The organism is Xanthomonas sp. NCPPB 2866 (genome assembly GCF_041475745.2).
GTDB lineage: Bacteria > Pseudomonadota > Gammaproteobacteria > Xanthomonadales > Xanthomonadaceae > Xanthomonas > Xanthomonas arboricola.
Genome location: NZ_CM192975.1, coordinates 2,632,822 through 2,745,977 on the forward strand (window position 1 = coordinate 2,632,822; position 113,156 = coordinate 2,745,977).

The 113,156-nt window shown below is 66.2% G+C and carries 104 protein-coding genes and 1 tRNA gene (2 of these 105 only partly in view); 46 read left to right on the forward strand and 59 right to left on the reverse strand.

The window, feature by feature from the left end; translation table 11 throughout:
- The 4 genes from ACCQ04_RS11285 to ACCQ04_RS11300 form a co-directional block, all read right to left on the reverse strand.
- Window positions 1-1,370 carry the 5' portion of an amidohydrolase gene (locus tag ACCQ04_RS11285; protein WP_226427714.1) on the reverse strand. It extends 472 nt beyond the left edge of the window, so 1,370 of the gene's 1,842 nt are visible here — the first part of the coding sequence; the start codon lies at window positions 1,368-1,370; its stop codon lies beyond the left edge, outside the window.
- A gap of 113 nt (window positions 1,371-1,483) precedes the next feature.
- Window positions 1,484-1,921, reverse strand: coding sequence for a DoxX family protein (locus ACCQ04_RS11290; RefSeq protein ID WP_104593320.1), 438 nt, complete (start codon window positions 1,919-1,921; stop codon window positions 1,484-1,486).
- Window positions 1,918-2,574, reverse strand: coding sequence for a hydrolase (locus ACCQ04_RS11295; RefSeq protein WP_039521767.1), 657 nt, complete (start codon window positions 2,572-2,574; stop codon window positions 1,918-1,920). Before ACCQ04_RS11295 ends, ACCQ04_RS11290 begins: the two co-directional genes overlap by 4 nt.
- Window positions 2,571-3,011, reverse strand: a complete 441-nt coding sequence (locus ACCQ04_RS11300; RefSeq protein WP_372358781.1) for a helix-turn-helix transcriptional regulator — start codon at window positions 3,009-3,011, stop codon at window positions 2,571-2,573. Before ACCQ04_RS11300 ends, ACCQ04_RS11295 begins: the two co-directional genes overlap by 4 nt.
- A 495-nt stretch (window positions 3,012-3,506) precedes the next feature.
- Here ACCQ04_RS11300 and ACCQ04_RS11305 point away from each other — a divergent pair, with 495 nt between their 5' ends.
- The 4 genes from ACCQ04_RS11305 (at window position 3,507) to ACCQ04_RS11320 (ending at window position 9,439) form a co-directional block, all read left to right on the forward strand.
- Entirely contained in the window at window positions 3,507-6,599 is a 3,093-nt protein-coding gene (locus ACCQ04_RS11305) for a sensor histidine kinase (protein ID WP_255618606.1), read from the forward strand.
- Complete coding sequence (locus ACCQ04_RS11310; protein ID WP_024939195.1) at window positions 6,592-7,233, forward strand: response regulator; 642 nt, start codon at window positions 6,592-6,594, stop codon at window positions 7,231-7,233. Before ACCQ04_RS11305 ends, ACCQ04_RS11310 begins: the two co-directional genes overlap by 8 nt.
- Window positions 7,234-7,646: 413 nt before the next feature.
- Window positions 7,647-8,774 carry a Cache 3/Cache 2 fusion domain-containing protein gene (locus ACCQ04_RS11315; protein ID WP_065031540.1) on the forward strand — a complete coding sequence of 376 codons (1,128 nt, stop codon included), beginning with the start codon at window positions 7,647-7,649 and terminating at the stop codon, window positions 8,772-8,774.
- A 44-nt stretch (window positions 8,775-8,818) separates the two neighbouring features.
- Window positions 8,819-9,439: a DUF8082 domain-containing protein gene (locus ACCQ04_RS11320; RefSeq protein ID WP_226427712.1), complete on the forward strand. Its 621-nt coding sequence runs from the start codon at window positions 8,819-8,821 to the stop codon at window positions 9,437-9,439.
- A 90-nt stretch (window positions 9,440-9,529) separates the two neighbouring features.
- Here ACCQ04_RS11320 and ACCQ04_RS11325 read toward each other — a convergent pair whose 3' ends face one another.
- Entirely contained in the window at window positions 9,530-10,093 is a 564-nt protein-coding gene (locus ACCQ04_RS11325) for a TetR/AcrR family transcriptional regulator (RefSeq protein WP_024939198.1), read from the reverse strand.
- Window positions 10,094-10,179: 86 nt separating this feature from the next.
- Between ACCQ04_RS11325 and ACCQ04_RS11330 the strand changes: the two genes are divergently transcribed.
- Window positions 10,180-10,923: an SDR family NAD(P)-dependent oxidoreductase gene (locus tag ACCQ04_RS11330; protein ID WP_226427711.1), complete on the forward strand. Its 744-nt coding sequence runs from the start codon at window positions 10,180-10,182 to the stop codon at window positions 10,921-10,923.
- Between the two features lie 365 nt (window positions 10,924-11,288).
- Here ACCQ04_RS11330 and guaA read toward each other — a convergent pair whose 3' ends face one another.
- The 3 genes from guaA to folD all read right to left on the reverse strand — a co-directional run bounded on the left by guaA (window position 11,289) and on the right by folD (window position 15,417).
- Window positions 11,289-12,854: a glutamine-hydrolyzing GMP synthase gene (gene guaA, locus ACCQ04_RS11335; RefSeq protein WP_024939209.1), complete on the reverse strand. Its 1,566-nt coding sequence runs from the start codon at window positions 12,852-12,854 to the stop codon at window positions 11,289-11,291.
- Window positions 12,855-12,984: 130 nt separating this feature from the next.
- Window positions 12,985-14,442 carry an IMP dehydrogenase gene (guaB, locus tag ACCQ04_RS11340; protein ID WP_016903541.1) on the reverse strand — a complete coding sequence of 486 codons (1,458 nt, stop codon included), beginning with the start codon at window positions 14,440-14,442 and terminating at the stop codon, window positions 12,985-12,987.
- Between the two features lie 90 nt (window positions 14,443-14,532).
- Complete coding sequence (folD, locus tag ACCQ04_RS11345; RefSeq protein WP_039521785.1) at window positions 14,533-15,417, reverse strand: bifunctional methylenetetrahydrofolate dehydrogenase/methenyltetrahydrofolate cyclohydrolase FolD; 885 nt, start codon at window positions 15,415-15,417, stop codon at window positions 14,533-14,535.
- Window positions 15,418-15,466: 49 nt separating this feature from the next.
- Here folD and ACCQ04_RS11350 point away from each other — a divergent pair, with 49 nt between their 5' ends.
- Window positions 15,467-15,787 carry a DUF1244 domain-containing protein gene (locus tag ACCQ04_RS11350; protein ID WP_016903543.1) on the forward strand — a complete coding sequence of 107 codons (321 nt, stop codon included), beginning with the start codon at window positions 15,467-15,469 and terminating at the stop codon, window positions 15,785-15,787.
- A gap of 123 nt (window positions 15,788-15,910) precedes the next feature.
- Here the strand turns inward: ACCQ04_RS11350 and ACCQ04_RS11355 are convergent, their stop codons facing one another.
- The 9 genes from ACCQ04_RS11355 to cmk all read right to left on the reverse strand — a co-directional run bounded on the left by ACCQ04_RS11355 (window position 15,911) and on the right by cmk (window position 26,242).
- Window positions 15,911-17,767 carry a monovalent cation:proton antiporter-2 (CPA2) family protein gene (locus ACCQ04_RS11355; RefSeq protein ID WP_226427710.1) on the reverse strand — a complete coding sequence of 619 codons (1,857 nt, stop codon included), beginning with the start codon at window positions 17,765-17,767 and terminating at the stop codon, window positions 15,911-15,913.
- A gap of 172 nt (window positions 17,768-17,939) precedes the next feature.
- Entirely contained in the window at window positions 17,940-18,833 is an 894-nt protein-coding gene (gene galU / locus ACCQ04_RS11360; protein ID WP_016903544.1) for a UTP--glucose-1-phosphate uridylyltransferase GalU, read from the reverse strand.
- The gene (locus tag ACCQ04_RS11365; RefSeq protein ID WP_024939212.1) at window positions 18,833-20,740 is read right to left on the reverse strand and encodes a polysaccharide biosynthesis protein; all 1,908 of its coding nucleotides are present in this window, start codon (window positions 20,738-20,740) and stop codon (window positions 18,833-18,835) included. Before ACCQ04_RS11365 ends, galU begins: the two co-directional genes overlap by 1 nt.
- A 13-nt stretch (window positions 20,741-20,753) precedes the next feature.
- Entirely contained in the window at window positions 20,754-21,731 is a 978-nt protein-coding gene (locus ACCQ04_RS11370; protein WP_226427741.1) for an MraY family glycosyltransferase, read from the reverse strand.
- A complete protein-coding gene (gene lapB, locus ACCQ04_RS11375) occupies window positions 21,731-22,909 on the reverse strand; it encodes a lipopolysaccharide assembly protein LapB (protein WP_016903547.1) in 1,179 nt (392 codons plus the stop codon). The genes ACCQ04_RS11370 and lapB overlap by 1 nt, the downstream gene beginning before the upstream one ends.
- Before the next feature lie 6 nt (window positions 22,910-22,915).
- Complete coding sequence (locus ACCQ04_RS11380) at window positions 22,916-23,224, reverse strand: lipopolysaccharide assembly protein LapA domain-containing protein (RefSeq protein WP_226427709.1); 309 nt, start codon at window positions 23,222-23,224, stop codon at window positions 22,916-22,918.
- Window positions 23,225-23,289: 65 nt separating this feature from the next.
- On the reverse strand, window positions 23,290-23,601 hold the full coding sequence (locus ACCQ04_RS11385; protein ID WP_016903549.1) for an integration host factor subunit beta: 312 nt from the start codon (window positions 23,599-23,601) through the stop codon (window positions 23,290-23,292).
- Between the two features lie 88 nt (window positions 23,602-23,689).
- A complete protein-coding gene (rpsA, locus tag ACCQ04_RS11390) occupies window positions 23,690-25,375 on the reverse strand; it encodes a 30S ribosomal protein S1 (RefSeq protein WP_016903550.1) in 1,686 nt (561 codons plus the stop codon).
- Between the two features lie 183 nt (window positions 25,376-25,558).
- Window positions 25,559-26,242: a (d)CMP kinase gene (cmk, locus tag ACCQ04_RS11395; protein ID WP_065031546.1), complete on the reverse strand. Its 684-nt coding sequence runs from the start codon at window positions 26,240-26,242 to the stop codon at window positions 25,559-25,561.
- Between the two features lie 172 nt (window positions 26,243-26,414).
- Between cmk and ykgO the strand changes: the two genes are divergently transcribed.
- The 6 genes from ykgO to ACCQ04_RS11425 all read left to right on the forward strand — a co-directional run bounded on the left by ykgO (window position 26,415) and on the right by ACCQ04_RS11425 (window position 31,131).
- Entirely contained in the window at window positions 26,415-26,540 is a 126-nt protein-coding gene (gene ykgO, locus ACCQ04_RS11400; protein WP_005913193.1) for a type B 50S ribosomal protein L36, read from the forward strand.
- Between the two features lie 240 nt (window positions 26,541-26,780).
- On the forward strand, window positions 26,781-27,110 hold the full coding sequence (locus ACCQ04_RS11405; protein ID WP_102251925.1) for a hypothetical protein: 330 nt from the start codon (window positions 26,781-26,783) through the stop codon (window positions 27,108-27,110).
- A 264-nt stretch (window positions 27,111-27,374) separates the two neighbouring features.
- A complete protein-coding gene (locus ACCQ04_RS11410) occupies window positions 27,375-28,409 on the forward strand; it encodes an agmatine deiminase family protein (RefSeq protein ID WP_104645803.1) in 1,035 nt (344 codons plus the stop codon).
- Window positions 28,410-28,489: 80 nt separating this feature from the next.
- The gene (locus ACCQ04_RS11415) at window positions 28,490-29,374 is read left to right on the forward strand and encodes a carbon-nitrogen hydrolase (RefSeq protein ID WP_016904714.1); all 885 of its coding nucleotides are present in this window, start codon (window positions 28,490-28,492) and stop codon (window positions 29,372-29,374) included.
- Between the two features lie 4 nt (window positions 29,375-29,378).
- Complete coding sequence (locus tag ACCQ04_RS11420; protein WP_046342957.1) at window positions 29,379-29,906, forward strand: GNAT family N-acetyltransferase; 528 nt, start codon at window positions 29,379-29,381, stop codon at window positions 29,904-29,906.
- Window positions 29,899-31,131, forward strand: a complete 1,233-nt coding sequence (locus tag ACCQ04_RS11425; protein WP_039515126.1) for a TraB/GumN family protein — start codon at window positions 29,899-29,901, stop codon at window positions 31,129-31,131. The genes ACCQ04_RS11420 and ACCQ04_RS11425 overlap by 8 nt, the downstream gene beginning before the upstream one ends.
- Before the next feature lie 118 nt (window positions 31,132-31,249).
- On the opposite strand, the gene ACCQ04_RS11430 is transcribed toward ACCQ04_RS11425, so the two are convergent.
- From ACCQ04_RS11430 to ACCQ04_RS11475, 10 genes are all read right to left on the reverse strand, one after another.
- Window positions 31,250-32,140 carry an endonuclease/exonuclease/phosphatase family protein gene (locus tag ACCQ04_RS11430; protein ID WP_054591986.1) on the reverse strand — a complete coding sequence of 297 codons (891 nt, stop codon included), beginning with the start codon at window positions 32,138-32,140 and terminating at the stop codon, window positions 31,250-31,252.
- Between the two features lie 65 nt (window positions 32,141-32,205).
- Window positions 32,206-35,343 (reverse strand): discoidin domain-containing protein, encoded by a 3,138-nt coding sequence (locus ACCQ04_RS11435; protein WP_180968709.1) that lies wholly within the window; start codon window positions 35,341-35,343, stop codon window positions 32,206-32,208.
- 26 nt (window positions 35,344-35,369) lie between these two features.
- Complete coding sequence (locus ACCQ04_RS11440; RefSeq protein WP_046342961.1) at window positions 35,370-36,206, reverse strand: carbohydrate ABC transporter permease; 837 nt, start codon at window positions 36,204-36,206, stop codon at window positions 35,370-35,372.
- Window positions 36,203-37,087 (reverse strand): carbohydrate ABC transporter permease, encoded by an 885-nt coding sequence (locus ACCQ04_RS11445; protein WP_024940601.1) that lies wholly within the window; start codon window positions 37,085-37,087, stop codon window positions 36,203-36,205. The genes ACCQ04_RS11440 and ACCQ04_RS11445 overlap by 4 nt, the downstream gene beginning before the upstream one ends.
- Entirely contained in the window at window positions 37,084-38,442 is a 1,359-nt protein-coding gene (locus tag ACCQ04_RS11450; RefSeq protein WP_226427707.1) for a sugar ABC transporter substrate-binding protein, read from the reverse strand. Before ACCQ04_RS11450 ends, ACCQ04_RS11445 begins: the two co-directional genes overlap by 4 nt.
- A gap of 3 nt (window positions 38,443-38,445) precedes the next feature.
- A complete protein-coding gene (locus ACCQ04_RS11455) occupies window positions 38,446-40,065 on the reverse strand; it encodes a glucoamylase family protein (RefSeq protein ID WP_039527041.1) in 1,620 nt (539 codons plus the stop codon).
- A 101-nt stretch (window positions 40,066-40,166) separates the two neighbouring features.
- The gene (locus ACCQ04_RS11460; RefSeq protein ID WP_102581593.1) at window positions 40,167-43,145 is read right to left on the reverse strand and encodes a TonB-dependent receptor; all 2,979 of its coding nucleotides are present in this window, start codon (window positions 43,143-43,145) and stop codon (window positions 40,167-40,169) included.
- 121 nt (window positions 43,146-43,266) lie between these two features.
- A complete protein-coding gene (locus ACCQ04_RS11465) occupies window positions 43,267-44,289 on the reverse strand; it encodes a LacI family DNA-binding transcriptional regulator (protein WP_102581592.1) in 1,023 nt (340 codons plus the stop codon).
- Between the two features lie 327 nt (window positions 44,290-44,616).
- Window positions 44,617-44,886: a BolA family protein gene (locus ACCQ04_RS11470; protein ID WP_016904540.1), complete on the reverse strand. Its 270-nt coding sequence runs from the start codon at window positions 44,884-44,886 to the stop codon at window positions 44,617-44,619.
- Complete coding sequence (locus ACCQ04_RS11475; protein WP_016904541.1) at window positions 44,883-45,182, reverse strand: YciI family protein; 300 nt, start codon at window positions 45,180-45,182, stop codon at window positions 44,883-44,885. Before ACCQ04_RS11475 ends, ACCQ04_RS11470 begins: the two co-directional genes overlap by 4 nt.
- Window positions 45,183-45,532: 350 nt before the next feature.
- On the opposite strand from ACCQ04_RS11475, the gene ACCQ04_RS11480 reads away from it, so the two are divergent.
- From ACCQ04_RS11480 to ACCQ04_RS11490, 3 genes are read left to right on the forward strand one after another with little or no spacing between them, the layout of a single operon-like run.
- Complete coding sequence (locus ACCQ04_RS11480; RefSeq protein WP_024940608.1) at window positions 45,533-46,438, forward strand: segregation and condensation protein A; 906 nt, start codon at window positions 45,533-45,535, stop codon at window positions 46,436-46,438.
- On the forward strand, window positions 46,377-47,675 hold the full coding sequence (gene scpB / locus ACCQ04_RS11485; RefSeq protein ID WP_372358527.1) for an SMC-Scp complex subunit ScpB: 1,299 nt from the start codon (window positions 46,377-46,379) through the stop codon (window positions 47,673-47,675). The genes ACCQ04_RS11480 and scpB overlap by 62 nt, the downstream gene beginning before the upstream one ends.
- The gene (locus ACCQ04_RS11490; protein ID WP_127159013.1) at window positions 47,668-49,296 is read left to right on the forward strand and encodes a pseudouridine synthase; all 1,629 of its coding nucleotides are present in this window, start codon (window positions 47,668-47,670) and stop codon (window positions 49,294-49,296) included. Before scpB ends, ACCQ04_RS11490 begins: the two co-directional genes overlap by 8 nt.
- A 201-nt stretch (window positions 49,297-49,497) precedes the next feature.
- Here ACCQ04_RS11490 and ACCQ04_RS11495 read toward each other — a convergent pair whose 3' ends face one another.
- The gene (locus tag ACCQ04_RS11495) at window positions 49,498-49,935 is read right to left on the reverse strand and encodes a hypothetical protein (protein ID WP_016904973.1); all 438 of its coding nucleotides are present in this window, start codon (window positions 49,933-49,935) and stop codon (window positions 49,498-49,500) included.
- A gap of 165 nt (window positions 49,936-50,100) precedes the next feature.
- On the opposite strand from ACCQ04_RS11495, the gene ACCQ04_RS11500 reads away from it, so the two are divergent.
- Complete coding sequence (locus tag ACCQ04_RS11500) at window positions 50,101-50,871, forward strand: glutaminyl-peptide cyclotransferase (RefSeq protein ID WP_226427705.1); 771 nt, start codon at window positions 50,101-50,103, stop codon at window positions 50,869-50,871.
- 79 nt (window positions 50,872-50,950) lie between these two features.
- On the opposite strand, the gene ACCQ04_RS11505 is transcribed toward ACCQ04_RS11500, so the two are convergent.
- Together ACCQ04_RS11505 and ACCQ04_RS11510 are read right to left on the reverse strand one after the other, a co-directional pair.
- Entirely contained in the window at window positions 50,951-51,751 is an 801-nt protein-coding gene (locus ACCQ04_RS11505; protein WP_226427704.1) for an amidohydrolase, read from the reverse strand.
- Between the two features lie 145 nt (window positions 51,752-51,896).
- Window positions 51,897-53,045 carry a pyridoxal phosphate-dependent aminotransferase gene (locus tag ACCQ04_RS11510; RefSeq protein ID WP_226427703.1) on the reverse strand — a complete coding sequence of 383 codons (1,149 nt, stop codon included), beginning with the start codon at window positions 53,043-53,045 and terminating at the stop codon, window positions 51,897-51,899.
- Between the two features lie 198 nt (window positions 53,046-53,243).
- Between ACCQ04_RS11510 and ccmA the strand changes: the two genes are divergently transcribed.
- From ccmA to ACCQ04_RS11565, 11 genes are all read left to right on the forward strand, one after another.
- Complete coding sequence (gene ccmA, locus ACCQ04_RS11515; protein WP_039527017.1) at window positions 53,244-53,888, forward strand: heme ABC exporter ATP-binding protein CcmA; 645 nt, start codon at window positions 53,244-53,246, stop codon at window positions 53,886-53,888.
- Entirely contained in the window at window positions 53,885-54,580 is a 696-nt protein-coding gene (gene ccmB / locus ACCQ04_RS11520) for a heme exporter protein CcmB (protein WP_006452115.1), read from the forward strand. Before ccmA ends, ccmB begins: the two co-directional genes overlap by 4 nt.
- Before the next feature lie 94 nt (window positions 54,581-54,674).
- Window positions 54,675-55,427 carry a heme ABC transporter permease CcmC gene (gene ccmC / locus ACCQ04_RS11525; RefSeq protein ID WP_046342978.1) on the forward strand — a complete coding sequence of 251 codons (753 nt, stop codon included), beginning with the start codon at window positions 54,675-54,677 and terminating at the stop codon, window positions 55,425-55,427.
- The gene (locus tag ACCQ04_RS11530) at window positions 55,424-55,594 is read left to right on the forward strand and encodes a heme exporter protein CcmD (protein WP_024939981.1); all 171 of its coding nucleotides are present in this window, start codon (window positions 55,424-55,426) and stop codon (window positions 55,592-55,594) included. The genes ccmC and ACCQ04_RS11530 overlap by 4 nt, the downstream gene beginning before the upstream one ends.
- Complete coding sequence (gene ccmE, locus ACCQ04_RS11535; RefSeq protein WP_039515161.1) at window positions 55,591-56,061, forward strand: cytochrome c maturation protein CcmE; 471 nt, start codon at window positions 55,591-55,593, stop codon at window positions 56,059-56,061. Before ACCQ04_RS11530 ends, ccmE begins: the two co-directional genes overlap by 4 nt.
- A gap of 171 nt (window positions 56,062-56,232) precedes the next feature.
- On the forward strand, window positions 56,233-58,170 hold the full coding sequence (locus ACCQ04_RS11540) for a heme lyase CcmF/NrfE family subunit (protein WP_372358528.1): 1,938 nt from the start codon (window positions 56,233-56,235) through the stop codon (window positions 58,168-58,170).
- On the forward strand, window positions 58,163-58,765 hold the full coding sequence (locus tag ACCQ04_RS11545; RefSeq protein WP_024939984.1) for a DsbE family thiol:disulfide interchange protein: 603 nt from the start codon (window positions 58,163-58,165) through the stop codon (window positions 58,763-58,765). The genes ACCQ04_RS11540 and ACCQ04_RS11545 overlap by 8 nt, the downstream gene beginning before the upstream one ends.
- Window positions 58,762-59,196, forward strand: a complete 435-nt coding sequence (locus ACCQ04_RS11550; protein WP_024939985.1) for a cytochrome c-type biogenesis protein — start codon at window positions 58,762-58,764, stop codon at window positions 59,194-59,196. Before ACCQ04_RS11545 ends, ACCQ04_RS11550 begins: the two co-directional genes overlap by 4 nt.
- Window positions 59,196-60,209 carry a tetratricopeptide repeat protein gene (locus tag ACCQ04_RS11555; RefSeq protein WP_226427701.1) on the forward strand — a complete coding sequence of 338 codons (1,014 nt, stop codon included), beginning with the start codon at window positions 59,196-59,198 and terminating at the stop codon, window positions 60,207-60,209. Before ACCQ04_RS11550 ends, ACCQ04_RS11555 begins: the two co-directional genes overlap by 1 nt.
- 347 nt (window positions 60,210-60,556) lie before the next feature.
- Window positions 60,557-61,759 (forward strand): homoserine O-acetyltransferase MetX, encoded by a 1,203-nt coding sequence (gene metX / locus ACCQ04_RS11560; protein ID WP_024939987.1) that lies wholly within the window; start codon window positions 60,557-60,559, stop codon window positions 61,757-61,759.
- A complete protein-coding gene (locus tag ACCQ04_RS11565; protein ID WP_102581585.1) occupies window positions 61,753-62,175 on the forward strand; it encodes a DUF1294 domain-containing protein in 423 nt (140 codons plus the stop codon). Before metX ends, ACCQ04_RS11565 begins: the two co-directional genes overlap by 7 nt.
- Window positions 62,176-62,232: 57 nt before the next feature.
- On the opposite strand, the gene cydC is transcribed toward ACCQ04_RS11565, so the two are convergent.
- Together cydC and cydD are read right to left on the reverse strand one after the other, a co-directional pair.
- On the reverse strand, window positions 62,233-63,909 hold the full coding sequence (gene cydC, locus ACCQ04_RS11570; RefSeq protein ID WP_226427699.1) for a thiol reductant ABC exporter subunit CydC: 1,677 nt from the start codon (window positions 63,907-63,909) through the stop codon (window positions 62,233-62,235).
- On the reverse strand, window positions 63,906-65,651 hold the full coding sequence (gene cydD, locus ACCQ04_RS11575) for a thiol reductant ABC exporter subunit CydD (protein ID WP_226427698.1): 1,746 nt from the start codon (window positions 65,649-65,651) through the stop codon (window positions 63,906-63,908). Before cydD ends, cydC begins: the two co-directional genes overlap by 4 nt.
- Before the next feature lie 148 nt (window positions 65,652-65,799).
- Between cydD and ACCQ04_RS11580 the strand changes: the two genes are divergently transcribed.
- The 5 genes from ACCQ04_RS11580 to ACCQ04_RS11600 all read left to right on the forward strand — a co-directional run bounded on the left by ACCQ04_RS11580 (window position 65,800) and on the right by ACCQ04_RS11600 (window position 70,279).
- Window positions 65,800-67,422: a cytochrome ubiquinol oxidase subunit I gene (locus ACCQ04_RS11580; RefSeq protein WP_065031572.1), complete on the forward strand. Its 1,623-nt coding sequence runs from the start codon at window positions 65,800-65,802 to the stop codon at window positions 67,420-67,422.
- A 16-nt stretch (window positions 67,423-67,438) separates the two neighbouring features.
- The gene (gene cydB / locus ACCQ04_RS11585; RefSeq protein WP_024939992.1) at window positions 67,439-68,590 is read left to right on the forward strand and encodes a cytochrome d ubiquinol oxidase subunit II; all 1,152 of its coding nucleotides are present in this window, start codon (window positions 67,439-67,441) and stop codon (window positions 68,588-68,590) included.
- Window positions 68,591-68,681: 91 nt separating this feature from the next.
- Window positions 68,682-68,792 (forward strand): cytochrome bd-I oxidase subunit CydX, encoded by a 111-nt coding sequence (gene cydX / locus ACCQ04_RS11590; RefSeq protein ID WP_024939993.1) that lies wholly within the window; start codon window positions 68,682-68,684, stop codon window positions 68,790-68,792.
- Between the two features lie 60 nt (window positions 68,793-68,852).
- Window positions 68,853-68,929 (forward strand) — tRNA-Pro (locus tag ACCQ04_RS11595).
- Between the two features lie 123 nt (window positions 68,930-69,052).
- A complete protein-coding gene (locus ACCQ04_RS11600) occupies window positions 69,053-70,279 on the forward strand; it encodes a CynX/NimT family MFS transporter (protein WP_024939994.1) in 1,227 nt (408 codons plus the stop codon).
- Here ACCQ04_RS11600 and ACCQ04_RS11605 read toward each other — a convergent pair.
- The 13 genes from ACCQ04_RS11605 to ACCQ04_RS11665 all read right to left on the reverse strand — a co-directional run bounded on the left by ACCQ04_RS11605 (window position 70,260) and on the right by ACCQ04_RS11665 (window position 84,441).
- On the reverse strand, window positions 70,260-72,173 hold the full coding sequence (locus tag ACCQ04_RS11605) for a CocE/NonD family hydrolase (protein WP_226427697.1): 1,914 nt from the start codon (window positions 72,171-72,173) through the stop codon (window positions 70,260-70,262). The genes ACCQ04_RS11600 and ACCQ04_RS11605 overlap by 20 nt on opposite strands.
- 127 nt (window positions 72,174-72,300) lie before the next feature.
- Window positions 72,301-73,545, reverse strand: coding sequence for a glutamate-5-semialdehyde dehydrogenase (locus tag ACCQ04_RS11610; protein ID WP_226427696.1), 1,245 nt, complete (start codon window positions 73,543-73,545; stop codon window positions 72,301-72,303).
- 158 nt (window positions 73,546-73,703) lie between these two features.
- A complete protein-coding gene (gene proB / locus ACCQ04_RS11615; protein WP_226427695.1) occupies window positions 73,704-74,858 on the reverse strand; it encodes a glutamate 5-kinase in 1,155 nt (384 codons plus the stop codon).
- A 13-nt stretch (window positions 74,859-74,871) separates the two neighbouring features.
- Entirely contained in the window at window positions 74,872-75,132 is a 261-nt protein-coding gene (locus ACCQ04_RS11620; protein ID WP_039521853.1) for a YciI family protein, read from the reverse strand.
- Complete coding sequence (locus ACCQ04_RS11625; RefSeq protein ID WP_181109564.1) at window positions 75,132-75,485, reverse strand: cupin domain-containing protein; 354 nt, start codon at window positions 75,483-75,485, stop codon at window positions 75,132-75,134. The genes ACCQ04_RS11620 and ACCQ04_RS11625 overlap by 1 nt, the downstream gene beginning before the upstream one ends.
- The gene (locus ACCQ04_RS11630) at window positions 75,485-76,780 is read right to left on the reverse strand and encodes an argininosuccinate lyase (protein ID WP_102581581.1); all 1,296 of its coding nucleotides are present in this window, start codon (window positions 76,778-76,780) and stop codon (window positions 75,485-75,487) included. Before ACCQ04_RS11630 ends, ACCQ04_RS11625 begins: the two co-directional genes overlap by 1 nt.
- A 127-nt stretch (window positions 76,781-76,907) precedes the next feature.
- The gene (argC, locus tag ACCQ04_RS11635; RefSeq protein ID WP_226427694.1) at window positions 76,908-77,858 is read right to left on the reverse strand and encodes an N-acetyl-gamma-glutamyl-phosphate reductase; all 951 of its coding nucleotides are present in this window, start codon (window positions 77,856-77,858) and stop codon (window positions 76,908-76,910) included.
- Window positions 77,855-78,466, reverse strand: a complete 612-nt coding sequence (locus ACCQ04_RS11640; protein WP_039526977.1) for a GNAT family N-acetyltransferase — start codon at window positions 78,464-78,466, stop codon at window positions 77,855-77,857. The genes argC and ACCQ04_RS11640 overlap by 4 nt, the downstream gene beginning before the upstream one ends.
- A gap of 5 nt (window positions 78,467-78,471) precedes the next feature.
- Window positions 78,472-79,815: an acetylglutamate kinase gene (locus ACCQ04_RS11645; RefSeq protein ID WP_024940003.1), complete on the reverse strand. Its 1,344-nt coding sequence runs from the start codon at window positions 79,813-79,815 to the stop codon at window positions 78,472-78,474.
- A 49-nt stretch (window positions 79,816-79,864) separates the two neighbouring features.
- Entirely contained in the window at window positions 79,865-80,965 is a 1,101-nt protein-coding gene (locus tag ACCQ04_RS11650; RefSeq protein WP_102581579.1) for an acetylornithine deacetylase, read from the reverse strand.
- 324 nt (window positions 80,966-81,289) lie between these two features.
- Window positions 81,290-82,534: an argininosuccinate synthase gene (locus ACCQ04_RS11655; protein ID WP_126967415.1), complete on the reverse strand. Its 1,245-nt coding sequence runs from the start codon at window positions 82,532-82,534 to the stop codon at window positions 81,290-81,292.
- 71 nt (window positions 82,535-82,605) lie between these two features.
- A complete protein-coding gene (locus ACCQ04_RS11660; RefSeq protein ID WP_104569960.1) occupies window positions 82,606-83,631 on the reverse strand; it encodes an N-acetylornithine carbamoyltransferase in 1,026 nt (341 codons plus the stop codon).
- Between the two features lie 312 nt (window positions 83,632-83,943).
- A complete protein-coding gene (locus ACCQ04_RS11665; RefSeq protein ID WP_024940007.1) occupies window positions 83,944-84,441 on the reverse strand; it encodes a glycine zipper 2TM domain-containing protein in 498 nt (165 codons plus the stop codon).
- Between the two features lie 186 nt (window positions 84,442-84,627).
- On the opposite strand from ACCQ04_RS11665, the gene cysS reads away from it, so the two are divergent.
- The 3 genes from cysS (at window position 84,628) to ACCQ04_RS11680 (ending at window position 88,034) form a co-directional block, all read left to right on the forward strand.
- The gene (gene cysS, locus ACCQ04_RS11670) at window positions 84,628-86,052 is read left to right on the forward strand and encodes a cysteine--tRNA ligase (protein WP_226427693.1); all 1,425 of its coding nucleotides are present in this window, start codon (window positions 84,628-84,630) and stop codon (window positions 86,050-86,052) included.
- A 297-nt stretch (window positions 86,053-86,349) separates the two neighbouring features.
- The gene (locus tag ACCQ04_RS11675) at window positions 86,350-86,787 is read left to right on the forward strand and encodes a SufE family protein (RefSeq protein ID WP_016903219.1); all 438 of its coding nucleotides are present in this window, start codon (window positions 86,350-86,352) and stop codon (window positions 86,785-86,787) included.
- On the forward strand, window positions 86,784-88,034 hold the full coding sequence (locus tag ACCQ04_RS11680) for an MFS transporter (protein ID WP_039526966.1): 1,251 nt from the start codon (window positions 86,784-86,786) through the stop codon (window positions 88,032-88,034). Before ACCQ04_RS11675 ends, ACCQ04_RS11680 begins: the two co-directional genes overlap by 4 nt.
- 198 nt (window positions 88,035-88,232) lie before the next feature.
- On the opposite strand, the gene dksA is transcribed toward ACCQ04_RS11680, so the two are convergent.
- Window positions 88,233-89,276 carry an RNA polymerase-binding protein DksA gene (gene dksA, locus ACCQ04_RS11685; protein ID WP_080689536.1) on the reverse strand — a complete coding sequence of 348 codons (1,044 nt, stop codon included), beginning with the start codon at window positions 89,274-89,276 and terminating at the stop codon, window positions 88,233-88,235.
- A 90-nt stretch (window positions 89,277-89,366) separates the two neighbouring features.
- Here dksA and yidD point away from each other — a divergent pair, with 90 nt between their 5' ends.
- From yidD to eutC, 6 genes are all read left to right on the forward strand, one after another.
- On the forward strand, window positions 89,367-89,654 hold the full coding sequence (yidD, locus tag ACCQ04_RS11690) for a membrane protein insertion efficiency factor YidD (RefSeq protein ID WP_046343020.1): 288 nt from the start codon (window positions 89,367-89,369) through the stop codon (window positions 89,652-89,654).
- Entirely contained in the window at window positions 89,651-91,000 is a 1,350-nt protein-coding gene (locus tag ACCQ04_RS11695; protein WP_160954544.1) for a dihydroorotase, read from the forward strand. The genes yidD and ACCQ04_RS11695 overlap by 4 nt, the downstream gene beginning before the upstream one ends.
- On the forward strand, window positions 91,000-91,839 hold the full coding sequence (locus ACCQ04_RS11700) for a M23 family metallopeptidase (protein WP_160954545.1): 840 nt from the start codon (window positions 91,000-91,002) through the stop codon (window positions 91,837-91,839). Before ACCQ04_RS11695 ends, ACCQ04_RS11700 begins: the two co-directional genes overlap by 1 nt.
- Window positions 91,840-92,048: 209 nt before the next feature.
- Window positions 92,049-93,413 carry an ethanolamine permease gene (gene eat, locus ACCQ04_RS11705; RefSeq protein ID WP_115042282.1) on the forward strand — a complete coding sequence of 455 codons (1,365 nt, stop codon included), beginning with the start codon at window positions 92,049-92,051 and terminating at the stop codon, window positions 93,411-93,413.
- Complete coding sequence (locus ACCQ04_RS11710; RefSeq protein WP_039521883.1) at window positions 93,410-94,819, forward strand: ethanolamine ammonia-lyase subunit EutB; 1,410 nt, start codon at window positions 93,410-93,412, stop codon at window positions 94,817-94,819. Before eat ends, ACCQ04_RS11710 begins: the two co-directional genes overlap by 4 nt.
- A complete protein-coding gene (gene eutC, locus ACCQ04_RS11715; RefSeq protein WP_226427692.1) occupies window positions 94,816-95,667 on the forward strand; it encodes an ethanolamine ammonia-lyase subunit EutC in 852 nt (283 codons plus the stop codon). The genes ACCQ04_RS11710 and eutC overlap by 4 nt, the downstream gene beginning before the upstream one ends.
- Window positions 95,668-95,676: 9 nt before the next feature.
- On the opposite strand, the gene ACCQ04_RS11720 is transcribed toward eutC, so the two are convergent.
- Window positions 95,677-95,967, reverse strand: a complete 291-nt coding sequence (locus tag ACCQ04_RS11720; protein WP_046343030.1) for a hypothetical protein — start codon at window positions 95,965-95,967, stop codon at window positions 95,677-95,679.
- Between the two features lie 175 nt (window positions 95,968-96,142).
- Window positions 96,143-96,631, reverse strand: coding sequence for a pyridoxamine 5'-phosphate oxidase family protein (locus tag ACCQ04_RS11725; RefSeq protein ID WP_024940409.1), 489 nt, complete (start codon window positions 96,629-96,631; stop codon window positions 96,143-96,145).
- 455 nt (window positions 96,632-97,086) lie between these two features.
- On the opposite strand from ACCQ04_RS11725, the gene ACCQ04_RS11730 reads away from it, so the two are divergent.
- The gene (locus tag ACCQ04_RS11730) at window positions 97,087-98,226 is read left to right on the forward strand and encodes a putative acyl-CoA thioester hydrolase (protein ID WP_184519191.1); all 1,140 of its coding nucleotides are present in this window, start codon (window positions 97,087-97,089) and stop codon (window positions 98,224-98,226) included.
- 174 nt (window positions 98,227-98,400) lie between these two features.
- On the opposite strand, the gene ACCQ04_RS11735 is transcribed toward ACCQ04_RS11730, so the two are convergent.
- Genes ACCQ04_RS11735 through efp form a run of 6 tightly spaced genes read right to left on the reverse strand, consistent with a single transcriptional unit; the run spans window position 98,401 to window position 103,421 of the window.
- On the reverse strand, window positions 98,401-99,090 hold the full coding sequence (locus ACCQ04_RS11735; protein WP_226427691.1) for an isoprenoid biosynthesis enzyme family protein: 690 nt from the start codon (window positions 99,088-99,090) through the stop codon (window positions 98,401-98,403).
- 28 nt (window positions 99,091-99,118) lie between these two features.
- Window positions 99,119-99,844, reverse strand: coding sequence for a phosphoglycolate phosphatase (locus ACCQ04_RS11740; protein ID WP_226427690.1), 726 nt, complete (start codon window positions 99,842-99,844; stop codon window positions 99,119-99,121).
- Window positions 99,845-99,896: 52 nt separating this feature from the next.
- Entirely contained in the window at window positions 99,897-100,616 is a 720-nt protein-coding gene (ubiG, locus tag ACCQ04_RS11745; protein ID WP_024940414.1) for a bifunctional 2-polyprenyl-6-hydroxyphenol methylase/3-demethylubiquinol 3-O-methyltransferase UbiG, read from the reverse strand.
- Between the two features lie 29 nt (window positions 100,617-100,645).
- Complete coding sequence (locus ACCQ04_RS11750; protein WP_046345970.1) at window positions 100,646-101,983, reverse strand: TRZ/ATZ family hydrolase; 1,338 nt, start codon at window positions 101,981-101,983, stop codon at window positions 100,646-100,648.
- Window positions 101,984-102,001: 18 nt separating this feature from the next.
- Complete coding sequence (locus tag ACCQ04_RS11755) at window positions 102,002-102,802, reverse strand: PA3715 family protein (RefSeq protein ID WP_506191507.1); 801 nt, start codon at window positions 102,800-102,802, stop codon at window positions 102,002-102,004.
- Between the two features lie 52 nt (window positions 102,803-102,854).
- Window positions 102,855-103,421, reverse strand: a complete 567-nt coding sequence (gene efp, locus ACCQ04_RS11760) for an elongation factor P (RefSeq protein ID WP_007962665.1) — start codon at window positions 103,419-103,421, stop codon at window positions 102,855-102,857.
- 103 nt (window positions 103,422-103,524) lie between these two features.
- Between efp and epmB the strand changes: the two genes are divergently transcribed.
- Window positions 103,525-104,553 carry an EF-P beta-lysylation protein EpmB gene (gene epmB, locus ACCQ04_RS11765; RefSeq protein ID WP_039813667.1) on the forward strand — a complete coding sequence of 343 codons (1,029 nt, stop codon included), beginning with the start codon at window positions 103,525-103,527 and terminating at the stop codon, window positions 104,551-104,553.
- Window positions 104,554-104,649: 96 nt separating this feature from the next.
- Here the strand turns inward: epmB and ACCQ04_RS11770 are convergent, their stop codons facing one another.
- From ACCQ04_RS11770 to ACCQ04_RS11780, 3 genes are read right to left on the reverse strand one after another with little or no spacing between them, the layout of a single operon-like run.
- Window positions 104,650-106,767 carry a putative bifunctional diguanylate cyclase/phosphodiesterase gene (locus ACCQ04_RS11770; protein WP_024940418.1) on the reverse strand — a complete coding sequence of 706 codons (2,118 nt, stop codon included), beginning with the start codon at window positions 106,765-106,767 and terminating at the stop codon, window positions 104,650-104,652.
- Entirely contained in the window at window positions 106,764-107,693 is a 930-nt protein-coding gene (locus tag ACCQ04_RS11775) for a phosphate/phosphite/phosphonate ABC transporter substrate-binding protein (protein ID WP_226427688.1), read from the reverse strand. Before ACCQ04_RS11775 ends, ACCQ04_RS11770 begins: the two co-directional genes overlap by 4 nt.
- Window positions 107,694-107,744: 51 nt before the next feature.
- On the reverse strand, window positions 107,745-108,512 hold the full coding sequence (locus ACCQ04_RS11780; RefSeq protein ID WP_047128833.1) for an RNA methyltransferase: 768 nt from the start codon (window positions 108,510-108,512) through the stop codon (window positions 107,745-107,747).
- A gap of 116 nt (window positions 108,513-108,628) precedes the next feature.
- Here ACCQ04_RS11780 and ACCQ04_RS11785 point away from each other — a divergent pair, with 116 nt between their 5' ends.
- Window positions 108,629-109,462 (forward strand): inositol monophosphatase family protein, encoded by an 834-nt coding sequence (locus ACCQ04_RS11785; protein WP_039521909.1) that lies wholly within the window; start codon window positions 108,629-108,631, stop codon window positions 109,460-109,462.
- A 673-nt stretch (window positions 109,463-110,135) separates the two neighbouring features.
- On the opposite strand, the gene ACCQ04_RS11790 is transcribed toward ACCQ04_RS11785, so the two are convergent.
- Window positions 110,136-110,747 (reverse strand): superoxide dismutase, encoded by a 612-nt coding sequence (locus tag ACCQ04_RS11790; protein ID WP_016904847.1) that lies wholly within the window; start codon window positions 110,745-110,747, stop codon window positions 110,136-110,138.
- Window positions 110,748-111,004: 257 nt separating this feature from the next.
- On the opposite strand from ACCQ04_RS11790, the gene ACCQ04_RS11795 reads away from it, so the two are divergent.
- Both ACCQ04_RS11795 and ACCQ04_RS11800 read left to right on the forward strand, forming a co-directional pair.
- Complete coding sequence (locus tag ACCQ04_RS11795; protein ID WP_016904848.1) at window positions 111,005-111,454, forward strand: guanyl-specific ribonuclease; 450 nt, start codon at window positions 111,005-111,007, stop codon at window positions 111,452-111,454.
- Window positions 111,451-111,876 (forward strand): barstar family protein, encoded by a 426-nt coding sequence (locus ACCQ04_RS11800; protein WP_024940420.1) that lies wholly within the window; start codon window positions 111,451-111,453, stop codon window positions 111,874-111,876. Before ACCQ04_RS11795 ends, ACCQ04_RS11800 begins: the two co-directional genes overlap by 4 nt.
- Before the next feature lie 208 nt (window positions 111,877-112,084).
- Here ACCQ04_RS11800 and ACCQ04_RS11805 read toward each other — a convergent pair whose 3' ends face one another.
- Window positions 112,085-113,156, reverse strand: partial view of an ATP-binding cassette domain-containing protein gene (locus ACCQ04_RS11805; protein ID WP_154832147.1) — the 3' portion only. It continues 821 nt past the right edge of the window; 1,072 of the gene's 1,893 nt are visible here — the last part of the coding sequence; the start codon falls outside the window, past its right edge — the gene reads right to left on this strand; its stop codon occupies window positions 112,085-112,087.

The window sequence follows — 113,156 nt, forward strand, 5'->3', positions numbered from 1 at the left end:
CCGCCCACCGTGCGTCCGGTGACCAGCCACGACAGCGCCACCCACGGGTTGTAACTGGCCACGCGCGTCGCATCGGTGCCGGCGCCCACCGGCACGCCGGCGGCCAGCATGCGACGCACCGGTGGCGTGTGCTGCGCAGCCTGTACGCCGTAGCGCTCGACAAACGCTTCGCCCTGATACGCCATGCGGTGCTGCACGGCGATGCCGCCGCTCAAGGCGCGAATGCGGTCGATATTGCGTGGCGTGATGGTTTCGGCGTGATCGACGAACCAATGCAGGCCATCGAACGGAATGTCGGCATTGACCTTTTCGTACACATCGAGAATGCGTCCGATGCTTTCGTCGTAGGTGGCATGGATACGGAATGGCCAACGCTTTTCGACCAGCAACCGCACCACCTGCTCCAGCTCGGGCTCCAGTTCCGGCGGCAGCTCCGGGCGCGGCTCGCTGAACTGTTCGAAATCCGCCGCCGAAAACACCAGCATTTCGCCGGCGCCGTTGTGCCGCAGCAGATCGTCGCCCTTGCGCACCGGCAGCATCTCGGTCCAGCCGCGGAAGTCGTCGACTTCCTTGCCCTTGTTCTGGGTGAACAGGTTGTAGGCGATGCGCACGCTCAACTGGTCGGCCGCGTGCAACTGTTCGATGACTTGGTAGTCCTCCGGATAATTCTGGAAACCGCCGCCGGCATCGATCACCGAGGTGATCCCCAGCCGGTTGAGTTCGCGCATGAAATGGCGTGTGGAATTGGCCTGATACTCCAACGGCAGTCGCGGGCCCTTGGCCAGGCTGGTGTAGAGAATCAGGGCATTGGGCTTGGCCAGCAGCAAGCCTGTGGGATTACCCAGCTTGTCGCGCTCGATGCGCCCGCCGGGCGGATCGGCAGTGGCCTTGTCGTAGCCACAGGCGCGCAAGGCCGCGCGGTTCAGCAGGGCGCGGTCGTACAGATGCAGCAAAAATACCGGTGTATCCGGTGCGATGGCATTGATCTCGTCCAGGGTCGGCAAGCGTTTTTCGACGAACTGATGCGCGGTGAATCCGCCGACCACACGCACCCATTGCGGCGCTGGGGTGCGGTCGACCTGCGCCTTCAACATCGCCATCGCATCGGCAAGCGAGCGCACGCCATCCCAGCGCAGCTCCAGGTTGTAGTTGAGCCCGCCGCGAATCAGATGGGTGTGGCTGTCATTGAGGCCGGGCAACAGGCGTCGGCCTTGCGCATCGATGCTGCGGGCGCCAGCTGCCAGCGCCATGATCTGCGCATCGTCGCCCACCGCCACGATGCGTCCATCGGTCACTGCAATGGCGGTGGCGCTGGGCTGACGTGGATCGAGGGTAGTGATGCGTGCGTTGCGAACGACAAGATCGACCATCGGAGACTTCCTTGAAGCAGACCAAGCGCCGGGCAAGGCGCCCAACGCAAGACCGGCGGCGGCGCCCTGCATCCACAGGCGCCGCCCGGCATCGTGATCATTCGGTACGCCGCTCATGCCGCACCACGCCTGCGCAGCCCATCCAGCGACCATGCGCCACCGCCAGCGGCAACCAGCCCCAGCAACACCAGCAGCCACATCAGCGGGTATTCCATCCCGCCGTGCATCCAGAACCAGCCCTTGGGCACGGCCACCACGACGGTGGTGGCGATGAACACCGCCGCCAGTGCAGCACTGACGCGCGTCCACAGACCCAGTAACACCGCCAGCCCCGAGAGCGTTTGCACCGAGGCCAGCAGCAACGGCAACGGTTGCGCAGACGGAAAGCCGAATTGCTGTAATTCAGCGGCAAATCCAGCCAGCCCCGGCCCACCAAACCATCCCAGCAACTTGCCCAGGCCATGCGGCAACAGGAAACCGCCGCCGGCAATGCGCAGCATCAGCAATGCCGCTGCAAGGCCGGCGTTGCCACGTGGTGCCGATGCGTTCAATGCCCGCCTTCCTGCGCGCCGAACATGGTTTTGGCGTACTGAATGCCGATGCCGTAGCCGCCCGCATGCGCACGCGCGATGCCGGTGGTGAGGTCGTAGGTGTCGCTGCGTGCCCAGTCGCGCTGCAGTTCCAGCAGGTACTGCACGCTGGTGATGGGCGCGGCGCCGGCCTGCACCATCCGCGTCACCGCGCGCTCGTGCGCTTCGTCGCTGACATCGCCGCAGGCATCGGTGATGACGTAGACCTCGAATCCCTGCTCGACCGCCGACAGCGTCGGGCCGACGATGCAGACGCTGGTCCACAGCCCGGCAATCACCAGACGCTGCTTGCCGATGGCGTTGACGCGGTCGATCACACCCTGGTCTTCCCAGGCATTCATGCTGGTGCGATCAAGCACCGGTTCGCCGGCAAAGATCTCCGGCAGCTCGGGAAACAGCGGGCCGGAGAACGACTTCTCTGCAACGGTGGTCAAGATCACCGGCACCTTGAAGCCTTTGGCGCCCTTGGCAATCAGCGACACGTTGTTGCGCAGCGCCGATATGTCGATGGTATGCGTGGCGAACGCCATCTGCGATTGATGGTCGATCAGGATCAGCGCGTGATCACCGGGCGACAACAGGGACTTACCGGGGACGGCGGTGGCGGTGGTCATGCGTGATGCTCCAGGGAGGATGAAAAAGAACCAGCGATGTGCCGTTGCGCACGCGGCTGGGGGCGCGCGGCGCAGGGATCGTTCGCCACTTGCGCGGCAAAGCGCGCCGGCGTGCAGCCGGTGGCGTTGCGGAAGCTGCGGACGAAATGGCTTTGATCGAAGAAGCACAGATCGGTGGCGATCTGGCTGATGGTGTGGCCGCCCTCGCGCAGCATGGCCTGGGCGCGTTCGAGGCGGCGACGACGCAGATACTCCATCGGGCTGGCGCCCAGCGCATCGCGAAACACGCGCGCAAAATGGAAGCGGCTCATGCAGGCGGCGCCGGCCAGTTGCGTCACACCGATGGGCTCATACAGATGCGTGTCGATGTACTGCAGCGCTCTGGCCACGGCGCGTGCGCGCGGGGCGTACAGTGCGTTGGTGTTGCCTGCATGCAGATCGGGGCGGCCGGCGGCAGTCAGACGTGCCATGTGGCGTCTCCGGCGGGGAATGCCGCCATGGTGGGGCGAACCTGCCGATCGCCCCACCCCTGATGGTGAGGCCGATCGCTCACTCTTTCGGGTGAGCAGCCCGCGTGCTGCCACAAGCACGCATGGGATCGCATGGGTGCATCGCCATGGCATGCACCGCGCATGCACGCCGATGCAGCGGCGATACCGCGCCGTTGTTTCTGTCGCGCTTTGCAGTGTCCAAGCCGACACCCGCACCACACGCAAACCAAGCGGACGCCAGCGCACGACTGGCACGCTACAAGGCGGCGTCATCACTGCTGCAGCCAACCGCTGGCATCCAGCTCGGCGCACACTGCATCGCAGCGACACGCACGCATCCCACGCAACATGCCGGTCCATGCGTAGCCGATTTCCTGCCCGACCTGCCTCCCCCGAAAGAGGTGGTGGTGCTTGGCCCCGATCTCGCCCGACAATGCTGCAATGCCGCGCGAGCCCCCCATCCGATTCCACCTGCTCTGGCGCCTGTGCGCGGCGGTGATCGTTGTGATGTGCAGTTGCGGGTGGCCGTGCAATCCCGTGTACGCCCAAGGCATCGCCGCAACGCGTGCGGGGCTGCTGCAATTCCACCACACCGCCTGGAGCACCGAGCGCGGCGCACCGGCCGATATCTGGGATATCCAGCAAGCCGAGGCCGGGCCATTGTGGCTGGCGACCGGATTTGGCCTGTTTCAGTTCGATGGCGACCGTTTCGCGCGGCAGGCGGCGCCGGATGGCGAGGCCTATGCATCGCACAACATGACCACGCTTGCGCTGGCGCCGGACGATACCGCCTGGATCGGCTACTTCAACGCCGGCATCGATCGCATTGCCGACGGTCACCTGACGCACTTCAGCCCGGGCAAGGACGTGCCCGCCGGCATGGTGTTCCGCATTGAGCACGATGGCAGTGGGCGCTGGTGGGCCGCCATCGATGGCGGTTTGTGCTGGTTCGATGGGCAACGCTGGCAGCGTGCAGGCGCCGACTGGGGCTACACCGCCGAGCGCGCGCATTGGCTGCTGCGCGATGTGCGCGGCACGCTCTGGGTCAGCGACGGTACCCAGATTCTGTCGTTGCGGCCTGGCGCCAAACGCTTCGAACCCAGCGGCCAGCAGGTGGGTCCCTACGTCACCATGGCCGAAAGTCCGGGCGGAGCGATCTGGGTCGCAGACCCGTACCGCGGCGTGTTTGCGTTGACCGATGCGCAGGGCCACGTGCTGCCCGCCACGGCCCGTGCCCGGCCGCAATTTCCCGGGCTGTTCGCGCGGCGCATCCGGTTCATGCGCGATGGCGCGCTATGGGGCAGCGACTACGCGGCGCATGGCCTGTTCCGGATCGCCTTACCCACATCGCCCACGCCGGTGCTGGAACGCTTCGGAACCGTACAAGGCCTGACCTCGGCCACTGCCGGCCCCTTGCTCGAGGACCGCGAAGGCAATCTGTGGGCCGGCACCAATCTGGGCCTCAACCGGTTCCGACATCGCGCGTTGCTGCCGTTGGCGTCCTTGCTGCCGGGCCAGGCGATGGCCGTGGCGACCTTCAATCCCGCCCCGGGCACCGCCGCACGCCCGCTCCTGGCCAGCCTGCGCGATGGCCGGCTGCTGGCCTTGAGCCGCGATCGCGTGGAAGGTTTGCAGCGTGGTGCGTCCCACCACATCCTGGATGTGCCGGCGACCGCCAATGGCTGGGTGCTTGGCGAGCACGCCTTGCTACGTCTGCAGGTCGGCCGCGTGCAACCGGTGGCGCTGCCGCTCGGCCTGGCGACCGGCGCCATCCGCGCCTTCGTCGTGGACAACCGCAACCATCCCCGGATCTGCCCGGATGCCGGCGGCCCCTACGCTTTCGACGGCAACGTCTGGCAGCCGCTGCCCGATCTGCAGGATAGCCCGTGCACGGTGCTCGCCAATACGCGCGATGGCGGCCTGTGGGTGGGCACCATCAAGGGCGATGCGCGCCTGCTGCAGGGACGGCAGGTGACGCGTTACAGCGCAGAAGATGGCCTGTCGGTGGGGCCGATCACCGCCATCTGGCAAGGCCCGTCGCTCACGCTGGTCGCCGGCGAAACCGGGCTGGCAGCGCTGGGCGCCGACGGCCGGTTCCGGCAAGTGGCCGATCAAACCAATCCGCTCCTGCAGGGCATCACCGGCATCGTGCAGGACCGGCACGGCACGCTGTGGTTGAACGGCAACCGCGGCGTGGTGCAGATCGCTCAACGTGCGCTGCTACAGAGCGTGCAATCGGGCGTGGTCAGCCCGGCGCTGCGCCTGTACGACATCATGGACGGGTTGCCCGGTGTCGCCCAGCAGGCCACACCGGTCCCCACGGCCATCGCCGCCGACGACGGCCTGTTGTGGTTCACCACCAACCAGGGCCTGGCCTGGCTGGACCCGGAACAGACCTACCGCAACCCCACCGCGCCGGAGGTCTTCATCACCGACGTGGTCGCCGACGACCGTCCCTACCCGCGCACCGCCGGGCTGCGCCTGCCCAAGTGGACGCACCGCCTGCGCATCGGCTACGACGCTGTGAGCCTGACCCGGCCCGAACGCGTGCGCTTCCGCTACCGGCTGGAGGGCGTGGACGCGCAATGGCAGGACGCCGGCAACCGTAACGAGGCGTTCTATACCAACCTCGCGCCCGGCCGTTACCGCTTCCGCATTGCCGCCGCCAACAACGATGGCGTGTGGAACGCGCGCGGCGACACGCTGGATTTCGTCATCGAAGCGGCCTTCGTGCAAACCTGGCAATTCAAGGTGTGCGTTGCGCTCGCCCTGCTGCTGACGCTTGCGATGCTGTGGCGCATGCGCACCCGGCGTATTGCCGGACGCCTGCGTGCACGACTGGAAGAGCGCTACCGCGAACGCGAACGCATCGCGCGCGAGTTGCACGACACCTTGTTGCAGGGCACGCAAGGCCTGATCCTGCGGCTGCATGCCGCCAGCCGCTCGTTGCCGCAGGACGACCCGCGGCGGCTGGAGCTCGAACAGGCGGTCGACCTGGCCGAGAATGCGCTGATCGAAGGCCGCGACCGCGTCAACGGCCTGCGCGACAGTTATTCGCTGCGCCAGGATCTGGCCGCCGCACTGCAGCGCGCACGCGAGGCCACCATGCCACCGCCGTCTGCCGAACTGCAGGTGTCGGTCGAAGGACGCCCGGTGGCGCTGCGTCCGATGGTGGCCGACGAAGTGTTCCAGCTTGGCCGCGAAGCATTGGCCAATGCCGATCGCCATGCAGGCGCCGCGCGCATCGCGCTGGAACTGCGTTACGGTTCACGTGACTTCGTGCTGCGCATCCGCGACGATGGCTGCGGCCTGGATCCGGACGTGCTGCATGGGCATGCACGCACCGGCCACTGGGGGCTGACCGGCATGCAGGAACGCGCCAAACGCATCGGCGCCAAGATGCAGTTGTGGTCGCGTCCAGGCAGCGGCACCGCAATCCAGATCACGCTTCCGGCCCGCACCGCCTATGCGACGCCACCGCGCTGGTGGTGGCGCTTTCGACCTGCACGATCCACGGAGAGCTCCAATGGCTGAGATGGTCAAACCGACCGACGTGCTGGTGGTAGACGATCATCCGCTGCTGCGCGACGGTCTCAGTGCCATGCTAGCCGCCGAGCACGACATGCGTGTGGTCGGCGAAGCCGAAGACGGCGAACAGGCCGTGGCCTGCTACGCCAGCCTGCGCCCGGACGTGGTGCTGATGGATCTGCAGATGCCGCGCGTGGATGGCGTCGAAGCCATCCAGCGCATCCGCCGTGTCGACCCCGCCGCCAAGGTCATCGTGTTGACCACCTATACGGGCGATGTGCGTGCGGTGCGCGCATTGCAGGCCGGCGCCTGCGGCTATCTGCTCAAGAGCGCGCTGCGCCGCGAGCTGGTCGACACCATTCGCGACGTGCGCCGCGGCCAGCGGCGGCATGTTCCGGCGTCGGTGGCCGAAAACATCGCCGCCCACGTGCTCGACGACGCGCTATCCGCCCGCGAGACGGAGGTACTGAGCCTGGTGGCCACCGGATGCTCCAACAAGCAGATCGGCAATGCCTTGAGCATCTCCGAAGAGACGGTCAAGGCGCATATGAAGAACATCCTGGCCAAGCTCGGCGTGCGCGATCGCACCCATGCGGTCACCGTTGCCCTGCGCCGGGGAATCCTGTCGCTGGAAACCTGAGCCGCCTGCGACCAGGCAGATCGCAAGCGCAGGTCGCTCTTCAAACACCGCTGCATCCGGTCATCGCGGTAGCGCGGCAACGGCAGGCGCGACACAAAGACGCCACCGCGCGCATCGGCCGGCTCACCGACGGCACCGCGATGGATCGCCCCTGGAGGGCTAGCCCATCTTGCCGCCCACCGCGCCCGCCAGCCCGAACTCTGTAACCCGGTCCACCATTCTTGAACACAAGGCGCACGATGCGATCGACGCGCACTGTCAAATCGATCGGCTTGAGCTATCGTATGCACCGCCAGCGGCGTGGGGGCCGCTTCAGCATCATGCGCAACAGCCGATAACGGCTAGGTCCGACCGCTGCCGGGGGGCTGCGACGGCGTTCGATCCAATCACTAAACGCGTTCAGGGGAATTGCGATGCTTCGTCACTCTTTGCGGGTGCGCCTGCTGTTGCCGGTGCTGGCCTTGGTGCTGGTCGTGGTGGTGGCACTGACGGTCATCCTGGCCATTACCGAAGCGAACCGGGTCAAGTTCGAGACCGGCGACGCGATCGAGCGCCAGTCGGTGTCCTTGCAGACCCTGTTCTCGGTCACCCGCGCGATGATGCTCGATCGCGTCAATTCCTCCATGCGCCAGCTGCGCAAGGAAGCCAACGCACACGGCGCCGCCAGCGTCGGCAACGAAGTGCGCGTGGGCGAGCGCAGCGCCAACGACCTGCTGCTGGGCCAGAAGGCGCAGGCCAACGTCTTCGACATGCTCGACGATGTCACCGCCATCCACGAAGGCACCGCCACGCTGTTCTCGCGCACCGGCGATGACTTCGTGCGCATCTCCACCAACGTCAAGAAGGACGACGGCAGCCGCGCCATCGGCACCGTGCTCGATCCGAACGGCCAGGCCGCCGCCAAGCTGCGCAACGGCGAAAGCTTCTACGGCGTGGTCGACATCCTCGGCAATCCGTACGTCACCGGCTACGAGCCGATCTTCGCCGGCAACGACAAGCGCGTGATCGGTGCCTGGTACGTGGGCTACAAGGCCGACACCCAGGCGCTGGAAAACGTGGTCAGCAGCCGTCGCGTGCTCGACTCCGGCTTCATCGCCGTGTTCGACAGCAAGAACAAGCTGCGCTTCCAGTCCACCACCGGTGCCACCACCGACACCGCCACCATCGAGCGGATCGTCAAGGAAACGCCCAACGACTGGGTCGTCACCAAGCAGGAAGTACCCGATTGGGGCTTCACCCTGGTTTCGGCTTATCCCAAGAGCGACGTCAATGGCGTGATCGTGCGCCAGTCGCTGTGGATCGCCGGCATCGGCCTGCTGGTGTGTGCGCTGTTGCTCGGCCTGCAGTGGGCGTTGATCTGGAGCCGCGTGTTGCGCCCGATCCAGCACCTGACCACCGTGGCCGAAGAGCTGAGCCTGGGCAAGTGGAACCACACCATCGACGAGGTCAACCTCAAGGATGAAATTGGTACCCTGGCGCGCGCCATCTCCCGCCTGTCCAACAGTGTCCGGCTGGCCATGGAGCGGCTCAGCAAACGCTGAGCTGCGCGCACCCATTCCGTACCAGATGATGCAAGGAAGACGCCATGTCCACTGAATTCCGTCCGCTGATCGAGGTCCTGCGCGAGCTCAAGGCGCTGGCACTGAAGAAGGCGTCCGGCTTTCTGTTCATCGTCACCGAGGAGAACCACTCCTGCATCATCCGCCTCAACGCCGGGCAGATCGAGGAAGTGGTGTTCCGCATGCTGCGCAATGACGAGGCAGTGCAACGCCTCACCATGGTCAATGCAGCCAAGGCCCGTTTCCAGGCCGATCCCGGCGCCGGCATGGGCAAGCCCTCGCTGCTGAGCGATGACTCGCGCCAGTGGTTGATGGGCGGCTTCGAACAGGATCTGGGTGGTGCGCCGGCACCACCGCGTGCGGCGGTTGCAGCGGCCCAGGCACAGGCCGCCGCAACGCCGCTCGCCGCACCGAACGCAGCACCTTCAGGCGCTGGGTCGCCACCGGACGAGCGCGTCCGCGATGCATTGGAAAAAGTCGCGCTGAATTATCTCGGCCCGATCGCCGGCATGCTCTGCGACGAAGCCTGGGACGCATCGAGCGACATTGAGCAGGTGCTCAACCAGCTGGGCGCCAACCTCTCCACGCCACAGGAAACGCAGAAATTCATGGCCGATGCGCGCGTGGCGCTGGCCAAGCTGCGCTGACAGGCAACTGCAGTGGATCCAGGATCAAACCGCGCATTGCGCGGTTTTTTTTCGCGCCCACTCGTGCGGAGATAGCGGAATTATCGCTGGCTAATCCAGACTTTTCACGCTTATGCCATTCAAGAACAAGTCGACGAAATGCCCGATACGCGATTTCGATGATTGGTCATTTTCGACTGCAAGGGAGATGGCAGTCACCACGCAAATGAAATCCTCATACGTGACGTCGCCACGGATCGCACCCGCGTCCTGCCCGCGCTGAAGCAGCCGGCGCCCTTCTGCGGTGATCGCATGACAGCCGGGTGTCCCGCATTGGATAACAGCCCCGATCGAAGCAGCAAGACTCTGATAAATGCTCGTGTTCCTGGCAAGTTCTTCCAGGTACGCGCGTACCGCCTCGCCTGGAGCAAGGTCTCGGTCGCGCGCACGGCTGGCTTGCGCCAGCGACAGGAAACGCTCGTTGCTGGTCGCGGCTAACAGTGCCTCGCGCGTGGGAAAGCGACGATACAGCGTACCGATGCCGACACCTGCGCGCCTGGCAACTTCCTCGAGCGGGACACCAGCTCCTTTTTCCAGAAAAAGCGCTTCAGCTGCAGAAAGGATGAGTTCCCGATTTTTCTGCGCGTCAGCCCGAAGGGCAGGTTCATCACTCAGACGTTTTCCTCCCTCTTTTGTCAAGTGGAGGTTATCTCCATATCATAAGTGGAGCAATCCTCCATATTTGAAGAAGGCACCGGACGATGACGAACCGTTTCGAAGACAAAGTGGTGGTGATCACGGGGGGCAGCGACGGCATCGGCCTGGCAACGGCGAAGCTGTTCGCCATGGAAGGCGCGCACGTGTACATCACCGGGCGTCGGCAGGACGCACTTACCGAGGCCGTCAAGGAGATCGGCCACGGAGCAGTCGGTGTGCAAGGCGATGTCACCAATTCCGACGACGTCGCTCGGCTTTACGAGCAGATCCAACGCGATCACCACAAGGTCGATGTCGTGTTCGCCAATGCGGGCATCTACGAGGTCGTCTCCCTCGATGCGATCGACGCTACGCATTTCGACACGACCTTCGACGTCAATGTGAAAGGCATGGTGTTCACCGTGCAAAAAGCGCTACCGCTGATGACTGCGGGCAGCGCTATCGTCCTCAACGGCTCCATCGCCGGCAGCAAGGGCCTGCCAGGCCAGTCTCTTTACAACGCCAGCAAGGCCGCGGTGCGCTCGTTCGCCCGAAGCTGGACCACTGACCTCAAGGAGCGAGGCATCCGCGTGAACGTCGTCTCGCCTGGTGGCACGCAGACGCGCCTGATACGCAGCTACCTCGATTCGCAGCCCGAACTTGAAGAGGCGCTGAGCAAGAGTGTTCCGCTCGGGCGGTTGGCCGAACCGAACGAGGTAGCACGGGCAGTCCTCTTCCTGGCATCCAGCGAGAGCAGCTTTGTCGCCGGCCATGAGCTTTTCGTCGACGGTGGTGTCGCTGCAGTTTAGGCATTGGGCGAGGCGCGTGCGGTGCATGGCGATCATTGCGCGTCGAAGCCGTGCGGATCGTGCAGGCATGACTGCGGCTCTGGTCGAAACGCTTCGTCGAGCGCAGGGTATCCCGCTGCGGTCTTGTTTGACGCAAAGGCGCAATGCAGCCCGCGCTTCTAGAGGGTGATCCTGGCATCCAGCAACGGCGCGAGCGCAGGCCAGCATCCCATCATCCGCGGAGGTCGAACGTACCTGAGTGCAACACGCCTCACCCTCCCCCGCCAACGGCGGGGTCCGGGCGCATGCGCACCCGGACTATTTCACCATCATCGATACTTGCCTCATCTTTTCGACGACTGGCGACAGTCACCGAAAACCTGATGTCACTCCCACTCGATCGTCGCCGGCGGCTTGCCGGAGATGTCGTAGACCACGCGCGAGACGCCGCGCAGTTCGTTGATGATGCGGTTGCTCACCGTGCCGAGGAAATCGTACGGCAGGTGCGCCCAGTGCGCGGTCATGAAGTCGATGGTCTCCACCGCGCGCAGTGCGATCACCCATTCGTAGGCGCGTGCATCGCCGACCACACCGACCGACTTGACCGGCAGGAACACCGCAAACGCCTGGCTGGTCTTGTCGTACAGATCGGCCTTGCGCAGTTCGTCGATGAAGATCGCATCGGCCTTGGCCAGCAATTCGGCGTATTCGCGCTTCACTTCGCCCAGGATGCGCACGCCCAGACCCGGGCCCGGGAACGGATGGCGGTACACCATCGTGCGCGGCAGGCCGAGTTCGACACCGAGGCGGCGCACTTCGTCCTTGAACAATTCGCGCAACGGCTCGACCAGGCCCAGCTTCATGTGCTCGGGCAGGCCACCGACGTTGTGGTGACTCTTGATCACGTGTGCCTTGCCGGTCTTGCTGCCGGCCGACTCGATCACGTCCGGATAGATCGTGCCCTGCGCCAGCCACTTGGCATTGGCCAGCTTGTTGGATTCCTCGTCGAAGATATCCACGAACAGGTTGCCGATGATCTTGCGCTTGGCTTCCGGGTCGCTGACGCCTTCGAGCTTGGCAAAGTAACGATCGGCCGCGTTGACGCGGATCACCTTCACGCCCATGTGCTCGGCGAACATCGCCATCACCTGGTCGCCTTCCTGCCAGCGCAGCAGGCCGGTATCGACGAACACACAGGTCAGCTTGTCGCCGATCGCCTTGTGCAACAGCGCGGCGACCACCGACGAATCGACGCCACCGGACAGGCCCAGGATCACTTCATCATCGCCCACCTGCTCGCGCACGCGCGCGATCTGGTCGTCGATGATGTTGGCCGCCGTCCACAGCGTCTGGCAGCCACAGACATCGACCACGAAGCGGCGCAGCAAGGTCTGGCCCTGCAGCGTGTGGGTGACCTCGGGATGGAACTGCACGCCGTACCAGCGCTTGTCCTCGTTGGACATCGCCGCCACCGGGATGCGGTCGGTCACCGCGGTGACGGTGAAGCCCGGCGGCACCTGCGACACGTGGTCGCCGTGGCTCATCCACACATTGAGACGCGATGCGCCGGCATGATCGGTCAGCCCTGCGAACAAGGCATCGGCGGCCACCACATCGACTTCGGCATGACCGAATTCGCGCTGGTCCGCCGCCTCGGTCGCACCACCCAGCTGCGCTGCCAGCGTCTGCATGCCGTAGCAGATGCCGAACACCGGCAAGCCGCTGTCGAACACTTCCTGCGGCGCGACCGGCGCACCCGGCAAGGTGGTCGACTCGGGACCACCGGACAGGATGATGCCCTTGGCGCCGAAACCGGCGATCTCCGACGGGTCATGATCCCAGGCCCAGATCTCGCAATACACCCCGATCTCGCGGATACGCCGCGCAATCAGCTGGGTGTACTGCGCGCCGAAATCGAGGATGAGGATCTTGTCGCTGTGGATGTTGGTCATTGGCGCCGGGATTGGGAATTCGGGATTGGAGATTGGCAACAGCGGGATGGCGGCGATGCGCCCTGCCGAAGGAGATGCGGCGGGCTGCTACGCGTCCCTAATCCCGAATCCCCAATCCCGCGCACGGGCATCAGCCCATGCGGTAATTCGGCGGTTCCTTGGTGATCTGCACGTCGTGGACATGGCTTTCGCGCTGGCCGGCACCGGTGATGGTGACGAACTTCGGCTTGGTGCGCATTTCCTCGATGGTCGCGCAGCCCACGTAGCCCATCGTGGCGCGCAGGCCGCCGATCAGCTGATGGACGATGCCACCGACCGGGCCGCGATACGGCACGCGCCCTTCGATGCCTTCCGGCACCAGCTTGTCGGCATCGCTGGAATCCTGGAAATAGCGGTCCTTTGACCCCTTCTCCATCGCGCCCAGGCTGCCCATGCCGCGGTAGCTCTTGTAGCTGCGGCCCTGGAACAGCTCGACCTCGCCCGGTGCTTCTTCGGTGCCGGCGAACAGGCCGCCGACCATCACCGTGGAGGCGCCGGCGACCAACGCCTTGCCGATGTCACCTGAGTAGCGGATGCCGCCATCGGCGATCAGCGGAATACGGTCCTGCAGCGCCTCGGCGACCATGTCCACCGCGGTGATCTGCGGCACGCCGACACCGGCGACCACGCGCGTGGTGCAGATCGACCCGGGGCCCACGCCGACCTTAACCGCATCGGCACCGGCGTCCATCAGTGCCAGCGCGGCATCGCCGGTGACGATGTTGCCGCCGATCACCTGCAGCTGCGGATACGCCTTCTTGACCCAGGCCACGCGATCGATCACGCCTTGCGAGTGGCCGTGCGCAGTATCGACGATGACCACGTCCACGCCGGCCGCAGCCAGCAGTTCGATGCGCTGTTCGGTGTCGCCGCCCACGCCGACCGCCGCGCCGACCAGCAGGCGCGTGGACCCGTCCTTGGCCGCATTGGGGTTGTCGGTCTTCTTCTGGATGTCCTTGACCGTGATCAGGCCGCGCAGCTCGAAGCTGTCGTTGACCACCAGGATCTTTTCGATGCGGTTGCGGTGCAGCAGCTCCAGCACTTCCTCGTCACTGGCGCCTTCGCGCACGGTGATCAGGCGATCCTTCTTGGTCATGATGTGGCGGACCGGATCGTCGAGCTTCTTCTCGAAGCGCATGTCGCGGCTGGTGACGATGCCGACCAGTTCGCTGCCATCCACCACCGGCACGCCGGAGATGTTGCGCGCGCGGGTCAGCTTGAGCACCTCGCCGATGGTCGTGTCCGGGCTCACCGTGAACGGCTCGGTGATCACGCCGGATTCGAATTTCTTGACCCGGGCGACTTCGCCGGCCTGCTGCGCAGGGGTCAGATTCTTGTGGATGATGCCGATGCCGCCCAGCTGGGCCATGGCCACCGCCAGGCGGTGCTCGGTCACTGTGTCCATCGCGGCCGAGAGAATCGGCAGTTTCAGGCGCAGATCGCGGGTCAGCCGGGTTTCCAGGCTGACGTCCTTGGGCAGGACGATCGAATGAGCGGGGACGAGGGAAACGTCGTCGTAGGTGAGAGCTTCAGCCTGGATGCGGAGCATCGGCGGACCCGAGTTTGGGGAAGCGCGGCATTTTACCCTGAAAGCCTTCACGAAGACACAACGCGACTGCAATGCAGCGTTACACGCGCCTCAGCCAGCCGCGTCGGCCGCTTCCAGCGTGTTCTGCATCAGCGTGGCGACCGTCATCGGCCCGACTCCACCCGGCACCGGCGTGATCCAGGCCGCACGTTGCACCGCTGCGTCGAAACCGACATCGCCAACCAGGCGGCCGTCGTCCAGCCGATTGATGCCGACATCGATCACCACTGCGCCCGGCTTGACCCATTCGCCCGGAATCAGGCCCGGGCGACCGACTGCCACCACCAGGATGTCGGCATTGCGCACGCTGGCTTCCAGCACCTCGGGCGGGGTGAACTTGTGGCAGCTGGTGACCGTGCAACCGGCGATCAGCAGCTCCAGGCCCATCGGCCGGCCGACGTGATTGCTCACGCCCACGATGGTCGCGTTGCGGCCGCGCACCGGCTGATCGGTGTGCCCCAGCAGGGTCACGATGCCACGCGGCGTGCACGGACGCAGACCGAACTCGCGCAGCGCCAGGTGCCCGACATTCTGCGGATGGAAGCCGTCGACGTCCTTGCGCGGATCGATGCGCTGGATCAGGCGATTGGCATCGGGAATGCCCGGCAACGGCAGCTGGATCAGGATGCCGTGGATCTTGGGGTCGGCATTGAGCTGGTCGATCAGCCGCGCCAGTTCGGCCTCGCTGGTGCCCTGCGGCAAATCGTAATCGAATGCCTCGATGCCGACCTTCTCCGCCGCACGCCGCTTGTTGCGCACATACACCGACGAGGCTGGGTCGCCACCGACCAGCACCACCGCCAGCCCGGGGCGTGTCTTGCCGGCGGCCAGGCGCGCATCCACGCGCAGCTTCAGCCCGTCGAGCAGTTCCTCGGCGATGCGGCGACCATCGAGAAGGCGGGCCGGAGCAGAGGCAGCTGGCGCGGAAACGGTCATGGGGCGTCAGGTGTAGAGTCGAAGGCCGTCTATTGTCCCCGATTCCGTCATGACCGACACCACCTCGACACCCGATTCCATCACCACGTCCATCGAAGCGGCCGCATTTCGCCGTCTGTTGCAGCATCTCAACCAGCAGCGCCCGGATGTGCAGAACATCGATCTGATGATCCTGGCCGGCTTCTGCCGCAACTGCCTGGGCGACTGGTACCGCGAAGCCGCCGAAGCGCACGGCCAGCCGATGAGCAAGGAGCAGGCACGCGAAGCGGTGTACGGCATGCCGTTTGCCGACTGGAAACAACAGCACCAGAAAGACGCCACGCCCGAGCAACTGGAAGCCTTCGCGGCCGCTCAACGCCGGCACGGCTGAGTCGATCAACTTGTCACCTCAGGCCGGCAGCTTGGTGCCGGCCGCTCTATCACCCCAGGTTTTTTCTCGACCAGCCGAGGCAACCGCAGCACCGACCCTGCTTCGGCTCACGCCGCACACGACTCAGTCGCGGGTCACGGCTTCGGGCTGATTGGCCTGCGGTACCGCATCGGGATTGAGCGTGCGGCTCTCCCGCCGCGGCGGGGTGAACGGCGTGGGCTTGGGCACGGTCGGCGTGAGATTGCCGTACATCAGCCCTGCCACGGCGCCGGCACGCGTGTTGCCGGCCGCAATCTCCAGTTCGAACCGCTCGGCATCGCGCCGCCGGATCTCGCGCGCGATGGTGACCGCCTCGTCCTCGTCCACGCCCAGCTCGACCAGGGCCGCCTGCCCGAACGCCACTGCCGACTCGAAGGTCTCGCGAATCTGGTAGTCCACCCCGGCAGCGACCAACTGCAATGAATGCTCACGGTCGAACGAGCGCACCAGCAACCTGGCGTGCGGGAACTCGTGCCTTGCCAGCTCGACGATCCGATTGGCCGCCTCGCGGTTATCGATGCACACCGCGATCGCGCGTGCGCTGTGCGCACCGGAGGCATGCAGCACATCGAGCCGGGTGCCGTCGCCGTAGTAGATCTTGAAACCGAACTGTTCTGCGCTCTGGATCATCTCGATGTCGTTATCGATGATGGTCACATCCACATCGCGCGCCAGCAGTGACTGGCTGGCAACCTGCCCGAAGCGCCCGAACCCGATGATCAGCACGCTGCCGGTCTGCCCACTGACGGCGTCCACGCCTTCCAGCGACGGCTGGGCGGCCGGCGTCAGCCGTCGCTGCAACAGCACGAACAACGGCGTCAGCGCCATCGACAACACCACGATCGCCGTCAGGCTGGCGTTGACCTGTGCGTCGATGACGCCAGAGGCCGATGCCGCCGCGAACAGCACGAAGGCAAACTCGCCGCCCTGCGCCATCAGCACGCCCCGATCCAGCGCCTGGCGATGGTCGCTGCGCATCAACCGCGCCACCGCGTAGATGCACACGCCCTTGCCGAGCATGAGCGCCAGCACACCGGCAACGATCAGCCGCCAGTCTGCCGCAACCACACGCAGGTCCAGGCTCATGCCGACGCCCAGGAAGAACAGCCCGAGCAGGATGCCGCGGAACGGCTCGATATCCGCCTCGATCTGATGCCGGAAGGTGGATTCGGACAGCAGCACACCGGCCAGAAACGCGCCCATCGCCATCGACAGCCCACCGACCTGCATCAACAGCGCCGCGCCCAGCACCACCAGCAAGGCCGCCGCCGTCATCACCTCGCGCGCCTTGGACGCGGCCAGGATGCGGAACAAGGGATTGAGCAGCCAGCGCCCCGCCACCACCAGGCCGACGATGCAGGCCAGACCGATGCCGATGTCCTGCCAGCGTTGCGTCGCCGCCTGCGGGTCGCCGTTGGCGCCCATCCAGGCCACGATCGCCAGCAGCGGCACGATCAACAGGTCCTCGAACAACAGGATCGCCACGATCTTCTGGCCCGGCGGCAAGGCGACATCGCCACGCTCTGCCAGCAACTGCATCACCACCGCCGTGGAGGTCAGCACGAAGCCGGATGCGGCCACGAATGCCACCGGCGGCGCGAAGCCGAGCAACAGGCCGATGCCGGTCAGCACCAGCGCGCACACTGCGATCTGCAGCGTCCCCAGGCCGAAGATCTCCTTGCGCAGGCTCCACAGGTGCGATGGCCGCATTTCCAGCCCGATCACGAACAGGAACATCACCACGCCCAACTCGGCCACGTGCAGGATCGCCTGCGGGTCATCGAACAGGCCCAGGCCGAAAGGACCGATCGCCAGACCCGCGGCCAGGTAACCCAGCACCGAGCCCAGGCCCAGACGTCGGAACACCGGGATGGCGACCACGGCAGCGCCCAGCAAGGCCACCACGTTGATCAGTTCGCTGGATTCGGCAGGCTGGCTCATGCCGAGGATTCTAGCCGCAGGCGCGTACCACGGACTTGCACCAGCGTGCCACGCTGGCAAAGCCGCTTGACGTGTCGATCAGCCAGCGGTACGGCATTCCCGCCCAGCGAGGCCCCAAACGACGAACGACGCCGGATGGCGTCGTTCGTGGATGCAGGCGATGGCCAGGCAATCAGCCGCGCGCGTCGGCCTCGGCCAATGCGGTGCGCAGGATTTCCTTGGCCGGCCCGCCATGCTTTTCGTGCTCGAGCGCGAAATGCACGGTGGCCTCGATCAGACCGATATGCGCGCCGCAATCGAAACGACGGCCCTCGAAGCGGTAGGCGTCGACGGTTTCCTGCTGCAGCAGTCCGGCAATCGCATCGGTCAGCTGGATTTCGCCACCGGCACCGGCGCCGGTCTCTTCGAGCAGTTCGAAGATCTTCGGGTTGAGCACATACCGGCCGACCACGGCCAGATTGCTCGGTGCCACTTCCGGCTTGGGCTTTTCGACGATGGCGTTGATGCGCCCCTTGCGACCATCGAACGCATCAGTGGCCACGATGCCGTAGCTGGCGGTCTTGTCGTGCGGCACGTCCTCCACGGCGATGACGCTGCCGCCCGAGGCTTCTGCCACATCGGCCATCTGGGTCAGCGCACCGGCGCCCCGGTTCCAGATCAGGTCGTCCGGCAGCAACACCGCAAACGGCTCGTCACCGACCACGGCCTTGGCACACAGCACTGCGTGACCCAAACCGAGCGCTTCAGCCTGCGTCACGAAAATGGCGCGCACGCCTTCCGGCAAGGCATGTCGCACCAGCTCCAGCTGTTCGAGCTTGCCGGCGCGCTCGAGCTTTTGCTCCAGCTCGTAGGCCTTGTCGAAGTAGTCGGCGATCGAGTGCTTGTAGCGATTGGTCACGAAGATCAGCGTGTCGCAACCGGCCTGGATGGCCTCGTCGACGGCGTACTGGATCAAAGGTTTGTCGATGATTGGCAGCATTTCCTTCGGCACCGTCTTGGTTGCCGGAAGAAAGCGGGTCCCAAGACCTGCGACGGGGAATACGGCCTTGCGAATACGCTTGCTCATTAAAGTCTTCTGACCTCACGTGCGGGGAATGGAACGACCGTATCAGATCGCGCGTCGACTTTCCGTCGAGCAGCCGCAAAATCCGGCATCAGACTGCCCAGCACAGTCTCCATCGCCTTGATGTCGTAACGGTTAACCGCCTCACGCAAGCGCGTCACCAGCTGCAACACCTGCTCGTGCGAGAACTCGCGCACACCGGCTTCCAGAATCTTGGGATGCGCGGTTGGGCGATAGTCTTCGTCGGAATAGAACAGGGTTTCGTGCAGCTTCTCGCCCGGACGCAGACCGGTATAGAGGATCGCCACATCCTTGCCGGGTTGCTTGCCGGCAAGACGGATCATCTGCTCGGCGAGCAGGCGGATCGGCACCGGCTCACCCATGTCCAATGTATAGATCGCGCCATGCGAGGCAGAGGCCGCGGCCTGCACCACCAGCTGGCAGGCTTCCGGAATGGTCATGAAGTAACGCGTCACATCCGGATGGGTCACCGTGACCGGGCCCCCCTGGCGGATCTGCTCGCGGAACAACGGCACCACGCTGCCGGCCGAATCCAGCACGTTGCCGAAACGCACGGTGATGAAGCGCGTTGGCGCATCGCGCGCGTCCAGGCTCTGGCAGATCATCTCCGCATAGCGCTTGCTCGCGCCCAGCACGTTGACCGGCTCGACCGCCTTGTCGGTGGAGATGAAGACGAAGGTCTCGATGCGTGCGCGCTGGCATGCGCGCGCCACGTTTTCGGTGGCCAGCACGTTGTTGCGTACCGCCTCGCGCAACTGCTCTTCCAGCAGCGGCACCTGCTTGTAGGCGGCGGCATGAAAGACGGCATCCGGCAGCGCGGTGTTCAAGGCATGCGCGACCACCGCCGGGTCGCCACAATCGCCAAGCACACGCACCACCTCGATATCGGGGAACAACCGACGCAGGTCCGAATCGACGGTCAGCAGCGCCAGCTCATCGATTTCCAGCAGCACGATGCGGCGCGCACCGTGCCGGGCGCACTGGCGGCAGACTTCCGACCCGATCGAACCACCCGCGCCGGTCACCATCACCGTCTTGTTGGTCAACCAGTCGCGAATCAGGCGCCAATCCGGGGTAACCGGCTTGCGGTTGAGCAGGTCCTCGATCGCGACCTCCTTCAACTCGCCGGGTAACGAGCGCCCTTCCAGCACGTTGATCAGCTTGGGCACCATGCGGAACGGCAGCCCGGTACTTTCGCAGATGGCCACCACGCGCTGCATGCCCGAGGCATCCAGCGACGGGATCGCGATGACCAGCAGTTTGGCCGCCGTCTCCTTGGCGATGGCTGCAGCCTGGTCCAGGTTGCCCAGCACATTCAGGCCCTGGATCTTGGCGCCATGCAGATTGTTGGCATCGTCCAGATAGCCGACCGGCACGAATGCGCCGGTGCGGCGCAGATCACGGACCAGACCTTCGGCGGCACGGCCCGCGCCAAGGATCAAGACGCGCTGCGCGGCATCGCCGGAATGCGCGATCTGGTAATCCTTCCAGGCCCGATACAGCAGCCGCGGCGTACCCAGCAGCGCCGACAGAGCGAACGGATAGACGACCAGCACCGACAACGGCACACCATCAAGGCGGTCATAGGACAGCGCCAGCACGATCGCGACCAGGCCGAGAAAACTCGACTTGAAGATGTTCCACAAGTCCGGCACCGAGGCGAACCGCCACAGCCCGCGATACAGGCCCATCTTCCAGAACACCAGGCCTTGCGCGACCAGGACCACCGCGGTGCGCCAATCCCATAACGGCAGATCGGGAGCCTCGCGCAGCATGGAGTAGCGGCCTGCATGCAGCAACTGCCAGCACACCCACACCATCAACAGGTCATGCAGCACCACCGCTGCTTGCGGCAGGGCCTTGGTCAAACGGTCACGCCAGGAAATCATAAAAGTCCGTTACTCAGGAATTGCGCAATCCATCGCGCAGGAAGTGCCAGATTGCGGTGGCACCCAGTCCCCATACCAGGGCTCCGGATACCTGCAGCCAAGTTGCATCATGACGAAGTAACACATACAAGCAGACGACGGCGACGCTGAAAGCGAAATAAATACCGGTTACCGGAACGTGCGTCTCAAGCCTGCGTGCCAGACGCTGATAGAGATGTTGGGCGTGTGGCTCCCACCACCGTTGCCCGGCGAGCATGCGAGACAGCAGCGTGAAGCCGGCGTCTACAAGAAATGCTGTCAATGGCAACCAACTGATCCACCAGCTCACTTGGCCGCTGGCCACCGTCAGTGCGAGCAACGCAGCCAGCACATATCCCAACGCACCACTGCCGCCATCACCCAGAAAGATGCGCGCACGCGGAAAGTTGAACGGCAAAAATCCCAGGCAGGACGCGGCGACGGCAAGACCGGCCCACGCCCAGGCACCAGGCAAGACCGCAGCAAACGCCAGCGCGGCCAGGGCCGCCTGGCTGCTGGCCAGGCCGTTGATGCCGTCCATGAAGTTCCAGACGTTGATCAACAGTACCGACGCCATGGCGGTGAGCACGCCATCCCAGAGCCTGCCGGTGTAATGGCTGACCAGCCAGCCCAGCATGACCGACGCCAACAGGTGGATCGCAAAACGCAGCCTGGCCGAGAGCGGACGATGGTCGTCCCACCAACCCACGCCGGCCACCAGCACCAGCCCGGCCGCGAACCAACCAAGAATCGGGCCTGCAGCCGGCCAGATCACGCCGGCTGCCACGCACCCAGACAGCAGCGCTGCCACGATTGCCATGCCACCGCCACGTGGGGTTGCGACCACATGGCTGCGGCGTTCACCCGGCTGATCGAGCAGCCGCCGATGCAGCGCGTAACGTCGCAATAACCAGGTTCCCAGTGCCGCGACCGTCAGGTGCAACAGACACCACCACAGCCAGGCCTGCGGCATCAGACCACCGCGTAGTTCAACAGCGGCTTGACCGTGCCCCATTCCTTGCAACTCGGGCATTGCCAGTGATGGGTCTTGGCGCCGAAGCCGCAGCGGGTGCAGCGGTAACTCGGGTTGCGCACCAGCAACTGGTCGGTGATGTGCTTGAGGTCCTGCAAGGTGCCGACCGGGTCGCTGCCTTCGGCCAGGGTCAGGTCGATCAACGCCGATTCGCCGCGGACCGAGGGCCGGTCCTTGAGCTGGCGGCCCAGGTAGGCCAACGCAGGTGCCACACCGTCCTGGGCTTCCATCAACTGGGTCAATGCCAACACCGGAGCGATGCCGCGATAGTGCTCGGTCATCTCGGACAGGAAATTACGTGCACCGGCGATATCGCCGACCCGGCGATAGGCCGCCATCAATGCGGGAATGATCTCCGGCAGGTATTCCGGATCATGCCGCGCAGCACGTTCGAACGCGCGCACTGCCGCTTCGTCGTGTCCGCGCTCGGCTTCGATGCGTCCCTCCAGAATGCCGGCGCGCACCGAGGTGCCATCGGCCTGGTAGGCGCGCGCGATCGCCTGCAATGCTTCGTCGGGCTTGCTCAGGCCACGATAGCGGTCGGCCAGCTCGCACTCGAATTGCGAAATCAGCTTGCCCATCGGCTCGCCGGTGACTTCTTCGTAACGGGTGGCGTTGTCGATCGCCTTTTCCCAGTCGCGCTCGGCCTGATAGATGCCGATCAGGTGACGCAGCGCCTGCGGCGCACGCTGATCCAGTTGCGCCAGTTCGGTGAACACGGTCTCGGCGCGATCCAGCAGGCCGGACTTCATGTAGTCCTCGCCCAGCGCCAGCAAGGCCTGCACCCGCTGCTGATCGGTCAGGTCGGCGCGTTGCACCAGGCCCTGATGCAGCCGGATCGCGCGGTCGACCTCACCGCGACGGCGGAACAAATGCCCCAACGCGACCTGGGTCTCGAAGGTTTCCTTGTCCAGTTCGGCGATATGCAGAAACAGCTCGATCGCCTTGTCCGGCTGCTCGTTGAGCAGATAGTTCAGGCCACGAAAGTAGGTGCTGGACAGGCGACTGACCTGGGTATCGCCGTGGCGTTGACCACCGCGGCGGCCAACGACCCAGCCCCCCAGCGCTGCCAACGGCACGAACAGGAAGAACCAGATCCACTCGGTCAGAAAGTCCATACGCGCTTACAGTCCATCAAAGGGGCGCGGCTCGACTGCGGCAGGCGCAATGGGCCTGGCGGCGTCGGTGCGACTGACTGCAACCGCCTTGTTGGCCTGGCGCAGTTTGGAATAGAGGGGAATGACCACACTGACCAGCACCATGCCGGCGCCGATCAACACACCGACCAGCAGCGCGACGATGATCGCGATTCCGGAGGTCGTGTGCACACTGGAGAAAAGGAAGTCGAGAGTGACGTCCTGGGAATTGACCGCACCAATGATCAGACCGACCAGCAGGAAGGCCAACATCACCAGCAAGCGAAACACCTTCATGGCCAGACTCCGTCAAAAGAGGCTTAGCTTAACCGAGCCGACATAAACGCAGCGGCAGAATGACCTCAGTCAGCCGCATCCAGCAGATCGACCGGGACCACGGAGCTGACGCGCTCGCGCAATTCCTTGCCAGGCTTGAAATGCGGAACATGCTTGCCCGGCAACGCGACCGACTCGCCGGTCTTCGGATTACGGCCAAGACGTGGCGGGCGGTAATGCAGCGAGAAGCTGCCGAACCCGCGGATTTCGATCCGATCACCATCGGAGAGCGCCTGCCCCATCATTTCCAGCAGCGATTTGACTGCCAGATCCACGTCGTCCGCCTTCAGATGCGCTTGACGTCGCGCCAGGATTTCAATCAATTCGGACTTGGTCATGGGAAGACTTGCTTTTTTCGACTGACACATCGGAATCGGCCCGGGCAAGCCCGGGCCGATCCATCACGCTCTTGCGAGCGCTACGCGCTTACTCGGACTTGTTGCTGTTCAACTGTGCACGCAGCAGCGCGCCCAGCTGGGTCATGCCACCGGATGCGGCCGAAGACTGGTATTCCTCCAGCGTTTCGCGCATTTCGGCATCGTCCTTGGCCTTGATCGACAGCTGCAGGGTGCGGCCCTTGCGGTCCATGCCCACGAACTTGGCTTCGATCTTGTCGCCGACCTTCAGGTGCTGGGTCGCGTCGTCCACACGCTCGTTGGCGATGTCGCGTGCAGCGACGTAGCCTTCGATGCCGTCGGCCAGGTCGATCGTGGCGCCCTTGGCATCCACTTCACGCACCACGCCTTCGACCTTCGAACCCTTCGGGTTGGACGCCATGTACTGGCCGAACGGGTCCTGCTCCAGCTGCTTGACGCCCAGGCTGATGCGCTCACGTTCCGGATCGACTGCCAGCACAACGGCTTCCAGCGTGTCGCCCTTCTTGTAGTTGCGCACGACATCTTCGCCGGTGGTGTTCCAGCTGATGTCGGACAGGTGGACCAGGCCGTCGATGCCGCCGTCCAGACCGATGAAGATGCCGAAGTCGGTGATCGACTTGATCTGGCCGGACACCTTGTCGTTCTTCTTGTGGGTGGCAGCGAAGGTTTCCCACGGATTGGCGGCAACCTGCTTCATGCCCAGCGAGATGCGGCGACGCTCCTCGTCGACATCCAGCACCATCACTTCGACTTCGTCACCCACCTGCACAACCTTGGACGGGTTGACGTTCTTGTTGGTCCAATCCATCTCGGAGACGTGCACCAGACCTTCGACGCCCGGCTCGATCTCGACGAATGCGCCGTAATCGGTGACATTGGAGACCTTGCCGAACACGCGGCTGTTGGCCGGGTAACGACGTGCGATGTTGTCCCACGGATCTTCGCCCAGCTGCTTCAGGCCGAGGCTGACGCGGTTACGCTCGCGATCGAACTTCAGCACGCGCACGTCCAGCTCGTCGCCGACGTTGACGACTTCGGACGGATGGCGCACGCGCTTCCAGGCCATGTCGGTGATGTGCAGCAGGCCGTCGATACCGCCCAGGTCCACGAACGCGCCGTAATCGGTCAGGTTCTTGACGACACCCTTCAGGATCGCGCCTTCCTGCAGCTTGTCCATCAGCTGCTCGCGCTCTTCCGAGTGCTCGCTCTCGACCACGGCACGACGCGAGACCACCACGTTGTTGCGCTTGCGGTCCAGCTTGATCAGCTTGAACTCAAGTTCCTTGCCTTCCAGGTAGGCCGGGTCGCGCACCGGGCGCACATCCACCAGCGAACCAGGCAGGAACGCGCGGACATCCTTGATGTCCACGGTGAAACCACCCTTGACCTTGCCACTGATGCGGCCGGTGATGGTTTCGTTCTTTTCCAACGCCTCTTCCAGCTCGTCCCACACCATTGCGCGCTTGGCCTTCTCGCGCGACAGCACGGTCTCGCCGAAGCCGTTCTCGATGGAATCGAGGGCAACCTTGACTTGGTCGCCTACGCCGACATCGATCTCGCCAGCGTCATTACGGAACTGCTCGATCGGCACGATGCCTTCGGACTTCAGGCCAGCGTTGATCACCACCACGTCGCCGCGCACTTCCACGACGGTACCGGTGACAATGGAGCCCGGCTTCAGCTTCGCCAGATTGGCTTGACTGGCTTCGAACAGTTCAGCAAAAGATTCTGTCATTTGAATTTTACTCAGTTGAACACACGGGCGTTGATCGTCGAATGCGACAGATGCCAAGCGCCCAGCCTGTTGGTCGACTCCGGACAGCGAGTCGGTTAAGTAGTAGTAGAACCGCCACACGGGATGTGCGACGGAGCCTTGGAACGCCTTACGGTCGGCGGGACATGCCCGCTTGCGGAACGCTTACGACGACGTGCGAACGGTCAACAACCCGACCACACGTTGGACGACATCCTCGATCCCCATTCCGCTGGTATCGATCAGCACGGCGTCTTCGGCCGGCCGCAATGGCGCCACCACCCGCTGCGCATCACGGGCATCTCGAGCCATGATCTCGCGCAGCAGGTCGTCAAAGATAACCGAAACACCCTTTTCCATCAACTGTTTATGGCGACGGCCCGCACGTTCTTCGGCACTGGCGGTCAGAAACACCTTGAAGGCGGCATCGGGGAAGATCACCGTGCCCATGTCGCGCCCGTCCGCGACCAGGCCGGGGGCCTGCCTGAATGCGCGTTGGCGTTCCTTCAACGCACTGCGCACCTCGGGAATGGCCGCAATCGCCGAGGCAAGTGCGCCGGTGGTCTCCAGGCGCAGTTCGCCGGTGGCGTCCACGCCATTGACCAGCACCCGCAGCCCCGCCTCGCCGGCATCGTCGAACTCCACTTTGGTGTCGAAGGTGCAGCGCACCAGCGCAGCCGGATCGGAGACATCCAGATCGGCCCAGCTCGCTGCCACGCCCACCGCGCGATACAGTGCGCCCGAATCGAGGTAATGCCAGCCCAGCCGGGCGGCCACGATCCGGCTCACGGTGCCCTTGCCGGCGCCGGAGGGACCATCGATGGTAAGGACGGGCGAAAGGTCGGTCATTCAGGTTTCCGGAAGGTCATCAGGCGGTAGTGTAGCGCCGCTCGCGGGGATTGCGATGCAACCACTTGAAAGCACGACGAAAAGCCGGTTAGAATTGCCGGCTTAATTCCGGGTGCACCCTCGATTGCGGGCACTCTTCCATCGAATCCAACCGTTTACGCCGAGGTGTGCCATGAAAGTCCTGTCCTCCCTGAAGTCTGCGAAGACCCGTCACCGCGACTGCAAGGTGGTCCGCCGCCGCGGCAAGGTCTTCGTGATCTGCAAGTCGAACCCGCGTTTCAAGGCGCGTCAGCGCTAAGCTTTCGCCGCGCGTGCAAGACCCGAGAAAGCCGCCTCCGGGCGGCTTTTTCTTGGCCGATCCTTCACGCCGACGATTGCCTGATGCAGGCTGGACTACTCAGATGCCCGCCCGGCTCCGCGTGACGGGTGTGCTGGCAGGCAATACGCCGCGGCGTTGTGTACCACCGATCTGCAAGCACGCTGGCCCTGGTTTTGCTGTAATCACCATCCGAATCTTGTCCACTGGGGAGTAGATGACATGCGCAACCGTTTGTTTGTCCTGCCGCTGATCGCGCTGATGGGGATCAGTGCCGCTGCGTCGGCCGATACGCTGCTGATCGACCGCGCACAGCAGAAGCCTGCCGCTGCCCTGCCCTTGCGCGGCGACAGCATGAGCCAGGTCGAAGGCCGTTATGGCGCGCCGCAGGAAAAGCTGCAGCCGCGCGGTGGCCAGAAGCGCCAGTGGCCGACAATCCACCGCTGGGTGTATCCGGCCTTCACCGTGTACTTCGAAAAGAGCCGGGTGATCGACGTGGTGGCCAACCAGGCCGATGCCAACGAGATCGGGCCCAAGCCGCCGATCAAGTGATCGCGGGTTGTTCGGGTTCCATCGGAGGGTGACTGCAACAGTGGTTTGATCCAATGGTGTGCGGGAAGCGATCGCTGCGAGTCGGTAAGGCGAGTCGTTCGCAAGGGGCGGTTCGACGCGAGTCCTTCGCAAGAGCCGATTCAACGCGAGTCCCTCGCAAGAGCCAACTTAAGGCGAGTCCCTCGCAAGAGCCCGCACATCCATGTGCGGGGATTGAATTAACAGCCTGGCTTCGGTTGGGCATTGATAGGTGTTTGTTAGGTTATGACCGATAGCGTTCGCTTTCCTGCCGAGTGGGAATCTCAGTCCGCCGTGTTGATTGCGTGGCCGCATGCGGGTACCGATTGGGCCGAGCGTCTTGCCGAGGTGGAAGAGACCTATATCGCCCTGGTCACGGCGATTTCCCGCTTCGAGCCGGTGATCGTGTGCGTGGCCGATGACGACCTGCAGATCTACGCGGAAGCGCGGCTGCGCTCGGCACGGGTGGACATGGCGCAGGTGCGCTTCGTGGTTGCGGCCTACAACGACACCTGGCTGCGCGATTCGGGCCCGATCACACTGCGCCAGGACGGCGGTTTCCGCCTGATGGATTTCCGCTTCACCGGCTGGGGCGGCAAGTTCGAGGCCAGCCTGGACGATCAGCTGGTCACCTCGCTGGATGCGGCGCAGGTATTCGTGCCCTCGCAGGTGCAGACGGTGGACTTTGCGCTGGAAGGCGGCGCGATCGAGACCGATGGTGCGGGCACCTTGCTGACCACCTGGAAGTGCCTGCACGAGCGGCATCCGCAGCGCACGCGCGATTCGCTGAGTGCCGATCTTGCCGCGTGGCTGGCGCAGGACCGCGTGCTGTGGCTGGATCACGGCTATCTGGAAGGCGACGACACCGATGCGCATATCGATACGCTGGCACGGTTCGCGGGCCCGGATGCGATCGTCTACCAGGGCTGCGATGTGGCCAGCGATTCGCATTACACCGAACTGCAGGCGATGGGCGCCGAACTGGCTGCGTTGCGCAAGGCCGATGGGCAGCCGTATCGGCTGTTCGTGTTGCCGTGGGCCGAGCCGATCCTGGACCAGGGCCGGCGTCTGGCCGCCTCGTACGCCAACTTCCTGATCGTCAACGGGGCGGTGCTGATGCCGGCTTACGGCGACAAGGCCGATGCGCGCGCGCAGGCAGTGCTGGCCGAGGCGTTTCCGCAGCACGCCATCGTGCCGGTGCCGTGCCGCCCATTGATCTGGCAGAACGGCAGCCTGCATTGTCTGACCATGCAGCTGCCCGCCGGTCTGCTGGCTGCCTGAGTCACTCCTGTTCCGGCCGGCAGGCCGGTGTTACACCATCGCGCGCTACCTTAGCGCGCCACTTCGCTGGACGAATCGCCATGACCCGTCATCTCCTTCCCGTCGCGCTGATCCAGGAGCGCAACCACGGCGACGCCGCGGCCAATCTGGCCATCATCGAATCGCGCGTGGCCGAAGCCGCCGCACAGGGCGCCAAGCTGGTGCTGCTGCAGGAACTGCACAACGGTGCGTATTTCTGCCAGCACGAGTCGGTGGACGAATTCGACCTGGCCGAGCCGATCCCCGGCCCCAGCACCGAGCGGCTGGGCGCGCTGGCCAAACAGCACGGCGTGGTGCTGGTGGCCTCGCTGTTCGAGCGCCGCGCGGCCGGGCTGTATCACAACACAGCGGTCGTGTTCGAAAAGGACGGCCGCCTGCTCGGCAAGTACCGCAAGATGCACATCCCGGACGATCCGGGCTTCTACGAAAAGTTCTATTTCACCCCGGGCGATCTGGGCTTTGCGCCGATCGATACCTCGGTCGGCCGCCTCGGCGTGCTGGTGTGCTGGGACCAGTGGTACCCCGAAGCGGCGCGCCTGATGGCGCTGGCCGGTGCGGAATTGCTGCTCTACCCCACCGCGATCGGCTGGGATCCGGATGACCAGCAACCGGAGCAGGAGCGCCAGCGCGATGCCTGGGTGCTCAGCCATCGCGGCCATGCGGTCGCCAACGGGGTGCCGGTGCTGTCGTGCAACCGCGTCGGCCATGAGCCCTCGCCGTTGGGCGCGTCGGGCATCCAGTTCTGGGGCAACAGCCATGTGCTGGGGCCGCAGGGCGAATTCATCGCCGAAGCCGGACAGGACCCGACGGTGCTGGTCTGCGACGTCGACCTGCAGCGTAGCGAACACGTGCGCCGCATCTGGCCGTTCCTGCGCGATCGCCGTATCGATGCGTATGGCGACCTGCTCAAGCGCTACATCGACTGACCGCATGCCAGTGGAGTTGCGCGAAGTCCGCGACGCGGACATCCCGGCCATCACCGCGATCTATGCGGAGCAGATTGCCGGGGTCAACAGCTACGAATACAGCGCACCATCGCGCGATGAGATGGCTGCACGGGTGCGCGCGAGCGTGGATGCCGGCTACCCCTATCTTGTTGCCGAGCGCGATGGCGTGGTGGTGGGCTATGCCTACGTCGGCGCCTATCGCGCACGCGCCGGCTACCGCTGGACCGTTGAGAATTCGATCTATCTCGCCAGCGCCGCACAGGGCCACGGCATCGGCAAGGCCTTGCTCGGCGAGCTGATCGCACGCTGCCAACAGCGCGGCTATCGACAGATGATTGCGGTGATCGGCGATGCCGACAACCTGGCATCGCGACGGCTGCATGAACGTTTTGGTTTTCGCACGGTCGGAGTGTTCACCGGTATCGGCCGCAAGCATGGTCGCTGGCTGGACGGCGTGCAGATGCAACGCGCGCTCGGCTCCGGTGACACCGCCCCTCCTTCTGATGAATGACCCCATGACTGAGCAAACCACCCACGTTCTGGACGATGCGCTGTCCGGCCAGCCGCATCGCATCGTCGAACGCGATGGCGTGCGCTATACCCTGCTCGGCACCGCGCATGTCTCGCTGGCCAGCGTGGCTGCGGTGCAGCGGGCGATCGGCAGCGGCCGCTACGATGCGGTGGCGGTGGAACTGGACGCGCAGCGCCTGCAGGCGCTCAGCGACCCGGATGCCCTCGCCCGCCTGGACCTGGTGCAGGTGATTCGCAAGGGCCGGGTGGCCTTGTTTGCGGCCAACCTCGCCCTGGCCGCCTACCAGCGCCGCCTGGCCAAGCAGCTCGGTATCGAGCCGGGCGCGGAATTGAAGGAAGCGGTGAATCTGGCGCGCGCGCAAGGCCTGCCGGTGCACCTGATCGATCGCGAGGTCGGCCTGACCTTCAAGCGCGCGTCCGGGCGGCTGGGATTCTTCGGCAAGATGAAACTGGCCGGCGGCCTGCTCGGCGGCCTGTTCGCGGCTGACGAGGTGGGCGAAGAGGAAATCGAAAAGCTCAAGCAGGGCGACATGCTGGAGGCGAGCTTCGGCGACTTTGCCAGCGAAAGCCCGGAGCTGTACGAGACCGTGATTGCCGAGCGCGACCAGTACATGGCCACGCGCCTGCGCGAGGAAGCCACCACCGATCAGCGCGAGATCCTGGCGGTGGTCGGTGCAGGACATCTGGCCGGTCTGGCACGCCACCTGGAGCAGGACACCGCCGCACCCGGCCCGTTGCGCGAATCGCTGGAATTCGTGCAGCAGCGCAAGCGCATTCCATGGATCACGCTGGGCATCCTGGCGGTCATCATCACCGGCATCGGCATCGGGTTCTGGCGCGGCGGCCTGAGCATGGGCGCGGACCTGTTGTTGCAGTGGGCGATGTATACCGGAGGACTGGCCGCGCTGGGCTGCCTGCTGGCGGGCAGCCACCCGTTGAGCATCCTCACCGCGGCGGTGGTGGCGCCGTTCAAGCCGTTCCGCCTGAGCGTGCCGACCGGTGCGTTCGCCGCCCTGGTCGAAGTGCATATGCGCAAGCCGGCCTATGGCGACTTCCTGTCGCTGCGCGACGATGCGCAGACCTTGCGCGGCTGGTACCGCAATCGCGTCTCGCGCGTGGTGCTGACCTTCCTGCTGACCAACGTCGGCAGCATGGCCGGCGTGTGGCTGGCCGGTGTGCAGATCTTCAATCGCCTGCATGGGTGAGCGTGGCGGCGCTGCAGTCTGCTGCTCGTAGGAGCGCACCCGGGCGCGATGGGGCGTTACCGGTAACGCCCCATCGCGCCCGGGTGCGCTCCTACGGCATTCGATCGCTTGCGCGCGGCTACGGCGCGGACTGCGCCTGTGGCGCGAGCTGCAGGCGCACCCAGACGCCGTAGTGATCCGATGCCCAGCGCCCTTCGGCATACGGGGTGTCGAACAGGATGCGCGCTTCGCGCGCCAGCAGGCGGTTCTGCTGGAAGAACACGTGGTCGATCCGCGCCGGCGTGTCGAAAACATGCAGGTTCAAGGTGCTGACGGTGGCATCGCTGTTGCGATGCACACTGCCGTAGCTGTCGCCGTAGCCCTTGCGTAGCGCTTCCAGATCCAGGGCGTCGGCGGCGGTGTTGAAATCGCCGGCGATCACGACCGGTGCCTGCTCGCTGTTGGAGGCAATGAAATCCAGCAGGTCGGCGACCTGACGCGTGCGTGTGGCGGTGCCACGTGCATCGGCACGTTCGTTGAGGTGGGTGACGTAGACATTGATCGGCTGGCCGTCGACATCAACCTGCAGATGCGCGGCAACACGGTAATCGTCCAGCGGCTGCAGCAGGCGCTGATGCCGGGCCAGCACCGTGCGCCGGCTCAGCAACGCGTTGCCGTAGCGCTTGGGCGCACCGACCGGATCGGCCGAGGCGAAGGTGTAGTCGTAATCCAGCTTGCGCGCCAGCCAGGCGGCCTGGTTCTCCACGCTGCCGCGGCGCTCGATCACTTCCTGCAGCGCGATCACGTCCGGCGCCAGTTGCTTGAGCTGTCTGGCGATATAGGCGCGACGCGCCGGCCAGTCTTCGCGGTCGTGATGCAGGTTGAGCGTGACCAGGGTCATCTCGCGCTGCGCCGCGCCCGGCGACTGCACTGCCGGGGATGCGTGTGCTGCCTGATCGGTCTGCTCGAGTTGTGCGGGTTGCGCGGCCTGCGTGGCGTGTACAGCGACAAAGCACAGTAGCAGCGCCAGCCACGCGACCGGCCACCCGCCGCCGCGCCGCACCGGCGCTGCCCGGGTCGGTCGAGCCGCGTGGATCATTGCGAGGCGCGCTCGGCCCGCCGCACCGCGCTGGGCACATCGATCTGCACGTTGGCCGGCAGCTGTTGAATCCGCAATTCGCCGTTCTGCCATTCGGCCGATTCACCGTTGATGCTGGCCTTGCCCGGCGTGCCCTGGTACGGCCACGGCAACACCACCCCGCCCGGCGGCAGGATCAGGCCGGGCTGCAGTTGCAGCACCAGTTGCTTGTCGGTGCGCTGCAAGGTGTAGTTGAGGCGCCCGTACGGTGTGCGCAGCTCGGCAATGCCGATGCCCTTGCCCTCGAACCAGCGCGTCGGCGTGCCGGCAGCGATGACCAGGCTGGCGTCGGATTCGCGTCCGTAGGCGAACATGTCCAGCACCGAGCGCACGAAATCCGAGGCGACCCAGGCATGCGGCAGGTCGCCGACGAAGAACGGCGTACGCGGCGTGCGCGAGACCACTTCGGCCCATTGGTTCCAGGGTTGCGGCGCACGGTCCTTGAAGAAGAACGCGGTGGCGTCCCAGGCGCGGTCGCGCCAGCCCAGGCGCACGAACGCGGCCACGTTGCGCCATTCGTAGGGCGTGTAGTCCTTCCATGCGCGCTTGCCGTCGCGGCGATCGGAAAACTCCTTCCAGTAGCGCTCGAAGGTATTGGTCAGCAGGTCCTGCGGCAGGCGTTGCTGCTCGCCGCCCGGGGCCAGCGCGATGGTGGTCGAGGTCGCATCGAAGTCGCCCAGCTCGGCCGAGCCGGGCAGGAAATCGAGACTGTGCTGGCGCACCGCCGCCCCCAGCGAGGCGACCAGGTCGCCACTGAATTCGTCGCGTGCGGCGCTGAAGCGGGCGACCTCGTCTGGCTTGTCGAGTGCGCCGGCCAGCATCGCCGCATCCTTGTAGCCGCGCAGCGCCCAGAAGTTGTCCCAGTACGAATGCACCGGCTTGGCCGAATAGCCTTCGTGGCTGATCGACACCGGCATCATTCCGTAGAAGGCCGGATTGCGCATGAAGTTGTCTTCGGTGCGTTCGCTGGCGCGCAGCTTTTCCATGTAGTCGTAGGCGCCGGTCACGTGCGGCCACATCTTTTCCAGGAACGCCTTGTCGCCGGTGTAGCGGTAGTACTCGGCGATGTTGAAGATCAGCTCGCCATGGCTGTCGTTCTCGGGAACCGGGTCGCTGCCGCGGTCGTCCACGCAGCACGGCACCATGCCGTCGGCGAACTGATACGGGGCGAACCAGTCGACGTACTCGCGCACCACGTCTTCGCGGCCGAGCCGCAGCAGGCCTTCGGAAATCATCGCGCCGTCGCGGATCCAGCTGCGCGAATACGAGCGCGTGCCCGGCTGCAGGCGCGGGCCGATGCGCGAGATCAACATGTGCGCCAGCGCGGTGCGCAAGGTGTCGACCACCGGCTTGCCTTCGGCCGGCACGCTGATGCGCACGCGATCGAGCTTGCTGCGCCACTGCTGGGCCACCTGCTGCTGCGCCTTGTCGGCATCGAAGCCGGCCGGCAGTTGCGCGGTGCCGGTCTGCGGAATCACCAGCGCCACCTCGCGCTGTTGGCCGGGCTCCAGCTTCCAGCGATACAGCAGCACGCCCGAAGCCAGGCCGGTCTCGTCCTTGACCTGGGTGATCGTCGGCGGCGTGGCGGCGGTGAGATGGCTGACATCCATGCCGCTGTCGAAGGCGCTGGCAAAGCCGGCATCCGGACGTTGTGCGGCGAATACCCGCGGCTTGCCGTTGACGCTGACCTGCGCGCCCTCCACCGCCAGTTGTTCGATCCGGCTGACGCCGCCCAGGGTATTGAGGAACTGCGCCGGCGGGTTGACCTGGAACGGCCGCACCGCCAACGCCAGCGTGAAGTCGCGCGCCTCCTTGCCGGTGTTGTGCAGCTGATAGCGTGCGACCAGTTGCGCCTGATCCGGGGTGCCCTGCACGAACGCGGTCACGCGCAGGTTCATCAGGTCGTGGTGCCAGTCGACGCTGGGAATCGGCAGGTAATCGTCCTGCAGGCTCTGCTCGCTGCTGACGTCGGACCAGTGCAGCAGCTTGCCGCCGGTGACCACGAACGGCTCGATGCTGAAGCCGCCCTTGCCCACTTCCACCGCGCCGTCCTCGCCGATCAGGCCCTGCTCGGTGCCGCCGTCCAACCCCAGGATGGTCCAGTACGGCTGCTCGCCGGAGAAACCGCGTGGATAGCTGCCGCGCGGCATCTGCGCGGCCAGCGACTTGATGAAGTCGTTCGGGGTCGCCGCAAATGCCAGCGGCTGCAGCTGCACTTCCTTGATGCCGTAGCGCCAGTTGGGGCCGTCCTTGAGATCGAAGCGCAGGTATCGCGCCTCGGTGTCCGGCAGCGCCAGCCAATCGGTGCCGCCGGCACCGGCCGTGACGGTGCGCAGGTCGCGCCAGCCGCGCCCGTCGCTGGACGCGCGCACCACGTATTGCGAGGCCTGCAGGCCGGGGACCCACTGCACCACCGCGCCGCCGAATTCGCGCACCTTGCCCAGGTCCAGCGTGACGGTCTGTTGCTTGACCGCGCCGCTGAGCCAGAAGGTCTCCGGCTTGCCGTCGGCCAGGCGTTGTTCCAGTGCGGGCGCGGTATCGGTGATCGCCTCGGCCTTCAACGGCGAGGTGTCTTCCGGCGGCAGCGGCGTGAGCGTCAGGCGGTCAAAGCACACCGTGCCCTTACCGCCGACCTTGTTGTAGATGGTGAACTCGACATCTGCGCTGCTGCGCAGTTGCTTGTCCTGGCCCGGGCCCCAGGCCTTTTCGATGTTGCGCTTGCGATAGCCGACGGTGGTCCAGTTCTTCGGGAAGTTGAAGCCGGGCCGGTTGACCCACCACACGTTGTCGCCGCTGGCATCGATCAACTTGACCTGCAGGTCGTTGGACGGCGAGTCGCCGCGCAGCGCAAAGCCGATGCGGTAATTGTCCGGATAGTCGATCGGCAGGTTGCGACGGATTCCGACATAGCCGGACACGCCGTTGAAGTTGTAGTCCAGGCACAGCGCATGCCCGCCGGCACTGGTGGCGACCGGCCGCAGCGAGCCGCTGACCTGGTTGGACACCACCAGGCGCCAGGCGCCGATGTCGTTGAAGCCGTCGAGCACGCGTTCCTGCGCCTGCGCCGTGACCGCAGAGGTGGCAACAGCGGTCATGGCAAACAATCGCAGGAACATTGGCTTCACCCCTTCACACTCCCCAGCAGAAGACCTTGGATGTAGTAGCGCTGCAGCGCGACGAACAATAGCAGCACCGGAATCACCGTCACCACTGCGCCGGCCATCATCAGCTCCACGTCCATGATGTGCTCGCGCGACAGTGCGGCCAGCGCCACCGGCAAGGTGTACTGCTCCTGGTCGGTCAGCACGATCAGCGGCCACATGAAATCGTTCCACGAGCCCATGAAGGTGAAGATGGTCAGGGTGACCAGCACCGGCTTGAGCATCGGCAGCACGATCTGGAAGAAGATCCGCATTTCGCTGGCGCCGTCGATGCGCGCGGCCTCGATCAGTTCATCGGGAATGCTGCGCGCGTACTGGCGCACCAGGAAGATGCCGAACACCGTCGCCAGCGCCGGCACCACCACCCCGCCGATGTTGTTGACCAGATGCAGCTGCTTCATCAACAGGAACAGCGGCAGCATCGCCACCTGCGCCGGGATCACCAACGCCGCCATCAGGATCTTGAAGATGCGCTCGCGGCCGACGAACTGCAGCTTGGCGAACGCATAGCCGGCCATGGTGTTGATCAGCAGCGAGCCGAGCGTGATCAGCCCGGACACCATCAGGCTGTTGGCGAAGTTGCGCGCCATGCCGGTACGCGCGAACAGCTCGTGGTAGTTGGCGGTGGTGAACGCCGAGGGCAGCATCGGCGGCGGGAAGCGGCTGGCCTCGCCGGTGGGCATGAACGACACCGACAGCATCCACAACAGCGGCGCCAGGCTGACCAGCGCCAGCACCAGCAGGCCACCGTTGATCAGCACGCCGTTCCAGCGCGATTGGCCGACATCACGACTCATATCAAATCCCTCTTGCGGCCGAAGCGCAGCATCACGGTGGTCACCGCCAGGATGATCAGGAACAGCAGGAACGCCACTGCCGACGCGCGGCCGAGGTTCCACCACTTGAAGCCTTCCTCGAACATGAAATACAGCACGCTCACGGTGCTTTGCAGTGGGTCGCCGCGGGTCATCACGTAGGGCTCGGCGAACAGCTGGAAATAGCCGGAGATGGTGATCACCCCGACCACCATCAGCACCGGGCCGAGCATCGGCAGGGTGATATGCAGGAACTGCTTCCAGCGCGAGGCGCCATCGATGCGCGCGGCCTCATACAGGTCCTGCGGGATCGCCTGCAGCCCGGCCAGGAAGATCACCATGTTGTAGCCGAAGTTCTTCCATACCGCGAACAGCATGATGGTCGGCATCGCCCAGCGCGGGTCGCCCAGCCAGTCGATCGGGGCGATGCCCAGATGGCTCAGACCGAAGTTCACCAGGCCGTACTTGATGTGGAACAGATAGCGCCAGATCACCGCCACCGCCACCAGCGTGGTCACCACCGGGGCGAACAAGGCGGTACGGAACAACGCCTTGAAGCGCGAGGCCTTGGCATTGAGCAGCAATGCCGCGCCCAGCGACACCCCGATCGACATCGGCACGCCCAGCAGCACGAAATACGTGGTGTTCCACAACGACTTCCAGAACAGCGGCGTCTGCAGCAGGTCGATGTAGTTGCCCAGGCCGACGAAGCGCAGATGGCCGCTGTCGGCCAGTGCGTACAGATCGAAGTCGGTGACGCTGAGCACCAGCGCGGCGAACACCGGCACGCCGAAGAACATGCCCAGCACCAGGATCGACGGCGCGGCGAACACCCAGCCGGCGACGGAATTACGCTTCATCATCGTGCCGCTCCCTCGCCCGCTGCCGGTGCTGGCGCTGCGGCAGGTGTCGCCGCAGGCGTTGCCGTTTCACCCGCCGGACCGACATGTCCGCCCTCCTGTTCGAAGATCCAGCGGCGCTTGGCCAGAATCTCGTCCACGCGCTTATCCAGTTCCTGCACGGCGGCCTCATGTGATTGGCCGCCACGCACCACGCGCTCGGTCACCAGGCGCATTTCCTGCACGATGCGCTCCCACTCCAGCACCTTGGGCGTGGCCTTGACCCGCTCCAGCTGGTCGCCGAAGGCATGCGCCAGTTCGTCGTTGGCCAGCGAGGGCAACTTCCAGGTGCTGCGGCGCGGCGGCAGGTCGCCGATGATGGCGTGGAAGCGCGCCTGCACCTGCGGCTGCGACAGGTATTCGATCAGCTTCCAGCTGGCGTCCTTGTGCTGCGATGACTTGAAGATCACCAGGCTGGAACCGCCGGCAATGCCCGCGCCCAGACCGTTGGGCCCCGGCAGCGGCGCAGTGCCCCACTTGCCTTCCATGCCCGGCGGCTGGCGCAGCTTGAACTCGCGCACGTTCCACGGGCCGGACAGATAGAACGCGTAATAGCCGTTGAAGAACTCGTACCAGACGTTGGAGACCTGGGTCTCGGAGACCTTCGGCGCCCAGCCTTTCTGATACATGGTGTCGTAGAAGCCCAGCGCCTTGCGGAAGCCTTCGCCGCGGAAGTTGCCGTAGTTGTCGTGGTCGCGCAGTAGGCGGTCGTCCTGCTGCAGCGCGAACGACAGTTGCTGCTCGAATTCGTTGAGCGGCATCAGGATGGCGTAGCGGTCCGGGCCGACCTTGCGCTTGATCGCCGCCATCACCTGTTCCATCTCGGCCCAGGTCTTGGGCATCTCGCTATAGCCGGCCTCGCGCAGCAGGTCCTTGCGATAGAACAGCAGCCGGGTGTCCACATACCACGGCACGCCATATAGGGTGCCGTCGACCAGGTTGGTGTCCCACACGCCGGGGAAATAATCCTGCGGGTCGACGATCCTGGAACGCGCCACATACGGCTGCATCGGTTCCAGCGTGTCCAGCAGGGCGAACTCCGGCAGCCAGGTGTTGCCGAGCTGGCACACGTCCGGCAAGCCATCGGCGGCAAAGGCGGTCAGCAGTTTTTCGTGCGCCGCCGTCATCGGGATGTTCTGCACATCCACGTGGATGTCGGGGTTCTGCTTCTCGAAGTCGGTCACCAGCTCGGCGACCACTTCGGCCTCCTTGCCCATGGCCCAGAAGCGCACGGTGGTCTTGCTGGGGTCGGAGCGTTCGCATCCCGCCACACCCAGACACAGTGCGGCGGAGATCATCAACAGTTTCAAAAGGCGCACGGATTACTCGGGTTTTTGGCGTTGCGAGGGGTCTTGCTGGGCCTGGGCGGCGGCGGCACGCGACTCGGCCATGCCCAGCGCGCGGGCGGCGGCCTTCTGCTCGTCCTTCTGCGGTGCCGGCTGTGGCTCGCCTTCGGGGGTGAGCCAGCCGCCGGTGAAGCCGGCGCGTTCCAGACCGGCCCGGATGTAGGGGTTCTTCTTCATCACGGTCCAGACGAACTCGTTCTGGTAGTTGGCGATCATCGCCAGGATCGGGCCCTGGTCGATGGCGATGTAGTCGCTGGCCACCCAGCCACGGTCCGGCACCATGCGCCCGGTCTTGAGCGGGATGTCGTAGTTGAAGCTGGGATTGAACGAGTCCAGAAAGCCGTAGCTGGAATACAGGAAGTCGCCATAGCGCTTGTGCATTTCTTCGGTGGCCGGGATCACCACTTCCGGGGCGAACACGATCGAGGAGATTGCCGCCGACGGCACGATGGTGCCGTCGTCGAAGTTCTCGCGCAGGCCGGCGCCGCGCGAGGAGTAGTGGCGGAACTGGCGCTGCTCGCCACGGTATTCCTGGCTGGTGTTCTGCGGGCCGTCGCCGGCGGTCAGGCCCCAGACGTTCTCGCCGTAGTCCTTCCACTTCATCGGGTTGTCGATGGCGTAGTCGCGCTGGGCCAGGGTGGCGCGGCGGCTGTTGAGGAAATAGTCGATGCCGCGTTCGCGCATGTACTGGTCCTGGATATCGCGGAAGTCGATCCAGACATGGCTGTACTGGTGACCGAACAGCGGGCCGAAGGACAGGTATTCCTGGCCCTGGTAGACGCCCCAGTCGTTGTTGTAGGTGCGGGTCCAACTGGTCCAGGCATCCACGTCCACGCCGTGGGTCGGCGAGCCGAGCGCGAGGATGTACAGCATCATCGCCTCGTTGTAGCCCATCCAGTCGTGGTCGATGAATCCGCTCTCGGGGAACCAGCCCATCGAGATCAGCGGCGCGCGCTGCTGCAGCCAGCGCCAGTCCACGCGCTTGTACAGCGCATCGGCGATCTGCCGGATCTCCTTTTCGCGCGGGTCGTCGCCGTCGTAATACGACTGGGTGAACAACACGCCCATCATCAGCAGCGCGGTATCCACGCTCGACAGCTCGACCCAGCTGTCGTAACGGTTGCCCTGCTGCATGTCCAGAAAGTGGTAGTAGAAGCCCTTGTACCCGGCCCTACCGGTCCGCTGCGGCCCCATTGGCGCATCGCGGAAGAATTTGAGTGTGGTCAGGGTGCGGTCGATCGCCTGATTGCGACTGACCCAGCCATTCTCGATGCCGATCGGGTACGCGGTCAGCGCGAACCCCACCGAGGCGATGCTGGCGAACGGACGTGACGGAAACCGGTCCGGCGACAGCCCATTGAGTTCGTTGGTGGTGTCCCAGAAAAACTGGAAGGTGCGGCGCTCGATGTCCGAGAACAGCGGTGGCAGCGCGGGTTTGACCGGCTTGGGTGGCAGCTGCGCTTCCACCAGGATGACTTTCACCGGCGCCTTCTTTTCAGCCACTTTGGGCTCCTCGGCCTGCTTGCAGGACGCCAGCACCAGCGCGCCCAGCAATAGTGGAATCGTCAACCAATACGAAGTCCTGCCCCTGTTCATCCGCCCCCCACTTGTGTAATCGATTACATCTCGCACGCCAACCTACCCTATCCAAGCGCCGAGTTCGACCGCCCCGGCAACTGCCGGGGCGGTCGAGTACCTCACCAGTTCAGGCCGAAGGCCAGACGGAAGGTACGCATCGGCGACGCCAGCACACCGGTCGGGGTGCCGTAAGCCGTGTTCAAGTCTCCGAGTGTCCCGGTCTCGCCGTTAAAGTTGGCGTAGTTCACCCAATTGAACACGTTGAGGATATCCGCACGCACGTTGAATTTGACACCTGCGCCGGTATCCCACTCTTTATTGGCGGCGATGCTGAACTCCTTGTAGCCCAGCGTGCCGTCCGGCTTGAACTGCACGATGTAGCACTGGTCGTTGCCGGCCAGGCAGTTCTGCCCGTAACGCGCGGTCTGGCTGGCCAGCGACAGCTTGCCGGACAGCTTGATCTCGTACGGCAGCTCGTAGATGCCGGTGACCACCAGGCGATTCTTCGGAATGCCGCCGGCCTCGCGCCAGCCGTAGTCCTCGATGCGTTCGCGATCCAGGGCGTAATGCTCGCCAAACTGGCGGTTCTCCTTGGCATCGGAATAGGTGTAGGCCACCGTCAGGCCCCAGCCGGACTCCTCGTCGAACGGCTTTTCGACCTGCAGGGCGAGCTGGTTGTTGCGGGTTTCCACGCCGTTGGTCCCCAGCACGATGGCGCTGTAGCCATCCGGGCCGTCGGTCGGCGAGCCGGAAGTGGTGCCCGGCTGGAAGAACGACCCGTCCGGCAGACGGTTGCCGCGCACGAACGCGAAACCGTCATGGCTTTCGATGCGGCTCAGGGTCACGTCGGTGAACCAGTCCTGGCCCCACAGCGGCACCATGTTGCGCATGCCGATGCTGAATTGATCCGAGTACGGGGTCTTGATGTTGTTGTCGATCAGGTAGACCTCGCGACCGCCGCCGCCACTGCTGCTGGCTGTCAGCGTGTTCAGGCCTTCCTGGGTGTTGTAGGCCGGATTCCATGCGGTACACGGGTCGCCCAGGCAGGCCGGGTTATTGGCGCTGGTGAAGTAGTAGCTGTAGGAGTTGAACGAGTTGTTGAGCTGCTCGAGCGCCAGGTAATCGAAGATGTTGCGGTCGTAGGCACGGCCGGCACCGCCATAGATCACATGCGCCTGATCGCCGAACAGGTCATAGGAGGCACCCAGGCGGGGCTGCCAGGCGTTCTTGAACGCCTTGCGGTTGTTGCCGGTGCTGATGAAGTTGTTGATGTCGTAGTTGGCGTTGCGCAGGTTGGTCCAGTTCTGCAGCGCGCCAGCGACGTCGGACGGGGTCACGAAGTCCAGGAACGCCGGGGTTTCTTCGTAGTCGTAGCGCACGCCCAGATTCAGGGTCCAGTGCTCGTTGACCTCCCAGTCGTCCTGCAGGTAGATGCCGTACTGCTTGTTCTCGGACACCACCGAACCGCCACCTTCGACCAGCGGCGCACCGAAGCGCACCCGGTACGGCGTTTCGACATCGCTGAGGATGTTGTAGTAGTACTGCGGGTTGGCCGGGTTGAACTGGGTGGAATCCAGATCGATGCTCTTGAACTTCACGCCCATCTTGACGGTGTGCGCGCCGTGCCATTCCAGGCTGTTCAGGGTCAAATCGTCCTGGAAGGTCCAGCCCTTCTGACCCTTGCGCTGGAAGCTGCTGCCGGCGCCTGCGGCAAGCACGTCGGTCTCGTTACCGCGGTTGGGCGTGTAGCTGAGGATGTAGCCGTTGCCGTTGTTGATCGGCGCCTGGTTCCAGAACGCGCTCTCGTAGCTGAGGTTGGCTTCGTTGAGGAAGTTGGCGCCGCTGTACTGCCAGCGCAGGTTGGCGCGCTTTTCTTCCTGGCCGTTGATGCTGCCGTGCTCGAGGGTCGAGGTGCCGCCGACGTCGTTGAGCTCGTCTTCCTTGCGGTACTTGCCGCTCAGCTCGAACAGGCTGTTGTCGCCGATGGTCCAGTCGATCTTGGCGAAGTACAGGTCTTCCTTGAACGGCGTGCTGTAGGTGGCGACCAGCGGCTGCAACTGCGTGGGCAGCTGATCGACGCGGTCCGAATAGATCGAACCGGGGATCACCACGTTCGGGGTGGTGTATTCCTTGGCTTCATAGGCGACGAAGAAGTGCGCCTTGTCCTTGAGGATCGGGCCGCTGAAGGTGGCGCCGTACTGGGTTTCCTCGAAGTCGTCACGCACGCCGGCGCGCTTTTCCAGCGGGCTTTCTTCGCGCCAGCTGTCGTTGCTGGTATCCCAGAAGAAGCTGCCGTGGAAATCGTTGGTACCGGACTTGGACGAGGCCACGATGGCCGCGCCGCTGACCTGGTCGAACTCGGCCTTGTAGTTGGAGGTGATGACCTTGTACTCGCCGATTGCCGACTGCGGGAACGGGTTGCCGCGGCTGGAATCCTGGCCGCTGACGCCGCCGGTCAGCACGTAGTTCTTCTGGCTCACGCCGTCGATGTAGACATTGGTGCCTTCGGCCGAGGTGGCACCCGAGCGCACCTTGGTGGTGCCGTTGGCCTCGCGGGTGAACTGCACGTTCGGTACGGTGTCGGCCAGTTCCAGGAAGTTGCGCGTGGCACGCGGCAGGTTCTGGATCTGCACGTTGGAAATATAGGTGGCGTTCTCGGAGGTACGGGTTTCCACCAGTACCGGCGGGGCCTTGACCTGCACCGCGTCCAGCGTGGTGGCGTTACCACCGTCAGCCGTGGCCGGTTCGCCGCCGACGCCCAGGTTCAGGGTCGCGGTCTGGCCGACCTGCACGGTGACGTTCTGCGAGGTGGTCTGGCCGTTGGCGGTGACGTCCAGGCGGTACGAACCCGGCGGCAGGCCGCCGAGCGAGTAGCCACCGTTGCTGACCTGCACGGTGCGGGTCAGGCCGGTGGCGAGATTGGTCGCGGTGACCTGGGCCTGGCTGGCAGGTGCCGAGTCGACGGTGACCTGGCCGCGGATGGTCGCCGCAGCACTCTGCGCAAAGGCCGGTGCGGCACCAAGCAACAGGCAACTGGCCAGGGCGCAGCTGAGCAGCTTGCGCGCCGGACTGGCGGAATGGGGGTAGTGGTGGCGCATTGGTCCCTCCAGGGATCGGTACAGATTGTTGTTGTGGCGTTGCGACTTGCAGGAACGACCGCTGCGGGGGGCAGCGGGAGCGGACAGAACGTCCGCGAAAAGGGTCAGCGGGCAGGAAACCTCAGGGGCCGGGCTCGCCGGCGCCGCAGGAGGCGCGGATCACCAGCTCGGGCGTGAGCAATTGGCGGATGCCGTCGTCGCGGCCGGGCTGGTCCACCAGCCGCATCAGCCGGGACATCGCCTGCTCGCCCAGGCGCGCGATGCTGACCCGCATCGTGGTCAGCGCCGGATGGACGAAACGGGCCAGCGGAATATCGTCGAAACCGGCCAGTGCCACATCGCCGGGCACCGAGACATCGGCCTGGACAAACGCGTACAGGCAGCCCAGCGCGGTCATGTCGTTGGCGGCGAATACCGCGTCGGGCAGCGTGCCGCCGGCCAGCATCGCCTGGCCGGCGCGGTGGCCGGAGGCCTCGTCGAAGTCGCCGGGGAATTCGATGCCCTGCGCGGTATCGCCGTGGGCGGCGATCGCATCGCGGAAGCCACGCAGGCGTTCGCGCGCATCGAAATTCAGCGCTGGCCCGCCGATGAAGGCGATGCGCCGATGTCCGGCCGACAGCAGATGTTCGGTCATCGCCATCGCGCCGGCATGGTCGTCGATGCTCAGCACCGGATAGGCGTCGCCGGGAACGTGCGCGTTGATCAATACCGTGGGCAGCGCCTGCGGCAGGTTGTCGGTGAGGAACCCGGGCTGCTCGGCATACGGCGACAGCACCAGCAGACCGTCCACGCGCCCGCGCATGGACTGCAGTGCCCTGCCCTGCGCCTCCGGGTCGCCGTGGTAACTGGACACCAGCAGATGCTGGCCGGCGGCACGCGCCGCACCATCGATCCCGCGGATCAGCTCGGAAAAGAATTCGCCATACAGGTCCGGCAGCACCACGCCCAGGGTCTGGGTGCGTCGGCTGCTGAGGCTGCGGGCTGCCGCATGCGGGCTGTAGCGCAGCCGCGCGGCCACGTCCTGCACCAGCTGGCGCACCGGCCCGGCGACGTTGTCATGCCCATTGAGCGCACGCGACACCGTTGCAACGGAGACCTGTGCTTCCCTGGCGACATCTTTGATGGTGACCGCACCCTTGGCCATTCGTGTCGCCCTCCGCGACCGAGTTCCCAAAACTGGCGCGGACTGTAAGCGTTTTCATACGAAGGCGTAAACCCCTGTCTTCACGCCCGTGAAAACGCTTACAGATCAAGCATCTGCAAGTGATGAATACGTGAAGCGATGTGTTGCGACGCAACAAATACCGCTCATCTGTCCACGGATGAAGGTCGACGGCGATCACGGTTGGGCGGTTTGGCGCTCCGGAGGGAACGGTCGCCGCCCGTAGGAGCGCACCCGGGCGCGACAGGCCTTACTGGTAAATCCGTCGCGCCCGGGTGCGCTCCTACGACGGCTGGTTGAGTGGCCTGGTTATCCCGCCTCGCCCGGCGCGATCGCCTCGATCGACAGCGCGTGGATATCGGTCTGCATCATCTCGCCGACCGCGGCATAGACCGCGCGGTGCCGCGCCAGCGGCGGCTTGCCGGCGAAGGCGGCGCTGACCACGCGCACATTGAAATGCCCACGCCCGTCGCGCGCGCCGGCATGCCCGGCGTGGCGATGGCTGTCGTCCACCACCTCCAGCTCGGTCGGCGCCAGCGCCGCCTGCAGCGCGGTGCGGATCCGCTCGACCCTGCTCATGGCAGCACCCGGCGGAACGGGCGCACCTCGGTGCGCACGTACACGCCCGCCTCGACATACGGATCGGCATCGGCCCAGGCGCGGGCGTCGTCCAGCGCGTCGAATTCGGCGATGACCACGCTGCCGCTGAAACCGGCCGGGCCCGGATCCTCGGCATCGATCGCCGGGCATGGGCCCGCCACCAGCAGGCGCCCTGCCGCCGCCAGCGCCTGCAAACGCGCCAGATGCGCCGGTCGCGCCTGCTGCCGGGCCGCCAGTGCGTCGGCCCGGTCATACCCTTCGATTACGTACCACATAGGCCACCTCGCCCAAGACGTGAAGAACAGCCCCGGGATTCTAGCCGCCTCGGCGCTGGACACCGCCCCCGCGCACGCATTACCCTTGCCACCACTGCACACGCAATCGGACGCAGCGGCCCGTCGGCCCAGGCCCCACGCCTCCTCGACGACCGATTCGCTGCCCACCGCCGACCCGCGTAGACGACCTCCTCGCTGTTCCGTCGCCGCATGCCACGCGGCGCACGTTGTATGTGGATTTGTAGGATCGTGCCGGCACGAGCACGACATTGATCGCAATAACTCAAGGCAAAGCCCTGCAGGCGCGGCTCCGACCGTGGCCGGCGACCGTAAGACCCGATGTCGACCTGATGAATTCCGAACTCGCGCACGACGCGAATCCGCCAGCCACGAGCGCGCCGCCACAGCAGCAGGAAATGCGGCTGGCGGTGGTGCATGGGCAAGCGGTGCTGCAGATCCCGCAGGATCTGTATATTCCGCCGGACGCGCTGGAAGTCATCCTGGATGCCTTCGAAGGTCCGCTGGACCTGCTGCTGTATCTGATCCGCCGCCAGAATCTGGACATCCTGGATATCCCCGTCGCCGAGATCACCCGGCAGTACGTGGATTACATCAACGTAATGCAGGAGCTGCGCTTCGAACTGGCGGCCGAATATCTGGTGATGGCCGCGATCCTGGCCGAGATCAAGTCGCGCATGCTGTTGCCGCGCCCGCCCAGCGAGGAAGGCGAAGAAAACGATCCGCGCGCCGAGCTGGTGCGCCGGCTGCAGGAATACGAACGCTTCAAGCAGGCTGCCGAGGATCTGGACACGCTGCCGCGCATGGGCCGCGACAGCGCGCCGGTGCAGGCGCATCTGCCGGAGCGCGCCGCGGTCAAGCTGCCGCCGCCGGTGGAACTGAAAGAAATGCTGATGGCGCTGTACGACGTGCTCAAACGCGCCGAACTGTTCACCGGCCATGCGATCAAGCGCGAGGCGCTGAGCGTGCGCCAGCGCATGGGCGATGTGCTGAGCCGCCTGGACGATGGCAGGTTCTACCGCTTCGAATCGCTGTTCACTGCCGAAGAAGGCAAGCTCGGCGTGCTGGTCACCTTCCTGGCGCTGCTCGAACTGGCCAAGGAGCAATTGCTGGACATCGTGCAGGAGGCGCCGCTGGCGCCGATCTACGTGAAGTCGCTGGCGTTGGGCAACACCAATGCGCCGCTGCAATTCTCCAGCGAATTCGATGATAGCGATGCCGCCAACGAACCTCTCTGAAGCCGATCACCGAATGGATCAAGCGTTGATCACCCGCATTATCGAAGCCGCCCTGCTGGCGAGCAGCCAGCCGCTGACGCTGGCGCAGCTGCAGGGCGTGTTTCCGGAAGAAGAACCGGCGCCGCCCGGCAGCGTCGAGCGCGCGCTGGAACTGCTGCGCGACGGCTGCGCCGAGCGCGGCGTGGAGCTGGTCGAGGTGGCCTCGGGCTTCCGCTTCCAGGTCAAGGCGGACGTGCATGGCTGGGTCGCCCGGCTGTGGACCGAGCGCCGCACCAAGTACACCCGCGCCACGCTGGAAACCCTGGCGCTGATCGCCTACCGGCAGCCGATCACCCGCGGCGAGATCGAGCAGGTGCGCGGCGTGGCGGTCAGCAGCAACATCATCCAGGCGCTGGAAGAACGCGAGTGGATCCGCGTGGTCGGCCACCGCGACGTGCCCGGTAAGCCGGCCCTGTTCGGCACTACCAAGGGCTTCCTGGATTACTTCGGGCTCAAGCGCTTGGACGAGCTGCCGCCATTGTCTGAGTTGAAGGACATTGCCGAGCTGGAACCGCAGCTGCCGCTGGACCGCGACGGCCAACTGGATGGCGCGGTGCCGGCGTCGGCGGCGATGGGTACGGAGCATGCTGAAGCGGGTCCGGATACGGATCCAGACCCGGATAGGGCGGATGCAGACGGCGCCGGCGCCGATGCGGCGATTGCCGCCCGGACTGACGCGGCGGCGGATGCAGATGCTGACGTGGATGCCGACCCGGGCGACGCCGCGCAGGAACAGCGCGATGCCGAGGATGTGCTGCCGGCATCGGACAGCACCACCGATGCAACCAGCGACAGCGACGATGCAATGCACGTCGATGCCGATACCGAGCTGGCCGTTGACGCCGATGGCGATGCCGATAGTGATGTAGACGACAACGACCAGACCGCCAGCCCAGGCACTGCAGTCGACGACGAAATCGAACACCACGCCGACGCGGTCGATGACCACGCCAGCGCCGATGAATCAAGTAACGACACACCGCAACACCCCGAGCATGCCTCGGCGCAGGACCTAAACCCGTTGGACCCAGATGACGCCCGTGAGGGCGACCCCGACACCGCGCCGGGAACGCGCGCGGACGCAGTGAACGAAGACGAAGACAACGCCGTCGCGACGACGACCGTGGCTGTTGACGAAGCCGATTCCGAACCAGAGGCCGACCCAGAACGCGTCGGCCGGAGCCAGACACATGAGTGACACCCCCCGCAAGCTGTCGTTGAACAAGCTTTCCCTCAAGCGCGACAGCGCGCCCGAAGCGCCCAAGCTGGAAGAGCGCCTGCACAAGGTGCTGGCCCAGGCCGGCCTGGGGTCGCGCCGCGCGCTGGAACAGCGCATTGCCGATGGCCTGATCAAGGTCAATGGCGCCGTCGCGCAGACCGGCATGTCGGTGCGCAGCGGCGACAAGATCGAGCTGGATGGCCGCAGTTTCGTGGCCAGCGCGCTGACCGAGCCCTCGCGCGTGCTGATCTACAACAAGCCCGAAGGCGAAGTGACCACCCGCGAAGACCCCGAAGGCCGCCCGACCGTGTTCGAGTCGCTGCCGGCATTGAAAGGCTCGCGCTGGATCGCCATCGGCCGCCTGGACATCAACACCACCGGCCTGCTGCTGCTGACCACCGACGGTGAGCTGGCCAACGCGATGATGCATCCCTCCTACGAGGTCGAGCGCGAATACGTGGTGCGCGTACGCGCCCCGGAAGGCGAGGACAAGGTCTCCGACGCCATCATCGAGCGCCTGTCGCGCGGCGTGCTGCTGGAAGACGGCGGCGCCAAGTTCGATGAGATCGAACGCATCGGCGGCACCGACTCGCACGACTGGTTCCGCGTGGTGGTCAAGGAAGGCCGCAACCGCGAAGTGCGTCGCCTGTGGGAGTCGCAGGGCTGCCAGGTCAGTCGCCTCAAGCGCAGCCGCTACGGCAAGATCTCGCTGCCGCGCGAACTGCTGCGTGGGCAGTCCATCGAAGTGGCGCAGGACAAGGTCGACAGCCTGCGTGCCGAACTCAAGCTGGAAGAAGGCGCGCCGTCGGCGCTGACGCTGCAGCCGGTGATCGGCCAGCGCCGCGCCGCCAAGTCCACCGTGCACGTCTCGCGCGATGGCCGCAGCAATGCCTACGTCAACGGCCAGACCTCAGGCGCCGACGAAGGACGCGAACTGCGCCGCTTCGACAACCCGCGCGAAGATCGCGGCGGCCGTGGCCGTGGCAAGCCGGGCGGTTTCCGCGGCGGCCTCACCGTCAGCGGCGAAGCGGCAGCCAAGCAGTCGCAGCAGCGCCCATTCAAGCAACGCGCCCCCGCCAAGGGCGACCGCGGCCTTCCGGACGGCAACCCGGCCGCGTTCCGCAGCTGGTACGTGCCCGATGGCGTGAGCACCGGCCCGAGCGGCCACCGCAATGCCGGCCCCGGTGGCCCTGGCACCGGCCAGGCGCGCCCGTACGCGAAGAAGGGTCCGGGCGGTGCACGCCCAGGTGGCGGCGCGGGCAATGCACGCCCTGGCGCGGGCGGCGCGGGACGTGGCGGCGCCGGTGGCGGACAGGGCCAGTCGCAGGGCCAGGGTCAGCGCAAGCACCCGTACGGTCATCCGGGCAATGCGCCGAGCTTTCCGTCCGATCACGCCAACCCGGGTTTCAGCCCGTATGGCGCGGCACGTCCGGCGGCCGGTCGCCCGACCGGCGCACGCGCGGGTGGCCCCGGTGGCAACCGTGGTCCGGGCGGCAATCGCGGTCCGGGTGGTCCGGGCGGCGCGCCGCGTGGACCGGGTGGTCGCCCGCCGGGTGGCGGCAATCGTCGTCCGCCAGGCGGTGGTAATCGCGGTCGCTAAGCTGCGGCACGCGCAATAAAAAACGGCCCTGCAAAGGGCCGTTTTTTATTGGTGTTTCCGTTCGCGCCCGGCATCGCAGTTGCTGGAAACAGCAGCGACACCGAGTTCGTACAGCAACAGCGCAGAGCCCACTGTTTGGGGGCGCTGCGCGTTCACGCAGGCGTCGACCATTGGCGACGCTTGCGCTGCATGCACAGCGTCTTACTTGCGACGCTCGATGACGAAGTTGCCCACCGCCACGCCCAGATCGACGCCCTCGCCCGTGCCGGCCAGGGCCAGCGAAATGTCGCCCTTGGTGACCACCTGTGCCGTGCTGGACTTGACCACGCCGGCATGCGCTTCGGCCGCCGCGTAGGTGCCGAACAGATCATTGAGGCTGTAGGCGCCTGAGAAGGTGCCGCGGCCGCCGACAATCTTGGACTTGCCGACGGTCAGGCCGCCGCCCTTGCTGGAGATCTTGACCGGGATCACCGCGCCGTTGTCGCACTTGATGGTGCCGGTGCCGCTGGCGGTCTTGTAGAACACCGACCAGCCCGACAGGTTGAACGACAGCTGGCAGTCGATGTTACCGGCGGCCTGCGCCTGCGGTGCAAGCGTTGCGGCGCCCAGCAGCGCGAAGAGGGAAAGGGACTTGATCATGCGGGCATTCCGGTTGGTGAACGTGGCGCCGAGCCTATCAGCGCCGATGTGGCAGCCGCGACAACATGCCGGCACCGCGCATGCGACCGTTCAGCGAATCATTATTTCGCCGGCCGGCGGCCTGCGCCGCCACAGTCTGCGATGGCGGCATGGGATGATTGCGGCATGCCACGCACCGTCTACAGCCTGCTCTTCGCCGCCCTGCTGCTGCCCACCCTCGCCCACTGCGGCGAGACCATCCCGACCCAGGGCTATACCGTCGTGCGCACCTATCCGCACGACACCGCCGCCTTTACCGAAGGCCTGTTCTATCTCGACGGCTACCTGTACGAGAGCACCGGCGAACTGGGCCAGTCCAGCGTGCGCAAGGTCGAGCTGCAGACCGGCCGCGTCCTGCAGCAGGCCTCGACACCGGCGCCGTTTTTCGGCGAAGGCATCGTGGCCTGGCACGACCGCCTGATTCAGCTGACCTGGCGCAACCAGCGCGGGTTTGTCTACGACCTGGCCACGCTGACGCCGCGCACGCAGTTCAGTTATTCCGGCGAGGGCTGGGCGCTGACCCGCGACGACAGCAGCCTGTACATGAGTGATGGCACCGCCCACATTCGACGGCTGGATCCGCAGACGCTGCAGCAGGTCGGCAGCATCAAGGTCACTGCCCGCGGCAAGGCGCTGGACAATCTCAACGAGCTGGAATGGGTCAACGGCGAGCTGTTGGCGAACGTCTGGTTGACCACCCGCATCGCACGCATCGACCCGGCCAGCGGCAAGGTCATCGCCTGGATCGACTTGAAGGCGCTGGTGCCGGACGCCGACACCCTGAGCGACCCAAGCAACGATGTACTCAACGGCATCGCCTACGACGCCGAGCACGATCGCCTGTTCGTCACCGGCAAGCGGTGGCCGAAGATCTACGAGATCAAGTTGGGTGAGTAGCCGGGATTGGGGATTGGGGATTCGCAACAGCAGGCAAACGGATAGCTGTGCCTTGCCTGCTTGCACCAATCCCTAATCCCTAATCCCGAATCACAAAGCCATCCGCATCCAGCATCGCCGGGAAGCGTGCGCGGTGTTCGGCCAGGGCGGCAGCGCTGAGGGTGGTGGTGACCACTTGTGGCTGCTCGCGGATCTCCACCTGCGGCTGGCCGAGGAAATCGATCACGGCGCTGTCGCCGGCGTAGTGCAACTGATTGCCATCGACGCCGACGCGGTTGACCGCTGCCACAAAGCACAGGTTCTCGATCGCGCGTGCGCGCAGCAACGTCTTCCAGGCATAGGCGCGCGCGGACGGCCAGTTGGCGACGAACAGTTGCAGATCGAAATCCAGCTGGCCCGGCCGCTCGACATCGAAGCGATTGCGGCAGAACACCGGAAAGCGCAGGTCGTAGCAGACCTGCGGATTGATCCGCCAGCCCTTCCACTCCACCGTCAGGCGATCGCGCCCGGCCGCGTAGCGCAGGTGCTCGTTGCCGAAGCGGAACAGATGGCGCTTGTCGTAATACTGCAGCGCCCCGTCCGGCGTGGCCCACAGCAGCCGGTTGAACACGCCTTCGGGCGTGCGCAATTGCACGCTACCGGTGACGGCAGCATCCAGCCGCGCCGCCTGCGCACGCACCCAGGCCACGGTCGGCCCGTCCATGTCCTCGGCCTTGTCAATGGCGTCGTTGGAGAACCCGCTGGTGAAGGTCTCCGGCAGGATCACCAGATCGGTCTGCCCGGCCAATGGCTCCAGCAACGCACCGTAATAGTCGCGATTGCCGGCCGGGTCATGCCAGCGGGTGTCGCCTTGGATCAGGGAGATGCGCAGGTCGTTCATTAAAGGCTCGGGATTCGGGAGTGGGGATTTGGGATTCGAACGGCGGGTTTCGGGTGGCTTCCTGTCATCGGCATTCTGCGAACTCGTCAACAAACGACCAACCGCTTTTACGATTCCCGAATCCCCATTCCCGATTCCCAGCTCTTCAGAGCTGCTGCAACCGCGCGATCGCCGCATCCAGGGTTGCATCGTTCTTGGCGAAGCACAGCCGCGCCAGTCGTTGCCCTTGCGGCGCGGTCTCGTAGAACGGCGACAGCGGAATCGCGGCCACGCCCTTTTCCACCGTCAGCCACTTCACGAACTCGGTGTCGGGCAGGTTGCTGATGGCCGAATAGTCGACCAGCTGGAAATAGCCGCCGGGCACCGGCAACGGCTTCAGGCGCGTGGTCAGCAACTGTTCGCGGAAACGGTCGCGCTTGGCCTGGTAGAACGCGCCGAGGTGTTCGTCGTGTTCGGGTTCGTCGCGAATCATCGCGGCGAATGCGTGCTGGGCCGGACCGAAGCTGGTGAAGGTGTTGTACTGGTGCACCTTGCGGAACTCGGCGCTCAGTGCCGGCGGCGCGATGGCGTAGCCGATCTTCCAGCCGGTGCAGTGATAGGTCTTGCCGAAGCTGGAAATCACGAACGCGCGCTCGCGCAGTTCCGGCCAGCGCAACACCGATTCGTGGCGGCGGCCGTCGAACACGATGTGTTCGTACACCTCGTCCGAGAGCAGGAAGATGTCGCTGCCGCGCAACAGCGCGGTCAAGCGCTGCATGTCATCGGCAGACAGCATCGCGCCGGACGGATTGTGCGGCGAGTTGATCATCAGCAGGCGCGTCTTCGGCGTGATCGCCGCGCGCAGCGCCGGCCAATCGATGGCGAAGGTCTGCGGGTCCAGCGCCACGTGCATGGCGCGCGCGCCGGCCAGGTCGATCGCCGGCTCGTAGCAGTCGTAGGCCGGGTCCAGCACGATGACCTCCTCGCCTGCGCGCACCACCGCGTGGATGGCGTTGAAGATTGCCTCGGTGGCACCGCTGGTGACGGTGATCTCGCTGTCGGCATCGACCTGCGCGCCGTAACAGCGCTGCGCCTTGCCGGCGATGGCCTGGCGCAAGGCCGCAACGCCGGTCATCGGCGGGTATTGGTTGTGGCCGGCCGCCATGGCCTTGGCCAGTTCATCGACCAGCCGCTGCGGCACCGCGAAATCGGGAAAACCCTGGCCCAGATTCACCGCGCCGTGTTCGGCCGCCAGCTGCGACATGACGGTGAAGATGGTGGTGCCCACCTTGGGCAGCTTGGTCGTGAGGGGCATCGGGCCTGTCCGGGCAACAAACGGGGGGACCGCGAGTGTACGCAAAGCCGCCAGGCGGTTGCGCCCGGCCGGTGCAAAACAGCGTTCCCGGACACATCACGCCGCCGAACGCGCCCCCGGCAGCGCGCCATCGTCGCTACAATGCGCGCCCTGCCTCGCCCACCCCATGCCGTCCTGCGACGGGAGCCCGCTGCGCCGATGATCGAACCGCTGCACACTGCGCCACCGCTGCTGGCGGCGCGCGCGCTGGCTTTCAGCCGCAACGAGGAGCCGGTGTTCGGCCCGCTGGATTTCCATGTCGATGCCGGCGAGGCGCTGCTGGTGCAAGGCGACAACGGCGCCGGCAAGACCACGCTACTGCGGGTACTGGCCGGACTGCTGCATGTGGAGCGCGGGCAGATCGAGATCGACGGCAAGACCGCGCGGCGCGGCGACCGCAGCCGCTTCATGGCCTATCTGGGCCATTTGCCGGGGCTGAAGGCCGATCTCAGCACGCTGGAGAACCTGCACTTCCTGTGCGGCCTGCATGGCCGCCGCGCCAAACAGATGCCCGGCAGTGCGCTTGCCATCGTCGGCCTGGCCGGCTACGAGGATGCGTTGGTGCGGCAGCTGTCGGCCGGCCAGCGCAAGCGCCTGGCGCTGGCGCGGCTGTGGTTGTCGCCGGCCCCGCTGTGGCTGCTGGACGAGCCCTACGCCAACCTGGACCTGGACGGCATCACCCTGGTCAACCGGATGATCTCCGCGCACCTGCGCGGCGGTGGCGCGGCGCTGGTCACCACCCACGGCGCCTATGCGGCGCCGCCGGTACGCACGCGCATGCTCACGCTGGAGGCGGCAGCATGAGCCTGCATTCGCCACAACCCTCGCTGTGGCAGGCCGCGCGCGCGCTGCTCAGCCGCGACCTGCAGCTGCTGTGGCGCCGTCGCAGCGATGCCTTGCAGCCAGCGCTGTTCGCCCTGCTGATCGTGGTGTTGTTCGCGCTGGGCCTGGGCGGTCGCCCGGACCTGCTGGCGCAGGCCGCACCGGCGGTGCTGTGGCTGTCGGTGCTGCTGGCCGGCCTGCTGTCGCTGGATGCGCTGTTCCGCAGCGACGTGGAAGACGGCTCGATGGAGCAATGGCTGCTGGCGCCGGTGCCGTTGGCGTGGCTGATCGCGGTGCGCGTGCTACTGCACTGGGCGACCAGCGCGCTGCCGTTGATCGCGGTGACGCCGCTGCTGGGCGAATTGCTGCACCTGCCACATGACCAACTACCGGTGCTGCTGGCATCGTTGGCGCTGGGCACACCGCTTCTGAGCCTGCTTGGTGCCGTGGTTGCGGCGCTGACGGTGACGATGAAACGCTCTGGTATTCTCGTGGCGTTGCTGGCGTTGCCGTTGTACGTGCCGGTGCTGGTGTTCGGTGCCGGCAGTGTCGCGGCCAGCGGACAAGGACAGGATGCGGTGGGTGCGTTGTTGTTGCTGGGCGCCGGATTGGTGATCGGCGTGGTGCTGGCACCGCTGGCTGCGGCTGCCGCGATCCGGATTTCCTTGAGTTGAGCCCTGCGGTCGAGACGCTGTCGACAAGACGCTCCACTCATTGCGTTGTTGCTGTTTCGAGAGCCAATGCCATTCCAAAGGCTGCTGCCATCGCATGAACGTCGTCGCCCGCTGGTTCCACCAACTCGCCTCGCCTCCGATCTTCGACCGTTTCACTGCGCGCTGGGCGCCGTGGTGCTACGCGCTGGCCGCGGTGTTGCTGGGCGTGGGCATCTGGCAGGCCTTGTTTGCGGTCCCGGCCGACTACCAGCAGGGCGATAGCTTCCGCATTCTGTATATCCATGTGCCGAGCGCGTGGATGAGCCTGTTCGTGTTCGGGCTGATGGCGGTGTACGCGGCGATCGCGCTGATCTGGCGCATCAAGATCTGCGAAATCCTGGCCATGGCCTGCGCGCCGATCGGCGCGGCGTTCACCGTGATCACCCTGCTGACCGGCAGCATCTGGGGCAAGCCGATGTGGGGCGCCTGGTGGGATTGGGACCCGCGCCTGACCACCGAGCTGATCCTGCTGTTCCTGTATCTGGGCGTGATCGGTCTGTACCAGGCCATCGACGATCGCCGTCAGGCCGCGCGCGCGGCCGCCTTGCTGGCGATCGTCGGCGTGGCGCTGCTGCCGGTGATCCGCTATTCGGTGGTGTGGTGGAACTCGCTGCATCAGGGCCAGAGCATCCGCCTGCTCGGCCCCTCCAGCATCGATGCCAGCATGCTGCTGCCGCTGTGGCTGATGGTGATCGGCACCAAGTTCTGGTTCGCCGGTTCGCTGCTGACGCGTGCGCGCGCCGACAACCTGCGCCGCGAGGCCGGCAAGGCCTGGATCGTGCGCGATGCGCCGGAGCGCGCGGCATGAGCTACCTGCCCTACGTCATCGCCGCCTACGCGGTATTCGTGCTGGTGCTGCTGTGGGACCTGATCGCCGGTCGCTGGCAGCTGCGCCGCGCGTTGAAGATCGCGCAGGCGCGGCGTTTGCGCGAGCGCAAGCGCGCGGTGCCCAGCGATGCGGAGCTGATCCGGTGAACCCGCAACGGCGCCGCCGGATCTGGCTGGTGATCGCGCTGGTGCTGGCCGGTGGCCTGGCGACCGCGCTGGTGGCGATGGCACTGCAGCGCAACGTGGCCTACCTGTACACACCGTCGGAAGTGCTGCGCGGCGACGCCGGCGAGCATGCGCGCTTCCGGCTCGGCGGCATGGTGGAGAAAGGCTCGTTCCAACGTGCGTCCGGTTCGCTGGAAGCGCAGTTCCGCGTCACCGATGGCGATGCACAGTTGCCGGTGCGCTACGACCGCATCCTGCCGGACCTGTTTCGCGAGGGACAGGCGGTGGTGGCGACCGGACGCATGCAGAACGGCGTCTTCGTTGCCGAAGATGTGCTGGCCAAGCACGACGAGACCTACATGCCGAAGGAAGTCGCCGACAAGATGGGCAGCGCGCACCGCAAGCACGATGTGCCGGCGGCCGCAGACCAGGCCGGAGCGCTGCGTTGATGGCAGGGGTCAAAACGTTCGCCTTGCTGCGCTGTGATCGCTTGCAGCTTGCCTGCGTGGCCGACGATGTCGCGATGTCTGGGCAGGCGCATGCAGACGCTGCCCGGATGCCGCCCCTGCATTGCGCCGGCAAGCGTCGCGCCACTGCCTGCCCGCCAACGCGCCAACCCGATGCTGCCTGAGCTCGGCACCTTCCTGCTGATTCTGGCCTTGCTGGTGGCCCTGGTGCAGGCCGCGCTGCCGCTGGCCGGTGCGCAGCGTGGGCACAGCAGCTGGATGGCGGTCGCGCGGCCGGCCGCGTTGCTGCAGCTGGGCCTGATCGCAGCGGCCTTCGCGCTGCTGACGCATGCCTTCCTGGTGCAGGATTTTTCGGTGCGCTATGTCGCCGAGAATTCCAACAGCCTGCTGCCGGTGATGTATCGCTACTCGGCGGTGTGGGGTGCGCACGAAGGCTCATTGCTGCTGTGGACGCTGGTGCTGGCGCTGTGGACCGGGGCGGTGGCGCTGTGGTCGCGGCAGTTGCCCGCGCAGGTGGTGGCGCGCGTGCTGGGGGTAATGGCGCTGGTCAGCATCGGCTTCCTGGCGTTTTTGCTGTTCACCTCCAATCCGTTCGCGCGCTTGTTGCCGGTGCCGCTGGAAGGCGCCGACCTGAATCCGCTATTGCAGGACCCGGGGCTGATCATCCATCCGCCGATGCTGTATTGCGGCTATGTCGGTTTCGCGGTGCCGTTCGCCTTCGCCATCGCCGCGTTGCTGGAAGGCCGCATGGATGCGCGCTGGCTGCGCTGGACGCGGCCATGGACCAATGTGGCCTGGGCCATGCTCACCGTCGGCATCGCACTTGGCAGCTGGTGGGCGTATTACGAGCTGGGCTGGGGCGGCTGGTGGTTCTGGGACCCGGTGGAAAACGCCAGTTTCATGCCGTGGCTGGTGGGCACCGCCTTGCTGCATTCGCAGGCGGTCACCGAAAAGCGCGGCAGCTTCGCCAGCTGGACCTTGCTGCTGGCGATCGCCGCCTTTTCGCTGTCGTTGCTGGGCACCTTCCTGGTGCGCTCGGGCGTGCTGACCAGCGTGCATGCGTTTGCGGCCGACCCGTCGCGCGGCCTGTTCATCCTGGTGTTCCTGCTGGCGGTGGTCGGTGGTTCGCTGCTGCTGTACGCACTGCGTGCGCCGCGCCTGTCGCTGGTCGATGACCCGCGCCGCGCGTTCGCCGGCAGCTCGCGCGAAACCTTGCTGCTGTTGAACAACCTGCTGCTCGCCTGCGCCTGCGCAATGGTGTTGCTGGGCACGCTGTATCCGCTGCTGGCCGACGCCTTGGGCCTGGGCAAGCTGTCGGTGGGGCCGCCCTACTTCGGCACCTTGTTCCTGGTGCTGATGGCGCCGTTGGTGGCGCTGTTGCCGTTCGGCCCGCTGACCCGCTGGCAGCGCGAGCAGGCCTCGCGTCCGCTGGCGATGCTCGCACCATGGGCAGGCCTGGCGGTTGCCGCAGGCGTGCTGGCCTGGTTCGCCGCGCCGCAGGGCCAGTGGAAGGCGGCACTCGGCGTGGCCGGCGCGGCCTGGGTACTGCTGGGCACGCTGCGTTTCCTGTGGACGCGGCGCGCGGCCAAGGGCCGCAAGCTCACTGCCGAAATGCTGGGCATGCTGCTGGCGCACCTGGGCGTGGCGGTGTTTTTGGCTGGTGCGTTGCTGGTGGAATCACTGAGCCTGCAGCGCGAGGTCGCACTGGCGCCCGGGCAGCAGATGCAGATCGGCCGCTACGCGCTGCACTTCGATAATGTCGAAGAACTGCGCGGGCCCAATTACGTCTCCGACCGTGCCAATCTGCAGGTGTTCAAGGACGATGCGCCGGTCGGCCTGCTGCATGCGGAAAAACGCCGCTACGCCAGCGGCGGGCAGACCTTGACCGAGGCGGCGATCCGTCCCGGCCCGTTCGGCGACCTGTATGTCGCGCTTGGCGAACCCCTGGGCAATCAGGTCTGGGCGGTCCGCGTCCACCTCAAACCGTTCGTCCGCTGGATCTGGCTGGGGGCGCTGCTGATGGCGCTTGGCGGCCTGGTCACCGCGGCCGACCGGCGTTTTCGTCGTTCTCCGGAGATCCAAGATGGTTGAGTCACGTTCACCCCGCCTGCCTACTGCGGTTCTGGTGGGTGCCATCGTGCTGCTGCTCGCGCTGGCAGCGCTGCTGGTCTATGCGGTGGTGCGCTCCGGTCAGGACGATCGCGATGCTTTGCCTTCTGCGCTGATCGGCAAGCCGGCGCCGGAGTTCGCGCTGCCGCTGCTGCACGACCCCAGCATCGTGGTGCATGCGCGCGAACTGCGCGGCGCGCCGTACATCATCAACGTGTGGGGCAGTTGGTGCCCGGCCTGCCGCGAGGAGCACCCGGTGCTGAGCCGCTTTGCGCTGACCAAGCGCGTGCGCGTGATCGGCTACAACTGGAAGGACGAGCGCAACGATGCGCTGCGCTGGCTCGAACAGCTGGGCAACCCCTACCTGCTGGTGGTCGCCGACAAAGACGGCCGTACCGCGATCGACTTCGGCATCGCTGCGGCACCGGAGACCTTTCTGGTCGACGGACGCGGCGTGGTGCGCTGGAAGTACAGCGGCATGCTCACCCAATCCATCATCGACACGCAGCTGATTCCGGTGCTGAGCAAGATCGAGCGCTCGCCCAGTGCCGCTCCGGACCTGCACGCCAAGCAATGATGCGCGCCTGGCTGCTGACGCTGCTGCTGTTGCCCTGGCTGGCGCTGGCCCAGCCGGTCGGCGACCCGGCGCCGCTGCGCTACGCCTCGGCCGAAGAAGAAGCGCGCTTCCATGCGCTCACCGCCGAGCTGCGCTGCGTGCAGTGCCAGAACCAGTCGCTGGCCGACTCCAATGCGCAGATCGCCCAGGACCTGCGCCGCGAAGTGCTGGCGCTGATGCACGCAGGCCGCAGCGATGCGCAGATCCGCCAGTTCCTGGTCGCGCGCTATGGCGAGTTCGTGCTGTACCGCCCGCGCGTGGAATCGCGCACCTGGCTGCTGTGGTTCGGCCCGCTGCTGGTGTTGCTGCTGGGTGCTGGCGCCATTGTGCTGCTGGTGCGCCGACGCAGCGTGGCTGCGCCTGCCCTGCCCGCCGATGAGCAGGAGTGGTGATGGTCAGCTTCGTCAGTGCGGTGGTGGTGCTGACCCTGCTCGTCTTCGGCGTGGCGCTGCGGCCGCTGTGGCGCGAAGCGCGCGGGCTGACCGCCAGCATCGCGGTGTTGCTGCTGGCGGCGAGCGCGGCGCTGTACTGGCTGGTCGGCACGCCGAGCGCGATTCAGGCGCCGGCCGAGCGGCCGGCCACGCCACGCTCGCTGGATGAGGCCATCGTGCAACTGCGCGCCGCATTGGCGCGCAATCCCGATCAGGCCGAAGGCTGGGTATTGCTGGGACGCTCGCTGTCCAGCCAACAGAAATTCGCCGAAGCGCGCGATGCGTTTGCGCGCGCGGTCGCGCTGCGTCCGGACGAGCCGGATGTGCTGGTAGCTGCCGCGCAGTCGCGCATGCTCGCCGACGACAGCGGGCGTCCGGATCCGCAGGCCATGCGCCTGCTGGAACATGCGCTGGCGGTGCAACCGGACCATCAACGCGCACGCTGGTTCCTGGGCGTGGTGCAGCGCCAGGCCGGTCAGCCGGCCAAGGCCAGCGAGACCTGGGAGCCGTTGCTGCGCGTGGTGGATGCCTCTACCCGCCCCGGCCTGCTGGAACAGATCAACGCCGCGCGCCAGGAAGCCAGGCTGGCGCCGATCCAGACGCCGGCTACGCCTGCCGCCGATGCAGCCAGCGGCAAACGCATCCAGGTACGCGTGACGCTGGATGCCGAGTTCGCCAAACGCGCCGGGTTGCCGGGCGACACCAGCGTCTTCGTGATTGCGCGCGCCGCCGACACGCCGATGCCGGTGGCGGTGGAAAAACACGCGCTGCGCGAGCTGCCGTTGACCATCACCCTGGACGACGGCGACAGCCCGATGCCGACGCGCCGGCTGTCGTCGCTGGACACCGTGCAGGTGCTGGCACGGCTATCGCGCAGCGGCAACGCAATGCGCCAGGCCGATGACGTCGAAAGCGTGCCGTTGATGGTGGAACTGCCCACTGCCGCGCCGGTGGAGCTGGTAATCGGTCGCTGATTGCCCGCCACGTGTCGACGCGACGCAATCAACGATGACGCCGCACCGGAGTGAGTCGGCCGCGGTGTTAAAAACCATGCACACCCAACATCTCCACTGGTCCTTGCCCGCCCATCGTCGCGGGACCTTACGCGGCATGGATGCCGCGTAAGAGCCTACACGGACGTACTTGCGGCGTGTCCTGCGACGGTGGGCGGGCAAAGGCCCTGCAACCAAACCGCAGATCCGCCGCTCTGCAGAGTGGCATCACATAGAGCAACGACTCAAACCGATTCCCAATTCCCGAATCCCCAATCCCCAATCCCATCCTGCCCCCCGGCACCTGCCATGGCAGATAGAATTGCCCCATGACCGAATTCATTCCCCCCGGCACGCTGTTCCACGCGCTGCCCTCGCCGTTTCCGATGAAGCGCGGTGGTGTGCTGCTGCAGGCGCGTGTCGCCTACGAAACCTGGGGCACGCTGGCAGCCGATCGCAGCAATGCGGTGTTGATCGTCACCGGTCTGTCGCCGAATGCGCATGCCGCGGCAAATCCGGCCAATCCCGAGCCGGGCTGGTGGGAAGCAATGCTCGGGCCTGGCAAGCCGATCGATACCGAACGCTGGTTCGTGGTCTGCGTCAATTCGTTGGGCAGCTGCAAGGGCTCGACCGGCCCGGCGTCGATCGACCCTGCCACCGGCACGCGGTATCGCCTGGGTTTCCCGGAACTGTCGATCGAAGATGTGGCCGATGCCGCAGCCGACGTGGTGCGCGCGTTGGGCATCGAACAACTGGCCTGCCTGATCGGCAACTCGATGGGCGGCATGACCGCACTGGCGTTGTTGCTGCGCCACCCCGGCATCGCGCGCAGCCATATCAATATCTCCGGCAGTGCGCAGGCGCTGCCGTTCTCGATCGCGATCCGCTCGCTGCAGCGCGAAGCCATCCGCCTGGACCCGCACTGGAACGGCGGCCATTACGACGACACGCATTACCCGGAATCGGGCATGCGCATGGCGCGCAAGCTCGGCGTGATCACCTACCGCTCGGCACTGGAATGGGATGGCCGCTTCGGCCGCGTGCGGCTGGATTCCGAACAGGCCGCCGACGATCCGTTCGGCCTGGAATTCCAGGTCGAAAGTTATCTGGAAGGCCATGCGCGCCGCTTCGTGCGCTTCTTCGATCCCAACTGCTACCTGTATCTGAGCCGCTCGATGGATTGGTTCGATCTGGCCGAGTATGTCGACAACAGCCCGGCCATCGACGCGCATGTCGATGGCACGCAAGCCGACAACGCCGCTGTCGCCGCCAGGCCGGATACAGGCATCTCGACCGACGCCACGGTGCTGGCCGGCCTGGCGCAGATCCGTATCGCGCGGGCGCTGGCGATCGGTGCCAACACCGACATCCTGTTCCCCGTGCAGCAGCAGGAACAGATCGCCGAAGGCCTGCGCGCCGGCGGTGCCGAGGCACACTTCATCGGGCTGGATTCGCCACAAGGCCACGATGCCTTCCTGGTCGATTTCGCACGCTTCGGGCCGGCGGTACGCAACTTCCTGGACGCTTGCTGATTTCCAGACCTGCGCAACGGCGGCGTGGTCCGTCACGGCAGCAGAGCCTGCCGCGCAAGACGCTCGCCCTGCTGTTCCTGATCGGCATGACTGCCATGGTGGTTGCAGGCCGCCTGCCGGCGCTGCTGGCGCTGTGGTACGCGGCTGCAAGCTTGCTGGCGATGCTGGTCTACCGGCTCGACAAGAGCGCAGCCCAACGCGGCCGGCAACGCACACCGGAGGCCACCCTGCACCTCATCGCACTGCTCGGCGGCTGGCCGGGCGCGTTGCTGGCGCAGGCGCTATTCCGGCATAAATCCAGCAAGGCAACCTTCCAGCTGCGGTTCTGGATCACTGTCGTAGCGAACGTCGCCGCCTTGTATTGGGCATGCCGCCAACCTGCGCTGATGGCAGCACTCCACGCATTGCTGGGGTAAGCGGCGCCTGCGTGATACATGCGCGCAACCGGTCAGTGCGAACCGGCAACAGCATCCTCAGGCCAACGGCTCCAGCACACCGGCCCGCAGGCGATAACGTCGCTGCACCACGCCATCGGGCACGCTGTCGTGGGTGATCATCACAAGGCTGCGCTCGCCCAGCGCGGCAGCTAGATCCAGCAGCAAGGCGTGTGCGGTATCCACATCCAGGCCGTCGGTGGGTTCGTCCAGCAGCAGGATCGGCGCCTCGCGCAGCAAGGCGCGCGCCAGCGCCAGCCGGCGCGCCTGGCCAGCCGAGAGCGTGGCGCCGTTTTCGCCGACCCAGGTGTCCAGGCCGTTTTGCGCGGTGGCCCAGGCGCGCAGACGCACCTGGGCCAGCGCGTTCCACATGGCCGCATCGCCTGCGCCGGCATCGCCGATGCGCAGGTTGTCGCGCACCGTGCCGGCAAACACCGGGGCATTCTGCGGCAGCCAGGCGATGCGTTGATGCCATTGCGCCTGCGCGAAGTGGCGCAGGTCGATATCGGCGTAGCTCACCTGCCCGGCCTGCGGGTCCCACAGCCGCAACAGCACTGCGGACAAGCTGCTCTTGCCGCTGCCGCTGTCACCGCTGATGGCGATGCGCTCGCCAGGCGCCAGGCTCAGATCGAGCGCCTGCAGCAGCGGGCGTCCGCTGCCCGGCCACGCAAAACTGACCTGTTGCAGGCGCAGCGTGCCGCTGCGTGGCGCATCCACTGGCTGCGACGGATCGACGACCGACGGCGCCTGGTCGACGATGGACTGCAGGCGCTTGGCCGCAACGCGCGCGCTCTGCAGCGCCTGCAAGGCGAGCCCGGCGCCGGCCCAGACCTCCAGCAATGCCATGGTCAGGAACACCAGCCCAGCCGCCATTTCCGCAGCAATCAATCCACGTTCTGCCGCGCTCAACCCAAGCCACAACATGCCGGCCAGACCGATACCGCCGCAGACCGCATGCAGCAGGTTGCCGCCGATCAGGCGACGGCGCTGCAGGCGATCGCCATCGACCACCGCCGCCGCCGTTGCATCGACCTGATGCAGCCAGGCACCTTGCGCATCCACCGCAGCGAGATCGGCCGCACCTTCCAGGCCCTCGAACGCCTGCGTGCGCAAGGCGGTGCGTTGCCGGGCGCGCAGCTGTTCGCGCTGCGCACCGCCGCGCGCCACCTGCCACGGCACCACACCGCCGATGACCACGCCCAGCACCACCAGCAACACGCCAGCCGGCGGATAGATCAGCGCCGCTGCCACCACGCCGGCCACCCAGATGCCGAGCAATGCGCTCAACGGCGCCAACGCGCGCACGCTCACGCCATCGACCTCGCCGATGTCGGACATCAGCCGCGCCAGCAGATCGCCGGTACGCGTGGCCGACAGGCGGCCCGGCGCCAGCGGCAACGCGCGGCGGAAGAACCACACGCGCAGATCGCGGGCGATGCGCAGCGTGGCGTCGTGGCCGATCAATTTTTCGCCATAACGCGAGACGATACGCGCGAAGGTCAGCGCGCGAATGCCGGCCGAGGGCGAAAAGAAATTGAAGCCGCTGCCCATGCCGGCGACACCGGCCAAAGCAGCGGCGGTCAGGAAACTGCCGGACACGCCGAGCAAGCCCACGCCGGCCAGCATGGTGACAAGGACCAACAGCGCCGACAGCAGCAGGCGCCAGGCATGCCGGCGAAACACATCGCGCAGACGGTCGGGCTGTGTGTCGTTCATGGCAGCTCCGCTGCGACGGTGGCGCCGCGCAGGTCGATCACCGTGTCGGCCCAGCGCATCACCGCGGCGCTGTGCGTGGCCAGCACCACCGCGCGGCCGCGTGCGAACACACCCAGGGTGCGCAGCAACTCCGCTTCGGTGTCCGGATCGAGGAAGGCAGTGGGTTCGTCCAGCAGCAACAGGTCCGGCTCGCGCAGCAACAACCGCGCCAGGGCCACGCGCCGCGCTTCGCCACCGGACAACCCGAAGCCGCGCTCGCCGATCTGCGTGTCCAGGCCCGCAGGCAGCTGCGCGGCAAAGCGCAGCACCTGCGCGGCGTCGGCCACCGCGTGTAGGCGCGCAGCGCCGGCCTGCGGATCGGCCAGGCGCAGGTTGTCGGCGATGCTGCCGTGAAACAGATACGGCCGCTGCGTGGCATAGCCGATGCGGGTCCCCGGCCGCAGCACCACGCTGCCGGCCTCCGGCGCCAGCCAGCCAGCCAGGCCCTCCAGCAAGGTGCTCTTGCCGCTGCCGCTGGCACCGATCACCGCCACACGCTGCCCGGGCTGCAAGGTCAGCGAAAAATGCGCGACCACCGTGTGCGGTGCGCCCGGCGGCCGTAGCGCGAGATCGCGCGCCTGCAGCAGCGGGGCGTGTGCCTGCGCCGGTTCCAGTGCGCGCAAGGCAGGCACCGTCACCGGTAGCGCTGCCGATGGCGGCGCGAATCCTTCCAGCAGGCGCTCGGCTTCGGCCACCGCCGCCAGCGCATTGGCACGGTCGTGGTAATGCGCCGCCAGCCGCCGCAACGGCGCAAAGAATTCCGGCGCCAGCAGCAGGCAGAACATGCCCGCGCCCAGCGTCGGCAAGCCGTGCAGATCCAGCATGCCCAGATAGGTCAGGCCGAAGTACAGCGCCACGATCGCCACGCTCACCGAGGCGAAGAATTCCAGCACCGTGGACGACAGGAAGGCGATGCGCAGCACCTTGAGCGAGCGCTCGCGCACGCCTTCGGCCGCGGCGGCAATGCCGCTCAACTCGGCCTCGCCGCGGCCATACACGCGCAGCAGGCCCAGGCCCTTGAGGCGATCGGCAAAGTGCCCGCCCATGCGTGCCAGTTCGCGCAGCTGGTCGCGCCCGGCGGCTTCGGCGCCCCAACCCACCAGCATCATGAAGAACGGAATCAGCGGTGCGGTCAGCAGCAGCACCAGGCCCACCACCCAGTCGACCGAAAACACCGCGATCAGGATCAGCGGCGGCACCAGCAGCATCTCGGTGCGTGCGAGCTGGTAGCCGACGAAGTAGCCCTCCAGCGCGTCGGTGTGCGCCAGACTCAATTCGCCCAGTTCGCCGCTGCGCTGCCGGCGCAGCCACACCGGCCCATGCTGCACCAGGCGGCGCGCGATGCGGGCACGCAGTTCGCGCCTGGCCACATCGGCCACCTCGCCGGTCAGCGACTGCGCCCAGGCATTGAGCAGCGCGCGCCCGACCAGCGCACAGACCAGCCCCGCCCCCACGTCACGCAACTGCGCCAGCGCCAGATGCTGCACCAGCACCGCCTGCAGCAACCACGCGATCGCCGCCGCCTGCGCCAGCAGCAGCACCCCAGACACCGCCACCGCCACGCCGGCCAGGCGCCGCGCACGCGTGGCCGGGGCCGCCAGTGCATCCAGCCATTGGCCGCGTTGACGGCGCTGGGCTGGCGTTTCGCTGGCTCGCACGCTGGGCTGGCTCACATCGCTCTCAAGGAAGACATCGTGTTGCAAGCGATTGTAAGTCGCCACTTCCCGCTACGGGCTGCGCATTGTGCCGCACCCGCCCGCCGCGGCATTGATCTGGATCAACGCGCGTGTCGCGGCAAGCGCAGATGATCGGCTGCATTCCTTCATCGACACCCAACCAGGCCCACCCGCCATGATCGACTCGACAGTTGTTGAACTGTCGCGGCTGCAGTTCGCAGTCACCGCGATGTACCACTTCATCTTTCCGCCGCTGACCATGGGCCTGTCGTTCCTGCTCGGCATCATGGAAAGCGTCTATGTGATGACCGGCAAGGACATCTGGCGGCGCATGACCATGTTCTGGGGCGTGCTGTTCGGCATCAACTTCGCCATGGGCGTGGGCACCGGCATCGTGATGGAATTCGAGTTCGGCATGAACTGGTCGTACTACAGCCATTACGTCGGCGACATCTTCGGCGCGCCGCTGGCGATCGAAGGCCTGATGGCGTTCTTTCTGGAGGCGACCTTCCTGGGCCTGTTCTTTCTCGGCTGGAACCGGCTGAGCAAGGTGCAGCATCTGGCCACCACCTGGCTGGTGGCGCTGGGCAGCAACTTCTCGGCACTGTGGATCCTGATCGCCAACGGCTGGATGCAGAACCCGACCGGCGCGGTGTTCAACCCGGACACCATGCGCATGGAAGTGGTCGATTTCATGGCGGTGCTGTTCAACCCGGTGGCGCAGGCCAAGTTCGTGCACACCGTCAGCGCCGGCTACGTGCTCGGCGCGGTGTTCGTGATGGCGATCAGCGCGTTCTATCTGCTACGCGGCACCCATGTGGAGATGGCGCGGCGCTCGTTCGCAGTGGCTGCCGCGTTCGGCCTGTTGTCCTCGCTGTCGGTGGTGGTGCTCGGCGACGAGAGCGGCTACGCCGCCAACGAACACCAGAAGATGAAGCTGGCGGCGATCGAGGCGATGTGGGAAACCGAAGCCGCCCCGGCCGACTTCACCGCATTCGGCATTCCCAACCAGCAGACCCATCGCAACGACTACGCGGTCAAGATCCCGTACCTGATGGGTCTGATCGCCACACGTTCGCTGGACCAGCCGATCCCCGGCATCCTGGAACTGGTCGGCCGTGCCGAGCATCGCATCCGCGGCGGCCAGATCGCCTACGGCGCGCTGCAACGCATCCGCGCCAACAAGGACGATGCCGAAGCGCGCAAGGTCTTCGAGGCACATTGGCAGGATCTGGGCCACGGCCTGCTGCTCAAGCGCTATCGCGACGATATCGGCAATGCCACGCCGCAGCAGATCGCCCAGGCCGCGATGGACACCGTGCCGCGGGTGCTGCCGCTGTTCTGGACCTTCCGCATCATGGCCGCCATTGGCATCTACCTGATCGCCTTCTTCGCCATCGCGTTCTGGTTCGCCTGCAAGCACAACTTCCAGCAAAAACGCTGGTTCCTGACCCTGGCGCTGTGGAGCCTGCCGCTGCCGTGGATCGCGATCGAGTGCGGCTGGTTCGTGGCCGAGTACGGCCGCCAGCCGTGGGCGGTGGAAGGCGTGCTGCCGACCTTCTATGCCGCCTCGGGACTGGATCTGTACGAAATCGTGTTGACCCTGGTCGGCTTCACCGCGCTGTACACCACGCTGTTGGTGATCGCGATCAAGCTGTCGCTGAAGACCATCCGCAAGGGCCCGGATGCGCTGTTTCCACCGAGCCAACGCACCCCGTCGCCGCACGGCAGCTCGCCCCACGCGTCCTCACCCGACGCCCCATTGAGCACCGGCGCGCTGGCCGGCGGCGCACCGTAAGCCAGGAGAGACAACCATGGATTTCATCTTGCTCGACTACACCACATTGCGCGTGATCTGGTGGCTGTTGCTCGGCGTATTGCTGTCCGGCTACGCGGTGATGGGCGGCTTCGATCTGGGCGTCAGCACCCTGCTGCCGCTGGTGGCCCGCAACGATGCCGAACGCCGGCTGGTGATCAACACCATCGGCCCGGTCTGGGAAGGCAGCCAGGTCTGGCTGATCCTGGGCGGCGGCGCGATCTTCGCCGCATTCCCGCCGTTGTATGCGGTGAGTTTTTCCGGGTTCTATCTGGCGATGTTCCTGATCCTGTTCGCACTGATCCTGCGCCCGGTCGGGTTCAAGTTCCGCGGCAAGCTGGCCGACCAGCGCTGGCGCAGCAACTGGGACTGGGCGTTGTTCGTCGGCGGCTGCATTCCGGCGCTGATCATGGGCGTGGCGGTCGGCAATGTGCTGCTCGGTGTGCCGTTCCACTTCGACGCCAGCATGCGCACGTTCTATACCGGCAACCTGTTCGGGCTGCTGACGCCGTTCGCGCTGCTCGCCGGCCTGCTCAGCGTGGCGATGTTGATGGCGCACGGCGCGGCGATGCTGGTACTCAAGACCGACGGACCGGTGGCCGAGCGTGCGGCGCGTTTCGGCAGCATCGCCGCGCTCTGCGCGGTGGCGCTGTTTGCCGCCGCCGGTGCATGGGTGGCGCTGGGTCTGCCGGGCTATGCAGTGACTTCGCTCCTGGCCACCGATGCGCCGACCAATCCGCTCGGCAAGACCGCCGCACTCACCGCAGCCGGCGGCTGGCTGCACAACTACAGCAGCATGCCGGCCACATTGATGGCACCGCTGATCGGCCTGGTCGGGCTGGCGATGAATGCGCTGCTGTTGCGTGTGCGTCGCGGCGGCCTGGCGTTCATCGCCTCGGGTTGCGCCATCGTCGGCATCGTCTTTACCGTCGGCTTTGCGTTGTTCCCGTTCCTGTTGCCCTCGTCCACCGCACCTAGCGCAAGCCTGACGCTGTGGGATGCCTCCAGCAGCCGCCTGACGCTGTGGATCATGCTGCTGGCGACCACGCTGTTCATGCCGATCGTGCTGGCCTACACAAGCTGGGTCTATCGCGTGCTCAAGGGCAAGGTCACCGCCGACGAACTCGCGGCCAATCCAAACGCCTACTGAGCATGCCCGCTGCGAGCGCGATGCACAGCTGCATCGCGCTCGCAGCAGGCCTCAACCTCGCACCCGCTTCAACGACTCAAGGAGAACGACAATGTGGTACTTCGCCTGGATCCTCGGCACCGGTCTGGCCGCACTGGCGGCCGTGCTCAACGGCATGTGGTTCGAAGCACGCGAGCCGGAGCGTGGCCAACCGCATCAGTAAAATTATTTTCGCTAGATGCTTGCCGATTCCGCATTCCCTATGTAACATACGCGGCTCCTTCGGGGTGTAGCTCAGTCTGGTAGAGCGCTACGTTCGGGACGTAGAGGTCGCAGGTTCGAATCCTGTCTCCCCGACCAGTTTCAAAACACAAAACCGGCCTCGTGCCGGTTTTGTGTTTTCAGGCGCTGGCGCATGCATGCGCGCAGTGCGGATGGTCTGTCATGTCTGTTGTCATTGCCGCTGCCTCCCCGTCCGCCCGGTTGCGTGGTCGCGGCTTGGTGCTGGCTGCCATTTTGTTGTCCGCCTTCAACTTGCGTACCGCGGTGACGTCGTTGACGCCGCTGCTGGAACGCATTGCCGACGAGTACGCATTCGGCGCGCCCACCATGGGTGCGCTCGGCATGTTGCCGACGGCTGCATTCGCACTGACCGGTGTGGCCACGCCGGCCTTGCTGCGCCGCTTCGGCCTGCTACGCACCGCGCTGCTGTCGATGGCATTGGCCACTGTCGGCCTGGTGTTGCGCCCGCTGCTGCCGGGCACTGCCGGACTGCTGATCGGTTCGCTGGTGGCACTGGCCGGCATGGGCATGGGCAACGTGGTGTTGCCGCCGCTGGTGAAGCGCTATTTCGGCGATCGCGTCGGCGGCGTCAGCACGCTCTACATCACCGTATTGCAGGTCGGCACCCTGCTGCCGGCACTGCTGGCAGTACCGGTGGCCGATGCGCTGGGCTGGCGCAGCTCGATGGTGGTGTGGGTGTTGCCGGCACTGCTGGCATTGGCGGCCTGGGCCATGGTGCACACCAGCCACCGCCGCATTCACGCGACCGGGCCGGCACCGGTCACACCCACGCCCGAGGCCGAGGGCCGCGTGGCACGCACCGCCCTGGGCTGGAGCATGGCGGTGACCTTCGGCATGACCTCGCTGGTCACCTATTCGATGTTCACCTGGTTGCCGACGCTGCTGCGCGAAGCCGGCGCCTCGCCCGCGTTCGGCGGCACCATGGTGGCGCTGTTCGCGGCACTGGGCATGGTCGGCGCCTTGACCATGCCGGCGCTGGCGGTGCGCATGCGCAACCCGTTTCCGATCGTGCTGCTGTGCGCGGCCTGCCACCTGGTCGCGTTTGCCGGGCTGTGGTGGGCGCCGCTGGCCGCGCCGATCCTGTGGGTGACCCTGCTCGGCCTGGGGCCGAGCACGTTCCCGCTGGCCTTGGTGCTGGTCAATCAACGCAGCCGCACTGCGGCCGGCTCGGCGGCCCTGTCCGGGTTCTCGCAGGGCATGGGCTATGCGGTGAGCTGCCTCGGGCCATTCCTGTTCGGCTGGCTGCATGCGCACCACGGCGGCTGGACCTCGCCGTTCGTCTTCCTGGTGATCTGCATCCTGGTGCAGCTGGCGGCCGCCTGGGTGGCCTGCCGTCCGCAGTTGCTGGAAGACGTCTGGGCGCCGCCGCCACGCGGCGCCCGCGCGGTCAACGTACCGGCAGACTGATGTAGCTGGGCTGCTGGGGGCTCACATAGACGCGCTGGGTGGCCTTTCGATAATCGCCGGGCTTGGCGAAGAAGATGTTGTCCACGTAGGTCTGCGGATTGCGGTCGTACAGCGGAAACAGGCTGGACTGCACCTGCACCATCACCCGGTGGCCCGGCTGGAAGGTGTGGTTGGCGGTCGGCAGGCCGAACTGGAACGCCAGCGGCTGATTGGATGCCAGCGGCTTGGGCGTGCTGAAACTCTCGCGATAGCGGCCGCGGAAGATCGCCAGCGACACCGGCAGCTCGTAGCCGCCCATCTTGGGACTGGACGCCATCTCGTCCGGATACACGTCGATCAGTTTCACCACCCAGTCGCTGTCGCTGCCGCTGGTGGAGGCCTGCAGATGCACTTCGGGTGCGCCGGCGATCTGCAGGGGTTCGGTCAGCGGTTCGGTGACAAAGGTCAATACGTCCGGGCGGCCGTCCACGAAGCGCTGGTCCTGCACCAGCCAGGTGGTCCACATGCTGCGATCACCGAAGTCCACCGGGCGCGGCACGAACGGTACCGGCTTGGCCGGGTCGGCCACGTATTCCTCGAAACCCGGCTGCCCCGCCGCCGGCTGCTGGAACGACAGCTTGCCGCCGGCCTGCAGGTACAGCGGTTTGCTGCTCGACGCACAGCCCTTGGCGCAGCTGCGCGGCCAGGCCTGCAGACGGTCCCAATGATTCTCTCCGGTGTTGTAGATGAACACCGGCGGCGTGCTCGCCTTGGGCGCGCCATCGACCAGGTATTGATCGAAGAACGGGCGCAGCACGTCGTGGCGGAACTGGCGCGCGGTATCACCGTCGAAATTCAATGCGCCCACCGCGCTGCCGTCGTAGTTGACCTGGCTGTGCCGCCACGGCCCCATCACCAGGTAGTTGAGCGTATTGCTGCGGTCACGTGGCTCCATCGCCGCGTAGCTATGGATGGCACCCCACATGTCCTCCTGGTCCCACAGCCCCTGCAACCACATGGTCGGCACCTTGAGCGGGGTGCGCGCCATCACCTTGTCCAGCGCCTGCTCCTGCCAGAACGTATCGTAGGCGGCGTGTTCGGTGAGCTTGTGCCACCACGGCAGCTGTTCCAGGCCGGCGGCCCTGGCGAAATCGCCGGCCGAGCCGGCGCGCAGCAGGTTGCTGTAGTCGTCATGGCCCTGGCGCGCGATGCCGCTGCCCTTGCCGCGCTGGGTGAGCTGGCCGGTGAAATAGTCGAAGTTGACCTGGCGGAACGCGCCGTAGTTGAACCAGTCGTCGCCCATCCAGCCGTCGATCATCGGGCTTTCCGGCACCGCGACCTTGAGCGCGGGATGCGGGTTGGTCAAAGCCATCACCACGGTGAAGCCTTCGTAGGACGAGCCGATCATGCCGACCTTGCCATTGGATTCCTTGACGTTTTTCACCAGCCAGTCGATGGTGTCCCAGGCATCGGTGGCATGGTCGACCTCGCTGGGATTGAGCGCACCACGCAGCGGCCGGGTCATCACGTAATCGCCTTCGGAGCCGTACTTGCCGCGCACGTCCTGGATCACGCGGATATAGCCGCCTTCCACGAACACGTCGTCGCCCTGTGCGAGCAGGTCCTTCATATGCGGCGAGGCCATGCGCTCGGTGCGGCCGCTGGCGTTGTACGGCGTGCGCGTCAGCACCATCGGCGCATTGCGCGCGCCCTTGGGCAGCACGATCACCGTATGCAGCTTGACCCCGTCGCGCATCGGAATCATCACCTCGCGCTTGATGTAGTCGTTGGCGGCATCACCTGCCACGAACGGCTTGCCGGTGATGTCCGGCGTCATCGGCGAGGTTTGCGCCAGCGCGCTGCCGGTGGCGGCGGCAATGGCGGTGGCGAGCAGGCAGGCGGCAAAACGGCGCATCGACGACTCCGGAACGTACGGGGGCAGTCGTCGACTGTAGGCAGAGCGCGGCCTGCCGGGGGAGTGTCAAAGGTCGTGGTTGCCGGGTAGGTCGTGATTGCCGGGTGGCTGGCCTGCGTATCGCCGATCAGTGCCGTATCTGGCCCTGGCCCCGCACCACGAAGCGCTCCACGGTCAGCGCCTCCAGGCCCATCGGGCCGTAGGAATGCAGGCGCGTGGTGGAGATGCCGATCTCCGCGCCCAGGCCAAGCTCGCCGCCATCGGAGAAACGCGAGGAGGCGTTGACCATCACCACCGCCGAGCGCAGCGATTGCACGAAGTTCTCCGCGTTGGCGGCGTCCTGGGTGGCGATCACCTCGGTGTGGTCCGAGCCGTACTGGCGGATATGCGCCAGCGCGGTGTCCAGATCCGGCACCACCCGGATCGCCAGGATCAGGTCGAGGAATTCGGCGGCGTAGTCGTCGTCGCTGGCAGCTGCGACGTCGGGCAACAGTGCGCGCGTAGCCGCATCGCCACGCAGCTCCACGTGACGTTCGCGCAGGGCCTGCGCGGCCAGCGGCAGAAAGCGCGCCGCGATATCGGCATGCACCAGCAAGGTCTCCAGCGCATTGCAGGCCGACGGCCGGCTGGCCTTGCCATCGACCAATAGACGCACCGCCAGGTCCACGTCCGCCGATGCATCCACGAACAGATGGCACACGCCCTTGTAATGCTTGATCACCGGCACGCGCGCATGCTCGGCCACGAAGCGGATCAGCCCTTCGCCGCCACGCGGAATCGCCAGATCGACGATGTCGCTGAGTTGCAGCAGCTCCAGCATGGTCTCGCGGCGCAGATCCTCGACCAGGGTCAACGCCGCCTCCGGCACGCCGGCCTCGCGCAGGGCGCGCTGCAGGGCGCGCGCGATCCCGGTGTTGGAATGGATCGCTTCCGAGCCGCCACGCAGGATCACGCCATTGCCGGCCTTGATGCACAGTGCTGCGGCATCGGCGGTCACATTCGGGCGCGCCTCGTAGATCATCGCGATCACCCCCAGCGGCACCCGCACCTTTTGCACAACAATGCCGTTGGGGCGAACGTCCTCGCGCGTGACCTGCCCGACCGGATCGGGCAGTTGCGCCACCTCGCGCAGCGCGGCTGCGATGCCGTCCAGGCGCTTTGTGTCCAGCGCCAGACGATCGAGCATCGCAGCACCAACCCCCTTCTCACGCGCCGCCTCCAGATCGCGCGCATTCGCCGCCAGGATCACCGCCGCATCCTGTTCCAGCGCGGCCGCCATCGCCTCCAGCAAGGCCTGCTTGGCAGACGCGGACAGTTGTGACAGCACTTGCGCGGCATCACGGCATTGCAGGGCTAGGGTTTTGATGGTCATTGGAGGGCCGGGATTGGGGAGTCGGGATTGGGGATTGGCAAAAGCGGCAATACCGTTTTATCACCACAGGGAATCAGTCGTCGGGACACGGAGGCAACGTTGGGCAGACGCGGTGCATACGCGTTTGCAAATCCCCAATCCCGACTCCCCAATCCCCGCTACAAAAGCACCAAATCATCGCGATGCACCACATTCTCGCCGTAGCTGTAGCCGAGCACGGGCTCGATCTCGCGCGAGTGGCGGCGGGCGATGCGGCGGATATCCACCGCCGAATACTGGCTGACGCCGCGTGCCAGGCAGCGCTCGCCGGCGTCGTCGCGCAGGTGGATCTCCACCATGTCGCCACGCCGGAAGTCGCCTTGCGCACCGGCCACGCCGCCCGGCAGCAGCGAGGCGCCCTTGTCGGTCAGTGCGGCGGCGGCACCGGCATCGATCAGGATCGCGCCCGCTTCCACCGGCGCGTGCCGCAGCCAGTACTTGCGGGCGGCAATGCGCGTGCGCGCGGCATGGATACGCGTGCCGTGCAGGCGATCCTGCGCCAGGGCGCGCACCACATCGCCATTGCGGCCGTTGAACAGATAGGTTTCGATGCCGGCCGCGCCGGCCTTTGCGGCGGCTTCCAGCTTGGTGCGCATGCCGCCGGTGCCCACGCTGCTGCCGCTGCCGCCGGCCATCGCCAGCACCTCGGCGGTGAGTTCGGTCACCTCGTCGAGCGGCCGCGCCAGCGGATTGCTGCGCGGGTCGGCGCTGTACAGCCCGTCGATATCGGTAGCGATGAACAAGGCATCGGCATCGACCAGGGCGGCGACGATCGCGGCCAGGTTGTCGTTGTCGCCCAGCTTGAGCTCGTCCACCGACACGGTGTCGTTTTCGTTGATCACCGGCAACGCGCCCAGCCGCAACAACTCGCCCAGGGTGGCGCGTGCGTTGAGATAGCGGCGGCGGTTACGCAGGTCGTCGTGGGTGAGCAACACCTGCGCCACCGGGCGCTCGAAGAAGCGCTGCCAGAGCGCGATCAACTGCGCCTGCCCCAGCGCAGCCAGCGCCTGGCGCGCGGCGATCGGCGCACCGGCCTCGGCAGCCCTCGGCAGGATCGCGCGGCCGGCGGCCACCGCACCCGACGACACGATCACCAGCTCGCGCCCGGCCATCAGGTTGGCCGAGACGAACTGCGCCAGCCCCAGCGCAAAACGCGGCGACAGGCCACCGCCATCGGCGGCGAGCAGGCTGCTGCCGACCTTGAGCACCGCGCGTCGCCATGGCGGCAGCGCCTGCTCGGCAAATGACGCAGCAGTGGCGATGGGCGTGCTCATGGCGACAACCTGCTCAGTGCGTGTTCCACTCATGAACGGTCAGCGTGGAGGCATCGCGCAGCGCCAATGGGTCGCGCGCGACGATCTGCTGTGCGTCTTCCAGGCTGGCGACGTTGATCAATACGTATGCGCCACCGCTGCCATCGCTGAAGCCGCCGGTCAGTTCCAGCTGCCCGGCCGCCCGCAGCGTGTCGAGAAATGCACGATGCGGCTGCACCACATCGGCCGGAAAATCCGGCTTGCGCATCGCCAGCACCAGATAGCGTGTCGCCATCAGCCTGCCTCCTTGTCGGGTGTCGCCTCGCTACGGCCGAACGGCGTGGAAATCACCAGAAAGCGCGCTTCCATCTCGGACAGGTTGTGCATCTGATGGGTGGAACCGGGCGGCACATGCAGGCCCTGCCCGACCCCGAGCACATGCTGCTCGCCATCCAGCTGCAGCATCACCTCGCCGGCCAGCACATAGAAAAAATGCCGCGCGCGGCTGTGCCGGTGACGCAGCTCGGCCGCGCCGGGCGGCATGTGCTCTTCGAGCACGCTCAGGTTGGGGTCGCGCAACAGGTGCCAGCCGTCGCTGGCTTCGCCCCAGGGGTAATGCTCGGCGGTGTCGGTGCTGATCGCGGCCATCAGACCAGCGCCTGCCAGCGGGCACGCAGGACGTCCAGCTGCAGATCTGCGGCGGCACCTGGCGAGACGCGGGCGGCCAGGCTGCCTTCCGGCGTGCGCCCCTGCCCTGCGGTGTCGGCCGATTCCGCGGCCGCCTTGTAGGCCTCGCGGAACGGCACGCCGGCAACCGCCGCTTCCACCGCCACGTCGGTGGCGTACATGCCCGAATCGATCGCCGCACGCAGCTTGTCCGGGCGCCATTCCAGATTGGCCAGCAGGGCCGGCAGCAGTTCCAGTGCCGCCAGGCCACGCCCGAAGCCGTGCACGATGGCGCCCTTGCTGCTCTGCAGGTCGCGGTGATAGCCCGATGGCAGCGACAGCAGCTGTTCGATCTCGGTCCGCGCGGCGGCCACGCTGGCGTGGGTGGCACGCATCAGTTCGATCACGTCGGGGTTGCGCTTGTTCGGCATGATCGAGCTGCCGGTGGTGTATTGCGCCGGCAACGCGACGAAGGCGAACTCGCCGCTGGTGAACAACGACAGATCCCAGGCGATCCGGCGCAGGTCCAGCGTTGCGCTGCCAAGCGCCTCGAGCGCGGCCAGTTCGTACTTGCCACGCGAGAGCTGCGCATAGATCGGCGACACCTGCAGCCGTGCAAAGCCCAGCTCGGCAGTGGTATGCGTACGGTCCAGCGGCAGGTTGACGCCATAACCGGCGGCGGTGCCGAGCGGATTGCTGTCCACCAGGCGCAAAGTATCAGCCGCACGCACCGCGTCGTCGATAAAGGCCTCGGCCCAGCCCGCCCACCACATGCCGGCCGAGGACACTACCGCACGCTGGATATGCGTATAGCCCGGCACCGGCAACGCGGCTTCTGCCTGCGCGCGGTCCAGCGCCACCTTGGCGATCTCCGCGCCGAGCTCGGCCACGCGTTGCAGCTTGTCCTTCAACCACAGGCGCGTGGCGACCAGGATCTGGTCGTTACGGCTGCGCCCGGTGTGGATCTTGCGGCCGGCATCGCCCAGCCGTTCGGTCAGGCGCGCCTCGATCGCCGAATGGCAATCCTCGTAGCGCTCGTCCAGCACGAACGCGCCACTGCGGAAATCGGCCGCCAGCAGGTCGAGCTGCTCGCTCAGTCCGCCCAGCTCCTGCAGCGACAGGATGCCGATGTGCTGCAGTCCCTGCGCATGCGCCTTGCTGGCAGCGATGTCGTACAGGAAGAACTCGCGGTCCAGGATGACGTCGTCGCCGGCCAGGAAGCTCTGGATCTTGGCGTCCACCGCCACGCCGGGTTTTTGCCACAACAGATTGGTCATCGGAAAGCGTCTCGAAATAAATTGTCAGCTTAAATCCCCGCACACGGAGGTGCGGGCTGTTGCGAGGGACTCGCATCGTTGAATCACCGCACAGAGCTGTGCGGGCTCTTGCGAGGAACTCGCATCATCAGCCAATCGCAGTCAATTCGTCCCAGCCCAATGCCAGGTTGAGATTTTGCATCGCCTGCGTCGCCGCGCCCTTGAGCAGGTTGTCCAGCGTTGCCACCACCACCACCCGCTTGTTGCCCGGCGCCAGCGTCACGCCACCGATCTGAACGCCATGCCTGCCGGCGATGCGGCTGACCCACGGCGCTTCATCGACGATCTCGATCAACGGCTCGTCGGCGTAACGCTGCGTGTAGCGCGCCTGGACCTGCTCGCGCGTCAGCGCTTGCTGCAGCCACAGGTTGACGGTCATGGTGATGCCACGGAAATGCGGCGCCACATGCGGCATGAACTCCACCGGCACGCCGAGCTGCGCAGAGACTTCGCGCTCGTGCATGTGGTTGGTCAGCGCATACGGCATCAGGTTATCGGCCAGCAACTCGGGGTTGTTCTTGTCCGACGGCGTGGTGCCCGCGCCGGAATACCCGGACACGCCGAAACACTGCGGCGGGCCGGCCAGTTGGTCGAGCAAGGGCGCGATCGTCAGCTGCATCGCGGTGGCATAGCAGCCCGGATTGCTGATGCGCTTCTGCCCGGCGTAGCTGCCGCGCGTCAGCTCGGGCAACCCGTAATACCAGGCCGGATCGAAGCGGTAATCGGCCGACAGATCGATCAGCAGCGTCTGCGGCCTGGCCGAATCGATCGCCGCGACGAAGGGCTCGGCCTTGCCGTTGGGCAATGCCAGGATCACCACGTCGGCGGCCTTGGCGGCTACCGCATCGGCATCCAGGCTCTCGTAGCGCAGCTCGCCGCGATACGCCGCGTTGTGCTCGGCCACCGGTTGCCCGGCCAGCTCGCGCGAGGACACGAACAGCAGCTGCAGATGCGGGTGTGCCGCCACCAGCTTGATCAATTCCGATCCGGTATGCCCGCGGGCCCCGACGATGCCGATGGTCGTTGTTTGAACAGTCATGCGTTTGCTTCCAGGCGGAACTGCAGGTGGCGTTTGACCCCGGCCCATTCCGTATCGATGATGGAGAACACCACGGTGTCGCGCGGCGTGCCGTCAGGGTGACGGGTGTAATTGCGCAGCACGCCGTCCTGCTTTGCACCGAGCCGCGCAATCGCCGCGCGCGAGGTGTGATTGAACCAACTGGTCTCGAACACCACGCTCAGGCAGCCCAGCGTCTCGAAGGCGTGCTGCAGCAGCATCCGCTTGGTGTCGGTATTGACGCCGCTGCGCTGCACGCGCGGCGCGTACCAGGTGTAGCCGATCGACAGCTTGGGCACTGTCGCATCCAGCCCGTAATAGCGTGTGCAGCCGACGACCTCGCCGGCCGCATCGCATACCACGTAAGGCAGCACCCGCCCGTCGGCTTGCGCATCCAAGGCCGCGCCCACGTAGTCGTCCACCTGCGCCGGTGCCGGCACGCCGGTGTACCACAGCCGCGACAAGGCCCCATCGCCCAACGCAGCGCGCAGACCATCGGCATGCGCAGCTTGCAATGGTTCCAGTGTTGCGTGTTGCCCGCGTAGCGTGGGCAGCTCGCGCCAAAGCGCTGGCAATGCGACGGGCGCCATCTTACTCAGCCCAGCAGCGTCGGCTGACGCGTCGCGCAATGCGCCACGCAGTGCTGGATCTGCTCGAAGTTCTCCAGCCCGTACCAGAACACCTTCCACTTCTCCTGCTTGATGCAGCCGTCGGACTCGGCGTAGTAGAAAATGTTGACCTGATTGTTGTGACGCGAGCGCCAGAACAGTTGCGGGGTTTCCTCGCGCATCACGTTCCACACTGCACGGCCCAGGCCTTCGCCCTGGGCGTCGTCGAGCACGGCGAACTTGTCCAGGTAGATCAGCGCGCTTGCACCCAGCATGCCTTCGTCGGTGAGGATCACCGCGGCGCGGTAGTTCTCGCTGACATAGGCGCGCAGCAACCTGGTGTTGCTGAAGTAATCGGGCACCAGCGTGCGGCCGAAGCTGGATTCGATCAGCGTCCTGAGCCGCGGCAGGTCCAGTTCGTCCCAGGAGGTCGCGCGCAGCACGCGCTCGCCGCGCCGCACCAGCGTGCCCGAGCCCTTGTGGGTGAACAGTTCCTTGGCCAGATCGGCCGGCCGGGTGATCGACACCGACGACTCCAGCGGCAGGCGATCGAGCAGATCCTTGATCTGTTCGATCTTCACCCGCATGCCGCCGTTGATCCACGGCTGCTGCATCAGATGGTCGAACTCGGTGGACAGGTTGATCGAGTCGATCACCTTGCCATCGGCATCCAGCAGACCGCCGGTGCCGGTGAGGAAGATGATCTTGTACGGCTGCAGCTCCTGCACCAGTTCGTTGGCGGCAAAATCCGCGTTGACGTTGAGGATCTGCCCGCTCGGCGTCTCGCCCAGGCTGGTGATCACCGGGATCGAGCCGGCCTGCAGGCTGGCTTCGATCGGCGCCAGGTTGACCGCCTTGACCTCACCGACCAGGCCGTAGGTGTCGCGGTCCAGATACTGCGCTTCGAATACGCCGCCGGTGATCGAGGTCGCACGCGCGCCGTTCTGCTGCAGCGCCTCGACCAGCTTGAGGTTGGAGGCCTGGAACACCTTGCGCACGATCGCCAGCGCTTCCGGCGAGGTCACCCGCAGGCCGTTGACGGTGCGCTTCTCGATGCCGGCCGCCGACAGTTCGGCATCCAGCTGCGGGCCGGCGCCATGCAGCACGATCGGGGTCAGCCCCACTTCCTGCAGGAACGACAGCGACGAGGTCAGCGCGTCCAGGTCGTCGCGCAGCACCGCGCCGCCCACCTTGACCACCGCAAAGCGTTTGGCATCCAGCTGCGAGAAACGCTTGAGGTACTGGCTGATTTCCTTGGCGCTGGCCATGCTCGAAAGCAGGCGCACGATGGTCTGGCGGGTCTGTTTGTGGGGCTGTGCGGAGAGGGACATTGCCGTGATCGAAGAGAGGGATGGCCGCGCCTGGGCGCGGAATGCGGCTTCAGTTTGAGCCGTTGATGATGCGATGTACCGACTCGGCGTAACGCTGCAGCTGCGCAAGCGTCACGAACTCGTCGGCGGTGTGCGCCTGGGCGATATCGCCGGGGCCATAGACCAGGGCGGTGTAACCGCCGGCCGAAAACAGCGAGGCCTCGGTCCAGAAATCCACTGCATTGCCGATCGGCAGGTCTAGCGCATCGGCCACATCGCGGGCGGCCAGGCGGCGTTCCTCGGCCCGCGCGATATCGCCGGACGGCAGACTGGGGCCGCGGAAGGTTTCTTCGAAATGCGCCGCGTGTGGATCGGCAAATCCGGCAAACGTCGCCAGCAAACCGTCCACGTCCATCGACGGCAGCGGACGAAAGCCGAAACGCAGCTCGGCCGCCGGCGCGATCATGTTGGCCTTGATGCCGCCCTCGACCCGACCGATGTTGAAGCGCAGGCCGGTCAGGCCGCCGAAACGCGCATGCGCCAGCGACTCGACATGGTCCAGCGCCCTGCCGCCCCAACGCATCGCCTGATGCAACGCACTGGCGGAAGGATCCTGCTTGCCCGAGGCATGCCCGGCACGCCCGGCAAACCGCATCAGCACCGAGCTGATGCCGCGATGCGCCAGCACCGCCTCGCTCATGGTCGGCTCGGCGACCAGCACCGCCTCATACGGCACACCGCGCGCCAGGAACGCGGCGATGCAGCGCGGGTCGTTGGCTTCCTCGTCGGAGGAAAACAGGAAGGCCGCATCGCCCTGGCCGGCATTGGCCGCCGCCACCAGCGCCGCCGCCGCACCCTTGATGTCGCAGACGCCCAGGCCGATCACGCGATCGTCGGTACGCCGCATCACGTGCGGATCGGCGCTCCAGTGCGGCGAATCCGGCACCGTGTCCAGATGCACGTTGAACAGATACTTCGGCGTTCCGCGCACCGCATACAGGCTGACCGCACCGGCACCGTGGTCGATCACCTCGACCTGGAAACCGGGCAGCTGCGCGCGCAGATAATCGAAGATGCCGCCCTCGGCAGCGATCGCCCGCGGCGGATTGCGGGTGTCGAAGGACACCAGCTGTTCCAGGTGTTCGAGGGTGGAGGCAAGTAGATCGGTCATGTCGGTTTGATCAATGGTCCGAAGTGGCGGCTAACAAAAGTCACAACTGCACCGTGGTGCGAGGCTGCGCGAACAACGTCTACAGCGCATCCAGGCCACCCTTCTCCCACCGGGAGAAGGTGCCCCGAAGGGGCGGATGAGGGGACGGGCGAAGCCGAGTGCACCGCACCCTGCGGGAGCTTCGCTTGCACCTTCACCTCACCCCCGCTCCGCGCCCCGGCCCGCGCTTGCGGCGCGGGCGCTCCAAGGCACGCGCGCCAGCGGCGCGTCAGCCGTGCCTTCTCGCCCCGGGGGAGAGGGGCTTTGCATACGTGCCCTGAAACTTCAGCGATTCACCTGGGCATACAGCGTCGAGCTCATCCCGAACAGCTTGATGAAGCCTTCCGCTTCCTCCACGCCCCAGTCGGCCGACTGCGCATAGGTCGCGCCCTTGGTGTTGAGCAGGTGCGGCGAACGCACCGCCACCGCATCGACGCGGCCGCCGCGGGTTTCCAGCGTGACCTCGCCATTGACCTTGGCCTGCGACGACTTCAGGAACGCCTCGATGTCGGTCTTGAGCGGATCGTGATAGAAGCCTTCGTACACCAGCTCCACCCACTTGCGCGCCACATCCGGCTTGAAGCGGTTCTGCTGCTTGGTCAGCACCGCATCTTCCAGCGCGCGGTGCGCGGTCAGCAGCGAGATCAGGCCCGGCGCCTCGAACACGATGCGGCCCTTCAACCCGATCACGGTATCGCCGGTGTAGACGCCACGGCCCACGCCGTAGGGCGCGAACAGCTTGTTGAGCTGGGCCAGGATCTGCTCGCCCGGCAGCGCCTTGCCATTGAGTTCAACGGCCTCGCCTTCGACGAACTTCAGGGTGACGGTCAGCGGCTCGACCGGCCACTCGCTGCGCGGCGCGCACCAGCCGCGCGCACCTTCGCCCGGCGCTTCCCAACGGTCGATCTCGCCGCCGGACATGGTCAGCCCGAGCAGGTTCTCGTTGATGGTGTAGGCCTGCTGCTTGGCGCGCACGCCGAAGCCGCGCTCTTCCAGGTACTTCTGTTCGTAGGCGCGGGTCTGGGTGTGTTCTTTCTGGATCTCGCGGATCGGCGCCACGATCTGGTAATCGCCCAGTGCCTTCACTGCCAGGTCGAAACGCACCTGGTCGTTGCCCATGCCGGTGCAGCCGTGCGCGATGCTGCGCGTGCCCAGTTCCTCGGCGCGCTTGAGCGCGGCGTCGACGATCAGGTAACGGTCGGACACCAGCAACGGGTACTGGCCCTGATAGCCCTCGCCCGCCCACACGAACGGCTTGACGAAGCCCTGCCAGATGGCCGGGCCGCCATCGACGGTGACATGGCTGGCGGCACCGAGTTCGGCCGCGCGCTTTTCGATGAAATCACGCTCCTCGGCATCCACCCCGCCGGTATCGGCAAACACGGTGTGCACCGCATAGCCCTGCGCCTGCAGATACGGAATGCAGAAGCTGGTATCCAGGCCACCGGAGAACGCCAGGACGATGTCCTTCTTTGTGCCGGGATTGGAGAGTGGGGATTCGGGATTGGTGGAAGCGGTCTGCTGCGACATGGGGGTCTCTTTAGAAGTTGACTAGGTTGGGTCGGGAGCCGGGTTCGCCGTTGCGAATCCCACATCCCCAATCACGAATCCCGGCTGCCCTGGCCCACCAGGGCAGCCATGATCGCCTTCTGCACATGCAGGCGATTCTCGGCTTCATCGATGGCGATGCAGTTGGGCGAATCCATCACCGCGTCGGTGGCCTTGACGTTGCGACGCAGCGGCAGGCAGTGCGAGAACACGCCGTTGTTGGTCAGCGCCATCTTGCGTTCGTCGACGATGAAGTGCTGGTACTGGTCGCGGATCGGCTTTTCCGGCTCCCAATTGCCGAAGAACGGCAACGCGCCCCAGCTCTTGGCATACACCACGTCGGCACCGGCGTAGGCACTGTCGATGTCGTGGCTGACCTGCAGCGAGCCGCCGCTTTCGGCCACGTTCTGCGCTGCCCAGTCCATGTAGCGCGGGTCCAGGATGTAGTCCGGCGTCGGGCACAGCAGGGTCACGTCCATGCCCATGCGGGTGGCGATCGTCAGCGCGGAATTGGCCACCGCGGTGTTCAACGGCTTGGGGTGATAGGTCCAGGTCAGCACGTACTTCTTGCCGCGCAGATCCTGGGTGCCGAAGTGTTCCTGCAACGCCATCGCGTGCGCCAGCTCCTGGCACGGGTGGGTGATGGTCTCCATGTTGATCACCGGTACCGGCGAATACTTGGCAAAGCTCCTGAGCACCTGGTCCTCGCGGTCCTTGGACCAGTCGACGAACTTCGGGAACGCGCGTACGCCGATCAGGTCGACATAACGGCCCAGCACCCGCGCCACTTCGGCGATGTGCTCCTCGGTGTCGCCATCCATCACCGTGCCCAGATTGAACTCGATCGGCCAGGCGTCCTTGCCCGGCTGCAGCACCACCGCATGCCCGCCCAGCTGGAACGCGCCCAGCTCGAAGCTGGTGCGGGTGCGCATGGACGGGTTGAAGAACACCAGCGCGATCGACTTGCCCTTCAGCTCGCTTCCCAGCTTGTTGCGTTTGAACAACGCGGCCTGGGTCAACAGCGCGTCCAGTTCGGCGCGGCTCCAGTCCTGGGTGTTCAAGAAGTGCTTCAGTGACATCGATCGATCCTTGTGCTGCGTGCTTCTGCTGCGTGGTCCGCCAGGAGCGGCGGGGTGCGCGACATGCGCGTTTCTTGCGGTTGAAACTTTTGTGATGTCAAAACGAAAAAACCCAGCCTGCGGGCTGGGTTTTCAACGGCGGAACAGCAAAACGCTCCGGTTACCCAGCGAAAATGTGGGATTCCGGTCGGCGGGCACGCGAGGTCATGCCGGAGGCCATTCGGGCGGCGCTGGTGTCGTGCTGAAAGGCGTTTGCGTACATAGGGCGCGAATCCTCGCATGCATGCGGGCACGGCGCAACCGCCGCGCGGCTCAGCGCGGCGGCGCGACGATGGCGTCGGGGATGTAGGGGGTGACCGACACGCGGACGCGCAGCCGGTTACCCGGGTCTTCCGGCAGCCGCGAACGGTACTTGGTGCCCTTGTAGACGTAATCCACATCGAAGGCGATCGGCCGCCGGAACTCGCGCGGCACTTCCACCACCCGGCAGTTGCGCCGTGTGCTGGTCGGCGGCACCGCCATCGGCACGGACGCCGGCTCGGGGCGACGGGAGAACATCTCCTTGACCGAATCCACCATCCGGTTGATACGGCCTTCGTCCTCGACCGGTGCCGCTGCCACCGGCGCGACCTGCTCGGCCTCGCACTGTTCCTCCATGCGGGTGGCACGCAGGGTCTGATAGACCGGCTCGACATTGAGCACCTGCGCGTAATCCAGCTTCACGTTCTCGATCACCACCACCCGGTTCTTGGGATCGGTTTCCGCCGCGTGCGCTGACGATGCCTGCCAGGCGAACACACAGAGCAGCAGGAAGAACGGGGAAGGTCGCATCAGTACCAGGAGGGCGCAGCCAGGCAATACGTAAGTGTATGGAGCTTGCGATCCCTTGGGCTGAACGCAGCCCATCCGGTCACCGGCGCTGCTGCGCGCGTGCGGTTGGTTCGCCACATCGCCGCGACCGGCTAGAATCGCCCGGTTATCCTTTTTCAGATGCCGATGAGCCTGCGCCTGCACAACAACCTGACGCGGCGGGCCGAGCCGTTCGCACCGCTCGATCCGTCCAGCCCCACCCTGTATGTGTGCGGCCCCACCGTCTACAACTACGCGCATATCGGCAACGCCCGCGGCCCGGTCGTGTTCGATGTGCTGGCCGCCCTGCTGCGCCGGCGCTATGGCGCGCTGCGCTACGCGCGCAACATCACCGACGTGGACGACAAGATCAACGCCGCCGCGCAGGCGCAGGGCGTGCCGATCTCGACCATCACCGACCGCTTCGCCGCGATCTACCGCCAGGACATGGCCGCGCTCGGCGTGCAGCCGCCGGACATCGAACCGGAAGCGACCGCGCATATCCCGCAGATCGTGGCGATGATCGAGCAGCTGATTGCCAACGGGCATGCCTATGCCGCCGAAGGCCATGTGCTGTTCGCGGTGGCCAGCTTTGCGCACTACGGCAAGCTCTCGCGCCGCGACCCGGACGAGATGCTGGCCGGCGCGCGCGTGGACGTGGCGCCGTACAAGCGCGACCCGGGCGACTTCGTGCTGTGGAAGCCCTCCAGCGACGAGCTGCCCGGCTGGGACTCGCCCTGGGGCCGCGGCCGCCCGGGTTGGCATATCGAATGCTCGGCGATGGCTGCCGCGCACCTGGGCCCGACCATCGACATCCATGCCGGCGGCGTGGACCTGCAGTTCCCGCATCACGAGAACGAGATCGCGCAGAGCGAATGCGCGCATGGCGGGGCGACCTTTGCGCGGTTCTGGCTGCACAACGGCATGCTCAATTTCAGCGGCGCCAAGATGAGCAAGTCGCTGGGCAATATCGAGACCGTGCACGACCTGATCGCCCGCCACCCGCCCGAGGCGTTGCGCTACGCGCTGCTGAGCGCGCATTACCGGCAGCCGCTGGACTGGTCCGATGGCCTGATCGACCAGGCCAAGAACACGCTGGACCGGCTGTACGGCACCTTGCGCGACCTGGCCGCGGCCGAACACGCTGCCGGGACCGCCCCCGCGCAGCCGGCCACGATTCCCGACGAGGTGGAAGCCGCGCTCGACGACGACCTCAACACTCCGCTTGCGCTGTCGGTCATCGCCAACATCGCCTCCGAGGCCCGCGCGCTGCGCACCCAACTCGCACAGGGCAGCGACGCATCGGCAGGTGTTGCCGCGCTGTCCGGACTGAAGTCGCGGCTGCTCGGCGCAGGCCTGGCGCTGGGCTTGCTGCAGCAGGACCCGGCCGCCTGGTTCTCGCGCGGCACCGACGCGGGCGACGATGCGCGCATCACGGCGCTGGTCGAAGAACGCAATGCCGCCAAGAAAGCGAGGGACTTCGCCCGCGCCGACGCCATCCGCACGCAGCTGGCCGACGAAGGCATCGTGCTGGAAGACACTCCGCAAGGCGTGCGCTGGAAGCGCGCATGACCCTCCTCCCTTCTCCCTTTGGGGGAAGGTGCCCCGCAGGGGCGGATGAGGGTGCGAGCGAATCCACATGCATCGCTTTTTTTGAGATGGGCGAAGCCACCCGCATCGAATTCCAGCGAGGCTTCGCCCGTACCCTCATCCAACCCCTGCTCCGCGCCCCGCCCGCGCTGGCGGCGCGGGCGCTCCAAGGCACGCGCGCCCATGGCGCGCAAACCGCGCCTTCTCGCCCCGGCGCGTGAGGGGCGCCATTGCGGTGTCGCCGGGCAGCGCTACCACCGACCGAATCTGGATTTTTTGATGACCACCACCCCCTTCCCGCTTGAACCCACCGCCGTCGACGCACAGGCCGCCATTGCCGAGGAATTTTCCTTCTTCGGCGACTGGTCCGAGCGTTACCAGTACCTGATCGACCTGGGCCGCAAGCTGCCCAGCTTCCCCGAACAGTGGAAGACCGAAGAACACCGCCTGCATGGCTGCCAGTCGATGGTGTGGATCGTGCCGGAGGGCAATGCCGAGCGGCTGGACTTCCACGCCGTCAGCGACTCGGCGATCGTCTCCGGGCTGATCTATCTGGCCTTGCGCGTTTACTCCGGGCGTAGCGCGCAGGAGATCCTGGCCACCGAGCCGGACTACATCGCCGGCATCGGGCTGGCCAAGCACCTGTCGCCGACCCGCAGCAACGGCGTGGCGGCAATGCTGGCTTTCATCCGCGACACCGCCCGCGCCCAGCAGTGAGCACGCCGACGCCCTCACCTGCCGCTTCGCTGCGTACGCTGCTCGCCCACCCCGGCTTCGGCCTGGTGCTGCTGTATCGCGTGGCGGCGATGCTGTCGTACCAGATCGTCGCGGTCACGGTCGGCTGGCATATCTACGAGATCACCCGCAATCCGCTCTCGCTCGGGCTGATCGGCCTGGCGGAGATCCTGCCGTTCTTCTGCATCGCGCCGTTTGCCGGCTATCTGGTCGATCATCTGCCGCGCCGACGCCTCGGCATGGTCGCGGTGCTGGGCCTGGTCGCCACCGCGTTGCTGCTGTTGGCCATCACCCATGGCTGGCTGCCGGTGCAGGGCGTGTGGCCGATCTATGCGGCCATTGCGCTGACCGGTGCGGCGCGCTCGTTCCTGTCGCCGGTCTACAACGCGCTGTTCGCACGTGCGCTGCCGCGCGAGGCGTTCGCGCGCGGCGCCAGCATCGGCAGCGTCACCTTCCAGGCCGGCATGGTGATCGGCCCGGCGCTGGGCGGCGTGCTGGTCGGCTGGGGCGGCAAGGGCCTGGCCTATGGCGTGGCCGCCGGCGTGGCGCTGGTAGCGATCCTGGCGCTGGCGCTGCTGCGTGTCAGCGAGCCGGTCAATACAGGCCCGCGTGCGCCGATCTTCCGCAGCATCGCCGAAGGCGCGCAGTTCGTGCTGTCCAACCAGATCATGCTGGGCGCGATGGCGCTGGACATGTTCTCGGTGCTGCTGGGCGGCGCGGTGTCGATGCTGCCGGCCTTCATCCACGACATCCTGCACTACGGCCCGGAAGGCCTGGGCATCCTGCGCGGCGCCCCGGCACTGGGCTCGATCGTGGTCGGGGTGTGGCTGGCGCGGCACCCGCTGCAGCGCAATGCCGGGCGCATCCTGATGCTGTCGGTGGCCGGCTTCGGGCTGTGCACCATCGCGTTCGGCCTGTCGCGGCATTTCTGGCTGTCGGCGGCGATCCTGCTGGTCTACGGCATGTGCGACGGGGTGTCGGTGGTGGTGCGCCAGACCATCCTGCAGCTGGCCACGCCCGATGCGATGCGCGGCCGGGTGTCGTCGATCAATGGCATCTTCATCGGCTCGTCCAACGAGCTGGGTGCGTTCTACGACGGCGTGATGGCACGCCTGGTCGGCCTGGTGCCGGCCGTGGTGATCGGCGGCTGCGTGACCCTGGGCGTGGTCGCCACCACCGCGTGGAAGGCGCCGAAGCTGCGCAAGCTGGATCTGCGCGATCTGCAGTGAGGTTGGCAGCAGTGAAGTCTGCGACGGTGCCCGCAGGTCTGATCGATATCACCTGATCGATGCCTGCCTGGCCGCATGACACGCGCCAGGCGTGTCGACCACTGCAACGTCCGTTGCGCTGGCACGATGCGCATAAAAAAACCCCGCACATGGCGGGGTCTTTCAGTCGACGGACAAGGCCTGGACCTTGTCGAACGATCAGTCGCCCTGCTGCTTCTGCAGGTGCTCCCAACGCTCCTGGGCGTCGATGGTGCGTTCGGCGGTCAGGCGCGCTTCCAGCCGATCCAGGCCGATTTCTTCACCGGTGTCCACGCAGTAACCGTAGTCGCCGTCTTCCAGACGCTTCAGCGTGCTGTCGATCTTGCCGATCAGCTTGCGATGACGGTCGCGGGTGCGCAGCTCCAGCGAGTTCTCGGTCTCGCGCGTTGCACGCTCGGCTTCGTCGCCGATGTCGCGCACTTCTTCGCGCAGGTTTTCGATGGTCTGCTTGGACTCTTCGATCAGGTCGTTGCGCCAGCTCTGCAGACGCTGACGGAAGTACTCCTGCTGCAGCTTGCTCATGTACTCCTCATCGGCTGCAGGCTTGTAGCCCTGCGGCAGGATCGGACGACCGGTGGCCTCATCGGTCTTGTATTCGACCACCTTGTACTTGGTCTTGGGGGTCGGGCTGGACGGCTTGGAGGTCACGGCCACGGCCACCTTGCCGACCGGACGGGTCGCGGCGGGCTTGGCGGGGGCTTCGGTTTTGGTTGGCGTTTTTGCTGAAGATTTCGAAACGGGCACGGGATTCTTGAGTGACGGGGTCGCAGGCTTTGCCGGCTTCGCAGGGGCGGCCTTGGAGGCCGGTGCGGGCGCGGGCTTTTCAGCCTTGACCGGGACTGACTTGGCCGGAGTCGACTTGGTAGCCGGCTTCGGTACGGACTTGGGCGCCACCGGCTTGGCGGCCGGTTTGGCGGCAGCCGGAGCTGCCTTGTTCGCCGCCGGCTTGGCAGCACGCTTGGCGACAGAAGATTTTACAGGTTTGGCGGCCGCGGGTTTGGACGCTGCGGTCTTGGCGACCGGCGCCGGCTTGGCCGCGGTCTTGCTCGCAGCTGCCTTCTTGGCAACCGCTTGCTTGGCAGCCGGCTTGACCTGCTTGGCGGCCGGTTTTGCAGCGGCAGGCGCCGCTGCCTTCTTCGCAACGGGTTTGGCGGACTTCTTGGCGGCCTCTACGGCCTTTTTTGCAGGTTTTTTAGCAGCCACGAAACGCTCATCCTTGGTTCCCCCGGGGCCCGGGAAAGCGGGCCTTTATAGCTTACCCCACGGACCCCCGGCAACCACGTATTAATCCAAGTGGCATATCATTGGCAAGTGATCTCACGCCTGCTCATCGCGCTGCTGCGCTTCTACAAGCGGTTCATCAGCCCCCTGCTGGGGCCGCGCTGCCGTTTCGCGCCCAGTTGCTCGGAATATGCGATGACCGCGATCGGCCGCTTCGGCCCGCTGCGCGGTTGCTGGCTGGCCGCACGCCGGCTTGGCCGCTGCCATCCCTTTCATCCGGGCGGGTTCGATCCCGTCCCCGACGCGCCCGCGTCCTCGCCCGCTTCCCCTTCCTGCAGTTGCAAAGGACCTCATCCATGAGCCGAACCCTCATCGTCAACGCCCGCCTGGTCAATGAAGGCAAGGAATTCGACGCCGATCTGCTGATCGAAGCCGGCCGCATCGCCAAGATCGCCAGCAAGATCGCCCCAGCCGCAGGCGACACCGTGGTAGACGCGGCCGGACGCTGGGTGCTGCCGGGCATGATCGACGACCAGGTGCACTTCCGCGAGCCCGGCCTGACCCACAAGGGCGATATCGCGACCGAATCCGGCGCCGCGGTGGCCGGTGGCCTGACCAGCTTCATGGACATGCCCAACACCAATCCGCCGACCCTGGACGCGGCCGCACTGCAGGCCAAGTACGACGCGGCGGCCGGGCGCGCCTGGGCCAACTACGGCTTCTACATGGGCGCCAGCAACGACAATCTGGCCGCGATCCAGACGCTGGACCCGAAGACCGCCCCGGGCATCAAGGTGTTCATGGGCGCCTCCACCGGCAACATGCTGGTCGACAACCCCGAGACGCTGGACGCGATCTTCCGCGACGCGCCGACGCCGATCATCACCCACTGCGAAGATACCCCTACCATCGACGCGACGCTGGCGCAGTACAAGGAAAAGTACGGCGACGCGTTGACCCCGGAGATGCATCCGGACATCCGCTCACGCGAGGCCTGCCTGAAGTCCTCGCGGCTGGCGGTGTCGCTGGCGCGCAAGCACAACACCCGCCTGCACGTGCTGCATATCTCCACCGCCGACGAGCTGGCGCTGTTCGAGGCCGGCCCGCTGGTCGATGCAGAGGGCAAGCTGCGCAAGCGCATCACCGCAGAGACCTGCATCCACTTCCTGCGCTTTGACCGCAGCGATTACGCGCGGCTGGGCAACCTGATCAAGTGCAACCCCGCGATCAAGGACGCCGACGACCGCCTGGCGTTGATCCAGGCGCTGGCCGAGGACGTCATCGACGTGCTCGCCACCGACCACGCCCCGCATACCTGGGAAGAAAAGCAGAAGCCCTACGCACAGGCGCCCTCCGGCCTGCCGCTGGTGCAGTACGCGCTGGTCGCCGCGCTGGAGCTGGTGCACGAGGGCAAGCTGCCGATCACCCGCATCGTGCAGAAGTTCGCGCATGCGCCGGCGCAGCTGTTCGATGTGGAAGAGCGCGGCTTCCTGCGCGAAGGCTATTTCGCCGACCTGGTGATGATCGACAACACCCCGTTCACCGTGAAGCGCGAGCAGGTGCTGTCCAAGTGCGGCTGGTCGCCGTTCGAAGGCACCACGTTCCGTTCGCGTATCGCCGCGACCTGGGTCAACGGCCAGCAGGTGTGGGATGGCGAACAATTGATTGGCGCTGCCGCCGGTCAGCGCCTGACCTTCGACCGCTGATGCGCGCAGCCATGGTTGGCGCCTGGCTTGCGCTGGCGCCGCTCTCGCTCGCTGCCGGCAGCGTCGCTGCGCAGTCCGCCGACGCCGCGGAGGTGGTATTTCCGCAAAGCGCTTCGCAGGGCGCGCTGGTGATCGGCAAGGTGCCGGCGGGCAGCCAGGTGCAGTACGCCGGCCGCAGCTTGCGGGTCAGTGGCTATGGCAGCGTGGTGTTCGGCATCGGCCGCGACGCCAGCGGACCGTTGCAGGTGCAGATCACCCGGCCAGATGGCAGCAAACAGACCGCCAGCATCGCAGTGACGCCGCGCGACTGGCCGGTGGAGCGCGTCAACGGCGTGCCGCCCAAGACGGTCAATCCGCCTGCGGCGATCGCCGAGCGGATCAAGCGCGAGCAGGCGCAGGTCACCGCCGCGCGTGACCGCGACGATGCCCGCACCGATTTCGCCCAGGCCTTCATCTGGCCGGTGCAGGGCCGCATCAGCGGGCGCTTCGGCAACGCGCGCGTCTACAACGGCCAGCCCGGTGCCGGCCACTCGGGCATGGATATCGCCGTGCCCACCGGCACGCCGGTCAAGGCACCGGCTGCCGGCGTGGTGACCTTTGCCGCGCCGGACCTGTATCTGACCGGCGGCACCGTGTTGCTGGACCATGGCTTCGGGGTGAGTTCGAATTTTCTGCACCTGTCGCGCATCGACGTGAAGGTGGGCGACCGCGTGGAGCAAGGCCAGGTGATTGCGGCAGTCGGTGCCACCGGGCGCGCGACCGGGCCGCATCTGCATTGGGGGATGAACTGGTTCGATGTACGCATCGATCCGCTGCTGGTGCTTGAGCGCAGCAAATAGCTAGCGCGTGCGGTGTGCCGGCAGGGCCGGCGCGCGGCGGCATGGTGTCTGCGACCCACCCGTTGCGCTTGTGTTCGCCGCAGGGCTTTGGGGTATAACCGGGACGACCGTCGATCGTCACCGGGCATCGGTGGACGATCGGTCACTGGCCGTCGGTCCGGTACCTAGCCGCCGGACCTGCGTCATCTCCCCTCCCCCGACCGCAGGAGATGTGCGACATGCGCAACGAGCAACTCAAACCCACCCTGGGCACCTGGCAACTGTGGGGGATCGCCGTGGGTCTGGTGATTTCCGGCGAGTATTTCGGCTGGAGCTACGGCTGGGGCACCGCCGGCACGCTGGGTTTTCTGGTGACCACGCTGCTGGTCGCGGTGATGTACACCTGCTTCATCTTCAGCTTTACCGAGCTGACCACCGCGATCCCCAATGCGGGCGGGCCGTTCGCCTATAGCCTGCGCGCGTTCGGGACCTACGGCGGCATGCTGGCGGGCCTGGCCACGCTGATCGAATTCGTGTTCGCGCCGCCGGCCATCGCGATGGCAATCGGCGCCTATCTCAATGTGCAGTTCCCGACCCTGGACCCACGCATCGCCGCGATCGGCGCGTATGCGATCTTCATGGGCTTGAATATCCTCGGCGTGGCGATCGCCGCCACCTTCGAGCTGATCGTGACCTTGCTGGCGGTGATCGAGCTGCTGGTGTTCATGGGCGTGGTGGCACCGGGCTTCAGCGTTGCGCGCTTTGCCGCCAATGGCTGGGCCGGTAACGATGTGTTCGGCCCGGCCGCCATTTCCGGCATCTTTGCCGCGATTCCGTTTGCGATCTGGTTCTTTCTGGCGATCGAGGGCGCGGCAATGGCGGCCGAAGAAGCCAAGGACCCCAAGCGCACGATTCCGCGTGCCTACATTGCCGGCATCCTCACTCTGGTGGTGCTGGCATTGGGCGTGATGGTGTTTGCGGGCGGGGTCGGCGACTGGCGCCAGCTCTCCAACATCAACGACCCGTTGCCGCAGGCGATGAAGGCGGTGGTCGGCAACAGCTCGACCTGGCTGCATATGCTGGTGTGGATCGGCCTGTTCGGCCTGGTGGCCAGCTTCCACGGCATCATCCTGGGCTATTCGCGGCAGTTCTTCGCGTTGGCGCGTGCCGGGTTCCTGCCGCACGGGCTGGCCAGGCTGTCGCGCTTTCGCACGCCGCATCGCGCGATTCTTGCCGGCGGCGCGATCGGCATCGCAGCCATCTGCAGCGACAGCGTGGTCAAGATCCAGGGCATGTCGCTGACCGCGGCGATGATCACCATGTCGGTGTTCGGTGCGATCGTGATGTATGTGATGAGCATGCTCAGCCTGTTCAAGCTGCGCCGCGCCGAACCCGGGCTGGAGCGCAGCTTTCGTGCGCCGGGTTATCCGGTGGTGCCGGCAATCGCGCTGCTGCTGGCGCTGGTGTGTCTGGTGGCGATGGTCTGGTTCAACCCGATCGTGGCGCTGATCTTCGTGGGCCTGCTGCTGTTCGGTGCGCTGTGTTGCGTGTTGAGCTTGCGCAGCCAGGCCACGCCTGCGGCCAGTGCCAGATGAGCGGTTTCGCATTTACCGCCGGCGGCGAGCGCTTCCAGTTTGCCGATCTCAAGACCTTGCTGGCCAAGGCCACGCCGCCGCGCTCGGGCGACCAACTGGCCGGGCTCGCCGCCGACTCCGGGCTGCAGCGAGTGGCCGCGCAGATGGCGCTGGCGGACCTGCCGCTGCGTCACTTCCTCGATGAAGCGGTGGTGCCGTACGAATCGGACGAGGTCACCCGCCTGATCGTCGACCAGCACGATGCGGCCGCATTTGCCGCGGTGGCGCATCTCACCGTCGGTGGCTTTCGCGATTGGCTATTGAGTGCGCAGGCCGACGAAGCGGCACTGGCCGCACTGGCGCCCGGACTGACGCCGGAGATGGTGGCGGCGGTCTCGAAGTTGATGCGCGTGCAGGACCTGATCCTGGTCGCGCAGAAGACGCGCGTGGTCACGCGCTTTCGCAATACGCTGGGCTTGCGTGGCCGCCTGTCCACGCGCCTGCAGCCCAACCACCCTACCGACGATGCCACCGGCATCGCCGCCAGCGTGCTCGATGGCCTGCTATACGGCAATGGCGATGCGGTGATCGGCATCAATCCTGCCAGCGACAGCCTGGCCGCCACCACCGCGTTGCTGCGCATGCTCGATGCGGTGATCACCGGCTACCAGATCCCCACGCAGTCCTGCGTGCTGGCACACATCACCACCACCATCGACGCGATCAACCGCGGTGTGCCGGTGGACCTGGTGTTCCAGTCGATCGCCGGCACCGAAGCGGCCAATGCCAGCTTCGGCATCAATCTGGCGCTGCTGCAGGAAGGCCATGACGCCGGGGTGTCGCTGCGGCGCGGCAGTGTCGGCGACAACGTGATGTATTTCGAGACCGGCCAGGGCAGCGCGTTGTCGGCCAATGCGCATCATGGCGTCGATCAGCAGACCTGCGAGGTGCGCGCCTATGCCGTGGCGCGGCAGTTCAAGCCGCTGCTGGTGAACACCGTGGTGGGCTTCATCGGCCCGGAATATCTCTACGACGGCAAGCAGATCATCCGTGCCGGGCTGGAGGATCACTTCTGCGGCAAGCTGCTGGGCGTGCCGATGGGCTGCGACATCTGCTACACCAATCATGCCGAAGCCGACCAGGACGACATGGACGTGCTGCTGACCCTGCTGGGCACCGCCGGCATCAACTTCATCATGGGCATTCCCGGCTCCGACGATGTGATGCTCAACTACCAGACCACCTCGTTCCACGATGCGCTGTATGCGCGCCAGGCGCTCGGGCTGCGCGCTGCGCCCGAGTTCGAACACTGGCTGGAACAGCAAGGCATCCTGCGCCTGCGCGATGGCCGCTTCGAACTCGGCAGCGAGCTTCCCGCACCGTTCCGGCGTGCGCTGGAGCAATTGAACGCCGGCAGCGTGCAATGAGCAGCCCCACCACTCCTCCGCGCGATGCCTGGGCGCAGCTGCGTCAGCTCACACCGGCGCGCATTGCGCTGGGGCGCGTCGGCACCAGCCTGCCCACCGCGGCGCACCTGGATTTCCAGCTTGCGCATGCGCAGGCGCGCGATGCGGTGCATCTGGCATTCGACCCACAGCCGCTGCAGGCAGCGCTGCAACAGCGCGGGCGGGACAGCATTCTGCTGCACAGCGCGGCGGTGGACCGGCACACCTATCTGCAACGTCCGGATCTGGGCCGGCGCCTGGACGAGGATGCGGCCGCGCACCTGCGTGGCCTGACCGCGGTTCACGGCGGCGGGCACGATATCGCCGTGGTGGTCGCCGACGGACTCTCTGCATTGGCTGTGCATCGGCATGCAGCGCAGATGCTGGAGCATATCGACGCGCTGGCCGCACACGAAGGCTGGTCATTGGCGCCGGTGGCGTTGATCGCGCAAGGCCGCGTCGCCATCGGCGACGAGGTCGGCGAACTGCTCAAGGCGCGTCTGGTGATCGTGTTGATCGGCGAGCGGCCAGGCCTGAGTTCGCCCGACAGCCTGGGCCTGTATCTGACCTACACCCCACGCGTCGGCCTGACCGACGCCGCGCGTAATTGCATCTCCAATATCCGCGCCGAGGGACTGAGTTACGCCGAAGCCACGCACAAGCTTGCGTACCTGCTGCGCGAATCGTTCCGACGCAAACTGTCCGGCGTGCAGCTCAAGGAAGAGGCCGAGCAACCGGCGCTGCCGTCGGCGGGCGCGTCCGATGCCGCGCCGCGGTCGTTTCTGCTTCCTGATGGCGCGCCACCAGACTCTGAAGCTGGGTGCGGCTAGCCAACCTACTTAGGTAAGCGCGCCATCGTGCGGATCGCTGGCCGCATAGGTGCTGGTTGGCAACTCGTTGTCGTGCGGATGGCGCAGGGCATTGCGTACCTCCTCCGGCAGTTGCGCGACATCCAGCATCACCTTGCCGGAATGCACATCACGCACCACCGAAGCAGGCAGCACGAAGTCGCCTCCATTTTCGATATTGATGACCAGCTCGGCGCCATCCTTGCGCACCTCGCGGACGGCACCGACGCCGACTTCGCCGTCGCGCAGAAACACCATCTGGCCGATTTCGATCTGTTGCATCTTTTTCTCCTCTGTCAGGCAGCGCGTCAACGCGCAGTGCCATGACCGTCTTGTATGCAATCCAGGCTGACAGCGCCGATCCAGCCTCACGACTGGATCGGCGCTTACGCAAGCGACAACACTGTAATGGGAACGCCTGCACCATCGCGAAGATCGTGCAGGCGTGCAGCAGGCCTCAGCGCAGCGGAACGTCCGCCACCTTGTCCTGGTAATCCTTTTTCGGGTCAACGCCGAACAACACCTTGATACCGGCCAGCAGACTGGAACCGTTGAGCCAGATCTGCGCGTGATCGGTGTCCAGACGCAGCAGCGCCAGCTTGGGATCGTCCTTGCCGCCTTCATACCAGGCAGCCACATGCGGGTTCCACAGGCGCTCGACCACGGCCGGGTCGGTGTCTTCGCGCAACGAGCCGCTGATGCTGGCGAACAGGTCGTGCCCCTTGCTGCTGAAGGCGCCGATGACGCGGCGGCCCTGCCCCAGCATGGCAATCAGCGCATTGTCCTTGGAGGTGAAGAACCAGATCGGACCACCGCTATCGCCTTCGATCTGTGCGGTCATCGGGCGGGCATGCCCGTCTTCCACGCCATCCAGGCCCAGCATCACGGTGCGATCGGATTTCAGGGCTTTCCAGAATTTTTCCTGCAGCTCTTTGGGGTCTGCCATCTCGATGTCTCACATGCGCGTGTCTACGCGGGTGACTCAGTCTGGAAGTCTCCCCGCCCACGGCATGTGACGATGTGCACTCCTGCCTGCACATGGCGGCAACGCGATCGCGCCGGTGAAATGGTGCACCTGCATAAATCACGCAAGCCAATGGCGCCTGTTTGCGACGCAGTCACGTTGCAGAGCGTGATGCCACCGAAGCTCTTGAACATTGCATCTGAACGCCAGACCGCTGTAGCGACCACGTCAGTAAGATCGCCCCGCCGATTGCTCCGCCATCCAGGAACACCCGGACGCGGTGACCGGCATCCGCCGATCGCGTGCTGCGCCATGGTTGCGGCACATGCACGCGACGTGCGGCGGCTGAAGCGTATCCATCAATCGCCTGCGTCCCTTCCGAGAGAGCGCCACTCATGTCTGCATCGCCCTTGCGCACGACCTGTATCGCCGCCGTCCTGCTGAGCCTTGTCAGCGCCGATGCCACCGCCTTGACCGGCACGGCCAGCCGCCCACAACTCACCAGTAGCGAGGCGAGCACGTACACCATCTCCAAGGCCCTGGCCAAGGCCGGCCCGATCACCGCCCTGGTCACCGACAACTGGAATCCCACTGCGGGGGTCGCGCTGCTCAGTGCAGACTTCGCCGTGGCCGCCGATGGCTCCACGCGCTATCGCACCGTGCAGTCGGCAATCGATGCCGCTGTCGCTGCCGGCGGCAGCACCCGTCGCTACATCAGCATCAAGGCCGGCACCTATACCGAACTGGTCTGCGTGCCGACCAACGCGCCACCGCTGACCGTGTTCGGCCTGGGCACCAACACCGCCGACACCGTCATCCGCTTCAACAACGCCAACCCCACGCCCAAGCCGGCCGGCACCGCAAGTCACCCCTGTGCCAGCAATGCAGCGGCAACCACGGTGGGCACCTCCAACAGCGCGACACTGACCGTGCGCGCCGCCGGCTTCCAGGCGCGTCACCTGCGCGTGGACAACAACTATGTCGAAGGCACTTACCAGGACAACAACCAGTCGGCAGTCGCGCTGGCGGTGCGTGGCGACCAGGCCAGCTTCGAAGACGTACTGGTGACCGGCAATCAGGACACCTTGCTGATCAGTGCGACCAATGCCGCCAATGTGATCCGCGCCTATTTCAAGAACAGCACGATCGAAGGCGATGTCGACTTCATCTTCGGCTCGGGTGTGGGCGTGTTCGACAACGCCACCATCCGCTCGGCCGGTGCGCGCCTGGGCAGCAGCCGCGGCGGCTACATCTTTGCGCCAAGCACACGTCCGGGCAGTGCCTATGGGTTCCTGGCGATCAATAGCCGCTTCGTCGCCGGCTCCGGATCACCCGACAACCAGACCTACCTGGGGCGCGCCTGGGACGAAGGCATCAGCAGCCTGTCCGCCTACGTCAACGGCACCTCACCCAATGGTCAGGTCACGGTGCGCAATTCCAGCCTGGGCAGCCACATCCGCAAGACCGCACCATGGAATGCCTCCACCGTCAGCCGCCCGTACTGCAGCAGCAACTGCGCCAATTCGGCCAACCGGTTCTACGAATACGGCAATAGCGGTGCCGGCAGCGCGGACTGATGGCTCGCCACGCCAGGTCGCCCTGAAGCACCACGTCGCAACGCGTTGACGTTGCCACCCTCGCCTGTCGGCACGCCGTGTGATGCGGTACGCCGACAGGCGTTGTCGTTTCCTACGATTGCGGCACCTTCGCCACGTCGTTGGTTGTGCACTGACGGAACCAGATCCGCGCGCTCAGTCCACGCCGCTGGCAGCACGCCAGCTATGCCACAACTGCTGCACGGGCGGTGGATAGGCTGCCTTGCCGGCAAGCTCGCGCTTCAGGCGCAGGCGAGCCAGCCGCGACCATACCCGGTGCGGGCGCGCCAACGCCGGTTTGCGCGGCCAGGCGCGCAGCAATTGCGTGCGCCATGCGGCCAGCGTCATGTCGCCAGGTGCGGCGCTGTCGCCGGCCACACGCTGGCGTGCATCCAGCCATTGCAGCGCCACCGCGGTGGCATCGCCAGGCTGGGTGCGCGCAAACAGCGCGGCTTCCACGCCGACCACGGCCTCGGCGAAGGCACGCAATCTTGCCAACGCCTGCTGCAACGCTTGCGGCTGCGCACGGGCGTCCTGCATGGCCGGCAAGGTGTCGGCCAACTGCGCCCATGGCGCAGGCACCGGCTCCAGCACGCGCCCCAGCGGATGGCGCGAACGCTGCTGCGACCAGTCGCGCAGCTCCTGCTGCCACCATGCCAGCTTGGCGTCGGCCGGCAACGGGTCGCCGGCGATGTTCATGATGTCTTCCCATTCCTGCAGCAGCGCAAACCAGGCCGCCGTGAGGCGTCGCTGCGGCTCGGGAATGAAAGGCTCGGCAACCGACCATTCCGGCCAGCGCGTGCGCCACTTGTCGAGAAAACTGTCGAGAGCGCTGGATTGGCTCATGGCGGGTCCGGAAGAAAACGAAAGAAGATCAGGTCTGCGGCCACGCCACGGCATCCCACAGTGTCTGCGGCTGCGCGACGAGGACGTCGGCCTGCCAGCGCGACGGCTCGTCGTCATGCAGGCGATAGCCCCACAACACCGCCACCGACGGCATCGCCGCCGCGCGCGCGGCTAGGATGTCGCGCTCGTCGTCGCCGACGTAGACGCAGTGCGCCGGCGCAACCCCGATGCGCTCGGCCGCTGTCAGCAAGGGCAGCGGATGCGGCTTGCGCTCGGCCAGCGTATCGCCGCCGATCAGCACCGCGCAGCGCTGCTCCCACCCCAGTTGCGGCAGGATCAGCCGGGCCAGATATTCGGGCTTGTTGGTGACCACGCCCCAGATGCAACCGGCGCGCTCCAGCCGCAGCAGCAGTTCTTCGACACCGTCGAACAGCTGCGACTGCGTGCCGATCAAGGCTTCGTAACGACGCAGAAATTCCGCCACCAAGGCATCGCGCTCGAGCGCATCGAGGTCGGCAAACGCCACCGCCAGCATCGCGCGCGCGCCCTTGGACACCACCGGACGCAACTGCGCCAAGGCGATTGGCGCACGCCCACGCGCATCCAGCATCGCGTTGACGGTCGCCAGCATGTCCGGCGCGCTATCGAGCAAGGTGCCATCCAGATCGAACAACACCGCACGCGGAAACTTTGACGATGCGACGGCGTCTTTCCGCTGAGCGGCGTCATCTTGAACTCGGAATGGCTCGGACATCACCGGCGCCGGTCTCTGTTGTTGCGATTCCCGAATCCCGATTCCCGATTCGTCACGGCTTCACCGCATAAGCCAGGTAATTGACCTCGGTCCGCGACGACAGGCGCGCACGATTGCGCCACGGCTCGTACACCATGCCGCTGACATCTTCCAGCTGCAGTTCGGCACTGCGCAACCACGCCGCAAGCTCCGCCGGCTTGATGAAATCCTTGTAGTGATGCGTGCCCCTGGGCAGTAGCCGCGCGATGTATTCGGCGCCGACCACCGCCAGTGCGAACGCGGCCGGGGTGCGGTTGAGCGTGGACAAAAACAGCTTGCCGCCCGGCTTGAGCAGGCTGGCGCAGGCGCGGATGATCGCGGTCGGGTCCGGCACGTGTTCCAGCATTTCCATGCAGGTCACCGCATCGAAACTGCCCGGCTGTTCGGCGGCCAGGTCTTCCACCGACTGCACGCGGTAATCCACCTGCACGCCCGATTCCAGGCTGTGCAGGCGCGCCACCTTGACCAGCTCCGGCGCCAGATCGATCGCCGTGACCTGCGCGCCCAGGCGCGCCATCGACTCGCTGAGCAGACCGCCGCCGCAGCCGACATCGAGCACGCGCGCGCCGGCCAGGCCCAGCCGCGCGGACACGTAGTCCAGGCGCACCGGATTGAGCGCATGCAGCGGCTTCTGCGGGCCGTCGGCATCCCACCAGCGGTTGGCCAGCGCCGCGAACTTGTCCAGCTCGCTCTGATGGAAGTTGCTGGAATTGGATTGGGGATTCGGATTCATGCGGAGCTCCGTGATGGGGTGACGCGCGCTCAGGCGCGGACGGTGCGGATGCGCTCGCGCCACTGCCGCGCATTGGCGACCAGGGCAGCGGTGTCCATGTCGATGAGCTCACGCTGCACCAGTTTGGGCTTGCCGGCGATCCACACATCGGTGACCTGATGACGGCCGGCAGCGTAGATCAGTTGCGACAGCACATGATGCAGCGGCTGGGTCTCCAGTGCGGACAGATCCACGCAGACCAGATCGGCCTGCTTGCCGATTTCGATCGAGCCGATCCTGTCGCCGAAGCCCAACGCGCGCGCGCCGCCCAGTGTGGCCGCACGCAGCGTGGTGGCCGCGTCCAGTGCGGTGGCATCGTTGGCCACTGCCTTGGCCAGGATCGCCGCCGTGCGGTTCTCGCTGAACATGTCCAGGTCGTTGTTGCTGGCGCAGCCGTCGGTGCCGATCGCCAGGTTCACGCCGGCACGTTGCAGCGCGCAGGCCGGGCAAAAGCCCGAAGCGAGCTTGAGATTGGACTCCGGGCAATGCACCACGCTGACGCCGCGCTCGGCGCACAGGTGGATTTCCGCCTCGGTGAGCTGGGTCATGTGCACGGCGATCAGGCGGTCGTTGACCAGCCCCAGGCGGTCCAGCCGCGCCAGCGGGCGCTGCCCGTACTGCGCAACCGAATCGGCCACTTCCTGCGCGGTTTCGTGCGTGTGCAGATGCACCGGCAGATCCAGCTGGTCGGCCAGCATGCGCACGCGTTCGAAGTTGGCGTCGTTGACCGTGTACGGCGCATGCGGCGCGAAGGCGGTGCTGATCAGCGGATCGTCGCGCCACTGGTCGTGGAGTTCGCCGGCCCGTGCGAAGTATTCGTCGTCCGACGATGCCCAGGCGGTGGGGAAATCGATGATCACCGCGCCGACCAGCGCACGGAACCCGTGCTGCTTGTACACGGCCGCCTGCACATCGGCGAAGAAGTAGTTCTCGTTGACGCAGGTGGTACCGCCACGCAGCATTTCGGCGATCGCCAGCGTGGTGCCGTCGGCGACGAATTCCGGCCCGATCACCGCCGCTTCCACCGGCCAGATGTGCTGCTGCAGCCATACCATCAGCGGCAGATCGTCGGCAACGCCACGCAGCAGCGTCATCGGGTTATGCGTGTGCGCATTGACCAGGCCCGGGATCAAGGCCGCCTCCGGGCGCGAGACGGTCTGCGTCGGCGCAAACCGCAGGCGCGCCTCGGCGGTCGGCAGGATCGCCACGATGATGCCGTTGTGCACCGCCACCGCGTGATCGTCGAGCACCACCGCATGCGGCTCGATCGGCACGACGTAGCCGGCTTCGATCAACAGGTCGCAGACTTCGGGAGGGGCATTGGTCATGAGCGGATCCATAAAAGGTTAGTTGTCGAACGGCCAGCTGGGATCGCCACCGGCCACAGGCACATAGCGCTGGCCGTCGTAGCGCAGCACCTGGCGCGCGCGACGGGTGTGTTCGGTATCGGTGTCGCTGCCAGCGGCGCTCTCCACGGTAGCCACGTTGGCTGTCAGAACGATGTCCGCGTAGCCGGCGTGTACCTGCGGCGCCATGCTCACGCTCAGATTGGCCACTTCGGTGATCACATCGTCCTTGCCCAGACTGCACGGCTCGCCTTTCACACGTTGCCACGCATAGAGATCGCGTTGCAGCACCGGGCGCAGGCTGCGCCCCTCGCGCACCAGCAGGGTCAATGCCTGATTGCTGTAAAAATCCGGGCAGCTGGGCCCGCGTGCGGCGCTGTGCACCACCACGCCGATCGCACGCACGCCCTTGGCCAGGTCGTAGCGCGCGGTGTCCAGGCGCAGGCTGTCGGCAGCCAGTTCAAAGGCCGCGTCCTCGCCCAGTGCCTGCGCGTAGAACGCCAGCACCTTGCCGCTGACGGCATCGAGCATGGCCACGCGCAACTCGAGGTCGCGCTCGCCAGGCACGCTCTCCGCGTCGCCGGCAAATGCGATTGCCGCCAGCCGGATTGCCGCATCGTTCGGCCACGGCTTACAGCTCTGGGCCACCAGACGGTCGGCCGGCACCGTAGCGGCAGCGCCGCCCACGACGCCGGACGTTGCAATGGCCGCAACGGCGGCCACGTCATCGGCATCGCAGGTTGCGGCAGCCGATTGCGCAAACGCCGGGCACGCGAGCAGCGCACCCCACAGCCCCAACACGACACTGGCACTGCGTCCCGCTCGATCAGGCCAGTGTCCCGGACGCATCGTCTTACTTGACGCGCGCCGAGTATTCGCCCGAGCGGGTGTCGACCTTGATGATTTCGTCCTGGTTGACGAACAGCGGCACACGCACCACCGCGCCGGTTTCCAGCGTCGCCGGCTTGCCGCCGCCGCCGGAGGTATCGCCACGCACGCCCGGGTCGGTCTCGGTGATCTTCAGCTCGACGAAGTTCGGCGGCTGCACCCAGATCGGCGTGCCGTTCCACAGCGTCACGATGCAGTCTTCCTCGCCCTTGAGCCACTTGTCGGCGCCGCCCATGCCGGCCTTGTCGGTCTGCACCTGCTCGAAGGTTTCCGGGTCCATGAAGTGCCAGTACTCGCCATCGCTGTACAGGTAGCGCATGTCGGTATCGACCACGTCGGCCACTTCCACGTCGTCGGTCGCCTTCATGGTCATTTCGACCACGCGGCCGGACTTGATGAAGCGGTACTTCATGCGGGTGAAGGCCTGGCCCTTGCCCGGCTTGACGTATTCGGTCTCGGTGATGACCGCCGGCTCGTTGTTGACCAGGATCTTCATGCCGTTCTTGACGTCGTTCATGCCAACAGTGGCCATGGTGCAGCTCCTCGATAAGACCACGACCTGCCACAGGCCGTGGCAGGTCGGATTAGAATGGGGCGCCCGCCGCAACCGGCGGGCATTGGTTTTGTGACCGCACATGATACCCGCAGCCCCCCTCGCCTTGCAGCCATCTCCGCCGCCCACCCTGCAACCGCCGCGCTGGCAGCAGCAGTGGCGCGACGCCGTGCGCGACCCGCGCGCGCTGCTGGCGCTGCTGGGCCTGGAGGCGCAGGCGGCCGGGATCAGCGACGCGGCCGCCGCGCAGTTCCCGCTGCGGGTGCCGCAGGCATTCGTGGCGCGCATGCGTCGTGGCGACCTGCACGACCCGCTGCTGCGCCAGGTGCTGCCGCTGGACGATGAAATGCGGCCGGTACCCGGCTTCGGCCTGGACGCGGTCGGCGATGGCGCCGCCAAGACCGCCGACGGGGTGATCCAGAAATATCGCGGCCGCGCGCTGCTGATCGCCACCGGCAGCTGCGCGGTGCACTGCCGCTACTGCTTCCGCCGCCACTTCCCGTATGCCGAGGAAACCGCCGCGCGCGACGGATGGCGCGACGCGGTCGCCACGATCGCGGCCGACCCCGGCATCGACGAAGTGCTGCTGTCCGGCGGCGACCCACTGTCGCTGGCCACCGGCAAGCTGGCCGAACTCACCGATGCGCTGGCTGCCATCGGCCACATCAAGCGCCTGCGCATCCACAGCCGGCTGCCGATCGTGCTGCCCGAGCGTGTCGACGCGCCGCTGCTGGCCTGGCTGCGCAGCCTGCCGTGGCCGGTGGCCTTCGTGGTGCATGCCAACCACGCCAACGAATTCGATACCGCCGTGGACGATGCCATGCGCGCCCTGCGCGAGGCCGGCGCGCAGTTGCTCAACCAGGCCGTGCTGCTACGCGGCGTCAACGACAGCGTGGACGCGCTGGCGGCCCTGAGCGAACGCAGCTTCGCCGCCGGCGTGCTGCCGTATTACCTGCACCAGCTCGACCGGGTGGCCGGCGTGGCGCATTTCGAAGTGGACGATGCGCGCGCGCGCGCCCTGCACACCGAGCTGGCCACGCGCCTGTCCGGCTACCTGGTGCCGCGCCTGGTGCGCGAAATTCCCGGCGACACCGGCAAACGGCCGCTGTAACCACCAGCTCGAACACACCGGATCGTAGGAGCGCACCCGGGCGCGACGAAGCATGACCGGTAACACCCGTCGCGCCCGCGTGCGCTCCTACGCTGATCAGCCCGCGGCGATCAGCTTGACCATGTCGGCCGGGCTCAGCGGGCGGCTGAACCAGTAGCCCTGGCCCAGGTCGCAGCCACGCTCGCGCAGCAGATTGAACTGCGCTTCCTGCTCGATCCCCTCGGCCACCACCGTGATGCCCAGCGAATGCGCCATGCCGATGATGGCTGTGGTCAGCGCCAGATCGTCCGGGTCGCGCTGCAGGTCGGCGATGAAACTCTTGTCGATCTTGACCCCGTCCACCGGCACCTGGCGCAGATGGCTCAAGCCGGAGAAACCGGTGCCGAAGTCGTCCAGCCACACCTTCACGCCGGTGCGGTGCAATTGATCGAGCAGGCTGGCGGCCATCATTTCGTCGCCGATCACCGCCGTTTCGGTCAGCTCCAGGTGCAACCGCGCGGCCGGCAGGCCGGACTCGGCCAGGCACTCGGCCACGGTGTCGATCAGGTCGCCACTGCGCAGCTGACGCGGCGAGACGTTGACCGAGATGAACAAGCCCTCGCCCACCACCGGCCATTGCGCAGCTTCCAGACAGGCCGCGCGCAGCACCTTGGGGCCGATCACCTCGATCAGGCCGCTCTGCTCGGCGATGTCGATAAAGGTGGACGGCGCAATCGTGCCCAGCGCCGGGTGCTGCCAGCGCAACAGCACTTCCACCCCCACCAGCACCCGGTCGCTGGTGCGGTAGATCGGCTGATAGACCAGCCGCAGCTCGTCGCGCTCCCAGGCCCCGCGCAGCTCGTGCTCCATGTGCACGCGCCGCTCCACCGCATGATCGGCGGCGCGGCTGTAGAAGCGATGGCAGTTCTTGCCGGCGACCTTGGCCTGGTACATCGCGATGTCGCCGTTCTTCAGCAACGCGGTGGCATTGCTGGCATCGTCCGGGAACAGCGTGATGCCGATCGAGGTGCCCAGGAACACCTCCCGGCCCTGCACGTTCAAGGGGCGGCTCAATTCGTGCACCAGCCGGTCCGCCAGCTGGGCGGCAAGCAGGCTGACATCGCCGTTCTGCAGCAGGATCACGAACTCGTCGCCGCCAAAGCGCGCCAGGATCGCGTCGTCGCCGCCCAACGCACCGACCGCGCGGCTGATGCGGCTGGCGAACTGCAGCAGCGCCTCGTCGCCGGCTTCGTGCCCCAGCGTGTCGTTGACGCGCTTGAAGTCGTCGATATCGGCGAACAGCAGCGCCAGCTTGCTGTCGGTGCTGCGGGCGGTGTTGAGCAGATGGTCCAGGCCCTCGCGGAACCCCAGCCGGTTGGTCAGCCCGGTCAGCGCGTCGGTGTAGGCCATGTGGCGCACCTCGCGATCGTGCCGGGCGATGCTCTCGCTCATGCGGCCGAAGGCGGAAATCAACTCGCCGATCTCGTCGTTGCGCGGATGCGGCGGCAGCTGCACCGCATAGTCGCCACGCTCGATCTGGCGCGCGGCAGCCGCCAGCAGCCGCACCGGTGCCACCAGAGTACGCTGCACGTAGATGGCCAACAGCACCCCCAGCGCCACCAGCGCGGCCAGCAGCACCAGCAGCCAGCCCAGATCGCGCTTGCCGATCGCGTTGAGGTTCTGCACCAGGGTCAGGTTGGCGCCGGATTCGACCCTGCGCACCCGCTCGCGCGACATGCCCACCCGCACCCCGCCGATGCGCTGGTCGCCGATCTTGATCGGCATCGTCACGTCCAGCACTTCCGGCGAGGACTGCGACAGCATGGCGCGCGCGGTCACCGCCCTGGCCGCGAGCGGGTCGGTCATGGGCTGGCCGTAATGCTGCAGATCGGGCGAGCCATCGTGCACCAGCCGGCCGCGTCGATCGAACACCAGCACGTAGCTCACCACCTGCTGCCGCGAGGCGTTGCGCACCAGCGCACCCACCGTGCCCAGGTCGGAGTAGTACAACGGATTGGCCAGGCCGTTCGCCAGTTCGGTGGCCAGGGTCTCGCCACGCGTGCGCAGGCTGCGATCGAACAGCTCGTGCAGGATCTGCGCGCTGAGCCCGCGCACCTCGCGTTGCATCGCGCTCTGGCGCTGCAGCAGCGACGCCAGGATCGCACCGACCAGCAGCAGCGTCAGCGCCATCACCAACAAGAAGCGTGCCTGCAACCCGAAGCGCACCTGAGTCATTCCACTTGGTCCCTGACACGGTGCAAGCCAGCGCTCAGCGCATCCAGGCGCCGGCGGCTGGCAGCATCCAGCGGGTGGAAGGCGGTGGTGCCGAAGAAGTGCTTCAGGGCCGGCCCGGCCTTGGGGTCGGAGGCCGCCTGCAGCAGCACCACGCGCAGCCGCCGTTCCACCGCCGGATCCATGCCGGTGCGCACCATCTCCACCGCGCGCGGCACCGGCGCACTGCGATGGACGATACGGAAATCACGCTTGAACACCTGCGGCAGGTGGCGTTCGTCATCCCAGTCGGCGTTGCTGAAAGCGCCCGCATCGATCAGGTGCTGATGCACGAAGGCGGAGATATTCAGTTTCGACCCGACCATCAGGTAACCCACCGAGCCCGGTACCTGGCTGTCGTCCGGCGACAGCAGCACATCGCAGGCGATGCCGTTGCGCACCAGCTCCAGCATCGGCAGCAGGTAGCCGCTGGTGGAGGAGGCGTTCTGCAACGCCAGGGTGTGCCCGCGCAACTGCTTGAGCGACTGGATCGGGCTGTCGCGGCGGACGAAGAACACCGTGTGGAACTCGCGCAGGCCGCCGCGCTCGGTCATCACCAGCGGGTGCGCACTGCCGCGCTGTTCCAGCAGCATTGCCGCACCGGTGGTTTCGCTGACCCAGTCGACGCGGCCACGCCGCAGGTAACTGGACATCTGCCGCGCATCCGGCGCCATCAGGATTTCGCCACGGCGGATCCCGACCTCGCGCATGCGCGGCACCACGTAATCCAGCAGGGGCTTGAGTTGCGCGTAATGGGTGGCGGGATCGTCGCTGATCCGTCCAAGCACCAATACCGGGGAAGGCGCCGCTGTCGCCGTCGCGGCAAAGCCTGCCCCGGCCAACAGCCCGCAGGCAATCAGACACCATCGTAGACCGCGCAAAACGGACACTCCCCTAGAGCCGCCGACAGCCTAGCCGAATCTTTCCAGATGTGACAGACGTCAGTTTCCGTTGCGCTTTGCCAGCATGGCCATGCGCTGCGCATCGGACAGAATGCCGCGCAGCAGACGCACTTCCTGCTCGCTCATGTCCGCGCGCAACAACAGCCGCCGCAGCTTGCGCATCGCCGATTCCGGCGCGCGCCCCTTGTGGAAGTCGATCTCGTCCAGGGTCTGGCCCAACTGGCCGAACATGCCTTCCAGCTGGGCATGGCTGGCCGGGCCCTCGCGCAGCGCGCCGGCCGCCGTGGCGGGCGCAGCCTCCGCTTCGCCAGCCGCCAGCTGCGCCAGCCGCACCTCGTACGCCACGACCTGTACCGCCGCCGCCAGGTTGAGCGAGCTGAACGCCGGGTCGGAGGGGATATGCAGCGCCGCATGGCAGAGCTGCAGCTCGTCGTTGGTCAGGCCGGTACGCTCGCGACCGAACACGATCGCCACCTCGGCCGGTTCGCCTGCCTTGGCCCAGGCACGGCGCGCGCCCTCGTCCGGCGGCAGCTCTTCCAGCGCGACCCGGCGCGCACGCGCGGTGCAGCCGATCACCAGGGTGCAATCGGCCACCGCCTCGGCCAGGGTGGCGAAGATCGGCGCCTCGCCGAGCACGTCCTCGGCACCGGCCGAACGCCGGTAGGCGTCTTCGTCGAGCGCACGCTCCGGCGCCACCAGCACCAGGCGCGACACGCCCATCGTCTTCATCGCGCGCGCGGCGGCGCCGATGTTGCCTGGATGCTGGGTGCCGACAAGAACGAAACGGATGCGCTGGCTGACGGACATGAACGGAGATTGGGGAGCGATTCGGTCGTAGATGGTAAACTGCGCGGCCGGCTTTGGTGCCGGACCGCTCTTTTACCTTCGCCATTTTCGATTCTGCCTTCACGGGAGCTTTAACCATGCAGAAACCCGCCGTCACCGTCATGGTCAAAGCCGCCCGCCTCGCCGGCAATGTGCTGTTGCGCGGTATCAACAAGCTCGATGCGCTCAACGTGGTGCAGAAAGGCCGCATGGACTACGCCAGCGAAGTCGATGCCGATGCCGAGAAGGTCATCATCAAGGAACTCAAACGCGGCTACCCCGAGTACGCCGTGTTCGGCGAAGAAGGCGGCGTGCAAGGTGGCAAGAGTGGCCGCTACACCTGGGTCATCGACCCGCTGGACGGCACCAGCAACTATCTGCGCGGCTTCCCGCATTACTGCGTGTCGATCGCGCTGGTGGAAAACGGCGAGCCCACCGACGCAGTGATCTTCGACCCGCTGCGCAATGAGCTGTTCACCGCCAGCCGCGGCGCCGGCGCGGTGCTCAACGACCGCCGCATCCGTATCGCCGAACGCAAGGACCTGGAAGGCGCGATGGTCCACACCGGCTTCCCGCCGCGCGAGCGCGCACGCACCAGTGCGCAGCTGAAGTGCGTCGATGCGTTGCTGGTGCAGGCAGAGGACGTGCGTCGTACCGGTTCTGCCGCGCTGGACCTGGCCTACGTGGCCTGCGGCCGCGCCGATGCGTATTTCGAAGCCGGCGTCAAAGCCTGGGACATCGCGGCCGGCGTGCTGCTGGTGCGCGAAGCCGGTGGCCGCGTCTGCGACTACAAGGGTGCCACCCCGCCGCGCATGGACAACATGGGCCCGGAAACGCAGCAGATCGTGGCCGGCAACATCAAGATCAGCGACGCGCTGCAGAAGGTCATCGTCAACACCGGCTACGCCCGCGAGTTCGACGCCAAGTTCTGATCGCTGCCCGCCCCCAAGTTCTGGTCGGCGCCCGCACACCGCAGGAGCGCGCCCGAGCGCGACGGGGCTTTCCCAGCAAAGCCCCTCGCGACCAGGGTCGCTCCTACGACAGCGCGCAGCAAAACACACAAGGCCGGGATCGCTCCCGGCCTTGTGCGTTCCAGCTCGATGCAAAACCCATCGGCGCCACACACCGTAGGAGCGCGCCAGAGCGCGACGGGGCTTTCCCGGCAAAGCCCTCGCGACCAGGGTCGCTCCTACAACAGCGCGCAGTAAAACGCACAAGGCCGGGATCGCTCCCGGCCTTGTGCGTTCCAGCGCGATGCAAAGCCCATCGGCGCCACACACCGTAGGAGCGCGCCCGAGCGCGACGGGGCTTTCCCGGCAAAGCTCCTCGCGACCAGGGTCGCTCCTACAACAGCGCGCAGCAAAACACACAAGGCCGGGATCGCTCCCGGCCTTGTGCATTTCAGCGCGACGCCAAGCCCATCGGCGCCGCACAACGTAGGAGCGCGCCCGAGCGCGACGGGGCTTTCCCGGCAAAGCCCCTCGCGACCAGGGTCGCTCCTACAACAGCGCGCAGCAAAACACACAAGGCCGGGATCGCTCCCGGCCTTGTGCGTTGGGTGCCGCTGTCACAGCGCTACGTGGAACCTAGCGCTGATGCACGACTTCAGGCGATCGCAGCGTGGTAGCGGCGCTCGACTTCTTCCCAGTTCACCGCGTTGTAGAACGCGCCGATGTATTCCGGACGACGGTTCTGGTATTTCAGGTAGTACGCGTGTTCCCACACGTCCAGACCCAGGATCGGGGTGTTGCCTTCGAACAGCGGGCTGTCCTGGTTGGCGGTGCTTTCCACCACCAGCTTCTTGTCCGGGGTCACGCTCAACCAGGCCCAGCCCGAGCCGAAACGGCTGACGGCGGCCTTGGTGAAGGCTTCCTTGAACTTCTCGAAACCACCGATGTCCTTGTCGATCGCTTTGGCGACCTCGCCCTTGGGCTCACCGCCGCCATTGGGCGACAGCACGGTCCAGAACAGCGAATGGTTGGCGTGGCCACCACCGTTGTTGCGCACCGGGCCCTGCAGGTTTTCCGGCAGGCTCTTCAGCTTGGACACCAGCTCTTCCACCGGCAGGTCGGCGTACTCGGTCCCTTCCAGCGCCGCGTTGACGTTGTTGATGTAGGTCTGGTGATGCTTGGTGTGATGGATTTCCATCGTCTGCGCATCGATGTTGGGTTCCAGCGCGTCGTAGGCGTAGGGCAACTGCGGGAGGGTGTAAGCCATGCGTGTCTCCTGGACTTGCCGCCCGGCGAAGACCGGGCGTTGCGGGGTAGATGGTAAGGACGGCGGCGGCGCTTACCAAGGGTATTGGCAGGGAAACTTCATCCCATCGCATGCCGCGTCGTGTTCGCTGCATACCTTGCACCATGCCCCGGTTACTCGGGCGTGAACCGTCCCGCCGCCCGGCGCGTTCAAAGTCGACACAGTCGCGCAACGGCATACTTGCTCTGCCGTCCCAACACCCTGTTTCCGGAACCGTCATGCGCAAGCCCGCTTTGCTGATCGTCGCCATCGTGCTGCTCGTCGCCGGGTTATGGGGCATGCGCGCGATGCAGACACCCAAGCCGCACTTCGCGCCGCAGCTCAGCGCGCCGATTGCCGCCGCAGCACCGGTCGAACGCTCACCGCAGCAGCAAGCGTTGCCGGGATTTCTGCCGACCGAGGCCATGGCCACGATCGTGCTGATCCAGCGCGGCGGGCCATTTCCGCATCCGCAGGACGGCAGCGTGTTCGGCAATCGTGAGCAGCGCCTGCCCGAGCGTCCGCGCGGCTACTACCACGAATACACCGTGGAAACCCCAGGCAGTCCCGATCGCGGTGCGCGCCGCATCGTCACTGGCGGTACCCCGCCGCAGGCGTGGTACTACAGCGACGATCATTACCAGAGTTTCAGATCGTTCCAGGGCCCGGCTCCGGAGCAGGCGCCATGAGCGCAGGCGACTTCGCACTGGACCTGTCCGACCCGCAGCAATCGGGCGTCTACCAAGCCGAGACCGACGATCTGGACACCATGGCCGCGCTTGCCCGCGATGCCGGCCTGCACATCCTGCGCGTGGACCTGGCCAGCTGCAGCGACAAGCACAGGCTGCTGATGCGCCTGGCCACCCAACTGGACTTCCCTGCCGGCTTCGGCCGCAACTGGGACGCGCTCTCCGATGCCTTGCGCGATCTGGCATGGCTGCCAGCGTCGCATGGCTATGCGCTGCTGATCGACGGCGCCGATGCGCTGGCCCGCACTGCGCCGAACGACCGCGACACCTTGCTGGACATCCTCGACGAAGCGGCTACCGCCTGGGCCGCGCGCGGGCTCACGTTTGCGGCATTCGTGGCGCCTGCGAGCGCCTGCGACTAGGCGCTGCCTGCAAGACGCATCGCGCACTCGCCGGACACAGCACGATCAACACGGCGTGGTGGTGGTCGGTGATCACCGGTGCGTGTCCAGCGCGTGTTTTACGCGACGCGCTGCCCCACGGCTGCCCCCCCTGTAGTGGGAGGCGTGGTGCCAGTTATCGCTCCACACATCCACAAGGCCGGCACGCAGTCGGGCACCGGCTCGACCATCAACTATCCAGCTCGCTCCAGCGCGCGAACGCCGCATCCAGCCGAGCCTGCGCATCGCCCAATGCGGCCGTATGCGCGGTCATCGCCGCACTGTCGCGCTGGTAGAAGGCCGGGTCGTTCATCGCCTCGGTCAATGCCGCGACCTGCTGCTCCAGGGTTTCGATCAAGGCCGGCAATTGCTCCAGCTCACGCGCGTCCTTGTAGCTGAGCTTGCGCTTGGGCGCGGCATCGGCCGGCAACGCAGCCGCCACCGGCGTGGTTGCCGCCGCCGTCGCCGATGCCTTGGCAACCGCCATCGCATTGGGCGCCGGGGTGCGACGCTGACGCAGCGAATCGCTGTACCCGCCGACGTAATCGCCGATCAGGCCCTCGCCCTCCATCACCAGGGTGGAGGTCACCACGTTGTCGAGGAAGTCGCGGTCATGGCTGACCAGCAACAAGGTGCCGGTGTACTCGCCCAGCAGCTCTTCCAGCAGCTCCAGCGTTTCCACGTCCAGATCGTTGGTCGGTTCGTCCATCACCAGCAGGTTGGACGGCTGCGCGAACAGGCGGGCCAGCAGCAGCCGATTGCGCTCGCCGCCGGACAGCCGGGTGATCGGCGCACGTGCGCGCTCGGGGGTGAACAAAAAGTCCTGCAGATACGCATGCACATGCTTGCGCTTGCCGTTGATCTCGATGAAGTCGCGGCCTTCGGCCACGTTCTCGATCGCGCTCCAGTCCTCGCGCAGCGTGGAACGGTACTGATCGAAGTAGGCGATCTGCAGATTGGTGCCGATGCGGATCTCGCCCTGCTGCGCCTGCAGATCGCCCAGCAGCAACTTCAGCAAGGTGGTCTTGCCGCTGCCGTTGGGGCCGATCAGCCCGATGCGGTCGCCGCGCTGGATGATGGTCGAAAAATCCTTGACCATCGTGCGCGCGCCGAATGCGAAACCGACTTCCTTGGCCTCGATCACCTTCTTGCCGGAGGACTCGCCCTGCGAGACTTCCATGCGCACGTTGCCGGTCAGGTCGCGGCGCTGTACGCGTTCGTTGCGCATCGATTCCAGACGCCGTACGCGGCCTTCGTCGCGG

What these genes read in the sequence shown, in the direction of transcription:
- ACCQ04_RS11295 (WP_039521767.1), bottom strand. Translation starts at nt 2,574, where the DNA reads ATGACCACCGCCACCGCCGTCCCCGGTAAGTCCCTGTTGTCGCCCGGT.
- ACCQ04_RS11305 (WP_255618606.1), top strand. Translation starts at nt 3,507, where the DNA reads ATGCCGCGCGAGCCCCCCATCCGATTCCACCTGCTCTGGCGCCTGTGC.
- ACCQ04_RS11310 (WP_024939195.1), top strand. Translation starts at nt 6,592, where the DNA reads ATGGCTGAGATGGTCAAACCGACCGACGTGCTGGTGGTAGACGATCAT.
- ACCQ04_RS11315 (WP_065031540.1), top strand. Translation starts at nt 7,647, where the DNA reads ATGCTTCGTCACTCTTTGCGGGTGCGCCTGCTGTTGCCGGTGCTGGCC.
- ACCQ04_RS11320 (WP_226427712.1), top strand. Translation starts at nt 8,819, where the DNA reads ATGTCCACTGAATTCCGTCCGCTGATCGAGGTCCTGCGCGAGCTCAAG.
- ACCQ04_RS11330 (WP_226427711.1), top strand. Translation starts at nt 10,180, where the DNA reads ATGACGAACCGTTTCGAAGACAAAGTGGTGGTGATCACGGGGGGCAGC.
- guaA (WP_024939209.1), bottom strand. Translation starts at nt 12,854, where the DNA reads ATGACCAACATCCACAGCGACAAGATCCTCATCCTCGATTTCGGCGCG.
- guaB (WP_016903541.1), bottom strand. Translation starts at nt 14,442, where the DNA reads ATGCTCCGCATCCAGGCTGAAGCTCTCACCTACGACGACGTTTCCCTC.
- folD (WP_039521785.1), bottom strand. Translation starts at nt 15,417, where the DNA reads ATGACCGTTTCCGCGCCAGCTGCCTCTGCTCCGGCCCGCCTTCTCGAT.
- ACCQ04_RS11350 (WP_016903543.1), top strand. Translation starts at nt 15,467, where the DNA reads ATGACCGACACCACCTCGACACCCGATTCCATCACCACGTCCATCGAA.
- ACCQ04_RS11355 (WP_226427710.1), bottom strand. Translation starts at nt 17,767, where the DNA reads ATGAGCCAGCCTGCCGAATCCAGCGAACTGATCAACGTGGTGGCCTTG.
- galU (WP_016903544.1), bottom strand. Translation starts at nt 18,833, where the DNA reads ATGAGCAAGCGTATTCGCAAGGCCGTATTCCCCGTCGCAGGTCTTGGG.
- ACCQ04_RS11365 (WP_024939212.1), bottom strand. Translation starts at nt 20,740, where the DNA reads ATGATTTCCTGGCGTGACCGTTTGACCAAGGCCCTGCCGCAAGCAGCG.
- ACCQ04_RS11370 (WP_226427741.1), bottom strand. Translation starts at nt 21,731, where the DNA reads ATGCCGCAGGCCTGGCTGTGGTGGTGTCTGTTGCACCTGACGGTCGCG.
- lapB (WP_016903547.1), bottom strand. Translation starts at nt 22,909, where the DNA reads ATGGACTTTCTGACCGAGTGGATCTGGTTCTTCCTGTTCGTGCCGTTG.
- ACCQ04_RS11380 (WP_226427709.1), bottom strand. Translation starts at nt 23,224, where the DNA reads ATGAAGGTGTTTCGCTTGCTGGTGATGTTGGCCTTCCTGCTGGTCGGT.
- ACCQ04_RS11385 (WP_016903549.1), bottom strand. Translation starts at nt 23,601, where the DNA reads ATGACCAAGTCCGAATTGATTGAAATCCTGGCGCGACGTCAAGCGCAT.
- rpsA (WP_016903550.1), bottom strand. Translation starts at nt 25,375, where the DNA reads ATGACAGAATCTTTTGCTGAACTGTTCGAAGCCAGTCAAGCCAATCTG.
- cmk (WP_065031546.1), bottom strand. Translation starts at nt 26,242, where the DNA reads ATGACCGACCTTTCGCCCGTCCTTACCATCGATGGTCCCTCCGGCGCC.
- ykgO (WP_005913193.1), top strand. Translation starts at nt 26,415, where the DNA reads ATGAAAGTCCTGTCCTCCCTGAAGTCTGCGAAGACCCGTCACCGCGAC.
- ACCQ04_RS11405 (WP_102251925.1), top strand. Translation starts at nt 26,781, where the DNA reads ATGCGCAACCGTTTGTTTGTCCTGCCGCTGATCGCGCTGATGGGGATC.
- ACCQ04_RS11410 (WP_104645803.1), top strand. Translation starts at nt 27,375, where the DNA reads ATGACCGATAGCGTTCGCTTTCCTGCCGAGTGGGAATCTCAGTCCGCC.
- ACCQ04_RS11415 (WP_016904714.1), top strand. Translation starts at nt 28,490, where the DNA reads ATGACCCGTCATCTCCTTCCCGTCGCGCTGATCCAGGAGCGCAACCAC.
- ACCQ04_RS11420 (WP_046342957.1), top strand. Translation starts at nt 29,379, where the DNA reads ATGCCAGTGGAGTTGCGCGAAGTCCGCGACGCGGACATCCCGGCCATC.
- ACCQ04_RS11425 (WP_039515126.1), top strand. Translation starts at nt 29,899, where the DNA reads ATGAATGACCCCATGACTGAGCAAACCACCCACGTTCTGGACGATGCG.
- ACCQ04_RS11435 (WP_180968709.1), bottom strand. Translation starts at nt 35,343, where the DNA reads ATGACCGCTGTTGCCACCTCTGCGGTCACGGCGCAGGCGCAGGAACGC.
- ACCQ04_RS11440 (WP_046342961.1), bottom strand. Translation starts at nt 36,206, where the DNA reads ATGAGTCGTGATGTCGGCCAATCGCGCTGGAACGGCGTGCTGATCAAC.
- ACCQ04_RS11445 (WP_024940601.1), bottom strand. Translation starts at nt 37,087, where the DNA reads ATGATGAAGCGTAATTCCGTCGCCGGCTGGGTGTTCGCCGCGCCGTCG.
- ACCQ04_RS11455 (WP_039527041.1), bottom strand. Translation starts at nt 40,065, where the DNA reads ATGAACAGGGGCAGGACTTCGTATTGGTTGACGATTCCACTATTGCTG.
- ACCQ04_RS11460 (WP_102581593.1), bottom strand. Translation starts at nt 43,145, where the DNA reads ATGCGCCACCACTACCCCCATTCCGCCAGTCCGGCGCGCAAGCTGCTC.
- ACCQ04_RS11465 (WP_102581592.1), bottom strand. Translation starts at nt 44,289, where the DNA reads ATGGCCAAGGGTGCGGTCACCATCAAAGATGTCGCCAGGGAAGCACAG.
- ACCQ04_RS11470 (WP_016904540.1), bottom strand. Translation starts at nt 44,886, where the DNA reads ATGAGCAGGGTCGAGCGGATCCGCACCGCGCTGCAGGCGGCGCTGGCG.
- ACCQ04_RS11475 (WP_016904541.1), bottom strand. Translation starts at nt 45,182, where the DNA reads ATGTGGTACGTAATCGAAGGGTATGACCGGGCCGACGCACTGGCGGCC.
- ACCQ04_RS11480 (WP_024940608.1), top strand. Translation starts at nt 45,533, where the DNA reads ATGAATTCCGAACTCGCGCACGACGCGAATCCGCCAGCCACGAGCGCG.
- scpB (WP_372358527.1), top strand. Translation starts at nt 46,377, where the DNA reads ATGCGCCGCTGCAATTCTCCAGCGAATTCGATGATAGCGATGCCGCCA.
- ACCQ04_RS11490 (WP_127159013.1), top strand. Translation starts at nt 47,668, where the DNA reads ATGAGTGACACCCCCCGCAAGCTGTCGTTGAACAAGCTTTCCCTCAAG.
- ACCQ04_RS11495 (WP_016904973.1), bottom strand. Translation starts at nt 49,935, where the DNA reads ATGATCAAGTCCCTTTCCCTCTTCGCGCTGCTGGGCGCCGCAACGCTT.
- ACCQ04_RS11500 (WP_226427705.1), top strand. Translation starts at nt 50,101, where the DNA reads ATGCCACGCACCGTCTACAGCCTGCTCTTCGCCGCCCTGCTGCTGCCC.
- ACCQ04_RS11505 (WP_226427704.1), bottom strand. Translation starts at nt 51,751, where the DNA reads ATGAACGACCTGCGCATCTCCCTGATCCAAGGCGACACCCGCTGGCAT.
- ACCQ04_RS11510 (WP_226427703.1), bottom strand. Translation starts at nt 53,045, where the DNA reads ATGCCCCTCACGACCAAGCTGCCCAAGGTGGGCACCACCATCTTCACC.
- ccmA (WP_039527017.1), top strand. Translation starts at nt 53,244, where the DNA reads ATGATCGAACCGCTGCACACTGCGCCACCGCTGCTGGCGGCGCGCGCG.
- ccmB (WP_006452115.1), top strand. Translation starts at nt 53,885, where the DNA reads ATGAGCCTGCATTCGCCACAACCCTCGCTGTGGCAGGCCGCGCGCGCG.
- ccmC (WP_046342978.1), top strand. Translation starts at nt 54,675, where the DNA reads ATGAACGTCGTCGCCCGCTGGTTCCACCAACTCGCCTCGCCTCCGATC.
- ACCQ04_RS11530 (WP_024939981.1), top strand. Translation starts at nt 55,424, where the DNA reads ATGAGCTACCTGCCCTACGTCATCGCCGCCTACGCGGTATTCGTGCTG.
- ACCQ04_RS11540 (WP_372358528.1), top strand. Translation starts at nt 56,233, where the DNA reads ATGCTGCCTGAGCTCGGCACCTTCCTGCTGATTCTGGCCTTGCTGGTG.
- ACCQ04_RS11545 (WP_024939984.1), top strand. Translation starts at nt 58,163, where the DNA reads ATGGTTGAGTCACGTTCACCCCGCCTGCCTACTGCGGTTCTGGTGGGT.
- ACCQ04_RS11550 (WP_024939985.1), top strand. Translation starts at nt 58,762, where the DNA reads ATGATGCGCGCCTGGCTGCTGACGCTGCTGCTGTTGCCCTGGCTGGCG.
- ACCQ04_RS11555 (WP_226427701.1), top strand. Translation starts at nt 59,196, where the DNA reads ATGGTCAGCTTCGTCAGTGCGGTGGTGGTGCTGACCCTGCTCGTCTTC.
- metX (WP_024939987.1), top strand. Translation starts at nt 60,557, where the DNA reads ATGACCGAATTCATTCCCCCCGGCACGCTGTTCCACGCGCTGCCCTCG.
- cydC (WP_226427699.1), bottom strand. Translation starts at nt 63,909, where the DNA reads ATGAACGACACACAGCCCGACCGTCTGCGCGATGTGTTTCGCCGGCAT.
- ACCQ04_RS11580 (WP_065031572.1), top strand. Translation starts at nt 65,800, where the DNA reads ATGATCGACTCGACAGTTGTTGAACTGTCGCGGCTGCAGTTCGCAGTC.
- cydB (WP_024939992.1), top strand. Translation starts at nt 67,439, where the DNA reads ATGGATTTCATCTTGCTCGACTACACCACATTGCGCGTGATCTGGTGG.
- cydX (WP_024939993.1), top strand. Translation starts at nt 68,682, where the DNA reads ATGTGGTACTTCGCCTGGATCCTCGGCACCGGTCTGGCCGCACTGGCG.
- ACCQ04_RS11605 (WP_226427697.1), bottom strand. Translation starts at nt 72,173, where the DNA reads ATGCGCCGTTTTGCCGCCTGCCTGCTCGCCACCGCCATTGCCGCCGCC.
- ACCQ04_RS11610 (WP_226427696.1), bottom strand. Translation starts at nt 73,545, where the DNA reads ATGACCATCAAAACCCTAGCCCTGCAATGCCGTGATGCCGCGCAAGTG.
- proB (WP_226427695.1), bottom strand. Translation starts at nt 74,858, where the DNA reads ATGAGCACGCCCATCGCCACTGCTGCGTCATTTGCCGAGCAGGCGCTG.
- ACCQ04_RS11620 (WP_039521853.1), bottom strand. Translation starts at nt 75,132, where the DNA reads ATGGCGACACGCTATCTGGTGCTGGCGATGCGCAAGCCGGATTTTCCG.
- ACCQ04_RS11625 (WP_181109564.1), bottom strand. Translation starts at nt 75,485, where the DNA reads ATGGCCGCGATCAGCACCGACACCGCCGAGCATTACCCCTGGGGCGAA.
- ACCQ04_RS11630 (WP_102581581.1), bottom strand. Translation starts at nt 76,780, where the DNA reads ATGACCAATCTGTTGTGGCAAAAACCCGGCGTGGCGGTGGACGCCAAG.
- argC (WP_226427694.1), bottom strand. Translation starts at nt 77,858, where the DNA reads ATGACTGTTCAAACAACGACCATCGGCATCGTCGGGGCCCGCGGGCAT.
- ACCQ04_RS11640 (WP_039526977.1), bottom strand. Translation starts at nt 78,466, where the DNA reads ATGGCGCCCGTCGCATTGCCAGCGCTTTGGCGCGAGCTGCCCACGCTA.
- ACCQ04_RS11645 (WP_024940003.1), bottom strand. Translation starts at nt 79,815, where the DNA reads ATGTCCCTCTCCGCACAGCCCCACAAACAGACCCGCCAGACCATCGTG.
- ACCQ04_RS11650 (WP_102581579.1), bottom strand. Translation starts at nt 80,965, where the DNA reads ATGACCGATCTACTTGCCTCCACCCTCGAACACCTGGAACAGCTGGTG.
- ACCQ04_RS11655 (WP_126967415.1), bottom strand. Translation starts at nt 82,534, where the DNA reads ATGTCGCAGCAGACCGCTTCCACCAATCCCGAATCCCCACTCTCCAAT.
- ACCQ04_RS11660 (WP_104569960.1), bottom strand. Translation starts at nt 83,631, where the DNA reads ATGTCACTGAAGCACTTCTTGAACACCCAGGACTGGAGCCGCGCCGAA.
- cysS (WP_226427693.1), top strand. Translation starts at nt 84,628, where the DNA reads ATGAGCCTGCGCCTGCACAACAACCTGACGCGGCGGGCCGAGCCGTTC.
- ACCQ04_RS11675 (WP_016903219.1), top strand. Translation starts at nt 86,350, where the DNA reads ATGACCACCACCCCCTTCCCGCTTGAACCCACCGCCGTCGACGCACAG.
- ACCQ04_RS11695 (WP_160954544.1), top strand. Translation starts at nt 89,651, where the DNA reads ATGAGCCGAACCCTCATCGTCAACGCCCGCCTGGTCAATGAAGGCAAG.
- ACCQ04_RS11700 (WP_160954545.1), top strand. Translation starts at nt 91,000, where the DNA reads ATGCGCGCAGCCATGGTTGGCGCCTGGCTTGCGCTGGCGCCGCTCTCG.
- eat (WP_115042282.1), top strand. Translation starts at nt 92,049, where the DNA reads ATGTGCGACATGCGCAACGAGCAACTCAAACCCACCCTGGGCACCTGG.
- ACCQ04_RS11710 (WP_039521883.1), top strand. Translation starts at nt 93,410, where the DNA reads ATGAGCGGTTTCGCATTTACCGCCGGCGGCGAGCGCTTCCAGTTTGCC.
- eutC (WP_226427692.1), top strand. Translation starts at nt 94,816, where the DNA reads ATGAGCAGCCCCACCACTCCTCCGCGCGATGCCTGGGCGCAGCTGCGT.
- ACCQ04_RS11720 (WP_046343030.1), bottom strand. Translation starts at nt 95,967, where the DNA reads ATGCAACAGATCGAAATCGGCCAGATGGTGTTTCTGCGCGACGGCGAA.
- ACCQ04_RS11725 (WP_024940409.1), bottom strand. Translation starts at nt 96,631, where the DNA reads ATGGCAGACCCCAAAGAGCTGCAGGAAAAATTCTGGAAAGCCCTGAAA.
- ACCQ04_RS11735 (WP_226427691.1), bottom strand. Translation starts at nt 99,090, where the DNA reads ATGAGCCAATCCAGCGCTCTCGACAGTTTTCTCGACAAGTGGCGCACG.
- ACCQ04_RS11740 (WP_226427690.1), bottom strand. Translation starts at nt 99,844, where the DNA reads ATGTCCGAGCCATTCCGAGTTCAAGATGACGCCGCTCAGCGGAAAGAC.
- ubiG (WP_024940414.1), bottom strand. Translation starts at nt 100,616, where the DNA reads ATGAATCCGAATCCCCAATCCAATTCCAGCAACTTCCATCAGAGCGAG.
- ACCQ04_RS11750 (WP_046345970.1), bottom strand. Translation starts at nt 101,983, where the DNA reads ATGACCAATGCCCCTCCCGAAGTCTGCGACCTGTTGATCGAAGCCGGC.
- efp (WP_007962665.1), bottom strand. Translation starts at nt 103,421, where the DNA reads ATGGCCACTGTTGGCATGAACGACGTCAAGAACGGCATGAAGATCCTG.
- epmB (WP_039813667.1), top strand. Translation starts at nt 103,525, where the DNA reads ATGATACCCGCAGCCCCCCTCGCCTTGCAGCCATCTCCGCCGCCCACC.
- ACCQ04_RS11770 (WP_024940418.1), bottom strand. Translation starts at nt 106,767, where the DNA reads ATGACTCAGGTGCGCTTCGGGTTGCAGGCACGCTTCTTGTTGGTGATG.
- ACCQ04_RS11780 (WP_047128833.1), bottom strand. Translation starts at nt 108,512, where the DNA reads ATGTCCGTCAGCCAGCGCATCCGTTTCGTTCTTGTCGGCACCCAGCAT.
- ACCQ04_RS11785 (WP_039521909.1), top strand. Translation starts at nt 108,629, where the DNA reads ATGCAGAAACCCGCCGTCACCGTCATGGTCAAAGCCGCCCGCCTCGCC.
- ACCQ04_RS11790 (WP_016904847.1), bottom strand. Translation starts at nt 110,747, where the DNA reads ATGGCTTACACCCTCCCGCAGTTGCCCTACGCCTACGACGCGCTGGAA.
- ACCQ04_RS11795 (WP_016904848.1), top strand. Translation starts at nt 111,005, where the DNA reads ATGCGCAAGCCCGCTTTGCTGATCGTCGCCATCGTGCTGCTCGTCGCC.
- ACCQ04_RS11800 (WP_024940420.1), top strand. Translation starts at nt 111,451, where the DNA reads ATGAGCGCAGGCGACTTCGCACTGGACCTGTCCGACCCGCAGCAATCG.